Source organism: Mesorhizobium sp. M8A.F.Ca.ET.207.01.1.1, from assembly GCF_004794715.1.
Lineage (GTDB): Bacteria > Pseudomonadota > Alphaproteobacteria > Rhizobiales > Rhizobiaceae > Mesorhizobium.
This window is the reverse complement of the sequence record NZ_SRUS01000015.1, coordinates 1-91,098: the sequence shown is the minus strand read 5'-3', so window position 1 is coordinate 91,098 and position 91,098 is coordinate 1. Positions and strand designations below refer to the sequence as shown.

The following is a 91,098-nucleotide window of genomic DNA, read 5'->3' as shown; positions in this document are numbered from 1 at the left end:
GGAATGGCGGCTTCGTCTATGTCTCGCAATCACTGGCCGGCGAAGCCGTCGCGGCCACCGAAGCCGAGGACGGCCAATGGGCACTTACCTTCCATGATTATCCGCTTGGCATCATCGACACCAGACGCATGAAGCTCGTCCGCCGCAGCGCCGCGCCAACCAAACCGCTTGGCGCTGCGGCGGACGCATAGGGGGAGAACTGTTACCTATGTATCCGGTTCAATCTGTTACCCATCTATCGGCTGGACACCGGCAGGCAGGTGAGGGGCAGCGCCAACGCCAGAAAAAGGTCATAGGTCGAATTCGAAGACACCCAACATTTGTGGTATCGCCAAAACGGAGACGAAGGGCTGAAGTTAGTAAGCGCTGCCTGTCATAGACCCAACAACAAAGGAACAAAAAATGCCGTCGACCGAACTGCTGATCGCGTTTTTCGCCACCACGGCGATCTTCGCCTATATTCCGGGTCCGGCCATGCTCTACGCCGCCGCGCAGACCATGGCGCGCGGACGCTGGTCGGGGCTGACGGCGGCACTCGGCATTCACCTCGCCGGCTATGTGCACGTCTTTGCCGCCGCCGCCGGCCTGTCGGTGCTGTTCCATGCCGTTCCGCCGCTCTACATGGCGGTCAAGCTGGTCGGCGCGCTGTACCTGATCTGGCTCGGCATCTCGCTGTTTCGCAAGCGCGAGGAGGGCGACGTGGCGCTGCCGGCGATCGAGCGCAAATCGGCATGCCGAGCGTTCTTCGAGAGCATCGCCGTCGAGGTGCTCAATCCCAAGACCGCGATATTCTTCATGGCGTTCCTGCCGCAGTTCATCGATGCCTCCGCGGCCTTGCCGGTGTGGCTGCAATTCGTCGTGCTGGGCACCATCGTCAACCTGATGTTCTCCTCGGCCGATGTCGTGTGCGTGTTCCTGGCCGGCCTGGTGATCGGCCGGCTGCGCCGTTCGAGCTGGGCGCAGCGGCTGATGCAGCGGGCCGGCGGCGCGGTGCTGGTCGGGCTCGGCGTCCACGTCGCCCTGCAGAAAACCTGACCGGTCCGGGTTTGCCTCCGCCCCGGCGTTGCGCTGCGCCGAATTGCGGTATATCGGCAGGCATGACCGACCGGCCTCGCAAATCTGGTGTTTCGACCTATCTGAGATCGGCGTTTCCCGCGCGTGGCAGATGACATGATCAAGCACAATCCGCCTTCTCCCGAGCCCCTGCACCGCGCCATCGCGCGCTTCGGCGACATCGCCGTGCTGGTGGTCGGCGACTTCATCCTCGACCGCTTCGTCAATGGCGTCATCGAGCGGATTTCGCCGGAAGCGCCGATCCCGGTGCTGCACGGGCGCGGCGAAAGCTCGGCCATGGGTGGCGCCGGCAATGTCGTGGCCAACATCGTCTCGCTTGGCGCGCGCGCCATTCCGGTCTCGGTGATCGGCACTGATCCCGCCGGCGACAGCCTGGCGCGGATGCTGGGCGAGCTTGGCGCCGAGACAGCAGGCCTTTCACAGCAGCGCGGCCGCATGACCTCGTCGAAGAGCCGCTTCAGCGCGCTCAACCAGCAGGTGCTGCGCTTCGACGAAGAAGAGATCAGGCCGCTCGGCGAGGCGGAACGGGCTGAACTGATCCGCCGTTTCCGGGACGCGCTGCAACAGGCGGACATCGTCATCCTGTCCGATTACGGCAAGGGCATCTTGCTGGACGGCGTCGCCGCCGAACTGATCGCCATCTGCCGGGAGGCGGGCAAGCCGGTGCTTGTCGACCCGAAGGGCCGCGACTATGCGCGCTATGCCGGCGCGACCGCCGTCACCCCCAACCGCAAGGAACTCGGCGAGGCCGTCGGCCATGCGGTGTTCGCCGATGACGAGATCGTGGCGGCGGCGCGGGAACTGATTTCGGCGCACGGCTTCGACTTCGTCGTCGCCACCCGCAGCGAAAAGGGCATGAGCGTGGTCGGCCCCGAGGAGGCGCGCCACATCGCCACCCAGGCGCGCGAGGTGTTCGACGTCTCGGGCGCCGGCGATACGGTGATCGCGACCTTCGCGCTGGCGCTTGCAGCCGGCGCCGATCCTGTCGCCGCGGCCTCCATCGCCAACGCCGCCGGCGGCGTCGTGGTCGGCAAGCGCGGCACCGCGCGGCTGAGCGTCGAGGAACTCACCGGCGCCCTGTTCCGCTCGCATGGTCCGACCGCCCACAAGGACGCTATCCTCGACGCCGCCTCGGCCGCGCGCATGGTGACGGCATGGAAGGCGGAGGGGCTGAGCGTCGGCTTCACCAATGGCTGCTTCGACATCCTGCATGCCGGCCATGTCAGCCTGCTGCACGCGGCGCGCAGCCAGTGCGACCGGCTGGTGCTCGGCCTCAACAGCGATGCTTCCGTGCGGCGGCTGAAAGGGCCGGGCCGCCCGGTCAACGACCAGCATGACCGCGCCTGCGTGCTCGCCGCGCTCGCTTCCGTCGATGCCGTGGTGGTGTTCGAGGAGGATACGCCGCTGTCGCTGATCGAAGCGCTTCTGCCCGACATACTGGTCAAGGGCGCCGACTACACGATCGACACCGTGGTCGGCGCCGATGTGGTGCAGAAGGCGGGCGGCCGCGTCGTGCTGGTCGACCTCGTCGCCGGCAAGAGCACCACCGGCACGATCGGCAAACTGCGCGCCGGCGGCGCCACCAACTGAGGGATCTCATGTCCGAATTGAACGACTATCTGGTCCGCTCGGCGGCCGCCATCACTGCCACGGTCGAGCGAGATCTGACCAGCGAGATGGAACGTGCGGCGAGTGCCGTCGTATCGGCGCTGTCCTCCGGAAAGGCCTTGCTGGTCTGCGGCAATGGCGGCTCGGCCAGCGACGCCATCCATATCGCCACCGAACTGGTCGGCCGCTTCCTGAAGGAGCGCAAGGCCTACAATGTGATTGCGCTGCCGGCCAATGCCGGGATGCTGACCGCCTGGGGCAATGACTACGGCTTCGACACGGTGTTTTCGCGCCAGGTCGAAGCGCATGGGGCCGCAGGCGGCGTGCTTTTGGCGATCTCGACCAGCGGCAATTCGCCGAGCATCCTTGCCGCCGCCGAACAGGCGCGAATGATGGACATGACAGTCATCGGCCTGACCGGCGACACCGGTGGCAAGCTGAAGCCGCTCACCGACATCCTGCTCAACGTACCTTCGACCTCGACGCCGATCATCCAGCAAGGCCATTTGTGCCTCTATCACTATCTGTGCGAGGTGGTCGAAGCGCGCCTGTCGAATGGCTGATGGGATCGGGACGCCGCACCCGCTGACCGAACCGGGGCTCTGGGTGGAGCGGATCGGCGGCCGGGTTTTCCCGGTACGCTCGCCGGCGCTGTTCCTCGACCGCGACGGCACCATCAATGTCGACACCGACTATCCCAGCGATCCGGCCGAGATCGAGCTCAGGCCACGGATGCTGCCGGCGATCGCCGCCGCCAACCTGAGGGGGATACCGGTGATCGTCGTCACCAACCAGTCCGGCATCGCGCGCGGCTATTTCGGCTGGGACGTTTTCGCCAAGGTGAACGCCCGCGTGGTCGAGTTGCTTAACGGGCAGGGTGTGTTCGTCGACATGGTGCTGGCCTGCGCCTATCACGAGGCTGGCGTCAGGCTTCTCGCTGTTGCCGATCATCCGATGCGCAAGCCCAATCCGGGCATGCTGATCGAGGCGGGCAGGCGCCTTGATCTCGATCTCCAGCGCTCCCTGATGGTCGGCGACAAGCTGGCCGACATGCAGGCGGGCCAACGCGCGGGCCTGGCGCAGGGCTGGCTGGTCGACGGTGAGGCGGCGGCACTTCAGCCTGGCTTCGCCATCAGGCGCTTGCATGACGACCGCGATCTCGGCGGCCTGCTCGCGGCCGTGGAGACGCTCGGTCGGGACCGCGGCCTGCCGGCCTAGGCCTCATCGTCGCGCTGCGAGGCTTCGTAGAGCTTGGCCTCGGTGGCGAAGGAATAGATCATCACCGACATCGAGTAGACGAAGCCGTGGCGGCCGCACAGGAAGTAGCGCTTGGCCAGGTAGAATTTCAGGAAGTTGCCGAACGGTGACAGTACCAGCCGCACCAGGCCGGGCTTCTTGCCTTTCTCGACCAGCGTGACCGCCTTGAGGCTGGAATAGGCGTTGGCCCGGGCAAGATCCTCCTCGACCGATATTTCACGGCGATGCAGCAAGACACCGTCCTCGATCGTGTCGGTCTCGCCCGGCACGCGAACGGATTCATGCACCCGCGCGGTGAGATCCATGGTGGCGCCTTCCCTGCGGAAAAGCCTGAGCAGCCTGTTGTGCAGGACCCAGCGATGGGCATAGCCGTAGCCCTTCAGCCAGTCGCGGCGGCGCATGTACCATCCGCTGGCCTTGCCGCCGGCCGCCTGGGTGATGGCCACGATCGACTGCCGCAGCCGGCCGTCGACGCGCTCGTCCGGGTCGATCGAAAGGCACCAGGGCTGGTTGGCATGGTCGAGCGCGAATTGCCGCTGGCGGGGGAACCCCGGCCAGTCATTGTGCAGCAGCGTTATCGGATAGCCCTTGGCGATATAGCTTTTCACGCATTCGACGGTGCCGTCCGTCGAGCCGGAATCGACGATGATGATCTCGGCGCAGAAATCGATGCTTTCCAGGCACGGGCCGATCATTTCGGCCTCGTTCACGCAGATGATGAGCGCCGAGACCGGGCTTGCAAAACGGGTCATGGTCCCCTTCTCATGCGGATTCTTCCGGATTTCACGTGCTCGCGCCATCTGTTCTCAAGCAATTCCGGGCGGAAAACCGTTACACATTTTTTCTGGAATGGCTTGAGAAACCAGTCAAGCGCCCAGTCAAGCAGTGAAGTCCGGCAGAGCCGTTCAGCCTTGTATATCAACGTCTTTCGAATACCAACGCGGCGCCGGTGTGGCGAAGGTCAGGAATTCGCCTATCGCGCGGGCGTCGGCTGGCCTCAGGGTCGCTCGAACGACACCAAACCCTCATCCTTGACGCGACGAATGGTGAGCGCGGTGCGCACCGTGTCGACGTTCGGCGTCGAGGTCAGTTCCTCGATGACGAAGGCCTGGAAGCTGCCGAGGTCGCTTGCCACGCAATGCAGCAGGAAATCGGACTCGCCCGACACCATCCAGGCATCGCGTACGATCGGCCAGCCGCGCGTGCGGTCGGCGAAGATGCGCAGTTCGGCATCGGCCTGGTGATGCAGCCCGACCAGGCAAAAGGCGACGACATCGAGGCCGAGCGCCGGGGCGTTGAGCAGCGCGCGATAGCCACGGATGATACCGGCTTCCTCCAGCCGCTTGACCCGGCGCAGGCAGGGCGGGGCCGAAATGCCGACGCGGTTCGAGAGCTCGACATTGGTCATGCGCCCGTCCGACTGAAGCTCGCGCAGGATCTTCCAGTCGATGGCGTCAAGATCGGCCTTGAGGGGCATTAGGGTTCTCGATGATCAGTGTGGCGCAAGAATCTTTCGCGATTTTGTAATTAAACGACTTTTGTGTCGAAGCCAGCCCTCGTCGACGCGATTTTGGACAGGTAACGAAAAGCGCTGATCGCGCGAATATCCACACGGGCCGAAGCTTTCCGGGGACGACGGTCGGCTCGTCTTGCTGGCGTGGCTGGCAGCCCTTACATTAAGCGTGACATTCCACGTCTTTTTCCAAGGCACACTCGTGTCCGCCCCGCAGAGGCTCCAAATGACCACCAAGCATGCGCCCGTTCTCATCATCGGTTCCGGTCCGGCCGGCTATACGGCGGCGGTCTATGCCGCGCGCGCCATGCTGAAGCCGATGCTCGTCGCCGGCCTGCAGCAGGGCGGTCAGCTGATGATCACCACGGACGTCGAAAACTATCCCGGCTTCGCCGACCCGATCCAGGGGCCGTGGCTGATGGAGCAGATGCTCAAGCAGGCCGAGCATGTCGGCACTGACATCATCAACGACATCATCACCGAGGTCGACCTCAATGTGCGGCCGTTCCGCGCCAAGGGCGATTCCGGCACGACCTACACGGCTGACGCGTTGATCATCGCCACCGGCGCACAAGCCAAGTGGCTGGGCATTCCCACCGAGCAGGACTTCATGGGCTTCGGCGTTTCGGCCTGCGCCACCTGCGACGGCTTCTTCTATCGCGGCAAGGATGTCGCGGTGGTCGGCGGCGGCAATTCGGCGGTGGAAGAGGCGCTCTATCTGTCCAACCTCGCCAAGAGCGTCACCGTCATTCACAGGCGCTCGGACTTCCGTGCCGAGCGCATCCTGCGCGAGCGGCTGTTGAAGAAGGACAATGTCCGCGTCATCTGGGACACGATCGTCGACGAGATCACCGGCCGCCCCGGCAAGGCACCGCTGCCGCCTTCGGTGGAGGGGCTGAAGCTCAGGCATGCCGTGACCGGTGCCGAGAGCCACCTCAAGGTCGACGGCGTCTTCGTGGCCATCGGCCATGCGCCCGCGGTCGAGCTGTTCGCCGGCAAGCTGAAGCAGAAGCCGAACGGCTATCTGTGGACAGCGCCGGATTCGACGCGCACCGACGTGCCTGGCGTGTTCGCGGCCGGCGACGTGACCGACGATATCTACCGTCAGGCAGTGACCGCGGCGGGGCTCGGCTGCATGGCCGCGCTCGAAGCGGAAAAGTATCTGGCCGGCATCGAGGTGCATCGCGAGGCAGCGGAATAGGCGGCTCGCAAAACTGTTAAAAAAACGGCTTAGAAGCGCCGTGTAAAAGCCTGATTTTTCATTCAAACGCCAACCGGAACGAGGGGAAATCATGGCGTTGGACTGGGACAAGCTACGCGTGTTTCACGCTGCGGCGGAAGCGGGGTCGTTTACGCATGCGGCCGAGACGCTGCATCTGTCGCAATCGGCGATATCGAGACAGGTGAGCGCGCTCGAACATGATGTCGGCGTGCCGCTGTTCAATCGTCATGCACGCGGCCTTGTGCTGACCGAACAGGGCGAGATGCTGTTCCGCACGGCGCATGACGTGCTGATGAAGCTGGAAACCATCAAGTCGCGGCTGACCGAGACCAAGGACCGCCCGTCCGGTGTGCTCAGGGTGACGACGACCGTCGGCCTCGGCGCCGGCTGGCTGACCGAGCGGGTGCAGGAGTTCATCGAACTCTACCCCGAAATCAGCCTGCAGCTGATCCTCGCCAATGAGGAGCTCGACCTCACCATGCGCCAGGCCGATTGCGCCATCCGGCTGCGCCAGCCGCAACAGCCGGACCTGATCCAGCGCCGCCTATTCACCGTGCATTTCCATCTCTACGCGGCGCCTTCCTATGTCGCCAAATACGGCAAGCCGGGCTCGATCGCAGAGTTGAGAAGCCATCGCATCGTCACCTTCGGCCTGCCTGTGCCGTCGCATCTGTCGGAGTTGAACTGGCTGGAGACGGTCGGTGATTTCGAGAGCGGCCGGCGCGTGCCGACACTGCAGATCAACGACATCCTGTCGATCAAGCGCGCCGTGCAGGGCGGCGCCGGCATCGCCATGCTGCCGGACTATGTGATCAGCAAGGATTCCGGCCTGGTGCAGCTTTTGCCGGAAACCGAGGTGCCGTCCTTCGACACCTATTTCGCCTATCCCGACGCGATGAAGAACCAGGCCAAGCTGCACGTGTTCCGCGACTTCATCATCGCCAAGGCCAGAAGCTGGTCCTTCTGATCCAGGGTCAGCTCCGCGAGCCTATCCTTTCCAGGGCGTAATCCGCGGCAGCCACCCCGGTACGTTGTGGCGGTAGGCTTTGTATTCGGCGCCATAGCGGCCGGCGAGCGTCGGCTCCTCATAGAGCTTGACGAAGGTCACCATGGCAGCCGCCGCGATCGCCGCGTAGGTGGCGATCGACCAGCTCGAGAACAACAGCGCCTGGCCGATAATGATCGACAGCACGGCGACATACATGGGATTGCGGACATGGCGGTAGATGCCGCCGATCACCAGTCTTTCGGTTGGTGCGACGGGGGCCGGCGTGCCCAGCCCCTCCAGTGCGAAGCGGGCGAAGGCATGTAGCAGCACGGCGGCCGCGGCGACAATGAGGACGCCGCCGGCGACGACAAGGCCGGGCAGGGGCGACCATGGCAGGCTCCAGCGCTCGCTGAGCAGCCAGGGAATCAGCCCGGCGACCACGCCGGGGGCAGCAATCAGGAAAATGCCGCTGCCGGCAATCGCCGAAAACCTACGCATTGGTTGATCTCCGCTTGACTGCCTTGGAATTGAACCGCCGGTGCCTCATTCCACATCATCAGTGTTTTTCGGCATTTTGGGAACAAAATCGGTTGGGATTGGCGTTTTCGAGACGACAATGACCCGAAAGTACGCTTCATTTTCACGATTCTGCTGGTCCTATTGGCTCCCCAAATGGGTTGGACCACAGCCTGTGCCTTTTTGCATGCGTGTGTTGCAAAATAGATGCTTGTTTCTTGGGCATGATGAGCACATATATAGATCATCTCCTGGGCGCGTTCTCCTCCCATTAGCGCCCTCGAGTGTTCCCCTCTGGAGGTTAGCCTTAACAGGCACTTCCAATCAAACTCAGCCGGATCTTCGTTGATCCGGCTTTTTTGTTGCCCGGACCCGGGCGGGACGAGCGAAAATTTCATCAGAATTGCCACGTAACAGTGTCATGTAACCTCTGGTAACATGACAACGATGCCTTCCGCTGCTATGTAGATGCTAGGACGCGGTGTGGTTCGGACGGGAGATGGGGGCATCACTCGTACGGCCCGGGCTCAGGCGGCTACCGCGTCCGAACCTTTTCCGCCGAAGTTCGGCGACCTACATGCGGCGGACCTGCCGTTTCTCCTCCCAAGAAAACGGTCCGCACAACAAAACGGCGTCCGGCCCCCCGGGCGCCGTTTTTGGTTTTTGCCCCCTCGATCCTTCGAGGGGGCTTCTCATGAAACGAGTGAAATCAGGCGGCCTTGCCGTTGGCGTTCATCGCCTCGTCGGCGAGACGGCCAGTCAGCTCGGCCATATGGTCGAAGGCGGCGCGGTAGCTGGCAACGCCTGAAGTGGCCGACCGCAGCTCGATGATCAGATCACCGATCTCGGCCTGCGGCATGGTCGCCTCGACGACATCCCATCCGGGCCAATCGGGCCGCGCGTCATAGCCGAGGATCTGGCCGCGCCGCTGCGGGATCAGTGCGATGATCTTCGATGTCGCGTCCGACGGCGTGACGATCTCGATCTTCATCACCGGCTCCAGAAGCACCGGCGAGCAGGCGGCCATGCCTTCCTTCATGGCGAGCTTTGCCGCCATCTGGAACGCCATGTCGGAGGAATCGACCGCATGGTAGGAGCCGTCCGACAGGTTGACCGCGACGTCAACCACGGGGAAGCCGAGCGGGCCGGTCTTCAGATAGTCGCGTATGCCGGTCTCGACCGACTGGATGTAGGTCTTGGGCACGACGCCGCCGGTGATGGTGTCGGTGAACTGGAAGCCGGAGCCGCGCGGCAGCGGCTTGATCTCGATCACCACATCGCCGAACTGGCCGTGGCCGCCCGACTGTTTCTTGTGACGGCCGCGCTGCTGCACCGGTTTGCGGATCGTCTCGCGATAGGGCACCGCCGGCGCATGGCCTTCGACCGGTATCTGGTTCTTGCCCTCCAGCCGCTCGCGCACCACGCGCAGATGCATCTCTCCGTGACCCGACAGCACGGTCTCGGCCGAGTCCTGGTTGTGGCGCAGGCTGAGCGAGGGGTCTTCCTCGGCCAGGCGCTGGATGGCCGCCGACATCTTGACCTCGTCCTTGCGCTCCTTGGGGCGCAGCGCGAAGGCGAAGACCGGCTGCGGCGGCTCGACATCGAAGAGCTGTTTGATGCCTCCCTTGGCGGAGCTGAGCGTCTGGCCCGTCTTGACCGCGTCCAGCTTGCCGAGCGCCACGGTGTCGCCGGTTCTGGCGGCGGTCAGCTTGACCTGGTCCTTGCCCAGCATCCTGTAGATGCCGGAAACCTTGGCGGTGTCGCCGCCGGGCAGCCACAGTTCCAAGCCGTCGGCGACCTGGCCCGACAGAATGCGCGACACCGACAGCTTGCCGCCATGCGGCGTGTGGATGGTCTTCATCACCTGGACCACCGTCGCGTTGCCGTCCGGGGCACCGAGCCGCTTGCGGGTCGCCTCGATGTCGGGCGCGTCGTGGCGGATCGTCTTCAACAGGCGCAGCACGCCATTGCCTTTCTCGGCGGTGCCGATCAGCACCGGTGTCACCGCGCCGTCGCGCAGATCGGCGGCGAGATCGTCGAAGATCGCGTCCCTGGGCGGCTCGATCTCCTCGAGCAACTGCTCCATCAGCTGGTCGTCATGGTCGGCCAGCGTCTCCAGCATGGAGAAGCGCGCCTCCAGTTCGCGCGCCTTGTCGTCGCCGGGTATCTCGGCCACCTCGCTCTCGGCGTACTCGCGGTAGATGTAGGCGCGCTCCAGCGCCAGATCGATCGAGCCGATGACGACGCCGTCCTTGCGCAGCGGAATCTGGCGCAGAAGCAGCGGCGCCGCGCTTGTCGGCTGCAGCATCTTCAGCGTGTCGCGCACGCCCGCGATCGCCTTGTCGACCTTGTTGAGGAACAGGATGCGTGGCACGCCGAGATCGTCAAGCTTGCGCATGATGAGCTGCAGGGCTGGGATCTTTTTTTCGTCGGCCTCGGCCACGACCACCGCGACATCGCAGGCGGCCAGTACCGGTTCGGCCTCGAAGGAGAATTCGATCGACCCGGGGCAGTCGACGAAGGTGAATTGCTCGCCCATGAATTCTGTGGTGGCGATCGACGCCTCGACGCTCATGGCGTGGGCGCGGGCCTCAAGCGAATGATCTGAAACGGTGTTGCCCGATGAAACCGGATTCTGGCGAGGGATGGCGCCCGTACGGGCCAATATGGCTTCGAGAAGTGTCGTCTTACCGCTTGCGAAGGGACCGACTATGGCAATGCATTTCGGTCCCGTGCGTCGTCCTCCGGCGCGAGTACCCATGGCTGACCTCCACTCAGGCGTTTCCCGTAGGACCGACTGGCATGCATGGTTCAGGCGTGGTCAATCGGTCCTGAGCGGCGGCCGGCCTGTTCGACCGTCGCGGGCGGGGTTCTTTTCATGTCCACCTGCCCTGATGCATCGTCCCACTTGTTTGCCGGCAGGGCAAGAAAAATAGGAAGCCGGCGCGGCTGGCCGGCTCAGGCGCTGAGCGCGAGCGGTTCGACCGAGCGCCCGGCAAACAGCGCGGCCGTCCCATGCGGGCAAGGTTCGTAGTCAAGAAAAATCAGGCCGAGCGGGCGACCCGGCCGGTTGCGTCCGGGCCAATCCGGGCCGAGAATGCATTTGACTTCAAGGGGCCGGCGCCTCGCCAGCTCCGACCAGTTCCAGGAACAGACGATGAAAATAATTGCTTGCGGCAGCGTGCCGACCATCATAGCGCCGGACAAATACTTCACCGGCCGGGTTCTGCAGACGCCGATCATCGAGACCGAGGCGCCGGCGCGGCTCAGGGCCACGCTGGTCAGTTTCGAACCCGGCGCGCGCACCCACTGGCACACGCATCCGCTTGGGCAGACGCTTTATGTCACCGCGGGCGCCGGCCTGGCCCAGACATGGGACGGGCCAATCCGGGAGATCAGGGCCGGTGACGTCATCTCCTTCGCGCCCGGCGAGAAGCATTGGCATGGCGCGGCGCCGAAATCGGCGATGACGCATATCGCCATGCAGGAGGCGCTCGACGGCATCCATGCCGACTGGCTGGAAGCAGTGACGCCGGCGCAATATGGCGGCTGAGTGCTGAGCCTGGATTGACGAACCCGGCGGTAACGCCTGAGCGTTGACGCCGGGTTTTGTTTTGGACTTACCAGATCAGGTCAGGGATGCCGTGAAGCGCTGGATGCGGGTGCAGGCTTCCTCCAGCAGCGTCTCCGAGGTGGCGTAGGAGATGCGGAAGTTGGGGCCGAGGCCGAAGGCCGAGCCGAACACCACCGCGACGCCCTCGGCCTCGAGCAGTTCCGAGCAGAAGGTCTCGTCGGTGTCGATCACCTTGCCGGCCTTGGTCTTCCTGCCAATCAGCTGGGCGCAGGACGGATAGACATAGAAGGCGCCTTCCGGCGACGGGCAGGTGATACCGCGCGCCTGGTTGAGCATCGAGACGACGAGGTCGCGCCTGCCTTGAAAGATCGCCTTGTTCTTGGCGATGAAGTCCTGAGGGCCGTTCAACGCCTCGACCGAAGCCCATTGCGCGATGGTGCAGGCCCCCGACGTCTGCTGGCCCTGGATCATGTCCATCGCCTTGATCAGCTGAACCGGACCGGCCGCGTAGCCGATGCGCCAGCCGGTCATGGCATAGGCTTTCGAGACGCCGTTCATGGTCAGGGTGCGGTCGTAGAGCTTCGGCTCGACCTCGGCGATGGTCTTGAAGACGAAGTCGCCATAGGTCAGGTGCTCGTACATGTCGTCGGTCAGCGTCCAGACATGCGGATGCTTCAGGAGGACATCGGCCAGCGCGCGCAGTTCGGCGTGGGTATAGGCCGCGCCCGACGGGTTGGACGGCGAGTTCATCAAGAGCCATTTGGTCTTCGGCGTGATCGCCTTTTCCAGCACCGCCGGGGTCAGCTTGAAGCCGTTGTCGATCGAAGTGTCGGCAAACACCGACGTGCCGCCGCAGATCGCCACCATTTCGGGATAGCTGACCCAGTAGGGGCGGGAGATGATGACCTCGTCGCCGGGGTTCAGTGTCGCCATGAAGGCGTTGAACAGGATCTGCTTGCCGCCGGTGCCGACGATGGTCTGCTCGGGCTTGTAGTCGAGATTGTTCTCGCGCTTGAACTTTTTCGCGATCGCCTCGCGCAGCGGCACGATGCCCGAAACCGGCGGATACTTGGTCTCGCCACGGCGAATGGCTTCGATCGCCGCATTCTTGATGTTGTCGGGCGTATCGAAATCGGGCTCGCCGGCGCCAAGGCCAATGATATCCCGGCCGGCATTTTTCAGCTCGCGGGCTTTCTGCGTCACCGCGATGGTGGCGGAAGGCTTAACGCGGGAAAGGGTGTCGGCAAGAAAGGCCATGACCTTCTGTCTCTCCAAAGGATAGGCGCGGCCAGGAGCGGCCGCGGCGCTTCTCATGTCGCATCATTCCCCCCAGCGCAAGCCTTGTCGGCTGGGCCAGGTGGCGTGGCGCGGTCAATGAGGCGTGATCGGCAAAAGAAAGTTCATTAACGGGCGGTAGAGGCTTGCATGGCAGGATCGCGGCTCAATTCCGCCAGGTCGCGGAGCGAGGAACCCTTGTCACGCAGCATCGGACTTGCCCATATCATCCGTCATGATGACGGCACCTCGAGCGGTGTCTGGGGCATTTATACGCTGCAAAGCGCCTTCCAGCCGATCTTTGCCTTCAGCGAGGGCAAGCTGTCGGTCGCCGCGTTCGAAGGGCTGATCCGCCCGTTTCGCGACGGCGAGCCGCAATCGCCGATGACCTTCTTCTCGACATGTCCGGCGGCCGACCGCCTGCATGTCGAAGCGCTGACCAGGACACTGCATCTGCTCAATGCCGGCGCCTGCCTGCCGCAGGAGGCATCGATCTTCGTGAATTTCGATCCCTCGGTGTTCACCGAGCGATCGATCGTCGACAACGCCTTGCGGGACATGAGGCTGGTCCTGCACGAAGCCGGTATCGATCCGGGCCGCGTCGTATGCGAGGTGACGGAGCAGAGATCGGCATCGCAGGAGACCCTGCACAGCTTCGTCGCCGCGCTTAGAGCCAACGGCTTCCGGATCGCCGTCGACGACTATGGCGCCGACGATTCCGACATCACCCGCGTCAAGGAGTTGCGCCCCGACATCGTCAAGTTCGATGCGCACTGGATCACGCAACTGATGGAATCGGGCGCTGGTTTCGCGCTGCTGACATCCATGGTCAGGAGCTTCGAGGACCAGGGCATCCGCACCGTGTTCGAGGGCATCGAGGAAGGCTGGCAACTGGAGCTGGCCGAGCGATCGGGCGCCTCGATGGTCCAGGGCTACGTGCTGGCCCGTCCAGAACTCGCGCCGACAAGTTTCCGTGTTTTCGCGATGAGCAGTCGCGAACCTGTCCCCGCCGCAAGCCATACGACCGCTCCCGCCGCGGTTGCGCCGCGCACGGGGCGGCGGGCAAAGGCTTTCGGGCGCAGGATCGTGCCATGAGTGTCGAGCGCCGGCGCACCATTGGCGATGCGATCTTCGTCGATGAGATCGGCATCGAATATGGCATCCATGGCGACTTCCGCCTGCGCAGCGCCTACCAGCCGATCTACGCCCCGCACGGCGGCAGCTTGCACCCGGTGGCCGTGGAAGGCCTGATCGAGCCGCACCGGGCCGGCCGCCCGGGGTCGCCGCGGATGTTCTTCGACAGCGTCGCGGCCTCGGACCGCCTGTTCGTCGAAACCATGTGCCGGATGCTGCATCTCAGGAATTTCCACAATATCGGCGTCGATAGGCTCGACCTGTTCTTCAACTACAATCCACTGGTCAACGACCATGCTGGCCGGGCGCTGGCCGAGATCCGGCTGATGAGCCGGCATCTCGACGAACTCGGCCTGGCGCCCGCCATGCTGGTCTGTGAAATCACCGAACAGGCGGCGGACGATGCGCTGCTGGCCAGGCTGGTGCGTGAAATGCGGCGCGACGGCATCCGCATCGCCATCGATGATTTCGGGACCGGCCATTCGACCGAGGAGCGGGTGAGCCTGCTTCAGCCCGACATCGTCAAGATCGATGGCGGCTGGTTCGCGGAATTCTGCCGCCACGCCGCCGCGGAACGCTTCTTCCGCCCGCTGGTGTCCAGCCTGCACGACCGTGGCGCCAAGGTGCTGGTCGAGGGAATCGAGCAGCCCACCCACCTGCGCGTCGCGCTCGAAGGTGGGGTCGATTTGCTGCAGGGTTTTCTTCTCGGGCGTCCGGCGCTTGCCGGCACCATTTTCAACGAAGAGCCGCTTGCGGTCGATGGGCTGCTGGGCTTCGACAACAAGGTCGTGCCGTTGCATAAGCGGCGCTGATGGTCGCGCCAAAACAAATCATTGGTTGAGGATGCCGCCGCTGCGATAGTCCGCCCGCAGAAGCAGCGCTCGGGGACCGGCAATGATACTTTACAGCATGATCGACAGCGGCAATTGCTACAAGCCCAGGCTGCTGATGGCCAAGCTCGGCCTCGCTTTCACCACCGTCGAGGTGAGTTCGCATACCGGCGACACGCGCAAAGCCGATTTCGTCGCCAAGAATCCGAACGCCATGGTGCCGCTGCTGGAATTGGACGATGGCCGGCGGCTGGCCGAATCCAACGCCATCCTGCTCTATCTCGCGGAAGGCACGCGCTTGCTGCCGGCCGACAGATACGAGCGCGGGCTCGCCTATCAGTGGCTGTTCTTCGAGCAGTACAGCCACGAGCCTTACATAGCCGTGCGCAAGGCGCTGCTGACTTTTCCCGAACGGGCCGCGGACGCGACGCCCGAGCGGCTGGCGACGACGCTGGAGCGCGGCAACAAGGCGCTCGGCGTCATGAACACGTATCTGGAAAACAACGCCTTCTTCGCCGGCGGCGCCTTCAGCATCGCCGACATCGCGCTTTATGCCTACACCCACACCGCGGAGCAGGGCGGCTTCCAGCTCGACGCCTATCCCGAGGTGGTGGCCTGGCTCGGCCGCGTGGAGGCGGATCCGGGGCATGTGCCGATCGAGTGGGTGGGGTAGGCGACTGGCGAAAGTATTCAAAATCCAGGCAAATAAAAAGGCGGGATAAATCCCGCCTTCCCATTTCGGTAGCCTGATCGGGAGCGTCCGGTCCGGGCTGGCAGCTATCTGCTGCTCCAGCTTGTCGGGTCTTTCCACTCCGGCGCGCTTCTCGCGCGACCGTCAGTACATCCGTGACTTGCCGCGCGCCCCGAACTCTCGTCCGGCGCGCGCCATTTTCAAAATCAGGCTGCCTTGCTCAGAGAACCAGCGGACGACTTGCCAGTGCGGCGGTCCTGCTCGATCTCGAAGTTGATCTTCTGGCCTTCGACCAGGGTCGACAGGCCAGCGCGCTCGACAGCCGAGATGTGGACGAAAACGTCCGCGCCGCCGCTGTCAGGCTGGATGAAGCCGAAACCCTTGGTGGCGTTGAACCACTTGACCGTTCCAGTTGCCATAAAAATAGTCCTTCACATTTGCTTTGGTATGACCGGACCGAAATCCAGCCGGTGTGCATCGAGATTTTGGAGATAGACGTCAGCAAACGCGAAGATCGCGAGGCCCGGATCGATCGGCCGAAATATCAATGGGGCTGATATAGGCTGCTTTCGCACAAAAAACAAGACTGCGTGAAAAAGCCGTGATCGGGGGCCGCCCAACGGCCGCCCCAATCTGGTGAAACCGTGACGCACGATCGCGCCGTCCCCGGGCGGCGGATCGAGGGGAGAGGACCATGAAAACCATCCTGCTTGCCGCCTGCCTCACGCTGGTGGCCGCCCAGGCGCAGGCGATCTCGCGCTACGACCCGACGCGCATGAGCTGCGGCAAGGTTCAGTCGACGATCGCGCGCCAAGGTGCGGTCATCCTGCGCTATCAGTCGAAACGGGTGCCGGGGCTGCCGCTCTACGACCGCTACGTGCAGAGCCAGCAGTTCTGCACCATGGGCGAGGTGAGGACGCGGGCCTATGTGCCCAGCGCCGACACCAAGTCCTGCCCGGTCTATATCTGCAAGCGGCCGGACAATGAGCGTTTCAGGCATCGCTTCATACGCCGCCACTAGGGTGTGCCGATATTCAGGTGATGCCGGCCTGCAAACCGTGGCTTCCTCCGCTTCCGGTGCTCACGTACTTCAAGTACGCTCCGCTCCGGTTCTCGAAAGCCACAGTTTTCGGCTTGGCCTGACCTGAATCTCAACACACCCGGGAGCAGCTTACTGCTCTCAAAACCCGAAGGACACCTGCGCCGGCGGCGGCGGGCCGACGCGCACGCCTTCCATGGCCAGCATCTTTTCCTTGGTGACGGAGCCGCCGGGCGCCGAGAAGCCGCCGATCTTGCCGCCGGCGGCCAGGATGCGGTGGCACGGGATGACCAGCGGCACCGGATTGGCGCCAAGGGCGGCACCGGTTTCACGCGGCAGGCCGGCATGGCCGGCGCGCTTGGCGAGTTCGCCATAGGTGGTGGTTTCGCCGTAGCCGAGTTTTCGTGCTGCGTCGTAGATGGCGAGGCGGAAATCGTCGATGCCGTCAAGATCGACGGGAAAACCGGTGAAATCGACGTCCTCGCCCGCGGCATAGGCCTTGATCGAGGCAATCAGCTCGACCACCCATGACGGCTGGGCCGTGGAGGCGGAAACGCCGGCGTGGCGCATCAGCCGCCGCTCCACCGCTTCGCTGCTGCGTTCGGGCAGGCAGAGCCGGATCAGGCCCTTTTCGCTCCAGGCGATGCCCACGAAACCGATCACTGTTTCTAACACTGCGTGGCCAGCTGTGATCGAAGAGGTCGTTTCCATGCTGCGCTCCTTTCCGCAAAGCGGCGGAATCCGGGATTCCTGCCGGTACATATCAGGAACAATATGGCATCGCCGCCTGCATCCCGCCACCCGAAAACCACCAGATGGCCCCGATTGCTACCCAAGAATCGCTGGTGTAAGGGAAATCTTAACGACCCGACAAACCGGACTCCGAGCGCGGCTTGCCAGCAAAACAAACCCTTATCGCCATCGGTGTGATCGTCGCGGCAGCCGGCATGAGCGGCTGCACCTCGACCTCGCAGATGAAGGCCGCGCCGTCCCTGACCGAAACCGCGACCATGGCAGGCAGCGATGCCGGCTTCACCGTGCCGCTGCCGGACACGGTTTCGGTACTGCCTCAATCCTCTGGAATCACGCCGGTTCAGACGGCTGAGTTGACCCCCGGCCCGACCACCCCGGCACTCGATTCCGCTGCCCAGCCGGCCGCGGCGACCGCCGCCTTTGCCGGGGCAACGCCTACAACGCCGGCAGTCCCCGCCGTGATGGCCGCCAATGCCTGGCAGGCGCCGCCGCCGTCCAAGGCCGGCCAGCCGGTCGAGGCCGCCGCGACCTACACGACCGCGGGGCTCATCGTGCCGGCGGTTGCCAAGGGCGGCCAGAAAATGCCCGGCGTGCAGCAGGTGGCCTATGTCGTGCCGCAGAACCCGGCTGCCCTGGTGCAGTTCCCGTCGGCGCCGGTCGAGCCGGCGGAAGAACAGCATGCGACCGGCATGCGCGGCGACGTCGACCGGCTGATCGTCAAATACGCCGCCTTCTACCAGGTGCCGGTGGATCTGGTGCGCCATGTCGTCAACCGCGAAAGCACCTACAATCCCAAGGCCTACAATAACGGCCATTGGGGACTGATGCAGATCAAGCACGCGACGGCGCGGGGCATGGGATATGACGGGCCGGCCAAGGGCCTGTTCGACGCCGAGACCAATCTCAAATACGCGGTCAAATATCTCCGCGGCGCCTGGCTGGTGTCGAACGGCAACGCCAAGAAGGCCGACTGGCTCTACCAGACCGGCTACTATTTCGACGCCAAGCGCAAGGGCCTGCTGGAGGCGACCGGCCTCGGTGTCGACCGCAAGCGCGGACGTCTTCAGCCCGACGCCTGAGCGCGATGCCCGAACCGCGTCCGCCGGCTCCAAACGACATCCGGCTGCGCAAGATCCTCGACGAGACGCTGGTTGCGCCGCACTGGCCTGACGGTTTTGTCATGCGCAGCTTCGAGCGCGGTGACGCGCTGCCGCTGCATGCGCTGCTGGGCGAAGTGTTCGACGATGGCACAGACGGCCCCTTCGACGAATGGTGGCCACGCATATCCGAAGATCCCGAATTCGACCCGGCGCTGTGTTTCCTCGTCATCGATGCCAAGGGCCGGCTGGCCGCGGCCGCACTGTGCTGGAGCTCGGCATTCGTCAAGGACCTGGCCGTTCATCCGGAGGCACGCGGCAAGGGTGTCGGCGAGGCCCTGATGTGGCACGCCTTCGCCATTTTTCGCGACCGGGGTGCCGCCCATGTCGATCTCAAGACCAATACGCTCGAGAACGCGGCCGCCGTGCGGCTCTACGAGCGGCTGGGGATGCGGCCGGTCGCCTGGGAAGGCTGACCGGGGGCGTTAACCCACCCGTCACCGTCATGGCCTGTTCGACCACCGGTGATGGCCTGTTCGGAACCCAAAGCGCTGCTCCGCATTCAATGAACGGTGGGGTCTGACCGGCTGCCGGTGTTATGCGCCGCCGGCTGCCAAGGAGATCCACCGATGAAGGTTTTCCACGCATTGCTGGCGTTGAGCGTCGCTGCCGTGCTCGCTGCGGGTCCGGCGCGGGCCGTCGAGCTGTCGATCGTGTCGGGCGACACCGGCAACGGCCTCAAGGTGCTGCGCGAGATCCTCGACCACTATGAGAAAGTAAGCGGCGACAAGGTCACCATCGTCGCCATGCCGTCGTCCGGGACCGACCAGTTCGGCCAGTACAGGCTGTGGCTCGCCGCCGGCAACAGCGACGTCGACGTCTACCAGACCGATGTCATCTGGGCGCCGCAGCTCGCCAACCAGTTCGTCGACCTGACCGAGGCGACCAGGGATGTCGTGGCCACGCATTTCCCGTCGATCATCCAGTCGCAGACCGTCGATGGCAGGCTGGTGGCGCTGCCGATCTTCACCGATGCACCGGCGCTCTATTACCGCAAGGATCTGCTCGACAAATACGGCGCCAAGGTGCCGGCCACCTGGAAGGAGCTGGGCGACACCGCCAGGCTGGTGATGGACAAGGAGCGTGCCTCGGGCAACAGGGATATCTGGGGCTTCGTCTTCCAGGGCAACGCCTATGAGGGGCTGACCTGCGACGCGTTCGAATGGGTCGTGTCGAACGGCGGCGGCCATATCGTCGAGCCGGATGGCGCGATTTCCATCAACAACGCCCAGGCGGCGGCCGCGCTCGACATGGCCAAGGGCTGGATCGGCACCATCGCGCCGCCGGGCGTGCTCGCCTACCAGGAAGAAGAATCGCGTGGCGTCTGGCAGACGGGCAATGCGGTCTTCATGCGCAACTGGCCCTATGCCTATGCGCTGGGCAACAGCCAGGGGTCGCCGATCAAGGGCAGGTTCGACGTCGCGCCGCTGCCGGCGGGCACGGGCGAGGGCGCCCGCCCGGCGGCGACGCTCGGCGGCTGGAACCTCGCGGTCTCGAAATATTCCAGGCACCCGGATGCGGCGATCGAACTGGTCAAGTTCATTGCCTCGCCGGCAATGCAGAAATACCGCACGCTGAAGACCGCCAACCTGCCGACCATCCAGGCGCTCTATGACGATGCCGACATCGCCAGCCAGCAGCCGATCATACCGCACTGGAAGGATGTCTTCCTCAATGCCGGGCCACGGCCCTCGGCGGTGACCAGGAATAAGTACAACGAGGCGTCGAGCCAATTCTGGAACGCCGTCCACAAGACCTTGTCCGGCGAGGGCAGCGCCGCCGACAATCTGGCTGACCTCGAGGCGACGCTGACCCGGCTGAAAGGCAAGGGCTGGTGAGCGCGCGACCGTCTGATGCCGCCGACCGGCGCCAGGGCTCGCGGCTGATGCGCCAGCGCGTGCGCTCGGCGTGGCTGTTCCTGGCGCCGATGCTTCTGGTGCTCGCCGCCGCTGCCGGCTGGCCGCTTGCCCGCACGGTCTATTTCAGCTTCACCGATGCCTCGCTGTCCGATCTCGACGCCCGCCAATGGGTCGGCCTCGCCAACTATGTCTCGGTTCTGCGCATGCCGAGCGGCAGGGTCATCCACGACGGGCTGCTTCTCGACCCGGTCTGGTGGGGCGCCGTGTGGAACACAGTGCGGTTCGCGGTGGTTTCGGTGACCTGCGAGACGATCCTCGGCATGGTCGTCGCCCTGGTGCTCAACGCCGAATTTCCCGGCCGCGGCATCGTCAGGGCGGCGATCCTCATCCCCTGGGCGATCCCGACCATCGTCTCGGCCAAGATGTGGCAGTGGATGCTGAACGACCAGTTCGGCATCATCAATGTCGTGCTGATCAATCTGGGGCTGATCGACACCAAGATCGCCTGGACAGCCAGTGCCGACACCGCGATGGCGGCGGTGCTGATCGTCGACATCTGGAAGACGACGCCCTTCATGGCGCTGCTGATCCTGGCCGCGCTGCAGATGCTACCGCGCGAGATCATCGAGGTCGCCAGGCTCGACGGCGCCAATCCCTGGCAGATCTTCTGGCGGGTGACCTTGCCGCTGATCCGCCCGGCGTTGATGGTGGCCGTGATCTTCCGGGCGCTCGATGCGCTGCGCATCTTCGACCTGATCTATGTGCTGACGCCCAACAATGCGCACACCAAGTCGATGTCGGTGTTCGCCCGCGAGAACCTGTTCGAGTTCGACAAGTTCGCCTATGGCTCGGCCGCCTCGACCCTGCTCTTCCTCATCCTCGCCTTGCTCACCATCCTCACCATCCGCGTCGGCCGGATAAGCCTGGAAGGAGGCCGCTGAGATGTGGCTCCTGAAGCGCACGGCCTTTTATCTGCTGGTCGGGGCAATCGTGCTCATCGCGGTGTTCCCATTCTACTATGCCATCGTCACCAGCCTGAAATCGGGGACCGAGCTGTTCCAGGCCGATCCGTGGCCGAAAGCACCCAGCCTCGACAATTATCGCAACGTGCTGGCCGAGGGCGCCTTCATGCGCAATCTCCTGAATTCGCTGGTCGTCTCGGGCGCGGTCGTCGCACTCTCGCTGTTCCTCGGCGTCACCGCGGCCTACGCACTGGCGCGTGTCCGTTTTCGCGGCCGCTCGGCATTGCTGTTCGCCATCCTGTCGGTCACGATGTTCCCGCAGGTGGCTGTGCTGGCCGGGCTGTTCGAACTGGTGCGGATGTTCGGCCTCTACAATTCGCTCTTCGCGCTGATCTTCTCCTACATGATCTTCACCTTGCCGTTCACCGTCTGGGTGCTCACCGCCTTTGTCCGCGACCTGCCGGTTGAGGTCGAGGAGGCGGCGATCCTCGATGGCGCGACGCCATGGATCATCATCACCCGCATCTTCCTGCCGCTGATGTGGCCGGCGCTGGCGACCACCGGACTGCTGGCCTTCATCGGCGCGTGGAACGAGTTCCTGTTTGCCCTGACCTTCACCTCCAACGATGCGCGGCGGACCGTGCCGGTGGCGATCGCGCTGCTCTCGGGCAATTCGCAGTTCGAGATTCCATGGGGCAACATCATGGCGGCCTCGGTGATCGTCACGGTGCCGCTGGTGGTGCTGGTGCTGATCTTCCAGCGCAAGATCGTCTCCGGCCTCACCGCCGGTGGGGTGAAAGGGTGAAGCGCGGACCTTGCGCTCAGATATCCGGCGCGTTGCCGATCTTCCGCTTGAGCTCCAGCGCCCAGGCGCGGCCCTCGTCACCGCCCCACAGCAGCCAGGCGATGTATCCGGCGGAGGGGTTGTCCTCATTGCCGTAGTTCTTGCCGCGCTTGTCGATCTCGTGGCGGGCAAAGTAGCTGACCATGCGGCGGATGGTGGACGGCGCCAGCTTCTCGCGGTTCTTCAGTTCGGTGGCCCGCGCGATGCCGATCTCGGTGCCGCCGCGCCCGAATTGCTTGCGCAGCCGCAAGCCCTTGGCGGCGTTGTCGGCCACCACTTGCGGACAGCGCAGGTCGATCTCGTCGGTCTCGCTCATTTCGTCCCCCCGTGCTGGAAGCTGGAGCCGATGAAGGCAATGTCGCAAAGCCGGAGCGGTTCCGATGCAAAATGTCGGAACCGGCCGGCGTGTCGCGTCCTTAGGGGGTAGAGCACCCTGCCGGGACGCCGGCACGCGGAACCAAGGAGCAGATCATGATCACCTTTCCCAACGAATCCGCCAAATACCGCACCGCGCGCGAAAAGCTGCTGAAGAAGGAAATCGAGCTGCGCCGCGCCATGGAAGCCGTGGCCGAGGCGCGGCGCACCTTGCCGCCGGGCGGGCTGGTGCCGAAGGATTATGTGTTCGAGGGGCTGGATATCGCCGGCAAGCCGACGCGGATAAAACTGTCGGAGCTGTTCGCGCCCGGCAAGGACACGCTGATCCTCTACCAGATGATGTTTCCGCGCCACCCGCAAGAGACGCGCGAGGTGGCGACCAGCGGCGGCACGGCGAAGCTCGCGCGGCCCGACCAGCCGTGCCCGTCCTGCACCGCGCTGCTCGACCAGTTCGACGGCGCGGTCGGCCATTTGGAAGCCGCAGGCTTCAACTTCGCCGTCGTGGCCAAGACGGCGCTGGAAAATCTGGTCACGCTGGGCCGGGATCGCGGCTGGCGCAACATGCGGCTGGTGTCTTCGGCCAACAACAGCTTCAAGCGCGACTACAACGCCGAGTCGGCCGACGGTGCGCAGATCCCGCTGCTGTCGGTGTTTCATCGAGATGCTGACGGCATCAGGCATTTTTGGTCGTCGGAACTCGGTTTCGCGCCAACCGAACCCGGCCAGGACCCGCGCGCCATCGGCACCTGCGAGATCCTGTGGAACCTGATGGACTTTACCCCGGAAGGCCGGCCGGACTGGAACGAGCAGCTGCAATATGGCGAGGCGTGCTGCCACTGAGGCAGGCGCGCCCTCGCTGAAACTCTCGCTCAAGTCGGCCGGAACATCGGAAGACCCGCTGCATTGATAGGAGACGGTTTGCGACCCCTTTCACGGATTCGAAGTGCGACCCACACTCAAAAACGTATGGGACCTGGTGCGAGAAAGCGTGGTTGGCTTTGTCGACGACAATGCGCTTAGTCATGGCGCGGCGATGGCCTTTTATGCCGCCACGTCGCTGGCCCCGGTTCTGATAATTGTCGTCGCCATAGCGGGCATCGCATTTGGCCATGACGCGGCACAGTTGGCTTTGTCGGCCCAGATATCGGGGCTGATGGGTGCAGAAAGTGCGGCGCTCCTTCAGACAGCGCTCGAAGGGGCATCCAGCAAATCATCGGGGACCCTGGCGGCCATCATCGGCGTGGCCACTTTGCTCGTCACCGCCTCCGCGGTGTTTGGCGAGATGCAGCAGGCCCTCAATGCAATATGGAAGGTTGAAGCGAAAGGGAGTTCGCTGTCGCGTCTCTTGCGGGCGCGTGCGGCAAGTCTCGGCCTGGTCGCCGCCCTCGGCTTTATGTTGCTGGTGTCCTTGGTGGCGAGTGCGGCGATCTCCGCCCTGGGCAATTTGATCAGCGCTCATTTGCCGTTCGGCGAATTTGTTCTGAGCGCGATCAACACGTTGATTTCCTTTTCCCTGATCTCCGTGATGTTTGCGGCGATCTACAAGGTCCTGCCGGACCGCGCCTTGGAATGGCGGGATGTCGGGATCGGTGCTGTCGTGACCGCCGCTCTGTTCACATTGGGGAAGTCGCTTATCGGTTGGTATATCGGCACAAGTGCGATCGCATCATCCTATGGTGCGGCCGGAGGGCTGCTCGTCATATTGCTCTGGGTCTATTATTCATCGGAAATCTTTCTGCTCGGCGCGGAGTTGACCCGCGCCTATTCCGTTCGACATGGGAGCAGGTCCGACCTGGACGGGTTGGTTCAAACTGCTCCCGCTTCACAAAACCTTGTTTCGATTCGCCGACAGCCCAGCTCTTCGGGCGCCGTGGCGTTGTTGGCGGTGGCGAGCGTGAGCGCAGTGATGACAGCCTTTCTGCTGGGGCCTCGCCGCCCGTAGGGAGAGATCACGCCGCAGCCGCATGGCTGCTTCCCCTGAGGAGAAGGGACGCGGCTGGCAACCTCACCGCATCTGCCGCGTTGGGTCTGCGAGGACACGTTCACGGAGCGTTTCGATGAAACCGCATCTCGCCATTGCCATGCTGGCCCTTCTGGCCGGCGCGCCTTCAGCCTTTTCCCAGCAGGCGGTCGGCACCTTGCCGGCGGTGTCGGAGGACAAGGTCGACGCCGACACCTTCACCAGGACGCTGGCAAGCGCCAATCGCTTCGAGATCGAAAGCAGCAAGCTGGCGCAGAAAAAGGGCGTTGCGGCTGATGTGGCCGATTTCGCCGCGTTGATGGTCAAGGACCACACCAAGGCCGGCCAGGATTTCAAGGCGGCGCTGGAAAGGAGCCAGACCACGGCATCCATCAAGCCCGAAGGCCCGCCGCTGTTGCCGGCAGACCAGGCAATGCTCGACCAGCTCAAGACGCTGGATGGCGAGGCCTTCCAGGCCAGGTACATCGCCTTGCAGACCGAAGCGCACAAGCAGGCTGTGGCGCTGTTTTCCACCTACGCCCGCTCCGGCGACGACCCGGCGTTGAAGGAATTCGCCAAGAAGACGCTGGAGGTGCTGAAGATGCACGAGATGCATCTGAGGGATGTGGCGGCGGTGCATTAGGGAATTCGACAGCCAGGACGGACCAAGGACAGCGCTCTACGGCGCCCCCCTCTGTCCTGCCGGACATCTCCCCCACGAGGGGGGAGATCGGCTGTCATCTCGGCCTTCGCCAATTTCCAACGTTGCAAGAAGAGAGCCGGCGCCAAAGCGGCCAATCTCCCCCCACGTGGGGGAGATGTCCGGCAGGACAGAGGGGGGCGCCGTGGGGCGCCAAGTCCGATATCTCTCGCCCCGTGGCAAACCCCACACCCAACCTGGCCCTTTGCCTCCGCCCGCCATGAACTACACTGCCGGCATCACCCTCGGGAGCCACCATGCCCAAGATCGACCTGTCAGCCGTGCCCGTCCGCAAAGGCTCCGGCTACCCCGCACCCTTCGACGCCCTTGCGCCGACCGCACGCGCCGGCGCCTCGGCGATGCCGGCGGGCTCACCGATTTCGGCGTCAACCTGATGACCTTGCCGCCAGGCGGCCGGTCGAGCCAGCGCCACTGGCACAGCCATGAGGACGAGCTCGTCTATGTGCTGGAGGGCGAACTGGTGCTGGTCGAGGATGGCGGCGAGACGCTGCTCAGGGCCGGCGACAGTGCTGCCTTCGCCAAAAACAGCGGCAACGGCCACCATATGATCAACCGCTCGGCGACGACGGCTGTTTACCTCGAGGTCGGCTCGCGCAATCCGGACGACGTCATCACCTGCGACATCGACATGATGAGCCCGAGTTCCGATGGGCGGTTTTTGCACAATGATGGAACGCCGTATCCGGGGCAGGGGTGAACCCCGGGGGCGGCGCGCGACGCGGGCCTTCCTTCTCCCCTTGTGGGAGAAGGTGGATTGCCGCGAAGCGGCAAGACGGATGAGGGGTGTTCCGGCTTGGCGCCACGTTCATGCCGGGCAGCACCTCAGGGTGAAAACGGACGAAACCAGCAACGTCTCGTTCCTTCACGCACCCCTCATCCGTCTCGGCGCTTCGCGCCGATCCACCTTCTCCCACAAGGGGAGAAGGAAGAACGGCGCTGGCGTTCCGTCGTCGCCGCGCTAAGCTCCCCGCGAAACCCAAGGGAGCACACCCATGAAGAAACAAGTCATCGAAGTACCCGTCATGTCGGACAAGGTACGCTCACTCGGCCTGCCTTGTTCGACGGCGGTGAAGGCCAACGGCTTCGTGTTCATCTCGGCGACGCCGCCGGTGGACATGGTGACCGGCGAGATGGTGCGCGGCGACATCGAGGTCCAGACCGAGGCGTCGCTGAAGGCGCTGAAACACTGCCTGGAAGCGGCCGGCACCTCGCTGGAGAATGTCGTGATGGTGCGCATCTACGCCGTCAATTCCGGCTTCTACAACGCGATAAACAGGGTGTATGCCCGGTATTTCAACGTGAACCCGCCGGCGCGGAGTTTTGTGCCGGTGGCGTCATGGCCGATGGAGTTCGATATCGAGATTGAGTGCGTGGCGGTGGGGTGAGGGGCGCACTACAAGATTCCGTTCGCTGCGGCGGAGACCTTCAATTTGCTGAAAGCGCATGTTATCTTTCTCTTTTGGAAGGCTACTTTCTAAATACCTTTCTGGGGCGGAAATGCGTAGTTTTTGGCTTGGGCTTCCTCGGCTTTTTACAATATTGGCCTTGGGCCTGTTGGCGGCGTCAACGGCTCCTCAATCAGCGGCCGCGGCTTGCCCTGATATTCCCATGGCCGTGGCCGGCCCCATGACGGGAGATTGGGCCGTTTACGGCGAGGAAATGCGCCGTGGCGCTCAACTCGCAGCAGACGACATCAATGCCAAAGGTGGGATTGGGGGATGCAAGATAGCGCTTGTCGTCCTTGATGATCAGGGCACCCCGGATACCGCCATCGGCATTGCCAAGGCATTTGCTAGGGACAGAGTTCGCTTTGTTGTTGGCCACTACAATTCAGGGTCTTCAATTCCAGCTTCGCAAATTTACGCCAAGAACAATACTTTGATGGTCAGTCCAGCATCCACAAATCCCGGGCTTACCGAATTCAAGCTCTGGAATGTTGTTCGCACAGCGGGGCGTGACGATGTTCAAGGGACGTTTGCCGGCGAATACATGGCGGATCATTTCGCAGCTCGGAATCTGGCCATCGTAAGTGATGGTACGCCCTATGGAGACGGCTTGGCGAACAAGGCCCGGAAGGCGCTGCGAGCAAAGGGGCATCCTGAAAAGCTGGCTATCAAGGTTAGATATGATCAGACCAATTTTGGAGACCTGATCGGCAAAATGAAAGCCGCGAAGATCGACGTTGCGTTCTTTGCCGGGTTGGGGGACCAGTTGGGTCGGCTTATTCGTCAAAGTGACGAGGCTGATATGCACCTGCAATTCATCTCCGGTGACGGAGCCATGGTCAAGGGTCTGACTGGCTTGGCCGGGCCGGCTGTTCAGGGGACCCTGATCGTGTTTTCCCCCGAGGACCGGTCCAATCCAGCTGCAAAGGATGTGGTTGCGCGTTTTCGCTCTCAGGGGTTCGAGCCCGAGGCTTATACGTTGAAGTCCTATGCCGCCGTCCAGGTCATCGCCGGAGGTATCGAGATGGCAGGAGTCCAAGCGCCGAGGCTCGTCGCCGCCGCCATAAAATCAGGCAAGCCGATTTCGACCGTATTGGGCGATCTGACGTTCGACGCGAAAGGCGATCGGCGCCAGCCTGATGTGGCGATGTATGTCTGGACGAAACAGGCGAACGGTGGCCTGTCGTTGGAGCCGATGAAATAGGGCCGCTTGGCAGTCCCAACTTGAGATGTGAGCGCTGCCCCTCATCCGCCTGCCGGCACCTTCTCCCCGTGAACGGGGAGAAGAGAGCTAATCGCCTAAGCAAAATACTCCTGCAGCGGCCTGACCTCCAGGCTCCCAGCCTTCAACGCCGCGATCGCCTCCGCCACCGCCGCTGCGCCCGACAGCGTCGTGTAATACGGCACCTTCTGCATCAGCGTTGCCCTGCGTAGCGACTTCGAGTCCGACACCGCCTTCTGGCCGTCCGTGGTGTTGAAGACGATCTGCACCTGGCGGTTGCGGATGGCGTCCTCGATGTGGGGGCGGCCTTCCAGGACCTTGTTTATCTTCTCGGCCACGACGCCGTTTTCGGCGAGGAAGCGCTGCGTGCCCGAGGTGGCCAGCACCTTGAAGCCGAGGCCGGCGAGGCGCTTGACCGCCGGCAGTATGCCTTTCTTGTCCTCGTCGCGCACCGAGACGAACAGCGTGCCGGAGCGCGGCAGGTCGACGCCGGCCCCTAACTGGCTCTTGGCGAAGGCCAGCGCGAAGTCGCGGTCGAGGCCCATGACCTCGCCGGTGGAGCGCATTTCCGGGCCGAGCAATATGTCGACGCCGGGGAAGCGGGCGAAGGGGAAGACGGCTTCCTTGACCGCGATGTGGCCGGGATTGCGCGGGTCGGGCATGGCGCCATAGTGGGCGAAGGCATCTTCCAGCGTCTCGCCCGCCATGATGCGGGCGGCGATTTTCGCGATGGGGCGCCCGATGGTCTTGGCGACGAAGGGTACGGTGCGCGATGCCCGCGGGTTGACCTCCAGCACATAGACCGTGCCGTCCTTGATCGCGTACTGCACGTTCATCAGCCCGCCGACATTGAGCGCGCGGGCGAGGGCCGCCGTCTGGCGTTCCAATTCGTCGACCAATTCCGAGGGCAGCGAGTGCACCGGCAGCGAGCAGGCGCTGTCGCCGGAATGGATGCCGGCTTCCTCGATGTGTTCGAGAATGCCCGACACGAAGGTCGCCTTGCCGTCGCAGAGGCAATCGACATCGACCTCGATGGCGCCCGAGAGATAGGTGTCGAACAGCAGCGGGTTCTTGCCCAAGAGCGTGTTGATCTGGCCGGTCTTGTCGTTGGGGTATTTCTGCTTGATGTCCTCCGGCACCAGGCCGGGCACGGTGTCGAGCAGGTAGCTCTGCAGCATGCTCTCGTCATGGATGATCTGCATGGCGCGGCCGCCGAGCACATAGGACGGGCGCACCACCAGCGGGAATCCTAGCTCGCCGGCGACGGTGCGGGCCTGCTCGACCGAATAGGCGATGCCGTTCTTCGGCTGAGTGAGGTTGAGCTTGTGCAAGAGTTTCTGGAAACGGTCGCGGTCCTCGGCCAGATCGATCATGTCGGGCGAGGTGCCGAGGATCGGGATGCCTGCCTTCTCCAGCGCGTCCGCGAGCTTAAGCGGCGTCTGGCCGCCGAACTGGACAATGACGCCGACCAGCTCGCCCGAGGCCTGCTCGGCGCGCAGGATCTCCAGCACGTCCTCCGCCGTCAGCGGTTCGAAATAGAGCCGGTCGGAAGTGTCGTAGTCGGTCGAGACCGTCTCGGGGTTGCAGTTGATCATGATCGCTTCATAGCCGGCGTCGCGCAGCGCGAAGGCCGCGTGGCAGCAGCAATAGTCGAACTCGATGCCCTGGCCGATGCGGTTCGGCCCGCCGCCGAGGATGACGACCTTCTTGCGCGCAGAGACCTGCGCCTCGTTGGCGAGCGCGCCGGCGAAAGGCACTTCATAGGTCGAATACATGTAGGCGGTCGGCGAAGCGAACTCGGCGGCGCAAGTGTCGATGCGCTTATAAACCGGATGAACGTCGAGCTTTTCACGAATCTTCTGAACGACTTCGGCGTCGGTCTTCGTCAGCGACGCGAGGCGGGCGTCGGAGAAGCCCATGGCTTTCAGCATGCGCAGATTGACGGCGTCCTCAGGAATGCCGTGCTCGCGGATGCGGGCCTCCATGGCGAGAATGCCGGCGATCTGTTCGAGGAACCACGGGTCGATCTTGCACATGGCGTGCACGTCTTCCAGCGACGTGCCCATGCGGATCGCCTGCGCCACCATGCGCAGCCGGTCCGGCGTCGGGGTGCCCAAGGCGGCGCGGATGGCGTTGCGGTCGTCGGCGTGGTTGGCCGCCACGGCGCCGTGGCCGAGGCCGGGGATCTCGATCTCGTCGAGGCCGGTGAGGCCGGTTTCCAGTCCACGCAGCGCCTTCTGCAGCGATTCCTGGAAGGTGCGGCCGATGGCCATGACTTCGCCGACCGACTTCATGGCGGTGGTCAGCACCGGCTCGGCGCCGGGGAATTTTTCGAAGGCAAAGCGCGGGATTTTCGTCACGACATAATCGATCGACGGCTCGAACGAAGCCGGCGTCGCGCCGCCGGTGATGTCGTTCTCCAACTCGTCCAGCGTGTAGCCGACGGCGAGCTTGGCGGCGATCTTGGCGATCGGGAAACCGGTCGCCTTGGAGGCAAGCGCGGACGAGCGCGAGACGCGCGGGTTCATCTCGATGACGACGAGACGGCCATCGGCCGGGTTGACGGCGAACTGCACGTTGGAGCCGCCGGTCTCGACGCCGATCTCGCGCAGCACCGCGATCGAGGCGTTGCGCATCATCTGGTATTCTTTGTCAGTGAGGGTTAGCGCCGGGGCGACGGTGATGCTGTCGCCCGTGTGCACGCCCATCGGGTCGATGTTCTCGATCGAGCAGACGATGATGCAATTGTCCGCTCTGTCGCGGACGACCTCCATCTCATACTCCTTCCAGCCGAGCACACTTTCCTCGATCAGCACTTCGGTGGTCGGCGAGGCGTCGAGGCCGGACTGGACGATGTCGTAGAATTCGGCCCTGTTGTAGGCGATGCCGCCCCCGGTGCCGCCCATGGTGAAGGAGGGGCGGATGATGGCGGGAAGGCCGACATGGTCGAGCGCCTGGGCGGCGATCGCCATGCCGTGGCTGATGTAACGCTGCTTGCGGTCGCCTTCGCCGAGGTTCCAGCGGGTTTCCAGCGCGTCGAGCGCGGCGTCGAGGTTGTCGGGCTTCTCGGCCTTCAGCGCGGCGCGCTCGGCTTCGTGCGTCTTGCGGTCGGCATTCTTGACGTCGGTGGCGTTGGCCAGCATCGACTTCGGGGTTTCGAGCCCGATCGTCTTCATCGCCTCACGAAACAGCGCCCGGTCCTCGGCCTTGTCGATGGCATGGGCGTCGGCGCCGATCATCTCGACATTGTAGCGCTCGAGCACGCCCATGCGGCGCAGCGACAGCGCGGTGTTGAGCGCGGTCTGGCCGCCCATGGTCGGCAGCAACGCGTCGGGCCGCTCCTTGGCGATAATCTTGGCCACGACCTCGGGGGTGATCGGCTCGATATAGGTGGCATCGGCCAGTTCCGGGTCGGTCATGATGGTGGCCGGATTGGAATTGACCAGGATGACGCGGAAGCCTTCCTCCTTCAGCGCCTTGCAGGCCTGGGTGCCGGAATAATCGAACTCGCAGGCCTGGCCGATGACGATGGGGCCGGCCCCGATGATCAGGATCGACTTGATGTCGGTGCGTCTTGGCATGTCTGTGAATTCCGTTCGGCAGCGGGCTTGCACAAAAAACCGGGACGGGAAGACCCGGCCGGTTGTGCTCGCGATTCTGGTATCAGGCTAGGAGGGCCTTATAGGGAAGAGTTTTGCCCGATGTAACCCCGAAAATGCGGGTTTGTGTGGGGTTTTACGGCCGGGGCAAAGGCGTTGGGTTTGAATTGGTACCTTGCGGGGCGTTTGCGCTGCCCCTCACCTGCCTGCCGGCATCCTCTCCCCGTATAGTGACGGGGAGAGGGGCGCTATCCCTTGTGGTTTCGCCAACCTCCGACGTTGCAAAAAAGCGCGGCTTTGCGGACGGCTTCTTTCTCCCCGTCCACGGGGAGAAATGTCCGGCAGGGCAATGAGGAGCAGCGCAAACCCCGGCAATTGAGCAGCCATTGCAAAAGCCGCCTAATCCCCCAGCACCACCGTATCCATGATCTCGAAGCGCTCGGACACGCCAATGCGGATCATGTTGAGTTTGCCTTCCCTGGTGAAGCGGAAGTCGCTGCCGGCGTCCGAGCTTGCCGGCAGGCCGGCATCGAAGGAGATGACGCGCCTGCCGCCATCGGGCCAGGTCACGGTCACGTCGGCCTTGTCCGTGTCCTTGCGCGTCACGTTCGCCGCGCAGGGCGCCATGGGCTGTCCAACGTAGCGGGCGCAGGGAATTTGCAGGGTTCCGTTCGCCGCCAGCGCCAAGCCATAGGCATCCTGCATGGCGATCTCCGCCGCGGATTTCGGCTTGGTTTCGGGGCTGGCCGGCTGGGTCGTGCTGCCCAGCCGAGCGGTCAGATCGGGTGCATCGGGCGTCGCGCCGGTACCTCCTTCGGCGGGCGCGGCGGCAGGCGTATCCACGGCCTGGTCCGGCACCGTCGCCGGATTGAGGGGAACGAGATAGCGCGCCGGCGTCCAGCCGGTTGCCTTGGGATTGTCCGACTCGATCTTGCACCAGGGGTGGCCGTCAATGTCGTTGCAGCCGAGGTTTCGGACGCTCGCACCGGCGGCCAGGCGGGCCTCGGTCTTGCCGATCGGCGACGGCTTGGCGCGGACATTGAGCAGGTCGTCGGGGGCGAGCCCGGTGACAACGGAGATGAACGGCGCCTCTTCGGCATGGGCCGGCACGACAGCCGGCCACGCCGCCATCAGCAGCGGAGCGGCAATCAGCGCATGCAAACTTTGTCGGAGCGTAATCGTGCGCCTCATCATTTGGCCGTGCGCCGTACTCAAATCACCCTGCCGCGGCGGTCTCGCCGCATGCCCGGCCGGTTTTATAAGGGACGACGCGCCGCCATGTAAGTCTGAAATTCAGGCTAACCATGGTGCAAACCATTGTGCTGGGCCGCTTCCGGCATGAAGCCGGTGCGCAGGCCGTGCGCCCATTCCGCGCGTCCCGCATCTTCGGCCTGACGCGCCGCCGCCTCGTGGTCGTAGTCCACCGCGATCATCTCGAAACGATCCTGCCGACCGGCGCCGCCCAAGCTGACGATGCCGTAGCGCGCGTGCGGCGAGCCCTGTTCGGAGACATGCGGCGGAGGCGTGTCGTCGTCATAGGCAGGGCAGCCGATGCTGCCCGGATTGAAGATGACTGGGCCATTCGGGATGCGGATCAATTCCGCGCGGTGGCTGTGGCCGCAGAGCGCAATGCGGCAGGCCGGGTCGAGTGTCTTCAGCCGGCGCCGGATCGCCGCCAGCGGCGCGCGCACCAAATGGCCATCGGTCACGGCATCGAGCAGATATTTCTCGTCATGGTCGGGGCGGGCGTGGAAGGCGATGACGCCAGGCGCGATCTCCAGGGTCAGCGGCTGGGCCAGCAGCGTATCGCGCTGCGCCTGCGTCAGCCGCTCCTGCGCATAGACGTCGGACGCCCACATGGTTTCGTCAGGGGGATCGGCGGCGACGCGGCGGTCATGGTTGCCGCGCACCGTCGGCAGGTTGAGCGCTTCCAGCCGTTCCATCGTCTCGCGCGGCCACAGCGGCCCCGAAACGCTGTCGCCGAGATTGACGGTGACGTCGGCGCCGCCGCGCCGCGTCAGGTCCTCGAGCACGGCGTCAAGGGCGAGAACGTTGCCGTGGATGTCGGCAAGGACGGCTATGCGCATGAGGAGGTTCCCGGTGGGTGGCAGGACCTGGTCTCCTCACCCCGCTTCGCGACTGAGAGGAAAAGTTCAGGCCGGCATTTCCAAATCATGACCGCCGACCGCGGGCAGGGCGGTGTCGTCCGCGGCCGCGGCGATGACGCTGTCGAGCAGGCCGGGGAAGCGGGCGTCGAGATCGGCCCGGCGGAGCGTGATCATGCGGTTGGTGCCGACCACCTCGGCGCGGGTGACGCCGGCCTCGCGCAGTTTGGCGAGGTGGTAGCTGAGATTGGTCTTGGAGGCGAGGTCGAGGAAGCGGCTGCAGTTCAGTGGCACGCCTTCCTTGCTGGCCAGATAGCGCACGATCGCGAGCCGCGTCGGGTCGCCGAGCACGCCGAGCACGATGGGCAGGCTGATCTGGTCCGTATTGGGGTGTGGCAAGGTCATGGCAGGAACCTAAGCACAGTTCGGGCCGATTTCAACGCGTCGATCCTGCTCGGCCCATACACACTGTTTCTCCTTCCCGTGACCGTCCTGACACAGGGTTGTCAGCATGGTTAAGCTATTTTGCCCTGGCTTCATTGACATCATGGCCTGTTATGTCCAATTGTTCAATAACTTTTGAACTAAGGACGCATTCCCATGGACAAGAGAATCTTCTGGCTAGCGCTCGGATCGTTCGCGATCTCGACCGAAGGCTTCGTCATCTCCAGCCTTCTGCCCGACATCGCCAGGGATGCCGGCATCTCCGTGCCGCTCGCCGGCTCGCTGATCACCGCCTTCGCGCTCGCCTATGCGATCGGCACGCCGATCCTGGCGACGCTGACCGGCGAATGGGACCGGCGCCGCGTCATCCTGTGGACGCTGGTGTTCTTCGTCATCGGCAATGTCGTCGCCGCCCTGAGTTCCTCCTTCGAAGTGCTACTCGTCGCGCGCATCATCATGGCGCTGTCGTCGGGCCTGTTCGCTGCGACCGCGCAAGGCACGGCGGTGGCGCTGGTCGACGACCATCACCGGGCCCGCGCCATTGCCGTCGTCGTCGGCGGCACCACGGTGGCGGTGGCCGTCGGTGCGCCGCTTGGCGCGCTGGTTGCGGCCATCGCCGGCTGGCGCGGCACCTTCTACGCCATTGCCGGCCTTGGCGCGCTGTCCGGCGCCATCCTGTGGTACCGGCTGCCACGCGGCATCATCGGCACCAGGCTGCCGCTGAAGCGTCGGCTGGCGGCGGCGATGCGTCCCGGCGTGATGCCGATCCTGGTGACGACGGCGCTTGCCCTCATCGGCGCGTTCACCGTGTTCAGCTTCATCGCCCCGCTGGCCATCGAAGGCGCCGGGCTGTCGCCGATCGCGCTTCCTGGCATGCTGCTCGCCTTCGGCGCCGGCGCCGTCATCGGCAACATTGCCGGCGGCCAGGCCGCCGATCGTTTCGGCGCGACGCGCACCGTCGGCTGGTCACTGACGCTCTCCGCCGCCATGCTCGTCACCTTCTCGCTGATCCCGACCTTCCTGCCGCATCACCTCGCCGGACCGGCGCTGATGGGCATGATGGTGCCGTGGGGCATCGTCGGCTGGGCCTTCCCGCCGGCGCAGGCGAGCCGCATCATCAAGCTCGCCCCGGACGCGGCCCCGATCGTGCTGTCGCTCAACGCCTCGGCGCTCTATCTCGGCGTGGCGCTGGGTGCCGTGGTGGGTGGAGCGGTATTGCGCTACGGCGCGCCGGCCGATCTCGGCCTGATCGCCGCGGCCTTCCCGGTCATCGGGCTCGGCATCGTGCTGGCGGGGCGGGTGTTTGCCAGACCGGTAGCGATGCCGGCCGAATAAGATCGGCCCCGAGGCTTACATCGCTGTTTTTTACGCGGCCGCTTCTTCAGCTGGAAGGAGCGGCCGCGGGCAGTTCCAGGTTCAACGCAGCCACTTCATCGAGCGTGGCCCGCAGTTTCGCGGCCTGCTCGGCGCCCATCATGGCCTCGAATTGCCGCTGGGCAACGCTCCATAGCTTGATCGCCTCGTCGAGCTTGGCCTGGCCGGTCGGCGTCAGCCGCACGCGCTTGACGCGGCGATCGACCTTGTCGGGGAAGGTTTCGACATAGCCGTCGCGAACCAGAGGCTTCAACGTGTGGCCGAGTGCCGAGAGATCCATGATCAGCGCCTCGGCAATGGCCCCCATCGCCGGTTCGCCGCCGACACTGATCTGGAAGAGCAGGCCGAACTGCGTGCCCTTCAAGCCGGAAGGCGCCAGCGCGTCGTCGTAGAAGCGGCCGAGCCTGCGCGCGGTGCGCCGCAAGGTGGCATTGTTGCACTGGCTGAATCCCGGCTGCTGAACGTCGGTCATGTCAACTCCTTGCCGGAGCATTTCCGGCGAAAACGCATCGCCTCCAATGCTCTCTCTTCTTACGCAATTTCGGACGCAAAACCGCTAGGCGCTTTTGCTGGAATTGCTCTGGCAGGTGCGCCAGCCCTGTCGCAGAAATAGTTTTCGCGGATGCCGTTGACAAGATAGTGGCATATACCTATTTCGGCGAAAGTGGTATATGCCACTAATTGACACCAGGACAATGGGCCCTGCCGTCGGCGCATTCGTCGAAGCCGAACGAGAGCCAACAGAAGGAACGTGACGATGAGCAAGAACGACAACAAAGGGACAGCCGTGATAACAGGCGCTTCCTCGGGCATCGGCGCCGTCTATGCCGACCGACTGGCGGGGCAGGGCTATGATCTGGTGCTGGTGGCGCGCCGCGCCGACCGGCTGCAGGAGCTGGCCGAGAAGCTGCGCCATGCCTACAGCCGCAAGGTCAGCGTGATCGCGGCCGACCTGTCCGACGACGACGATGTGCGCCGCGTCGAGAAGGCGATATCAGCCGACGAGAGCGTGACGCTGCTGGTCAACAATGCCGGCCTTGGCGGTCAGGCGGTGGTGGCAACCGCCGACGCGGATGCCGCCGAGCGCATGATCAAGGTCAATGTCGTGGCGCTGACCCGGCTGACCCGTGCCGTGCTGCCGGGGCTTTTGGCGCGCAACCGTGGCGGGATCGTCAACATCGCCTCGGTACTGGCCTTCGACACCTCGTTCGGCGGCATCTACAGCGGCACCAAGGCCTATGTCGTCAACTTCACCGAAGCGCTGCATCGCGAGGTCGCGGGCACCGGGGTGACGGCACAGGCGGTGCTGCCGGGCGCGACCCGGACCGATTTCTGGGAGCTTTCCGGCAGCGATATCGACCAGCTTCCGAAGGAAATCATCATGACCGCCGACGATATGGTCGATGCCGCCCTTGTCGGCCTGGCGCGGGGCGAGGCCGTCACCGTGCCGGCGCTTGCCGATACGGGAAAGCTGGATACGTTCCTCGGCGCCCGGCAGGCCTTCTATGGCAGCTTGCACGCCGACAAGCCGGCAGCCCGCTACGCGGCTTGAGGCCACTTCGGTCTGGGACTCTGGCGCTTGTGCACATCTTCCGCGACTAGCGTGGCCGATCGGCCCGAGGCTTGATTGCCACGTGGTTCCCCCAATCCGTCGCGGCTTCGCCGCGCCACCTTTCCCCCCTCCGGAGGGAAAGGAAGGGAGCGCTACTGGGCGAGCATTGACGGCAAAAAGCCTGGCGCTTTTCCTCTCCCCCGTCGATCGGGGGAGAGGTGGCTCGGCGAAGCCGAGACGGAGTGGGGGTCGACCAGCGCGGCACAAGACAATTCACGCGCTAAGCCGTCATGCCACGCGATCGCCGCTACCAGCCGCCCGGAAATGCGCGCGTCCCGTAGCGCTATGGCGGGGCAAGAAACCCAACTCCTGGAAGGCCGACGCTTCTAATGCGTCTGCCACATCGGAATGATCGAGGCGGCCAGCACCAGCGCCAGCACGATGTTGAGCGCGCGCCATTGCCATTCGGTCTTCAACAGCCGTGCCAGCACCATGCCGGCCGCGCACCAGGCAGACAGCGAGATGGCCGCGGCAAGGCCGAAGGTCGAGCCGAGCAGCAGCGCCAGTTGTCCTGGCCCGTCGGCAAGCGCGGCGAAGGAGGCTGCCGCGCCCAGTCCCATCGCCCAGCCCTTCGGGTTCATCCACTGGATGCCGGCGCCGCCGAAGAAGCTGTTCGGCCTGGCCATGGTCACGTCGAGATTGGGCGGTCCGGCGCGGCCGATCTTGATTGCCAGCCAGACGAGATAGAGCGAGCCGGCGATCTTCATGGCAAGCTGCAGCGACGGCATGGCAAGCAGCAGCCCGGCAAGCCCGGCGGCGGCGGCCCCTGTCACGGTAGCGAGCCCGGCGGCGCTGCCGATCATCAGCGGGATCGACCTTCGGAAGCCGAACCGGGCCCCGGAAGCGGTCGACAGGGTAGTGGCGATGCCCGGCGTGGCGGTGGCCACGAAGGCAAACAGGATCAGCGGCAAGACAGGCTGGAGCATGGGGCATCCTTTGTCGGAAGCTCCATGGTAGACGCGGGCTGGCATCAGTAAATGCAATGTTTGCGATGATCAGCATTAGCATCTATAATGAAGACATGATCCGCAATCTCGACACCAGTCTCGTGCGCACCTTCGTCACTGTCGCCGACAAGGCGAGCATGACGGCGGCGGCGAATGCGCTCCACCTGACGCAGGGCGCGGTCAGCCAGCAGGTCAAGCGGCTGGAGGAGACGCTCGGCTGCAGCCTGTTCGAGCGCGACCGGCGCGGTCTGCGCCTGACCCATTCCGGCGAGCGGCTGTTCGACAAGGCCAGGCGCCTGCTCAGCCTCAATGACGAGATCTGGTCCGAGATGGCGGGGAGCGCTGTCGCCGGCCAGGTGCGGCTCGGCGTGCCCTACGACCTTGTCGGCACCTTGCTGGCGCCCGTCCTGAAAGCCTACGCTGAAGCCTATCCGCAGGTCGAGATATCGCTGCTCTGCGCCTCCTCGCCGGAACTGGCGGCGGCACTGGCGGCGGGAACCATCGACCTCGCGGTGATCGAGGAGCGGGTCGGCCCGACCTCGGGCGAATGCCTGGCCGTCGACCGGCTCGTCTGGGTCGGGGCGAGGGGCGGGGCGGCCCGCGCCAAGCGGCCATTGCCGGTCTCGATCGTTGCCGACACCTGCGCCTTCCGGCCGGTGGTGCTGTCTGCACTCAACGCGCATGGGCTGGAATGGCGCAGCGTGTTCGAGAACGGCAATATCGACGCGACCACGGCGACGGTGCGCTCGGACCTGGCCGTCACCACATGGCTGGCTTCCACCGTGCCGGCGGATCTCGACATATTGCCGTTCGACGCCGGCCTGCCGCCGCTGCCGAATTTTGCCATCAACCTGCATCTGCCGGGGCATGGCGTGGGTACGGCTGCGCGGGAGTTCGCGCGGCATATCCGTGATGGGCTGGGGCGGCGGGTGCAGGCGGCTTGATGGTGCGCCCTTTCTCCCTGTATAGTGACGGGGAGAAAGAACCACTCACTTCCAGTTCCTACGCCGCTCGAGTTCGGCGTCGGATGGTTCGCCCGTAACAAACGAGCCGACCTCGATTTCGCCCGCGCGCTCATAGGTCGCCATGATGACGCCGGTGGTGGATGCCTGCGATTTGACCAGCTTGAAGGCGGCCGGCATCGCGGCATCGCCGAACAGCCGCTTGCCCTTGCCCAGCAACAGCGGGAAGGTCATCAGCCGGATCTCGTCGATCAGCCCGTTGGCGAGCAAGGTCTGGATCAGATTGCCCGATCCCTGGATGAGCAGGTCAGGTCCATCTTCTTGGCGGAGGCGGCGCAAAGCCGCTATGATATCAGGCCCGAGCGCGTGCGTGTTCTGCCAGGCCAGGGTATCCGGCCGATGCGTCGCCACATATTTGGTCGCGGGGTTGAAGGCATCCGCGATCGGATCTTTCTGATAAGGCCAGTACGCGGCGAAGATGTCGTAGGTTCTACGGCCGAGCAGCAGGGCGAACGGTTTGGAGAACAGGTCCTCCATTGCCGCGCCCGCCACCTCGTCAAAGTAGTGGAACGTCCAGCCGCCGAATTTGAAGCCGCCGACCGGATCTTCTTCCGGCCCGCCCGGCGCCTGCATGACGCCATCGAGACTGACGAAGGTCGCGGCGATGATTTTTCTCATCCGTCTTCTCCTTTTTGCGATCCGCGCCGTCACGGCCGGATTCAACTTACGACGAACGGCAGGCTTCCTTTTCGACACGCGACGACAAATTTCTAGCCGTTGTCGCCGGCGTGAACGGGGTCGGAGGAGAACCAGACTTCGCCGAGGATTGCGGTGGCGGTGCTGTCTGGCTGCCTGTCCTCAATCAGCCAGACAGAACGGCTGCGCGTGGCCTCTTCGCGTGTCGGGATCTTCGCCGCAGGAGGGATCGCCGAGGCGCCGACGCAAGGGATGAACCACGAGCGCATGAAGGGATGGCAGGCAAAGCCTTTTTCTCTGTGAGTCACCATCACCGCGAACGGAATGCTCTCGGCCGGACGCCAGGGGAAGATCATGCGGCCACCGGGGCGCAGCGCCCTCAGCCATCCGGCGGGAGGGGCCACGACGCCAGCATTGACATAGATGATGTCGGATGGCGGCAGGGGCGAGGTCACGGCATCGCCATGGACAACCGTCGCATTGCCATAGGCTTCGAGATTCCTGCGCGCCAGTTCGGCCATCTGGTCGTCGAGTTCGAAAGCGGCGACGGTGCCGCCTGGCGAAACCAGCGTGGCCAGCAAAGCCGTGTAGTAACCGCTGCCGGCGCCGATATGCGTGACGGCCTCGCCGGGTCTTGGCGCCAGCTTTCCGATCCACATGGCGTGCAGGAACGGCTCGCCATTGTTGATGCCCTTTTCGGCGTCGAGCGTCACCAGCACATTCTGGTAGATATGGGCCGGGTCCGCGGTCGGCGTCGTGATCTTGGCGTTGCCGGCAATGACCGTCCATGGCCCCGGACCGAGAAAGGCCTCGCGCGGCACGCTGGCGAACACCTCTTCCAGGCGCGGATCCGATGAAGCGGCGTTGGCCGCCATCAGCCGCGCGTAGAATCTCCTGATGTCTTCGATGTTGCTCATGGCATCGGGAAAGATAGAGCGATCTGGCGGTTTGTCCCGGATTAGACGGAGCTTCAACCAACCCCGGACATGGTGTCGTAGAGCAGCTTGAAATTGAGCACCAGGATGACGGCCGCGACAACCAAGGCCAACGCCGCCACGCCGCGCGGGATGGCAAGGTTGCCCATCTTCTTCTTGTCGGAGACGAACTGCACCAATGGGATGACCGCGAAGGGCAGTTGCATGGACAACACCACCTGGCTGAACACCAGCAGCTGGCTGGTGCCCTTCTCGCCATAGAGCGCGGTAACGGCCACCACCGGAATGATGGCGAGGCCGCGCGTCAGCAGCCGTCGTGCCCAGTTGGGAATACGCAGACGCAGAAAACCTTCCATGATGATCTGGCCGGCGAGCGTTGCCGTCACCGTCGAGTTGAGGCCCGAGGCGAGCAGTGCCACGGCAAACAGGATCGAGGCGATGCCCAGGCCAAGCAGTGGCGACAGAAGCTTGAAGGCCTGGTCGATCTCGGCGACATCCTGGTGGCCGGTGTCGTGGAAGGCGACCGCCGCGACGATCAGGATGGCGGCGTTGACGAACAGCGCCAACATCAAGGCGATGGTGGAGTCCGCCGTCGCCCATTTGATGGCATCGCGCTTGCCCGCGTCGGTGCGTTCATAGGCGCGGGTCTGCACGATCGAGGAGTGCAGATAGAGATTATGCGGCATTACCGTGGCGCCGATGATGCCGATGGCGATGTAGAGCATCGCCGGGTTGGTGACGATGTCGGAAGACGGCACGAACATCGAATGCAGGATCGTGCCGGCCGGCGGGGCGGCAACGAAGATCTGGATCGCAAAGCAGCTGAAAATGATGATCAGTAGCGCCACGACGAAGGCTTCGAGATAGCGGAACCCCTTGTTCATCAAAAGCAGCACGAGGAAAGCGTCGAGCGCGGTGAGTATGGCGCCTCCGATAAGCGGGATGCCGAACAAGAGTTGCAGCGCGATCGCGGTGCCGATCACCTCGGCGAGGTCACAGGCGATGATGGCGAGCTCGCAGGCGATCCACAGCACGAAGTTGACCGGGCGCGGGTAGTAAGCGCGGCAGGCCTGGGCGAGGTCGCGGCCGGTGGCGATGCCAAGCCGCGCCGCCAGCGCCTGCAGCAGGATCGCCATCAGGTTGGACAGCATGATGATGAACAGCAATGTGTAGCCGAACTGGGCGCCGCCGGCGAGGTCGGTCGCCCAGTTGCCCGGGTCCATATAGCCGACCGAGACCATGTAGCCGGGGCCCATGAAGGCGAACAGCCGGCGGAACCAGACGCCCGAACTCGGCACCGCGACGCTGGAATTGACCTCGCGCAGACTGGGCTGATCGTCCTCCTCCCGTTTGGCGAACCGCCATGCGGACCGGGGGGCTGTGACGTCTGCTTCTGACATGAAAAGGCTTTCCGCAGGTTCCGGAGAATGCCCATAAGCTATGCCATGGCTCAACATTATGCAATAGGCTATATTTCATTGTCGGTGCTTGTTGTGACGGGCGGGCAGCCGGAGACGCTGGTTGCACCTCTCGCGGAATGCAAATAAACGGCCTGAAGAATCAGAGCCTGTGCTATAAAAGCAGCGACGGCTAAACTTCCGAGGAGGAGCGCGCATTGGCGCTGAAGAACAGACCGGTCCCGCGTGAGCCGCTGCTCGATGCCGATGTCCATTCGGAAGGGTTCCGGCAGACGCGCGAAGCGCGCCGCAGCGCGCTGGTCGAAGATTATGTCGAGCTGATCGCCGACCTGATCGAGGATGGCAACGAGGCGCGTCAGGTCGACATCGCCGCGCGGCTCGGCGTCGCCCAGCCGACGGTGGCCAAGATGCTGACGCGGCTGTGCGCCGACGGGCTGGTGTCGCGAAAACCCTATCGCGGCGTGTTCCTCACCGAAGCCGGCCGCAAGGTCGCACAGGAAAGCCGCATCCGCCACCAGACGGTGGAAGCCTTCCTGCGCTCGCTCGGCGTCAGTGCCGAGACGGCGCGCATCGACGCCGAGGGCATCGAGCATCATGTCAGCGCCGAGACGCTGGACGCGTTCCGCAAGGCGATGACGGCGCGCTGAGGCGCGTCATTGCCGGGTTGCCCGACAGCGTTAGCCGCTGGAACCGCCGCCGCTTATGCGCGTTGCTTCTCATCGCGCGCTTGTTGCGCGCCAGGGAGGAAGCAATGGGCGTCGAGCAGGCACCGACCGCGAAAGGCAAGCAGGCAGCCACAGGACTGAAACAGGCGGCGGCCAGGGATGAGCGCAAGACCGAGGCCGAAATGGGCCATCCGCTGAAGAAAGGCGCCGATCGTTTCGAGGAACGCTCGAAAAGCTCGGACGGGAAGAGCGCCGGCGCCAAGCAGAAAGAGTAGGCCGGCAGCAATTCTGGATCGATGCTGATGACGATCGAGTGGCGCCCGCCCGAACGCTTTGTCTTTCAAGGACATTCAATTGCCTGGGGTGTGATGGGGGAAGGACCGCCCGCCGTCGTTCTTCACGGTACCCCATTCTCCTCGGTGGAGTGGCGCCGCATCGCGCCATGGCTCGCGAAGCAGCGGCGCGTCCACTATTTCGACATGCTTGGCTATGGCTGGTCGGACAAGCCTGACGGCGACGTGTTGCGCGGCATCCAGAACGAATTGTTCGCGGCGCTCTATGCCCACTGGAAGCTGGAACGGCCCGACGTGGTCGCGCATGATTTCGGCGGATCGACCGCTCTGCGCGGTCATCTGCTTAATGGGGTGGAGTTCCGCTCGCTGGTGTTGATCGATCCGGTGGCGATCAGCCCGCAAGGTTCGCCGCTGGTCCAGGCAGCCAAACAGAACGAGAAGGTTTTTGCCGAGCTGCCAGCGTATGTTCACGAAGCGATCCTGCGCGCCTACATCAACGGCGCGACGTATAATCCGTTACGCGAAGACGAGATGCAGGCCTATCTGCGCCCATGGCTTGGCGACGAAGGCCAGAAGGCATTCTGGAGGCAAGTCGCGCAGATGGATGACAAGTACAGCGAGGAGGTGGAGTGGCGATATGGCGAGGTTCGATGCCCGGTCACCATCCTCTGGGGCGACAATGACGATTGGATCCCGGCAAAGGACGGCCGGGAACTGGCGCGGCGCATTCCCGGCGCGACGTTTCAGACAGTCCCTGATGCGAAGCATCTCGTCCCGGAAGACGCGCCAGAAGCGATCGCCGCTACGGTCCTTCAGTTCTGGCGGAGCATGGAAGCCGGCTAGGGGACCGATCAACCCTTTGTTTTGGCGTAATTCCCGTGCTCCTATCGGGTCTCCGCGTAGGCCGTCTGCTGGACCGTCGTCACGGTGCCTGTCGTCAGCGATGATACCAGCGGTTCGCGGCCGCGGTGGCCGGGCACCAGCCGCACCACGTTGTAGCCCTTGGCTCTGAGGTCGGCCAGCAGGTGCGGCAGCATTTGCGCGGTGCGCGGATGGATGTCGTGCATCAGGATGATGCCGGAACCGCGCTGTTCGATACCCGCCATGGTGCGCTTGCGCAGCTGGTCCGGCGTCGACGGGAAATAATCCTTGGAATCGATATCGGCGTCGATGACGACGATGCCGCGCGCCGCGAGCTGGCGGCGCAACGTCGCCGTCGAGGCGAGATAGGGGAAGCGGAAGAAGGGCGCGACGCCGTGCAACGACGGCACCAGTGCGGCAGACACGCTCTTGATGCCGCCGTCGATCTCCGCTTGCGCCCCCGTGGCACTCATATGCGTCAGGTTGGCATGGTTCTGGGTGTGGGTGCCGATGGTGTGGCCGTGCGCGGCGACCTCGCGCACAAGGGCAGGGTAGGAGCGGGCCATCTGGCCGACCATCATGAAGGTCGCCTTGACGCCGGCATTGTCGAGCACTTTCAGGATGTTTTCGGTGCGGCCGGGCATCGGGCCGTCATCGAAGGTCAGCACCACCTCGTGGTTGCGCAGCCTGAGGTCGGCGATGCTGTTGACGGTGACGCTGCGGCCGGCAAGGCCGCTGAAGGAATGTGAGGAGAAGAAGCCGCCGGCGCCGGTCTCCTTCGGCTCTGTCGCATAGGCGAGCTTGCCATCCTTGGCGTCGGTCGCAGGTTTCGCCGTCGTGCAACCGGTGGCCAACGCGCCCAAGGCGACAATGCCAAACAGCTGCGCCAGACGGCGCCCGGACACGAAAGCCATGGCGGAAGGATCCCTTTGAATCGCTTACGCTTTTAGTCCTCTTATGGTTAATGAAGGTTTACTTCGGGCTGTCGTCCAATCAGCCGACGGCTCACTCGCTGACATCCTGCTTCCAGCTGCGCGGGTGGCCGTCGACGCGGAACTGGAAGATGAAATAGGGCGGGATGCAGGTGCCCTCGCCAGGCTTGGCCTCGGGCAGATCATCATATCCGGCGGTGCAGATATAGTCCTCGCGGCAGGGATGCGCCTTGTCGCAGGCGCGCAGGCCGGCGGTCTTGGTGAATTCCTTCGTGCAGAATTTATGGTCCTTGCCGGACGCGATGCAATCATTGAAGCCGGTCTTGGCGAGGCGACCGCAACTTGCCTCGTCGGGGAGCTTGTCGCAGCTCGCCTTGCGCAGCATGCCGCCGGGAAAGCCGCCGGTCTTCTGTTCGGGATTGTCGTAGCGCTGGCGCGCGGCGCCATAGCCGGCGAGCTTGACCGCCGGCTTCCTGTCGCGTGCCGGATCGATGGCGCAATCCTTGGCGGTTGCCGGCGACAGGCGGCAATACCGGTCGCTGCCCCAGGTCGACATCCTGATTTCGCCGAATTCCACGGGGTCGCCGACCGCGGTGCCTTTCTCGCTGACGCAGGTGCCGAAACCAGGATGGATGGCGCTTTCGTGGACCCCGGCGCAGCGCAGGCCGGTGCCGCAGGTCCAGTCCTTGAAGCTTTCATCCTCGCCGCGATAGCAGATCGAGCCCCAGCCATTGTAGAGATCGGTGCCTTTCAGCGCTTCGGCGTATTTCCGGTCCGGACGGGCGGCGAAACCCCTGGTGAAATCGGGATCGCCGCCGGCGGCGAATTCCTCGACGATGGCGCGGCGGCGCGGCAGGTCGGCGAAGAAGACGGCCGAGCCCGGCACGAAGACGGCATTGCGGCGCGGTTCGCCGGCCGGGTCAGCGCCGGTGTAGTGGAAGCCGGCAATGCCATGCGTCTGGTGGCAGCCGGTGCAGGACATCTCGTTGAGGCGCAGGTTGAAGCCGGGGACCGACTTGATGGTGGCGAGTGTGTTGCCGCTGGCGACATAGTCCTTCAACGCCTTGTCGATGTCGGCGTCGTCGACCAGCCCATACACGATGTTGTTCTGCGAGCGGCTCAACCCGCCGGGTGCCACCGAGACGGCGCTCTTGGCCAGGAATTTCTCGTCGACGATCAGCCGTCCGTGATCGAGATCGTAGATGTTGCGGTCAGTAAGCAGCCATTTGGCGAAGGCGGGCCTGTCAGCCAGCACCGTCGCCCGGTCGATCTCGTTTTCCATCCTGGCTTCATAGAAGCTCGAAATGGCCGGATCCCATTTGAAGATCTTCAACAGGTACTCGGCATGGCCGCCGAAATCGCGCCGCGTCGACGCCGACAGCCTGAGCACCTGCATGTTGAGTTCGAGCCGCATGATCTGCGAGGAATTCAGCATGGCGCCGGACAGCGGGCCTTCGTCGGAGCGCAGCCAGGCGGCCAATTGCTCGGGTGGCAAGTCCTTTCGACCGGCGGCCAGCCAGCGCCGGGCGACGTCCGCGCAGGACGCGTCGGTGGCGCTGGGAAGGTCCTTAGAAGCGCGGGCCTGCGCCTTCCCAGGCTTGGCGTTGAAGACCAGGCTCATGGTCAGCGGCAGGCGCGATGAAATGCGCTGGCCGGGCTTGCCGTTCGCCGGTTTTTCCTGGACCGAATAGTGGAAGCGGTAGATCAGCCGGATCTCGCCGCATTCGGTGTGGCCGAGATAGCCTCGGTCCATGCGGTTGACGACGCCGGTGAGGTCGAGCGTCGAGCCGTCGTCATCGATGTATCTGGGATTGAATTTCTGGCTGGTGTCGTTCGATTTCGCCATGGCCGCCACATAGGGGTCGGGGCTGGTCTTGGGCTCGTCTGATACCTCGCGCTTGACCGTGTCGCGCACCGTGGCCAGCGCCGGCACCGAAAACAGGCCGCGATTGTCGACGTCGCGGGTGAGGCCGAGGGCGGGGCCGAGCAGGCGGCTGATCGACAGGCCGCCGCGCTCCAGCGCTTGCAAGGTGGCGGGATCGGTGACCGCGACGCTGGAATCGAGCGTCACCGCGCCGGCATTTGCAAGCCCAAGGCACAGCACCAGCAGCGACAGGAAACCTGCGATCGTCCTCAAGCCTCGAACCCCTCCGATCCCGGCGATGCTACAGGCCTTGCGCGCTCCCGGCCAGTGCGGTGAAACGGCCACCCAGCGCCGCCGCCCTCACGAAAAATGCTGTGACTTGGCGCAACCATTACGATAATTGTTTGTTGGATTGAGCCGGCCTGCCGGAACAACGGGAAAGTTTGCAGCGAGGAGTTGCCATGCTCTGGAGAGGCCGTCGTCAGAGTGACAATATCGAGGACGACCGCAGCGACAGTGGCGGCGGCGGGATCGGTGGCGGCGGCGGTCAGTTCCAACTGCCCATCGGCGGCCGGACGGGTGGCGGCGGCAGCATCATCCTCGTCATCCTGGTGGTCATCGCCGGCTGGTATTTCGGCTTCGATCCCTCGGCGATCCTGGGCGGTGGCGACGGCGGCCTGCTGCCGGGCGGCGGTGGCCAGATCACGGACAACAGCGGCGGTGGTCAGGATAGCAGCGCGGGTAGCCCGGCCAATGACGAGATGAAGCAGTTCGTGGCGACCGTGCTCGCCGAGACCGAGGACACCTGGACGGGCATCTTCAAGTCGCAAGGCCTGACCTATGAGGACCCCAAGCTGGTGCTGTTTTCCGGCCAGGTCCGCTCCGCCTGCGGTTTTGCTTCCGCCGCGGCCGGACCGTTCTATTGTCCTGGAGATCACAAGGTCTATCTCGACATGACCTTCTTCCAGCAGCTCGACCAGCAGTTCGGCGCTTCCGGCGAGTTCGCCCGTGCTTACGTCATCGCGCATGAGGTCGGCCACCACGTACAGAACCTCACCGGCATCATGGGCAAGTTCGACCAGATGCGCCAAGGCATGAGCGAAGTCGATGCCAACCAGCTGTCGGTGCGCATCGAACTGCAGGCCGACTGCTTCGCCGGCGTGTGGGCGCACTACACCGGGCAGAAGGGCATATTGGAGCAGGGCGACTTTGAAAGCGCGCTGAACGCGGCCAAGCAGATCGGCGACGACACGCTGCAGAAGAAGATGCAGGGCTATGTCGTGCCGGAAAGCTTCAACCACGGCACCTCGCAGCAGCGGCAGACCTGGCTGACGCGCGGCTACAAGAGCGGCAAGCTGTCGGACTGCAACACCATGAGCGGGCCGCTCTAAGCAGTCGTTTTCGGAAAAAGACCTGACGGCGAGACGCCGTCAGGGAGTGTCAGGATCAAAGCTTCCTGCCTGTTCCCTCATTGTTCCTTTTTGCTTGCTCGCCTATAAGGTGCGTCCGCCCGCGCCCCAGGGCGGCCAGAGGAGCTTGACCATCATGATCGACCCCAAAACCGCCAGGCGGGGCCTCGCGCTCGTCTTCACGACGCTGCTGCTCGACATTGTCGGCTTCGGCATGATCATGCCTGTGCTGCCGGCCTTTCTCAGGGAGTTGACTGGCGTCGGCATCAGCGAAGCGGCGATCGAGGGCGGTTGGCTGTTCTTCGTCTATGCGGCCATGCAGTTCTTCTTCGCGCCCATCATGGGCGGCCTGAGCGACCGGTTCGGACGGCGGCCGATCCTGCTCGCCTCGGTGCTGACCTTCTCCATCGACAATCTGATCTGCGCCATCGCCTGGTCCTATCCGATGCTGTTCATCGGACGGATACTGGCCGGCATTTCGGGCGCCAGCTATTCGACGGCATCGGCCTTCATCGCCGACATTTCGAACGACGAGAACCGGGCGAAGAATTTCGGCCTGCTCGGCATTGCCTTCGGCGTCGGCTTCGTCATCGGGCCGGTGCTGGGCGGCCTGCTCGGCACGTTCGGCCCGCGCGTGCCGTTCTTTTTCGCCGCCGGGCTCGCCTTCGTGAACTTCCTGATCGCGATGTTCTTCCTGCCCGAGACGCTCGATGAAAAGCATCGCCGCCGCTTCGAGTGGAAACGCGCCAATCCGGTCGGCACGCTCCTGCAGATGCGCCAGTACCAAGGCATAGGCTGGATCGGGCTGGTCTTCTTCCTGATGACGCTCGGCCACATGATGTATCCGGCGGTGTGGTCGTTCGTCTCCAACTACCGCTATGGCTGGAGCGAGCAGCAGATCGGCTTCTCGCTCGGCGCCTTCGGCCTGTGCGGCGCGATCGTCATGGGCACGGTGCTGCCGCGTGTCATCCCCAGGCTCGGCGAGTGGAGAACGGCGGTCATCGGCCTGACCTTCACCGCGGCCAGCGCCTTCGGCTATGCCTTCGCCTCGCAAGGCTGGATGGTCTATGCGGTGATCGTCGTCGGTTGCCTGGAGGCGCTGGCCGATCCGCCGCTCAGAAGCCTCGCCGCCGCCAAGGTGCCGCCTTCGGCACAAGGCGAGCTGCAGGGCGCGATGACCTCGATCTTCTCGATCACCTCGATCATCACGCCGCTGCTCTATACCGCGATCTTTTCCTGGTTCACCGGACCCAGCGCGCCCGTCACCTTCGGCGGCGCGCCCTATCTGGTCGGCGCGTGCTTCCTGGTGCTGGCGGTCATCGTCTTCGTCACCAAGGTGACGAGACCGGCGACAATCGGAAACGCCGCCGCCGATGTGGCTGAAGACGGAGCACAGGCATGAGCCATGACGGCCGCATCGCGCTGACCAGTGACGGGCTGTCGCTGTCGCGCCTGGTCTTTGGCGCGTGGCGCCTGCTGGATGGTGGCGTGCGCCCGGACGCCGATCAGATTGCACGGCTGATCGGTACAGCCGTCGATCTCGGCCTGACCAGTTTCGACCATGCCGACATCTATGGGAATTACGAGGTGGAGGCGGTCTTCGGCGCCGGCTGGCGCACTGGACGGGAAAGCGTGACGAGATCGAGCTGATCTCGAAATGCGACATCATGCTGGCCTCGACCGGCCGCGAAACCGGCTGAAGCATTATGACACCAGTGCCGCTCACATAACCGCCTCGGTCGACCGTTCGCTCGCCAATCTGCGCACCGACTATCTCGACCTGTTGCTGCTGCATCGGCCCGACCCGCTGATGGATGCCGATGAGACAGCGGCGGCCCTTGCCGGCTTGGTCAGGGCCGGAAAGGTGAGGGCGGTCGGCGTTTCCAATTTCACCCCCTCGCAGTTCGATCTGCTGGCGTCGCGGCTGCCGTTCCCGTTGGCCACCAACCAGATCGAGATGTCGGTGCTCAGGACATCGGCGCTGACCGATGGCAGCCTCGACCATGCGCAGCGCCTGTCCTATGCGCCGATGATCTGGTCGCCGCTCGGCGGCGGTTCGCTGTTCACCGGCAAGGAGCAGCGCGAGGCGCGCGTGCGCGCGGCGCTGGCGACTGTCGCGGCCGAGACCGGCGCCGGCGATCTCTCCACGGTTGCCATTGCCTGGCTGCTGCGTCATCCGGCCCGGCTGGTGCCGGTGCTGGGGTCGATGAAGCCGGGAAGGCTGGCGGCCTTGGTCAAGGCGCTGGAGATCAGCCTCGACCGCCAGCAATGGTTCGCCATATTGGAGGCGAGCGAAGGCCGGCCGGTGGCGTGAGGTCAGGCACTTCCGGTACGAAGCTATGAGAGGCTTGCGCCGCCCCTCATTGCCCTGCCGGGCATATCTCCCCGTAAAGTGACGGGGAGAAAGACGCGGTCAGTGCCGCTTTCGCAAATCTTCGACGTTCGAAGAAGAGTGCCGGGATCGCCACAGCGTCCTTCTCCCCGTTCACGGGGAGAAGATGCCGGCAGGCAGATGAGGGGCAGCGCTGACGGATCGAGTCAGGCCCGCTCGGCCAGCAATTCCTCACCGCGCTTCTGGCGGATCAGGTTGACGAAGCGGCGGAACAGATAGTGCGAATCCTGCGGGCCGGGCGAAGCCTCGGGGTGGTGCTGGACGGAAAATACCGGACGGCCGGTGAGCGCGATGCCGCAATTCGAGCCGTCGAACAGCGAGACATGGGTTTCCTCGACACCCGCGGGCAGCGAGTCGGCATCGACGGCAAAGCCATGGTTCATCGAGACGATCTCGACCTTGCCGGTTGTGTGATCCTTGACCGGGTGGTTGGCGCCGTGATGGCCCTGATGCATCTTGGCGGTCTTACCGCCCAGCGCCAGCGCCAGCATCTGATGGCCGAGGCAGATGCCGAACACGGGGATGTCGGTCTTGAGCAGGTCCTGGATGACCGGCACGGCATAGTCGCCCGTGGCTTCCGGATCGCCGGGGCCATTGGAGAGGAAGATGCCGTCGGGCTGCATGGCGAGGATTTCCTCCGAACCGGTGCTGGCCGGAACCACCGTCACCTTGGCGCCGAGGCCGGCGAGCAGGCGCAATATGTTGCGCTTGACGCCGTAGTCGATGGCCACGACGTGCAACGAAGGCTCGTCCTGCTCGCCAAAGCCTTCGTTCCAGACCCAGGGCGTCTCGCGCCAGACCGAGGACTGGCCCGACGTGACCTCCTTGGCGAGATCGAGCCCGATCAGGCCCGACCATGCGGCGGCGCGCCGCTTCAGGTCGGCGAGGTCGAAGACGCCGTCGGGCGCGTGCGCGATGACGGCGTTGGGCATGCCTTTTTCGCGGATCAGCGCGGTGAGCGCGCGGGTGTCGATGCCCGAGAGCGCGACGATGCCGCGCTTCTTCAGCCATTGATCGAGATCGCCGGCGGCGCGGTAATTGGACGGGTTGGTGACATCGGCCTTGAACACGGCGCCGACGGCGCCGGCGCGGGCGGCCGGGTTGAGGTCTTCGATGTCCTCGCCATTGGTGCCGATGTTGCCGATATGCGGGAAGGTGAAGGTGACGATCTGGCCGGCATAGGAAGGGTCGGTGAGGATTTCCTGGTAGCCGGTGAGTGCCGTGTTGAAGCAGACTTCGGCCACCGCCGAGCCGGTGGCGCCGAGGCCGCGACCCTCGATGACGGTGCCGTCTGCCAGCACCAGAAGGGCGGTCGGCTTTTCAGTGGCCCAGGGTGGGGTCAGCGCGGGCGTCATCTCGGCCATGGCGGCACTCCTATCAGGCCGCGCTGCAACGAGCCCGGCGGGCCATCTGCGCGGCAAAGGGCGCGAAGCAGCGATTTCGCAGCCTCCACGCAGTCAAGCTTCAGTTCATGCAAGGCCCAGTACATAGGGGAAGGGGGCAGGGCGGTCAATGATCATGCGAGACGCCGCCGCGATTTATTTCATTGAGGAATATCATAGGCTTGCCCTGGCATATGAGGGTTTGCGTTGGCCTGTCCCCGGCGCTATTGTCCGCGCCGACCGAAGGAGAGAGATCAATGCGCGCGAAAATCGCCGAATCCCTGAAGACCGCGATGAAGGCGCAGGACAAGCACCGGCTGCCGACATTGCGGCTGATCCAGGCCGCCATCCACGATCGCGACATCGCCAATCGCGGTGCCGGCAAGGACCCTGCCAGCGACGAGGAAATCCTGCAGATCCTGGCCAAGATGGTGAAGCAGCGCGAGGAATCGGCCAAGGCCTTCGAGGACGGCAAGCGGCCGGAACTGGCGGCTCAGGAGCGCGGCGAGATGGAGATCATCCGCGGCTTCCTGCCGACGCAGCTTGACGATGCGGCGGTCACGGCGGCGGCGCGCGAGGCGATTGCCGCCACCGGTGCGGCCAGCCAGAAGGACATGGGCAAGGTGATCGCCGCGCTCAAGCAGAAATATGCCGGCCAGATGGATTTCGGCAAGGCAAGCGGCATCGTCAAGGGGCTGCTGCAGTAGGGCTTTTACCCGCGCGTCGGCAGGCGTCCAACACGGCCACTCACGGCAAAGCCGTAGCTTGCTATTGGGTTGATTTCCCAGGCTCCAACGCACGGCGCAAAGCCGGCGCTTCCTGCTGGATATGGTTCCACAGACGGTTGGCGACCGGCCCGTGCGGCCGGTCGCGGCGGCGCGCCACGACCAAGTCGTCGGTGCGGCCCGGGAGATGACTGCCGGTAATGGACAGGAGCTGCCCGTCGCGCAGCTCTTCCGCGATCAGGAAATGCGGCAGGTGGCCCCAGCCGAGGCCTTGGAGGATGATTTCCTTCTTCATGGCTTGATCGGGGACCAGACATTGCGGCGCGCCTTCGACCACGAAGTAGTCCTGTCGTGGTGAATGCAGGGCGGTGTCGCGCATCACGCATTGGGTGAATGCCTGCATCTTCTCCAGTGTGATCGGTCGTTCGATGCGCTCGGGCAGGAAGCCCGGCGCCACCACGGGAATGAAGGGCACCTTGCTGAGGTCGATCCATTCGATCCGTGCGTCGCCCTTGTCGATCCAGTGCAGGATCAGATCGGCTTTGTCGTCGAAAAGACGCTCCGACGGGCCGCCGACGGCTTCGAAATGGAGATGCAGCCGGGTGCCGGGGCATTGGGCGAAGAACCGTCCGAGCATGCCCAGCACCCGCGGGCGCGGGCAGAGGTCGCCGATCACGACATGGATTTCGCTTTCCTCGCCCATCGAAAGCTGGGCGGCATGGACGCGCAGGCCATCCAGTTCGCGCAGCAGCTGCTGCGCGCGCCGCTGGAACGACAGCCCCGCTTCCGTTGCACGAACGCGATAGCCGCTGCGATCCAAAAGGACGAGGCCGAGCTGCCGTTCGAGCCTGGCGACAGCTGCGAACACCGCCGGGTGCGAGCGGTGCAGCATGGCGGCGGCCGGCTGAAAGCCGCCGGTGCGGATCACGGCGTCGAAGCACTGAAGATCGTGCAAGGTGAATTCGGCCATGTCAGCTTTGATTACAGAGATTGTCGTATCTTTGTAATATCACCAAAATCCGGCCACAGCTACGCTTTGCCTCATTCACCGTTCCAAAAGGATTTTCATCATGAGTGAGCTGAATTTCGTGACTGTCGGCGACGGCACGCGCATCGCCTATCACTTCGACGGCGACGCCGGAAAGCCGGTGCTGGTGCTGTCCAACTCCATCGCCACCACGCTGCATATGTGGGATGGGCAGGTCGGCGAACTGTCCAGGCATTTCCGCGTTCTGCGCTACGACTTTCGTGGTCATGGCGGGTCGAGCGCGCCAGTCGGCGCCTATTCCCTCGACCGGCTTGGCCGCGACGTGATCGAACTCATCGATGCGCTCGGCCTCGGGCGCGTGCATTTTCTCGGCCTGTCGCTGGGCGGTTTCGTCGGGCAGTGGCTCGGCGTTCATGCGCCCGAGCGGATCGACCGGCTGATCCTGAGCAACACCTCGTCTCACCTTTCGCCAGCAAGTTATTTCGACGAGCGGATTGCCGTCGTGCGGCAGGCGCCGGACATGTCGGAAACGGCCGAAGTGTTCCTCAACAACTGGTTCCCGGCGGACATGGTGGCGGCCAACGAACCCGTCATCGAGGAATTCCGCGCTATGCTGCTTGCGATCGACCGGCAAGGCCTGGCCGGCCTGTTCGCGGCGGTTCGTGATGCCGATCTTCGCCGCACCATCGCGCTGATCTCCCGGCCGACGCTGGTGATCGCCGGCGAGCACGACACGGTGACGGCGGCGAGCCATAGCGAGCTGATCGCGGCCGCGGTGCCCGGCGCGAAGCTCGTCGTGCTGCCCGCGGTCCACTTGTCGAACGTGGAATATCCCGCTGAGTTCATGAAGGCCGTGCTCGATTTCCTGCACTAAGCCGGTGCAGGGCGCCGTGGGTACCGTCTCACGGCTCCTTGCAGATCGGCAGTGGCTGCGCAGCTGGTGCGGGATGATCCTGCTTATATTGGGCGATGACAGGCTCGAGGGTTTTTCGCGGCCAGAATTTCGGCGTACCGATCTCCTTCAGGCAGGATGCGTTCCAGTAGGTGCCTGAAGCGGAATGGCCGCTCGCAATTGCGGCGATGTCGCGCGATTCCGGGTAGATGTAGAGCGTCGTCGGATTGTCCTTCACCATCGAGATGAGTTGCCTGGCATCGGCCGGGGACCAACTGGTGCAGCCATTGCTGCGGCCGCCGGCATAGTCCACCAGCTTGCCGAACGGCACCATGCCGTCGTGGTCGGCATAGGCGCTGTTCGGGGTCTTGCGCATGCACATGGTGCGCAGCACCTGCGCCGCGTGGCCGCCGATCACGCGCTGCCTGGCGTTGGCGGCCTCGCCTTCGCCGTCGAACTGGATGAAAGTGCGCTGGAAAGCCACGTCCTGTTTCGCGCCGGTGCGATAAAAGCCCTTGAACGAGGTTTTCGCTTCGCGGGTCATGTAGGCGCCGCCGGCGGTCAGTTCCGAATCCATGGCGTTGCCGAAGTTCTTGGCGCAGCGCCTGCCGTTCGAAAAGTTCACGGTGCCTTTCAGGTTCCGGCCGCCGCCATGGCCCGCCGAAATCGCGCGAAACGACTGGCTGGCTTCGCACACGACATAGTAGCGGCGTCCCAGCACGCCATTGCCGAGATCGCCGGGACGGGTGGCGTCCATGGCGAAATAGCAGGGGTTCCGGACGGCGCCCTGCGCCACTTTCTGCAGGTAAAGCGAGCGCGCCCGCTCCAGCACCACTTGTGAAATCTGGCCGTCGGCGTTGCCGACGTGGGCCTGCAGCCAGGCGGGAACGGCCGATGGCGCGGCAAAGGATCGGGCCGATGCCGTCAGGGCAATGACGACGACGAGGAGGCCGAGGAGCGTAACGACACCCAACGGGACAGATCTCAACCGCACCGGACCCATTCTCCTGTCGAAGCCGTTCGTGATTCCCCACGATGAATCACCCAAGCACAATCATAAAACGCCGCGCGCCATCAGGCGAAACACATCTTGTTTAGCGCGCCGGCAAGTATGCGCGAAAAGCCGAGGGAGACGCGCAACCAGCCATGCCGGCCCAAGGCGGCTGTGGAAGCCTGAAAAACGTCCCCCCGATTTTCGATCCGCCGAGATCCGCTTTCAGGCGGCTTGAGCGCTCTGCTGTCCAAGGGTATGCCTGCTTCGTTTTTCAGGAAGCATCGACCATGATCGAGATCGTCAAACCCGCGCTCGAACATCTGCCGTCCTACAAGGCGGCGCTCGAATGCGGCTGGTCGCCGGACAATGTGCGGCTCATGGAGGCAACACGCGCGGAGCTTGCGGCGATCGACGAGGACCCCATGGCATTCCTCGCCAGCCTCGACGATCCCGAGGCCAAGGGGCCGCCCATCGCCTTGCCAGACGGCACACAAGTGCCACGCCTGCCGGGTTTCCGCCGCTGGATCTGGGACGGCGAGGCGTCGGGCTCGATCGGCTTTCGCTGGCAGAAGGGCACGGCGGAACTGCCGCCGCACGTGCTTGGCCATATCGGTTATGCCGTGGTGCCGTGGAAGCGAAAGCGCGGCTACGCCACCGAGGCGGTGAGGCTGATGCTGGACGAGGCGAGGGCGGTCCGCCTGCCCTATGTCGAGCTCACTGCCAAGCCGGGCAATCCGGCCTCGCACAAGGTGATCTTGGCCAATGGCGGCAGACTCGTCGAGCGCTTCTTCGAGGACGCCGCCTATGGCGGGGTAGAGAGCCTGCGGTTCCGGATCGATTTGTAAGCCTATCGCCTTTCAACCTGATCGCCGAACCAGTCGGCGAGCGATGCGCGGTGCGTGCCGGCCCGGCCGGTGAAAGCGTCGGCGGAAAGCATGGAGTTCAGCACCGCCTCCTGCGTCGCTTCCGCCGCCGCCCTGAAAAGAATGTCGATGCGCGCTTCGTTGAGCGCGAGCAGCGGCACCAGATCGCGGTTTTCATCGTGGTCGATCAGGTTGCCGGTGCTGAAGGCGATGGCGATGTCCCCGCTGCCATTGCCCCAGAAGGCGCCAAGCCTGGCGATGCCGGCCCCGGTGCGGCGCGCCACGCGCTCGAGCTGGCGGTGTTCGAGCGGCACATCCGTCGCCAGAACGACCATGATCGAGCCGCGTTCGGGCTCGGCGTGCCGCCTGGGATCGGGCCGGCGCCCGTCGGGCAAGACGAGGTCGCCGGGCCTGCCGAAATTCGACAGGACCAGAACGCCAAGATGATGTCCGCCGCCGAGCGCGATCTTCCTGGAGGCCGAGCCGATGCCGCCCTTGAAGCCGAAGCAGCTCATTCCCGTTCCGGCGCCGACATTGCCCTGTTCGACGGCGCCCTCACGCGCATCGGCGAGCGCGGCAAGGGCATGCTCCTCCGATATCGCCAGGGCCTGGATGTCGTTCAGCGGGCCGTCATTGCACTCACCGACCACCGGATTGACGGTTCCGGTGGTGCGGCCGATATCGGGGTTCTGGCGGATGGCGTCACGGATCAGCGCCGTGGCGCAGATGCCGACCGAGAGCGTGTTGGTCAGGAGAACAGGCGTCTCGATGGTGCCGAGTTCCTGCACCTGCATCAGCCCGATGGTCTTGCCGAAGCCGTTGATGACAAGGCTTGCCGCCGTCACCTTTTTGCGGAACAGATTTCCGCCATGCGGCAGGACCGCGGTCACGCCGGTGTTGATGTCGCCGTCGCGCAGCGTGCAGTGACCGACGCGCACGCCAGGCACATCGGTGATCGCATTGTGCGTGCCCGTCGGCAAGGTGCCGCGGGTCAGGCCGAAATCAGCGACAGTCCTTGCCATGTTATTCGGCGGCCACCGGTACCGGCGGGCTGATGTCGCTGCGCCGTTCCCAGAGATGGGAAATGACAGCCACGATGACGGCAACCGCCATCGCGAAGGCGCCAACAACCGGTAGGCTGCGATAGCCGTAGCCGGCATTGAGCATGGCTGCTCCGAGCGACGCGGCCAAAGCGATGCCGATATTGAAGCCGGACGGGATGAGCGAAGCGGCGAGACCGGAGGCATCCGCCGTCCAGGCCAGGATGCGGGTCTGGATGGGGGTGCCGATGGCGAAGTTGAGACCGCCCCAGACGATGATCGCGACAACCATCGGCAGGGGGTAGGGGCTGACGAGATAGATGATGGCCAGCGTCACCGCCTGCAGGGCGAGCATGGAGATCAGCGACGGCATCAGTTTCCAGTCGGACAGTTTGCCGCCGAGGAAGACGCCAAGCGTGGCGCCGACGCCGTTGAGCAGCAGCACCCAGGGCACCAGGTTTTCGTCGAGCCCTGTGACCTCCAGCAGCGTTGGGGTGATGTAGGTGAACAGGCAGAACTGGCCGAGCATCAGCATCAGCATCAGGATCAGCGAGGTCCAGACCTGCTGGCGCGCCAGCACGCGGACCTCGCTGGCAAGGCTCGCCGACTTGGCCTGATATCCGGTAGCGCGCGGCAACAAAGCCGCCATGGCAAGAGTTGCCGCCACGCCCAGTGCGCCCATCACCCAGAATGTCGCGCGCCAGCCCCAGATGTTGCCGATGGCGGTGCCCGCCGGCACACCGATGACGTTGGAGACGGTGAGGCCCGACAGGATGACGGCCACCGCCATGCCGCGCTGATCCTCGCGCACCAGGCCGACGGCAACCACCATGGCAACGCCGAAATAGGCGCCATGCGCGACGGCCACGGCAATGCGCAGCAACAGCATGGAGGTGAAGTCGGGCGCCAGCGCACAGGCGACCTGGCCGAGCGTGAAGGCGACAGCGAGGCCGAGCAGCAAGGCCTTGCGCGACAGGCTCTTGGTGGCGAGCGCCAGCAGCGGACCGCCGATGGCGATGCCGCAGGCATAGCCGGAGACGAGGTAGCCGGCGGAAGGAACCGAAACGCCAAGCCCTTGCGCCACCTGCGGCAGCACGCCGGCGATGACGAATTCGGTGGTGCCGAAAGCGAAAGCGGCGATGAACAGGGCGATGAGCGGCAGCGACATGAGAAACAAACCCTCGAAATGGAAGGCTCAAACCATGGATGGCCGTGGCGGGCAATCCAGAAATTTTTGTCGCCGGTTTAGGTTTTCTTGAGCGGGGTGCGGCGATGAAGCGCCAAACTCCCCCACGAGGGGGAGATTGGCAACTTTGTCAGCTCGCCTTCAGTCTGGATCCAAAAAGCAGGCCGCGCTCTTCCAGTACGGGATAGGCCATCGACGCCAGCAGCGAGTTGATCTGCTTCAGGTCGCGGATGGTATCGAGGTGGATCGAGCTGGTTTCGACGCTTCTGGCGGTGCCTTCGCGCAGGCGCAGGAAATGGCTGGCGCTGGTTTCCTTCTCGCGGTCACGCAGCCGGTCCTTCTCCAGCACAAGCTGGCGAGCGGTCTCGGGGTCTCGCGACACCAGCACGTTGAAGGCAAGACGGGCATTGGCCAGCACCGAGCCATGGAAGGCGCACAACTCGCTCCAGCCTTCGTCGGTGAATTCCAGGCCGCGCTCGAATTTCTTCTTCACATGCACAAGCATGTTACGCACGATGATGTCGCCGACCTGCTCGAGCTTGACACAGGCGCCGATCAGCTCCTGGCAGCGCAGCGCCTCGTCTTCGGTCATCGGGTTCCTGGTCACCTTTGCGAGGTAGAGCTTTATGGCCGCGTGCCTGCGGTCGACACGGTCGTCGAGGGCCGCCAGCGCCTTGATCTTGTCCGAGTCGGCGTCCTCATAGAGTTCGATGATGCGCTTGAGCATGATCTCGACCGTCTCGCAGACCCGCACCACCTCGCGTGTGGCGTTGGCCAGAGCCTGGCTCGGCATATCGAGCGCGCTTTCGTTGAGCGCCGACAGTTCGACAACGTCGAGCGTGGCGGCCGGCGCCGGCTTGGCGCCGAGGGCCACGATCCTCTCGGAGGCTCGGTAGACCAAACCGGCCAGCGGCAGGCCGGCGAGCAGGATGATCACATTGAACAGGATATGGGCGTTGACGATCTGATCGGCCGCCGTCGAGCCGAGGAAGGCGACATGCGGCCGGAAGATCATGAACAGGATCAGCATGACCAGCGAGCCAAGCCCGCGCATCAGGAGGTTGCCGACCGGCACGACACGGACTTCGGGGCTGGCCGAGCGTGTCAGCATCGGCGCGATCAGCGACGAACCGAGATTGACCCCGAGGATAAGGACGAGGCCGAGTTCAGGGCTGATCAGGCCGCGGCCGGCCAGCGTCGCCATCAACAGCACCGCCGCGATGCTCGACTGGAACAGCCAGGTGATCATTGCCGCCAACAGGTAGGCGGTGATGGAATCGCTGGAGAAATAATTGAGGATGACCGGCAGCAGCTGGCTGTTGCGCAGCGGCTCGGACGCCTGGCCGATCATTTCCAGGGACAGGATCAAGAGGCCGATGCCGACCAGGATGCGGCCGGTCTGTCGCCAGTCGCGCCGCTCGGTGGCCATGAACATCACCGTGCCCGATATCAGGCAGAGTGGCACCAACAGCGTGAGATCGAAGGTCAGCAGCTTGACCACCAGAGCAGAGCCGATCTCGGCGCCACGCACGGCCAACTGGCCGGCGGCGCCCGAGACGATGCCGGAACCGGCGAAAGAGCCGACTAGCAGCGTGACCGCGGTCGAGCTTTGCAGCGCGATCGCGAGGCCGGTGCCGGCCAGCACCGCCATGATCGGGTTGCGCATGGTGGCGCGCAGGCGATGACGCAGCACGTCGCCATAGGCGCGCTCGACGCCGGTCTTGACCATGCGGGTGGCAAACAGCATCAGCGCGACGGCGCCGGCCAGATGCAGGAGGACGACGGAACCGCTCATCGCGGCGCCTGCATGCGTGCATGGCGCTCGCCGCGGCCGGCATGGCGACGGGGGGAGAAGGCGAGGGTACGAATCATGGTCATGACAGCCTTGGAATATAGCCGGAATATTTTAGCCGAATAATAAAAATTTGTCGATTTCAAGGGGCCGCCGCGAGGCGACAGCCGGTGTCGGAAAATGGACGGGTCAGCAAACGGTTGCACCGGCTTGAGCGGCGATCGGCCGGATCTGCGATGTTTTGGCGCCGGTCTTTGTGGCAATGTTCAAATCTTTTGGATAAGCACAGGAATTCATTACACAATTGTAATGCTGGCGTTCAGTTTCGGTTCATCCCCTGGCCGTTATCCCTCCTGGCATCGACAACCAAGGAGACTTCTGATGAAACGCATTGTTCTTTCCGCCCTCGCTTTCTCGATGCTGGCCGCCACCTCGCTTGCCGGCCAGGCAGCGCCGATGAACGCGCCAGTGGCGCCGCGGTCGAACTACACCAAAGTCGACTGGCAGAAGCCTACCCACCGGGACGCCAAGAAGCGCGTCATCCAGAAGCGGTTCGTCCAGAAGAAGGTCGTCGTGAAGCGGAACAACTGGCGCAATGGCCAGAAATATTCCGGCTGGAGGCGGCACCAGCCGATCCGCGACTATGGCCGCTATGGCCTGCATCGTCCCGGCCGCGGCCAGGAATGGATCCGCGTCGGCAATGACTATGTGCTGGTCGGCATCCTCTCCGGCGTCATCTTCGGCGCGCTCGCCGCGCAGTAAGTCAGCGCAAACCTGACTGACAGGGAAGGGCGGCCTGCGATGGCCGCCCTTCTTTTTGCCCTGTGGAAACCGGGTATGGCCTCTATTGGGGGTCGTCTGAAATCGCGGGCATGATTATATGGTGGCGAAACGAGTTCCCCGATGCGATTTCCGCCTGCCTTCCTCGACGAGATACGCGACCGCGTGCCGATTTCACAGCTTATCGGCCAGCGCGTGGCGTGGGATCGCAAGAAGACCAACGCATCGCGCGGCGACTATTGGGCGTGCTGTCCATTCCATGGCGAGAAGAGCCCGTCCTTCCACTGCGAGGACAAGAAGGGGCGCTATCACTGTTTCGGCTGCTCGGTCTCGGGTGACCATTTCAAGTTTCTCACCGAACTCGAAGGACTGAGTTTTCCCGAGGCGGTCGAGAAGATCGCCGACATGGCCGGCGTGCCGATGCCGGTCCGCGACGAACGGGAGGAACAACGCGAGAAGGAACGCGCCAGCCTGACCGATGTCATGGAGATGGCGACCGCCTTCTTCCAGGAGCGCCTGCAAGGGCCGGAGGGCGCCAAGGCCCGCGCCTATCTCAGGGATCGTGGGCTGACGCCGGCGACACAGCAGTCGTTCCGGCTCGGCTTCGCGCCCGACAGCCGCAATGCGCTGAAGGAGCATCTGGCGGCCAAGGGTGTGCCGAAAGCCGATATCGAGGCCTGCGGGCTGGTGCGCCATGGCGACGACATTCCGGTCTCCTATGACTGGTTCCGCGACCGCATCATGTTCCCGATCCCGGATTCGCGCGGCAAGATCATCGCCTTCGGCGGCCGCGCCCTGGCCCCCGATGCGCTCGCCAAATACATGAACTCGCCCGACACCGAGCTCTTCCACAAGGGCAATGTGCTCTACAATTTCGCCCGCGCCCGCAAGGCCTTGGCGAAAGGCGGCACGGTCATCGCCGTCGAAGGCTATATGGACGTGATCGCGCTGGCGCAGGCCGGGTTCGAGAATGTCGTGGCGCCGCTCGGCACCGCGCTCACGGAAAACCAGCTCGAATTGTTGTGGCGCATGGCGCCGGAGCCGATGCTGTGCTTCGACGGCGACAAGGCCGGGCTGAAGGCGGCATGGCGGGCAGCCGACATGGCGCTGCCGTCAGTGCAGGCCGGACGCTCGGCGCGCTTCGCGCTGCTGCCGGAAGGCAAGGATCCCGACGATCTGGTCAAGGCCGAGGGGCCTGACGCCTTCCGCGCCGTGCTGGCCGATGCGCGGCCGCTGGTCGACCTGTTGTGGATGCGCGAAACGGCCGGCGGCGTCTTCGACACGCCGGAGCGGCGGGCCGAACTCGAGAAGACGCTGCGCGAACTGACCAGCCGCATCCGCGACGAAAGCCTGCGCTACCACTACCAGCAGGAGATGCGCGAGCGGGTGCTGAGCTTCTTCGGCTCCCAGCGCAATGCGCGGCAAGGTCGTCAGGAAGGCGGCCGGCCCGGTCAACGCGGCCAGGGCAAGCCCGCGCCCGGCGGCCAATTCGCCAAGTCCGGTGGCGGCCGCATGCCGATCACCGAAAGCCTCGGCCAGTCGGCGCTGGTCAGGCGCGGCGAGGGGATGTCGGTGCGCGAGGCGACGATCATCGTGGCACTGGTCAACCACCCGGCACTGATCGACGAGAATTTCGCCCATGTCGAGTTCCTCGACCTCGCCAATTCCGACCTGACGCGGCTGCACGCCGCCATTCTCGACGCGATGGCGCATGACATGGCCAATGACCGCCACGCCGTGGTGGCGACGATCGAACGCGCCGGCTGCGCCGAGATCTGGGAGCGCGCCGTCGGCCTGATCAAGCGGGCGCGGCAATGGCCGGCGCTGGAGACGGCGGCCCTCGAGGATGCCCGCGACGCTCTGAACCAGGCGTTGCACTTGCAGCGCAGCGCGCGCACCTTACATAAGGAGCTGAAACAGGCGGAAGCGGCCCTCGAAGCGGATCCTTCGGACGAAAACTTCCGCCATCTGATCGAAATTCAGGCGCAATTTCAGGATGTACAAGCGACGGAAGCGCTGATCGAAGGATTCGGCGTTTCGTCGGGCAGGGCTGGGCGAGCCTAAGTGCAGCTGAGTGCGGGAATGAAGGCGCGGCCACGCTTCCCTTGGGGGCGAGGCGCGCTAAGTCGGGTAATTGATTCGCTTTTTTCATGCGAATCATGCCAGAGGCGCTTGACCTTCGGACAGAATGGCGGAATCAGGACGATTCGAAACGTTAACCCGCACCCGCATCGACGGGAAACAAGCGATGCAAGGTACTTGATCACTGGACAGGCGGCCGGCCTGCCACAGATATCAGGGTTAATCTGGACTTAATGTATGCCGCCCAAGAGTGGAACCCGGTTTTGGGGCAACGGCATGCACCAAACAAAAGAGTGGATGCAGTTCATGGGCCGGGTAAAGCGCGTTTAGAAAAACGGGCGTATCCGATTTGACTGGTCCGACAGCTTACGCGGCCCCGATGGCCGGCCGCTAGGAGAAGATAAAGACTATGGCGACAAAGGAAAAGGAAGAGGTCGAGACCGAACGCGAAGGCGCCACCGATGGGCCCTTGCTCGACCTTTCCGATGATGCTGTCAAGAAGATGATCAAGGCCGCCAAGAAGCGCGGCTATGTCACCATGGACGAGCTGAATTCGGTGCTGCCTTCCGAGGAAGTGACCTCCGAGCAAATCGAGGACACGATGGCGATGCTGTCCGACATGGGCATCAACGTCGTCGAGGATGACGAGCAGGGCGAAGAGGCCGAGGCGGGCGACACGGCCGCCGATGCCGAGGAAGACGCCAACGAGCTGGCCGAGCAGACTGGCACCGCCGTCGCCGCCACCACGACCAAGAAAGAGCCGACCGACCGCACCGACGATCCGGTGCGCATGTATCTGCGCGAAATGGGTTCGGTCGAGCTCCTGTCGCGCGAAGGCGAAATCGCCATCGCCAAGCGCATCGAGGCCGGCCGCGAGACGATGATCGCGGGGTTGTGCGAAAGCCCGCTGACCTTCCAGGCCATCATCATCTGGCGCGACGAGCTCAACGAATCCAAGATCCTGCTGCGCGAGATCATCGATCTCGAAGCCACCTATGCCGGCCCCGAAGCCAAGCAGGCCCCCGTTGTCGAACGCATCGAGGAAGCGCCCAAGGCCGAGGAAAAGCCGCGCCGCGGACGCGACGATGAAGACGACGTCACCAATGTCGGCGCCGACACGCGCGGCATTGGCGACGACGACGAGGAAGACGAGGACGAGGCGAGCCTGTCGCTGGCGGCGATGGAAGCGGAACTGCGCCCGCAGGTGATGGAGACGCTCGACGTCATCGCCGACACCTATAAGAAGCTGCGCAAGCTGCAGGACCAGCAGGTCGAGAACCGTCTGGCCGCCGCCGGTACGCTGTCGCCCAGCCAGGACCGCCGGCTGAAGGAACTGAAGGACCAGCTGATCAAGGCGGTGAAGTCGCTGTCGCTCAACACCGCGCGCATCGAGGCGCTGGTCGAGCAGCTCTACGACATCAACAAGCGCCTGGTGCAGAACGAGGGCAAGCTTTTGCGCCTCGCCGAAAGCTATGGCGTGCGCCGCGAGGAGTTCCTGAAGGAATATCAGGGCTCCGAGCTCGACCCGAACTGGACGCGTTCGATCGCCAATCTGACCTCGCGCGGCTGGAAGGAATTCACCAAGAACGAGAAGGATGCGATCAAGGACCTGCGTGCCGAGATCCAGCACCTGGCCACCGAAACGGCGATCTCGATCCTGGAATTCCGCAAGATCGTCAACCAGGTGCAGAAGGGCGAGCGCGAAGCCGCGATCGCCAAGAAGGAAATGGTCGAGGCCAATCTGCGCCTCGTCATCTCCATCGCCAAGAAATACACCAATCGCGGCCTGCAGTTCCTCGACCTGATCCAGGAAGGCAATATCGGCCTGATGAAGGCGGTCGATAAGTTCGAATACCGCCGCGGCTACAAGTTCTCGACCTACGCGACATGGTGGATCCGGCAGGCGATCACGCGTTCGATCGCCGACCAGGCCCGCACCATCCGCATTCCGGTGCACATGATCGAGACGATCAACAAGATCGTGCGCACCTCGCGCCAGATGCTGCACGAGATCGGCCGCGAGCCGACGCCAGAGGAACTGGCCGAAAAGCTCGCCATGCCGCTCGAAAAAGTGCGCAAGGTCTTGAAGATCGCCAAGGAGCCGATCTCGCTCGAAACGCCTGTCGGCGACGAGGAGGATTCGCATCTGGGCGACTTCATCGAGGACAAGATGGCGATCCTGCCGATCGACGCGGCGATCCAGGCTAATCTGCGCGAAACCACCACGCGCGTTCTGGCCTCGCTGACGCCGCGCGAGGAGCGCGTGCTCAGAATGCGCTTCGGCATCGGCATGAACACAGACCACACGCTGGAAGAAGTCGGCCAGCAGTTCTCGGTCACCCGCGAGCGTATCCGCCAGATCGAAGCCAAGGCGCTACGCAAACTCAAGCACCCGAGCCGGAGCCGCAAGCTGCGCAGCTTCCTGGACAGCTGAGTTCATTTTTGTCGCGAAGAGTTAAGGGCGCCGGTTGGCGCCCTTTTTCGTTTCAGGTGTCAAAGCAGCGGCACGTTCAGCCGCGCGCCCTTGATGATGATGCCGCCCCGGTCGCCGATCTCTATCGAGCCATAACGCTGCCGGAAGCAGTCCGGCAGCGGCCGGTCGCCGGGGATAGACAGCCACAGGCGCAGCATATGACGCCGCTTGGCCGGATCCGGCCAATCGCGAAAGCCCGTGCGGTCGTGAAGCAGCGAATGATTGTAGACGAACTGCATGTCGCCGGGCCGAAGCCGCATCGACAGGTTTAGCAGGGGATCATTGGCGAGGCTGTCGAAGAGATCCAGCGCTTCGACGTGGGCGGCGGTGAGTCGCATGGCATCGGGGAAGCGTTGCGCGCTGTCGATGTACTGGCGCTGATAGATGCCGGTCAGCAGTCCGGCATGCCAGTTGAGCACCGGGATTTCGAAATAGGGCTTTTGCCCTTCCGGTATTTCGCCGCGCCGGTCGGTGGCGATCGGATCAAACAGCATGCGGACGAGATCAGGCCGTCTTTTTCGCATCTCGTTGTAGATCGTCACCGTGCTGACCAGCAGGGACTCGCCGCCTTGCATGGCGTCTTGCAGGCAGAGCAGGCCGACGACATCGGCGGAATCGGTGTGAAATGTCTGGCGCTCCGCCGTCTGGTAAATCCGCGTCCTGGTGTCCCTGGCGTCGGCGCCGATGTCGCGGACATGGCCGAGGATGTGGCCCTGGGCATTCTGGGACCGCGCGCTACCCAGATGGGCGCCAACCCCGCAGAAGATCGTTGCCGCCATCTCGGCGGAATATCTTTCGACCGGGAGACCGCGCAGCACCTCGAAGCCGATGCCTGCGATCAGTTTTTCCCGAAGCGCGGCAAGATGGCCGCCCAGACGAGGCAAAGGGAAATCAGCCTGGGTCAGACCGCCGATATCGTGTGAGCGAGCGAGAAAGCGGGTCGCCGCCAATTCCAGCTCGGCGACGTCCGAAGGCTCCAGTTCGAGCAGCCACCTCTCGGGATGCTTCGCCATGTCCTCACCAGTCCATGCGGCGGGAATGTCGATCTGTACCGGTGGCAGGTCTGTTGTCTCGCGCATGAAGCTCTCCGGCGGCTGGACGGGCCTCGGACGTTTTGCCGGGCTGACGCCACGACGGAGATTGCCGCAATCAAGCGGGTTTTCAAACAGGGCTTCAACTGGCCACGCTCACTGCAATGGGTGCCGGCGCGGTAGCGCTTGCGGGACGTCGGCAGCGGGAGGATAATCCGACGTCGGATGCATTTTTCGGGCGACAACCCCGGAAGCCCGCCCCGGTCGAGGCCGTGTCGACAGACCAACGGCCTCGTTGCCGTGCTCCGTGGCCCCGGAGGGAGGTGTGCCATGACAAGCTACATCGTGCTGATGAACTGGACCGAGCAGGGCGCCAAAAATTTGCGCGAGTCACCGAAGCGGCTCGACGCCGCCAGGAAACAATTGGGTGAGATGGGTGGATCGTTCAAGGCGTTCTACCTGACCATGGGCGAGTACGACATGGTGGCGGTGGTCGAGGCGCCCGACGACGCGATCCTGGCGCGTTTCTCGCTGATGCTGGCGGCAGCCGGCAACATCAGGACGCGGACGATGAAGGCCTTCCCCGAATTCGCCTATCGCGAGATCATCACCTCACTTGGATAATGAGGTTTTCCGACGGCCGGATCAGGTGCCGCCTCAACGGCACCTGATCCGGCGTTCCGACAAATTCGACATCTGCCTCGGGACAGGACGCCTGGCCATGGTAGACATGCGGCCAGGAGAGATCGCGATGAACATTTTTTGGATACCGGCCATCGGCCTTGCCTTGATATCCATGATGCCCGTCGATGCCGGCGCCGCCGCGCAAAAATCGGTCGGCATGGCCAATCCGGCATCGGTCCATTGCGGTGCGATCGGCGGGCGCTTCGTGGTCAGGAAGGACAAGGCCGGCAACGAATACGGGTTTTGCCGCTTGCCCAATGGTCGCCTGTGCGAGGAGTGGGCGCTGTTTCGCGACAACAAATGCGTCGGGCTGAAGGCCGCGATGCGTCGGAACTGACGCGTCTGTTGGAAGCGGCGCAAGCCGTGTCGTGCGGTCTCGTCGATGACATGGCGCGCCGCCGTGATAGGGTGAGCCATGTCCGAAGCACAGTCCCATTCGCATCTGTGGCCAGGCGTGCCGCTTGCCCTTGGCTCGGCCGCCTTGTTCGGCGCGACGCCGCCGCTGTCCAAATTGCTGCTCGACAGCGTCAGCCCGTTCATGCTGGCGGGTCTGCTGTATCTCGGCGCCGGCATTGGCCTGGCGCTGTACCGGCTCTTGCGCGGCAGGCAAGCCGGCGCCGGCGAAGCGCGCCTGGCCGCCGGGGATATTCCGTGGCTGGCGCTGGCGATCGGCATGGGCGGCATCGTCGGGCCGGTGCTCCTGATGTTCGGCCTCACCCTCAACACGGCGTCCAGTTCCGCCCTGCTGCTCAATCTGGAGGGGCTGGCGACGATGGCCATTGCCTGGCTCGTCTATCGCGAGAATGTCGACCGGCGCCTGCTTTTCGGCGCCTTCGCCATCCTGGCGGGCGCGCTGCTGCTGTCCTGGGCGGGGCAAGGCGTTGCCTTCAATCTTGGCGCGCTGCTTGTCGCGGGGGCCTGCCTGGCATGGGGCCTGGACAACAATTTCACCCGCAAGATATCGGCGGCCGATCCGGTGGCCATCGCCATACTGAAGGGGTTGGTGGCGGGCGCCGCCAATGTCGGGCTGGCGCTCGCCTCCGGCGCGGCGTTTCCGGCCGCGACCACGGTGATGGCCACGGCCGCCGTCGGTTTCTTCGGCATCGGCGTCAGCCTCGTCATGTTCATCCTCGCGCTGCGGCATCTCGGCACGGCACGCACGGGAGCCTATTATTCGCTCGCTCCCTTCATCGGCGCGTTGCTGGCGATCCTGATGCTGGGCGATGCCGTCACGCTCAAGCTCGGCATTGCCGGTCTGCTGATGGGGGTTGGCCTGTGGCTGCATCTGTCCGAGCGTCATGATCACGAGCACGACCACGAAGCGCTGGAACACGAGCACAGCCATGTGCATGACGAGCATCACCAGCATCATCATGACGGGCCGGTCAGCGAGCCGCATTCGCACTGGCACCGGCATGCGCCGCTGCGTCACAAGCATCCGCACTATCCCGACCTGCACCATCGGCACGATCACGGCTGACCGATGCCAGGGCCAGCGCTGACCGTCTGGTACAACACGCGCTGCCCGGTCTGCGATGCCGGCATCAGCCGGCAGAAGCGGCGGTTGATCGAGGCGGTCAAGGCCGGGCGGATCGAGTTCCGTGATATCAACCTGGAGCCCGATGCGCTGTCGTCGCATGGCGCCTCGCTGGAGGACATCCGCCGCCGGCTGCATGCGACCGATGCCGAGGGTGGATTGCTCGTTGGCGCCGACGTCGCGATCGCGGTCTGGCTGGCAACGCCGGGCGAGGGCTGGCTGGCGAGCCTGTTCGGCAATCGGCTCGTGCTGCCGCTGACCCGCCTTGCCTATGATCGCTTCGCCGATCTGCTCTACGCCTGGAATCGGCGCAAGGCCCGCTGGTAGCCTCCCTCCACACTATCCAACCCAGCCGGGCCTGACGCGTCGACGCCATGGATGTCGCTTGGCTCATGGCCAGATACATCGTAAGATATATCTTGACTCAGCAGTTTGGTGTGCCTAATTAAGATATATCGTAAGATAGAACTCAAGGAGCAATCAAATGCACAGACACAATCATTCCGACCATCATCATTTCGGCGAGCGCATGTTCATGCACATGGCCGGCAAGTTCGGTGGCAGAGGCGGCGGCGGCTTCGGTCCGTTCGGGGGCAGGGGCGGCGGGCGCGGTGGCCCGGGCGACTTCTTTCGCGCCGGGCGCATGCTAGCGGACGGCGACCTCAAGCTGATCACTCTCTCGCTGCTGGCCGAGGCGCCGCGCCATGGCTACGACATCATCAAGGCGCTGGAGGAGCGCACCAGCGGCATCTACAGCCCGAGCCCTGGCGTGGTCTACCCGACGCTGACCTTCCTGGAAGAGGCCGGTTATGCCGTCTCGTCGAGCGAAGGCAACAAGAAGGTGTTTTCGATCACCGAGGCCGGGCAGGCGCATCTGGCCGACAACCGCGAGATGATCGACGGCGTGCTCGAACACCTCGAGCGCTTCGGCCGCAAGATGGCCAAGGCGCGCGACTGGTTCGGCTGGAGCGACGACGGCGAGGACCGTCGCGGCGGCCGTGGCGGTCGTGGCGAACGCTCGGAAACGCGTGACGAATTCCGCGCCATCCGCCACCGGCTGCGCGCGGCGCTCGGCGACATCGTCGATGCCCCTGCCGAAAAGCAGGCCGAGGCGATCGCCATTCTCGAAGCCGCCGCCGAAGCGCTGGAAGCGCTTACACACCGCTGAGCCAGCAAGACCGGATCTTGCCAGTTAGACCGCAAAAAAGCCCGGGGAGACCCGGGCTTTTGTCGTGGGGCCATGCCGGCATCATTCCTTGCCGACATATTCGCTGATCAGCTTTTCGTTGCGCGCCTTTTCGATCTTGGCGGTGGTCTCGGCGGAGATACGCTCGTCGGTGCGATACTTGACCAGGTTCACCAGGCTGCCGGTGAGCAGCAGGATGCCCATGCCCCAGTAGCCCTTGGTCGACAAGTCGACGGGCGCCAGCCACAGCGACAGGCCAAGCATGAAGTAGGCGGCGCCGACCGAGACGGTGTTGAACATGATGTAGGTCTGGTTGCTGTTCATTGTCGTGTTCCTTTGATTGGATCGAAGTCGGGTTTGACAGGATTGTGGTCAGGTCCAAGGTCTTCAGTTGATGGTCTTCATGCGTTCCAGCACGTCCCTGGCGCACACCTTCACCGCCGGGCCGTGCCCGGCGTCGGCAAGGCGGTCGCGGATCGCGTCATGACGCAGCTCGCCGTCGATCTCGTCGAGAATGCCGGCCTCCTCGAACGGATCGCTGGCTCCCTTGATGCGGGCCAAAAGCTCCTCGGCGTCGTTTAGGCTCGCCGAATGACCGATCGACCTGACGAGACGCGACTGCGCCTTGCGCTCGGCATCGATGGCCCGGGCCGAGATCATGCCTTGGTTGAGGTCGATGATGCGGCGGTGCGCCCGCTCCACCGAAACGCGCATCCGCAAGGTCTTTTCGCTGAGGCTATGAACCGTGGCACGGCGGACCTCGCGTTCATTTTCCAGTTCGGCGATGGCCGCGGCACCGCTTTCGGCCAGCCCGTTGTTGCCGGCAGCCAGTGCGCTGATCGTGCGTGTCTCCAAGTCGGCGTGGCGGCGGTCGAGATGGTCGAGGCCGGCCTGCTCGGCACGTTGGCGCACGATCAGTGAGGCAAGCGTCTGCTTGGCGGCGGCAAGTCCCGTCTCGGCATCGCGAATGCGCTGTGCCAGAAGGTCGATGGCGAAGCGATCCTTCAGGCCGTCCTCGGCCGTGCGCTCGCGCCGTCGAGCAATGTTCTGATCAGGCTAAGCATGGTTCTTCTCCCTTCGAAGTCTCTGTGAACAATGTTCACGATGCCAACGTAACAGGAAATGAACACTGTTCAAGAGCTTTTTTGAACGCTGTTCACGATGCGCGGCATATGGTAAACGAAGCGGCATCGGGTCGCGAACAGCAGGCCATCCGCAAGGCGCGCTCATTCAGAAGGAAAAGCATGGCACTGGACAAGGAAGAGGCGGGCGAGCGGGTGCTGGTCATTGCCGAGACGCTGCTCAACGAAGGCGGCATGGACAATCTGAAGGCCAGGACCATCGCCGAACAGGCGGGCATCTCGGTCGGCTCGGTCTACAATCTGTTTTCCGATCTCGACGGTGTGCACCGCGCCGTCAACATGCGGCTGCTCGACCGGCTGGGTGTCGCGGGGGCGGCGGCGATGGCCGACCTTGGCAGGCGCGGCATCACCGACGTGCGCCAACGGCTGATGGCACTGGCCGGCGCCTATGTGCGCTTCGTCGAGGCTCATCCCGGCAGCTGGCCGGCGCTGCTTGCCTTCAACAGGCGGCGTCCGGTGCTGACCGAGCCCGATGTCTATGAGGCGCGGCTCGACCAGTTGTTCGAGATCATCGCCAGTGTCCTTGCCGATGGCGGCTTCGATCTCGACGAGGACACGCGCCGGATCGCCGCGCGAACCCTCTGGTCAAGCGTGCACGGCATCGTCACCAGCGGTTATGCGGCCAGGTCCGTGCGCCGGCAGGCGGACGAGATCGACCAGCAGATCGCGCTCCTCGTCTCTGTCTTCATCAGGGGGCTGGAACGAGGCGGCACATTCGCGCATGCTGGGAAAACAACGTCGTGAATCGCATACCGACGGCGGTCGCAGGCGACAAGGAGATTTGAGCGATGTCTTTTCTGAAACGTCTTTTCGGCGGCGGTGGCGGCGAAGCGGCCGAGCCTGCAAGTGCCGCGCCCGCCAAGCAGGTCGAACACAAGGGGTTCACGATCAGCGCCACGCCCTACAAGACCGAGGGCCAGTACCAGACCTGCGGCGTCGTCTCCAAGGAGGTCGATGGCGTGGTGAAGGAGCACAAATTCATCCGCGCCGATCGCTTTGCCGGGCTGGACGACGCCGTCGACATCTCGATCAAGAAGGGCATCCAGCTGGTCGACGAACAGGGCGAGCGAATTTTCGGGTAGGGCCGGCCATTCCTGAAAGAGCGCGGATGCGCGTGAAGCAGACCAAAAGCAGACCAACATCCTCGAGCACTCCGTCTGAAGCGCTCGAGGTCCTTATATCAGCCGGTGTGCCGTCAGGGTATCATCCGCGCTTTTGGATGACGCCGTAGAGCACGTTGCGGTTCTCGCCGAAGTACACCTGCGCCTCGACGGTGTTGCGGTCGACGCTGGCATTGATGATGTTCCACATGTCGACCTCCGACCGCAGCAGCAGCACCCAGTCCATGAACGTTTCCCGGTAGCCGGCGTCCGGAGTGCCCTCGGCGTAGTTCGCAAACAGGAATGTCCCGTTCGGCTTCAGCATCTGCAGGCATGTCTTGGTGAGTTTCACGGCGACATTGTGCTGGAGGTAGTCGTAAAGGCCCGACGCATAGATGAGATCGAACTTGCCAAGCTTTTGGCTCCTGGTGAGCACGGTGCGTACCGAGCCGTCGATGGCCTCGACCGCGGTGCCCTGGAAGTCGCGCGCGATCAGTCCGACGCTCTGGGGATCCTGGTCGAGCGCGACCCAGCGCTTGAGGCGGCCCTCGGCCAATGCGGTCGAACGGTTCGCTTCGCGCAGATGGCCGGCCGCGATCGCCAGGACTTCGGTTTCGGGTCCATTCTTGGCCGCGGTTTCATCGACATAGCGGGTCAGCAGATCGCGGCGTTCCCGTGCCGCGACGCATGACGGAACGTTCTGGGTATGGCTGTAAAGCGCCTTGCCGATCTCCGAGGCGCTTGCCACGCTCTCGGCCACGTGCGGGTCACAATAGATGTAGTCGAGCAACTGCGCGTCGCCGGAATACCCCCTGGGCTTGGTGAAGGACCAATGCGTCAGCGGATCCTCGAGAAAGTACTTCTGGAGCGGGTGGTTCTGCACCAGCGGTATCAAGGCTTGCCACACGTCGGGATGGACCTTGGCACGCAGCGCGTTGAGGAGCGACAGCAGGCGGCGAACGATCTCGGCGGGAGATTTTTGCTGCTCGACCTGTTGCTGTGTCGTCTGGAGGATGAGCGCCAGCTCCGCGCGAGCGGTTTCGAACGCTTCGCCGTGATGCTCGGGCTTTCCGCGACGGAGACCGCCGGCGATCGCCTCCGCGGTAATCAGACTCTGGCCGTCAAAGACAGTTTGCACACCAAGGCTCCATAGTTAACAGTCAGTTAACTTATTGCTTAGAATACTCGATTTGCCAATGTCGGCTCGCGGGCATTTTATCGGTATGATTAATTTCCCGCTAACCATGTCAATTCTTTGGGGTTTTTAAGGAGGGGATTCCGGGTTCGAGTTAACGGAAACTTGTCCTGCGTCATTGCATTTGATCGCGCGGCAAGACGTGTCGTGCCCAAGGAGTCGGTCTGCGTTGGGGGCAGAAGCTGCAAAAGAATTCGGAACGCGAGATGCCCTTCAGCCGGGATTCGTCGTGAACGAACGCGCGTCGTCCAGAGTGGCCGATGCGGTGGATTCGGAACCGCACGACCCGCGCCAGGAACTGGGGGCGGCTGAACTTCGTATCCTTTACCGGACGGAAGCCCAGGCGAAGCGAAGGAAGGAGGCCAGGCCGGGCCTTTGGATCGCCGTCGTCATCTATGTCTTGTTTTCGGTATCGGATCTGCTGCTGATACCGGATGTCGCGGCCCTTACGATCACGGCCCGCTTCGCTGTCGGACTGACCGCACTGTTGGTTCTGGAAGCACAGCTTCGCCGGGGAGTCGCCACGGACTGGCTTGACGTGACCTGCGCCGGGGCCATCATCTTCGGTTATCTCGGCTGGCTTGGCCCTGCCTCCATGGGCGCGAACAAGGAAAGCGTCGCCTATTACATGGTCTTCGGCACCATCTTCATGATGAGTGCCAATCTTTTCTTCACGTTCCGGTTCAAAGTGTCGATCATAACGTCGACCATAATTTTGTGTATCTTGTATGTGGTGAACTACTTTCTGCCGGCGTCGCTGACATACAAGATGGTATTTGGCACTTTCTACGTTTCGTGCTTCACGTTCACGTCCTATGTGAACTGGAAGCTGAACGAAGAGCGCTACAATGTCTTCCTCAACGCGCTGGAAGCCAAGATCCAGCACAATGAGGCCACCGAGCGCGGCAAGGCCCTGCTCAGGCTGTCACGGACGGATCCGCTTACAGGTCTGGAGAACCGGCGCGCGATCGACGAGAAACTGCGCGACTACTGGAATGACTGGCAAAAGCTTGGCCATGGTTTTGCGGCGATCCTCATCGACGTCGACTTCTTCAAGAAGTTCAACGACTGCTATGGCCATCAGGAAGGCGATCGTTGCCTGATCCAGGTCGCCAATGCGCTCAGCGAGCTGATCAAGCAATATGACGGCTCCATCGGCCGCTATGGCGGTGAGGAATTCATCGTCCTGGCCCGCATGGGCAGGAAAGACCAGGTCGCGGATCTCGCGGAAGCCATTTGCCGCACGGTCGAGAACCTGGCGATCGCGCACGAGTTGCGGCGGGACGGCATCGCGATCGTGACGGCGAGCGTGGGCGCCGCATTCACCAGGAAGCAGACCGCCGCCAAGCTGGAAAAGATCATCCACGAGGCCGATCGAGCGCTCTATCTGGCAAAAGCCAGCGGCCGAAACTGTGTCCGGCTGTTCGATCCGACCGATCCCCAGAGCAGCGACGAGAGCGAGAACCTGGCGGCTTTGCTGAAGATCGCGATCGGCCAGGATCTCGTTTCGCTCGTCTATCAGCCCATCCAGGACGTCGCGTCGGGCAGGGTCGAGGCCGTGGAGGCGCTGATGCGCCTCAAGATGCTGGACGGCACCCTGGTTCCGCCGAGCCTGTTCATTCCCGTCGCGGAGCGGACCGGCGCCATCCTCGAACTCGGGCGTTGGGCAATAAGGACGGTGTGCGCCGAGCTCCTGGCGCAGGATCACGTGCGCGTCGTCAGCGTCAACGTCTCGCCGATCCAGCTCAAGACGCCCGGCTTCGCGACATCGGTCGCGACCATTCTGGGCGAGACCGGCGTGACCGGCAACAGGCTGGCCTTCGAGATCACTGAAGGGCTGGAGATGGAGATGCACTCCGACATCCTGCGCTGCATCAGCGACCTGAAGCTGCTCGGGATCAGGATTTGGCTCGATGATTTCGGGACGGGCTTCGCCGGCCTTTCGTGGCTTCGTCTCATCGATTTCGATACGGTCAAGATCGACCGCTCGTTTCTCCACGACTGCGGCACCCCCAAGGGCATGGCGATGCTGCAGGACATCATCGCGCTGGTCAGAAATCGCGGCCACAAAATCCTGGTCGAAGGGGTGGAGACCGAGGAGCAGATGCTCCTCATGCGCCAGTTCGGCATAGACAAGGTCCAGGGCTTTCATGTCGGCCGCCCGGCTCCGGCCGCGAATTTCCAGGCCAAACGGGCCATTCAAAAACGGCCTTTCACGGTCCTCAAGTCGGCGTGACGCCGAAGCAGGCGGTGGCTTGACCGGCCATTGGCCCGTCAAGCCCGCTTGTTTCTGGCCGCGATTGCCGTCCGGTCGTGCCTACAGCATGTCGCGGCGAATAGGATTCGCCCGACCTGCTGTAGGTGATTTTATGCATTTCGTTATGCCGGAACCGAGGACACTTCCGGGCGGCATGCATTATGCCGTCTGCAACGTCCTGCGTGGCAGCGGCGGGAAGGCGATGGCTATGCCCGCGGCGCCCAGTCCGATGACAGCCGAGCCGATGAACAGCCAATGGTAGCTTGCATAGGCGTCGAAGATCATGCCGCCGGCAAGCGGCCCCAGGGCCATGCCGAGGCTGGAGAGCATGGTGGCGGCGCCGAACACGGTGCCGAGGATGCGCTGGCCGAAATATTCACGCGCCAGCACCGCGTAGAGCGGCATGACGCCGCCATAGGTGGCGCCGAAGATGACGGCCAGCATATAGAACTGGTCGAGCTGGCTGATCGAGAGATAGGCGGCAATGACGATCGCCTGGATCGCCAGCCCAGCGATCAGCACCGGCTTGACGCCGAGCCTGTCGGCAAGCACGCCGTAGAGCAGCCTGCCGCCGAGCCCAGCCAGACCCTCGACACTGTAGATCGAGACAGCGGCCATCGGGGCGACGCCGCACAGCATGGCGTAACTGACCATGTGAAAGATCGGGCCGGAATGGGCCGCGCAGCAGGCGAAGAAGGTCAGCCCCAGCACGATGAATTGCGGCGAGCGCAGCGCCTGCCCGACCGTCAGGCCGGCGCCTTCGGCGACTGGCGCCGCGGCCGCATCGGAGGCGGCGGGCTTCGGCGGCTGGCGCACCAGAAGGACGGCGGGCAGCAGGAGCACCCAGGCCAGGAGGCCGATGTCGAACATGGCGGTGCGCCATTCATAGGCCGAAATCAGCCAGCGGGCCAAGGGCGAGATCGTCATCGGCGCCACGCCCATGCCGGCCGAGACCAGCGATACCGCCAGCCCGCGATTGGTGTCGAACCAGCCTGAGGTCAGCGCGATCATGGGCGCGAAGAAGGCGCTGGCCGCAAGCCCGACGAGCACGCCATAGGTGATCTGGAAGGTGAGAAGCGAACCGGCGCGGCTTGCCAGCACCAGCGCCAGCCCGAGCAGCACGGCACCGATCGTCACGACGATGCGGGCGCCGAACCGGTCGGACAGGGCTCCCCAGGCGAATCCGCCGAGGCCCATTACCAGGAAGTTGAGTGTCATGGCGCTCGAAATGCCCGCGCGCGACCAGTTGGTATCGAGCGCCATGGGTTCGAGGAAGATCGCCAGCGAGAACATGGTGCCGATGGCGACGCAGGACATCAGCGCGCCAGCCGCGACGATGACCCAACGGTAGGAAAGGTTCATGGTTTTCTCCCATGCCGGAACGCAGTCTTGAGGCGGCACGGTCCAGCTTCGCCGTGCGCTTGCGTCCGTAGGACGCCGGCATCGGCGTTCATCCTACAATCTGGTTGCATTTTTTATCCAGTCTGGATGCCCGGATTGCGGCGGTGCCCCGAAATACTGGCTCCCTGGATTTGACCTCCATTTTCGATCGTGCTTTCGAGTTGCAAGCTGCTGCATTCCTGGCCTGTCCTAGATCGGCAGTTCCGACGTGTATTTGATCGTCTGGCTCGGCACGTCGGTCTTGACGTTCTGCACGCCCTTGATGCGGCTGAGATGTTCCGACTGGAAGCGGCGGTAGTCGTCGATGCCGGCTGCCACCACGCGCACCATGGCGTCGCAGTCGCCCAGCATGAGATAGCATTCCATCACTTGCGGCAGCTTGGCCACCTCGGTGGCGAAATGTTCGATCGTGTCCTCGTCCTGCGCCTTCAGCCAGATGCGGGTGAAGAAGGTGAGGCCCTTGCCGATGCTGGCCGGATTGATCACGGCGACATAGCGGTCGATGATGCCGGCTTCCTCCAGCAGCTTGACGCGCCGCAGGCAAGGCGAGGGCGACAGGCCGACCTCATTTGCCAGATCATTGTTGGCCATGCGGCCGTCGCGCTGCAGCGCCCGCAGGATGCGCTTGTCGATGTCGTCGAGCTTCATGGTGTTTAATTCCATTTTCCTGGCAATATGTGACAGTGAATGCCAAAATTGGCTCAAAGACAACAATCTTCGCAACCAAATTGCCGAGAAGTGTGGGTATGTTTTGCTCCTGACACCCAAGAAATTTCAAACGCAGGGCAGGGCGGCTGTGAGGCTGGCCTGTGGCAGACCATGAGCATTTCACAGGCAGTCGAAGCGGCCGGCAATGGTTCGCAATCCGAGTTCCGTCGTGGTGTGACGTCCTGCGCGCCGGTGCTGGTCGGCACCATTCCCTACGCGCTGGTGCTTGGCGCCCAGGCCACGCAGAAGGGGCTGAGCACGGTCGAGTTATCGATGATGACCGGGCTGAACTTCGCCGGCGGCTCGGAATTCGCGGCGATCCAGCTGTGGACGTCGCCGCCGCATATCCTCCTCATCGTCGCCATCACCTTCCTGGTCAACAGCCGTCATTTGCTGATGGGAGCGGCGCTGGCGCCATTCCTGCGCGAACTGCCGCGGCGCAAGGTTTTCCCGGCGCTGTTCCTCATGTGCGACGAAAGCTGGGCGCTGGGCCTGGCCGACGCCAAGCAGCGCGCCGCCGCGGGCATCGGCCCGGCCTTCAGCCCGCGCTACTATATGGGCGCCGCGCTGGCGATGTATCTCACCTGGGTGGCTTTCACCTCGCTCGGCGCCTTGCTCGGCCCGATGCTGGGCGATGTCGGGACCTATGGTTTCGACATGGCGTTTCCGGCCGTCTTCCTGGCGCTGATGCGCGGCATGTGGAAGAGCGTGGCGGCGGCGCGGCCCTGGCTGGTCAGCCTAGTCGTCGCGGCCCTTGTCTATCTCTTCATTCCCGGCGCCTGGTATGTCGCGGCGGGTGCGGTGTCGGGGCTGCTTGCTGCCTGGTTGATGGCAGGTGATGCATGATCGACATGACAACCCTTTTCACCATCGTGCTGATGGCCGGCGTCACCTATCTCACACGGATCGGCGGCTATGTCGTCCTGCGCAACCGTGTGCTGAGCGCGCGGGCGACCGCGGTGATGGAGGCGGCACCCGGTTGCGTGCTGATCTCGGTCATCGCGCCGGCCTTCGTGTCGCGCAATCCCGCCGACCTTCTGGCGCTGGCCGTCACCTTCATCGCCGCGACGCGGCTTTCCATGCTGCCGACCGTGCTGATCGGCGTCGCTTCGGCGGGCCTGCTCAGGCATTTCATTGGCTAAAATGAAAAAGGCAGGCGCGAACGCCTGCCTTTCGAGTTCAGATGATCGAGAGCCTTACGCCGCGGCAGCGACCTGCTGGCTGGCCACCACGGCATCGACCTTGGCGGTCGCCTTGGCGAGCGCCGCGGTAACCGCGTCAGGCCCCATGCCGACGCCTTCGATGCGGATGACATCGACATCGGTCATGCCGAGGAAGCCGAGCACGCCGCGCAGATAGGGAATGGCGTGATCGAGCTGCACAGCCGCGCCCTCGGAATAGATGCCGCCCGAAGCCAGCACGATATAGACCTTCTTGCCGGTGACGAGGCCCTTGGGGCCGTTCTCGCCATAGGCAAAGCTCCGGCCGGAGCGGGCGATGTGGTCAACCCAGGACTTCAGCGTCGAGGAGATGTTGAAGTTGATGAAGCCGGTGGCAAGGATCACCGTGTCGGCGGCAAACAACTCGTCGAGCACGACGTCGGAAACGCCCACCACTTCGGCCTGGCGCGGGGTGCGCGCTTCAACCGGGGTGTAGATGCCGGTCGCATAATCGGTATCGATATGCGGCAGCGGGTTGGCGACGAGATCGCGCACGACCAGCGTGTTCGACGGGTCGGCGGCGAGAAGCTTCTGGGCGAATTCGGTGGCGATGCGGGTCGAGTGCGAGGCAGCGCCGCGCGGGCTCGAGGTGACAAGAAGAATGGACATAGCGGGTTTCTCCAGTGGGGTGAGTTGTCCCGCCAGATATGGGGCTATCAACCAATCAAATAAACTGGTATATTTTCTATACGATCCATCCATAAAATAGATACAACGATGCAGCCCAACCCGACCCTTGACCAGCTTCAGATCCTTGTGGCCGTCGCCGACACCGGCAGTTTCTCGGCCGCGGGCCGCAAGCTCAACCGGGCGCAATCCGTCATCAGCTATGGCATCGCCAATCTCGAGGCGCAGCTTGGGCTGAAGCTGTTTGAGCGCGAGGGTACGCGCGAGCCGCAACTGACCGAGATCGGCCGGGCAATGCTGGAGGACGCAAGGCGCATGATCAGCATGCTGCAACGCATCCGTTCCCGGGTCGACGGGCACCATCACGGGCTGGAGACCGAGGTGGCGCTGGCGGTCGACGTGGCATTGCCTTCACCCGTGCTGGTGCGGGTGCTGAAGGCGTTCGAAAGGCAGTTCCCGACAGTGACGCTGCGCCTGCATATCGGCACGCTCGGTCTCATTCCCGATCTCGTCGTCAGCGGCCAGGCGGATCTCGGCATTGGCGGCCTGCTTGGCGATGTCGACGTGCACCTCGTGCGCATCGGCTTCATGTCGCTGGTGCCGGCGGCCGCACCCAGCCATCCGCTGGCGCTGCTGCCGAAGCCGTTGGCGCTCGAGGATGTGCGCGAGCACACGCAGCTCGTCGTCATTGACCAGTCCGAGCGCACCAAGGGGCGCGACTACGGCGTCTTCGCCTACCGCACCTGGCGACTGACCGACATGCGCACCAAGCACATATTGATGCGCGAGGGGCTGGGCTGGGGCGGGCTGCCGCGCTGGCTGATCGCCGACGATCTGGCCAGTGGCCGCCTGGTGGAACTTGATCTCGAACCCTACAAGGAAACGAGCTCGCCCTTGTTTGCCATGCACCGCAACGACCGCAGCCCGAAGCCGGCGGCCGCCTGGCTGATCGACCGCTTCAAGCGCGGGCTCGGCTGCTTCAACGAGTTCGAGCCGGGCGAGGTGCCCGAGGACGAGCCGGAGATCCTTGGCGCGTCGGGTTCTGGTATCTGACCCGGCAAATCGCAGGCCGAACTTCCAGTTCCCGCCCCGGACATCATCGGATCACCGTCACCCCGGAAACCACGATCTGCGCCGTGCGGGCCGTCAATCTCCCACGCCTGCGTAGTGTCGGTTTTTCATAGGTCTTTTTCATCTGGCGGTCCCGAATGTAAGCCTCGAGGGATGAGTTGAGCCCTGAGATAACGAGATTGGAGAGTTCCGGTTGCGTCGCCATTCCATTCCCTGCCACCGGCGGGGCACGATTCAAATTAGATTGCATTCAAACTCTATCCTTGTTATTGATGTCGAACGAAATCTAAATTGGAGAGCAAGATGCGAGTCAGCCGCACGCAAGCGGAGGCAAATCGTGACGCGGTGATCAACGCGGCGAGCCGGCTTTTTCGAGAACACGGCTTCGATGGCATCGGACTGAAGGATCTGATGAAGGGTGCCGGCCTTACTCAAGGTGGATTCTACAAGCAGTTCGACTCCAAGGAGGATCTGGCAGTGCAGGCATCGCGGCGAGCGATGGAACACGCAACCCGCAGATGGTCGGCTGTTGCTGCCGGAAGCCCCGACCCCCTTGAAGCCCTTATCGGGCTCTACCTTTCCGTCGGGCATCGCGAAGAGAAGAGCGACGGTTGTCCGATCGTGGCGCTTGGTTCGGACGCGGCACGCCAAGGAGAGGAGGTCAGGGCGCCATTCCAGGATGGCATCGCAGCCCACCTCGAGGTTCTCAACGAACTGATGCCGGCGGCAAAAGGTCCAAAAACCCATCGCAAGGCCATGGCGATGCTGTCGCTGATGGTGGGTGCCGTGACGATCTCCCGCATCCTTGGAGATGAAGAGATGTCGCAGCGTTTTCTCGATGCCGCCGCCGGCGAAGTCAGGCGAATTGCGGCCGCGCAGGAATAGAGGCGGTGATCGCGACCGGGCGCCCGCGCTGCGCCATCGCGCGAACGGATCAAGCAGAATGACAGCTGGAGTACAGATGCGTCGGATCGTTATTACAGGCATGGGAGCAGTCAGCCCCCTTGGGGCCAGCGTAGCGACTTCCTGGTCCCGGCTCCTGGCTGGCCGCTCGGGCATACGGAGCCTGCCGGTCGAAATGGTGGGAGACCTGCCGGCGAAGGTCGGCGGAACGGTTCCCTCGTTGCAGGAAGACCCCGAAGCCGGCTTCGATCCAGACACCGTCCTGGCCCCGAAGGAACAGCGCAGGGCGGACCGCTTCATTGTCTTTGCACTGGCGGCGGCGGAAGAGGCGCTGGCCCAAGCGGGGTGGAAGCCAGTCTCGGACGATGACAAGGCGCGCACCGCGACGATCATCGCTTCGGGTGTCGGAGGATTTCCCGCGATAACCGAAGCCGTGCGAACCGTCGACCAGCGCGGTGTTCGGCGTCTCTCGCCGTTCACGGTGCCATCTTTCCTGGTGAACATGGCGGCGGGACAAATTTCCATCCGACACGGGTTCAAGGGGCCGCTCGGCGCTCCGGTGACGGCCTGCGCGGCCGGCATTCAGGCGATCGGCGACGCGGCGCGTCTGATCCGTGCCAATGAGGCCGACATCGCGGTCTGCGGCGGAACGGAAGCCTGCATGAATGCGGTCAGCCTCGGCGGCTTTGCCGCGGCACGCTCCCTTTCGACCTCCTTCAATCACCGTCCCGATCAGGCGTCCCGTCCGTTCGACATGCTGCGAGACGGCTTCGTCATGGGCGAAGGAGCCGGCATCCTGGTCGTCGAGTCCTTGAGCCATGCGCTTGCGCGCGGCGCCAAGCCGCTGGCCGAGCTCGTCGGCTACGGCACGACGGCGGACGCTTATCACATCACGTCCGGCCCCGAGGATGGCGAAGGTGCGCGCCGGGCCATGGAGATCGCGATCGCCCAAGCCGGCATTTCGGCACGGGAAGTCCGCCATCTCAACGCGCACGCGACCTCCACGCCGGTCGGCGATGCGGGAGAGATCGAGGCGATCAAAAGGATCTTCGGCACGGAATTCGGCATAGCGGTCAGCGCAACGAAGTCGGCGACCGGACATCTGCTCGGAGCCGCCGGCGGGCTGGGGGCCATCTTCACGGTGCTGGCGCTCAGGGACCAGGTCGCACCGCCGACCCTCAATCTGAGCGCCCCCGATCCGGCCGGCGACGGGATCGACTTCGTCGCAAACCACGCCCGGCCAATGGAGATGGACTACGCGATCTCCAATGGCTTCGGCTTTGGCGGGGTTAACGCCAGTGCGTTGTTCCGGCGCTGGACCGACTAGCCAGCCGGTACGGGCGCCGGAGCGGCCGGTGATGAGCCGCTGACCGTGGACGATCAGCGGGACACATTTTCGAAACGCAACCCTGGCCAAAGAAAGAACTCCCATGAACAAAACCAATCTCGGCGTCGCCCTGGTCACCGGGGCATCCTCCGGCATCGGGCACGCAACGGCCAAGGCCCTGCTCGAGGCGGGCTTTCGCGTGTTCGGAACCAGCCGTCGCGCGGCGGGCGAGACGACCGACGGCGTCACAATGCTGACCTGCGACGTGACCGATGACGCGTCCGTGGCGAAACTGGTCGATGACGTTCTGGCCAAGGCTGGACGCATCGACCTGCTCGTCAACAATGCCGGGATGGGTCTGTTTGGCGGCGCGGAAGAGTCCTCGACCGCCCAGGCCCAGGCGCTGTTCGACGTGAACGTCTTCGGCGTGTTGCGCGTGACCAACGCGGTGTTGCCGGCAATGCGGCGCCAGGGAAAGGGCAGAATCGTCAATTTGAGTTCGGTCCAAGGGTTCATCCCGGCTCCCTATTTCGCGCTTTATGCGTCGACCAAACATGCCATCGAGGGCTATTCCGAATCGCTCGACCATGAACTGCGCCCATTCGGCATTCGCGTTGCGCTGGTGGAGCCCGCCTATACCCGTACGTCATTCGAGGAGAATCTCGCCGCCCCCGACCAGGTGCTTGATATCTATGACTCTGCGCGCGCCGGCATGACCTTGGCCGTGCGGAAATCGATGGAAAACGGCGATGCGCCCGAAGTGGTGGCGGCGACGGTGTTGAAAGCGGCCACCGATCCCGCTGCGAGGGGGCGCTATGCGGCGGGAAAGATGGCGCGCCAAGTCAGTCTCTTGCGCCGTTTCGTTCCCGCATCCGCATTCGACAAGAGCCTGCGAAAGCAGCTCGGGCTGCCGGTCTGAGAGGGAGGCTTTGCTCGCGAACACCGAGCTGACTAGGGACCCACTTCAGGCACGCGACAGTCCGTCGACCAGCGCCATAAGGACGGCGCGGTAATCCTCGGCGGATGCGCCCGCCTCGATGGCGAGCGCCGCCCGATCGAAAGCCGAACCGAGCAGGGCCGTCAGCGCCTCCGCGGGCAGCTTTGTCATCGATCGTGCCCGCATGGCCGCGACAAGGCCTTCGCGCAGTGAGCGGTTGCCGTGGCGGTTGTCGATCGCATCCATGGCGGCGCGGCCGAGCACGGCCGGGCCGTCGAGCAGCAGGAGCCGCGTGCGGCCGGGCGCGCGCATGGCGGTGAGATAGGCTTCTGACCCGGCAATCAGCGCATCGCGGGGGCTGAGCGAAGGCGGTGAGGCGCGGTCGATCTCCTTCGCCACCGCCGCGGCTTCCTGTTCGACCACGGCGGCGAATAGCGCCTGTTTGTCGGCAAAGTGATGGTAGAGCGCGCCACGCGTCACGCCGGCGGCGGCGACGATCTCCGGCGTGCCGGTCTCGGCATAGGACTTCTCCGTAAACAGTTTGCGCGCCGCCGCGATCAGGTCGGCGCGTGTCGCCTCGGTGCGGTCGCGGTTCGAGCGGCGTCCGGATTCATGTTGCATACATGCAGCCTGTATGTTATTCGAATTTACATGCAGACTGTATGTTAATTGACCGGAGAAAGAAAGATGAAGACGACGAGCTACTACCCGGTGCTGATGACCGGCGATGTCGCCGGCACGGCGGCCTTCTATGTCGAGCATTTCGGCTTCCAGCACCTGTTTACGAGCGACTGGTACGTGCACCTGCGATCGGTGGACAACAGCAGGGTGAACCTCGGCATCGTCCAGGGCGACCACGAGACTATCCCGGAGGAGGGGCGAGGGCGCACCTCGGGCCTGCTGATCAATTTCGAGGTTCGCGATCCCGATGCGGTCTATGAGCGGATCCTTGCTGCCGGCCTGCCGATCCTGCGCACGCTGCGCGACGAGCCTTTCGGCCAGCGCCACTTCATCACCAAGGACCCCAACGGGGTTCTGATCGACGTCATCAAGCCGATCCCGCCCAGCGAGGAGTTCCTGGCGCAGTATGCGGAAGGCGCGGCGGGGGCTTGAGCGCCGGGGTCCGACAGGAACCGACGTCACCTCGCCGCTGGGCGGCCCTCCAGGCGCCGATTCTCCATTATTTTTTCTCCTCAAGCAGAAGCAGGCCTTGCGGAAATGGCGCCGTCGTATTGTTGTAGAACAGGTGGCAACGGGGGTGGCTATGTCCGAACAGAAGAAGCAGTCTAGAAAGAATTCATACACAGACGACTTCAACGAGGTTCTTAAGGAGGAATATCTGGCAATCCAGGAGCGCCGAAGGGCGCTCAACGAAATTGTCGGGGATCACGATCGCAACAAGAAGTCCGACGCCGATTCCACCGCTGAAAATGATCCGTCATGGTTGTTTGGTGTTGCGCTCTCGGGGGGTGGCATAAGGTCGGCTTCGTTCTGTCTTGGCGCGCTTCAGGCGCTTGACCAATATGGCCTGACGCCGCGGATGGATTATCTATCGACGGTGTCGGGCGGCGGTTATATCGGCTCGGCGATGGTCGCCGACATGACGCGCCAGGAAGTCGAGCAGAAGCAACAGGGAAAGCAGGCCGAAAAAATCAAGTTCCCCTTCGCCTCGGAAGACGATGTGAAGGACAACACGCTTGTGGGCCATATCCGCGATAGCAGCCGTTTCCTGGCGCCACACGGCGCCAGCGACATCACGCTGTCGCTTGGCATTCTGATGCGCGGCTGGATGGTCAATTTCCTGCTGCTTTTGACTCTGATTCTGCCGCTGGCGACGTTCGCCATCCTGACAAATCCGACCACCGACCATCTGGGGCACAGCATCATTCTCGACGTTGCGAATTGGCTCGCTGGGGGCTCGGGTTGGGGTGCGGACGGGTGGGCCGGCGTGGTAAAATCGGTGATCGCCAATCCTTTTGTGTTGTCACACACGGCATTGGCGGTTTTCGCCATCTGGCTGGTGGCATGGGGATTGCGGCGGTCCTACTCCGACAGTTATGCCTCGGCGCGCAAGGGTGAGCATCTCGAACAGGACAGCAGATGGGCAAGCGATGTCCGCCGCCTGTTGCTGATCACAGCCGGACTGTTCCTGGTCGAAGTTCAGCCCAAGATCATCCTGTGGCTGGTCGAGATAACCTCCCCGAAGGGAGGTCAAAGTCATCAGACGGCATTGGAGGCGATAAAGGCGCTGATGGCGGCCGCCGCCGCGGTGATAACGGCCACCGCCGCTTTCCGGGGAATACTGGTTTCCTGGGTGCAGAAAGCCCTGAACTCGCCGAGGATTGGCCACCAGTTGCGCGGTTATCTGGCACGCGCGGCATTCCTGGCGCTCGGCCTGGCGCTTCCGCTGGTCGTCTATGGCGTGTTTCTGGTCATCGTCATCTGGGGCATCAAGATATCCCCGGCAATCGGCAGCGCCGACGGCTATGCCTTCGGCCCCGCCTGGCTGGTGGCCAACAATCGGGTGCTTTTCTCCCTTGTTGTCGGTGGCATGCTGCTGTTCCTGGTTTTGCGAAACTTCGTGATCCGCCATCTCGCCAGGGATGACGAACCCAGCCGGCTGGTCAGCTTCTTGAACGCGATGAAGAATGATTACAGCGGGTCGGTCGTCATCAAGGTACTTCTGGCCCTGGCAACCTCTTTCATCTTCGCCCTTGCCGCCAGGACGGCCAACGGGGTGTGGCAAGACGACGAATCCACCGTGTTGCTCAACTACCTGGCCATCAGCGCCGTCGTCATAATGATTGCCGTCAATTTCACCGAGAATGCCAACGGCCTGCACCGGCTCTACCGTGACCGGCTTCGACAGGCGTTTCGCCTTGGCGGCAGCGACGGAGACGCGCCCATTGGGTTGCCCGACCTTGGCGTGAAGGCTCCCTATCTCCTGGTAAACGGCACGCTGAACGTGCGTCGCGCCAAGGATTCCGGTCAACCCTCCGAGGCTCCGAAGAGGTCGATTCTTGTTCGCGCCCGTGACTGGGTTGGAGCAAAGATCGCCGCAACGGTGAGATTGAAGGACTGGTGGGGCGGGCCGGATTTCGTTCCGCAAGGATACCGGGCTCCCGCACCCGCCGTTGCCGCACGACCCGTCAGCCTGCCATGGGCCGATCCGAGCAAGCGGGGCCGCAATGCCGAATTCTTCTTGTTTTCAAAACACTATGTCGGCAGCAGTTCAACCGGCTATGCGACGTCGGAGGCGATTGTCAAGGAAGAGGGCCAGCTGGATCTCGCGGCGGCGGTGGCGATTTCCGGTGCTGCCGTCTCTTCAAGCATGGGCCGCGTCAGCCTTGGCCTGCTCGGCCCGACACTGGCGCTGCTCAATCTGCGGCTCGGGTTCTGGCTCCCCAACCCAAGCGGTGTCGCGCTGCGAAAGCAGCCTTCCAAGCGCAGTTGGGAGGACATACTGCGGCTCTATCTGCTGCAGGAGGCACTAGGCCTGCTGAGGTCCGACAGCTCTCGCGTCTACATAACCGATGGCGGCCATATCGACAATATCGGGCTCTACCAACTGCTCAAGCGCCGGTGCAAACTAATCGTCGTGATCGATGCGGAAGCGGATGCCGGCATGAATTTCGGCGCATTCACCGACGTCCAGCGCTTTGCCCGAATTGATCTCGGCGCCCGCATATCGCTCGACTGGCGCCCGGTCAGGGATGCGGCGTTGGCGCGGGACCTTGACCGCAACAAGATCATCCCGCCTGAGTCCGACCTGCATCTAAGGCATTTCGCCGTCGGCAGGATCCTCTACGAGAATGACCCTGTCGAGGGCATCCTGATCTATGTGAAGGCGTCGGTGACCGGTGACGAGCCCGACTATGTGCTCGATTACGAACGCCGGTATCCGCTCTTTCCGCATGAATCGACGAGCGATCAATTTTTCTCCGAAGAACAGATGGAAGCCTATCGCGCCCTTGGATTCCACGCCACGCGCGTTGCGCTCCGCGAGCGTCCGCAAAAGGCGCACCTCGAGGGTCTCGGTGGCAAGCAGGCCGACCTGGTTGCCTTGTTGAAGACACGGCTTGGCAGGCAAGGGCGGGAAATCAAATAGGCAGCGGTGTTGCCGCTCAGCTCGCCCTGGCCACCGGCGTTACCGCCACCTGGCTGACGCCGGTGCGGCGCACCACCGTGCACTGTGTCTCGCGGCCGATGCGCTCGGCGTCGAGCATGCGCACGAGGTCGTCGACGCCGGTGACCGGGCGCCCGTCAATGGCGGCGATGATGTCGCCTTCCTTGAGACCCGCCTTGGCTGCCGGGCCGTCCTTCTCGACGCTGCGCAGCCGCACGGCCGTGCTGGTCGACACCTGCGACAAGAGTGCTGCGCGGCGCGGCAGGTTTACGGTGTCGGCGGAGACGCCGATGAAGGCGCGGCGCACGCGGCCGAAGCGGATGATCTCGGAGATGACGAACCTGGCGGTGTTGGAGGCGACGGCGAAGGCGATGCCTTGCGCGCCGTGGATCATGGCGGTGTTGACGCCGATCACCTCGCCCGCCGACGACACCAGTGGCCCGCCGGAATTGCCGGGGTTGAGTGCCGCATCGGTCTGGATGACGTCGTCGATCAGCCTGCCGGTCGAAGCGCGCATCGAGCGGCCGAGCGCCGAAACGACGCCTGACGTGACCGTCCATTCGAAGCCCAGCGGATTGCCGATGGCAATCGCGATCTGGCCGCGCCGCAACCGCTTGGAATCGCCGAGCGGCGCCACATCGGCGAAGCTGCCGTCGGCGCGCACCAGGGCGATGTCGGTGTCGGGGTCGCGGCCGAGCACGCGGCCCTCGCTTGAGGCGCCGTCCGGCATCGAGACGCGCACCGTCTTGGCATCGCCGACGACATGGAAATTGGTGACGACCAGCCCGTCCGGCGCGATGACGAAGCCCGAGCCATGGCCGCCCGGGCCGCCGATGCGCTCGATGCGGCAGACCGCCGGGCCGATGCGGTCGACAGCGTCCGCGACGGTCGTCGAATAGGCGTCGAGCAACGTTTCATCAAATTGGAATTTGGCGGCGGCGAGGGCCATTGGCGGGCTCCGTGTTTTCAGGCTTGATTGTGACTATATGTGCGGAGCGGCCCAACCGGCCGCGACCTGACCAGATGGCCAGTCAAACCAGCAACTAGCCGTCAGGCGAGTACCTCCGGACGCATTGCCGGGCGATATCTGGGGCATGAGAAAACCCAGGAGATCATCATGAGCGACTTCAATCTGAATGCATTTTCGCAGGCGGTCGCCGATCTCGCGGCACAGGCGGCGCCGGCAACGGCAAGCTTCGCCACCCATCGTCACCGCACGGCGAGCGCCTTCCATTGGAGCGACGGCTATTTCGTCACCGCCGAGGAAGCCGTCGAAGCCGGCGAGGAGATCGAACTGACGCTGGCCTCGGGCGGGACGGCGAAGGCAGAACTCATCGGCCGCGATCCTTCGACGGGCGTTGCCCTGCTGAAGCCCACGGATGCTGCCACCGCGCCTGTCCTTGCCAAGGCCGATGCCGTTCGACCGGGCAACATCGCAATTGCCATTGGCAACAGCCAGGGTTCGGCACTGGCTGTGTCCGGCTCGGTCGGCGAGGTTGGTCCGGCCTGGCGCTCGATGCGCGGCGGCACCATCGACCGGCGCATCAATCTGGCCGTCGGCGCCGGCAGCCGCTTCGAGGGCGGCCCGGTGCTCGACGCCAAGGGCGCGCTGATCGGCATGCTGCTGTTCGGGCCGCGCGGGCGGGCGCTGGTCATGCCGTACGAGACGATCGAACGGACCGTCGCCACCTTGCGTGAAAAGGGCCATGTCGCTCGCGGCTATCTCGGCGCCGGCCTGCATCCGGTTCGCGACCGCGACGCGCATGGAGCAATGGTGATGAGCCTCGACGACAATGGCCCGGCCAAGGCCGCCGGTCTGTCGCTCGGCGACATCATCGTGGCGTGGAACGGCGAGGCCGTGCATGGTCCGCGCGACCTTATCCGCCGGCTCGGGCCCGACAGCGCGGGCGCTTCGGTGACGTTGGGTGTCGTGCGCGGCGGCGAGCAGCGCGACGTCGTGCTGACCATCGGCGAAAAGCCGCTGAGCTGAGAGGATCGATGGAAACGCTCGCCCGCGACCGGATCGGGACCGACAGCGCGGCTTCGCGGCGGCTGGTGGTGCTGATTGCGCTTGCCGATGCCGGGCGCGCCGAACGCCTGGCGGCTTCGCTCGCCGCAAGCGACGACCTGCTGCCGGTGGTCGTTGGCGGCGGCAGGGCCGACGTTGCGGTCGTTGACGACAGGAGCGGTGATGCCGTGCCGGCCTCGGTGCCACGGGTGCTGCTCTCGGCGCGTGCCAGCGCAGAGCGGCCTGCCGGCGAAGTGTTTGCCGTCATGCCCGCCGGCGCGGACGACCTGCTGATCGCCGCGGCGGCGCGGTTGGCCGCCGCTGGCTACAGCATATCGGGCAATGGCCGCTCGCCCGGACATCGCGAGGATTTCCACGCAGGCGAGCCGTTCGAGGATGAAGTTTTGGACGAGCACGCCGCCCGGCCAGCGCTGTCCCCGCGCGAGGCGGAAGTGCTGGCGCTGCTTGCCGAAGGGGCGCCCAACAAGGTGATCGCGCGGCGGCTCAACATTTCCGTGCACACGGCGAAGTTCCATGTCGCCGCGATCCTGATCAAGCTCGGGGCCGCCAATCGTACGGATGCCATCGCCATTGCGATGCGTCAGGGGCTGGTGCTGGTTTAGCGGTAATCATCACCAAGGTCAGCGCTGCCCCTCATCCGCCTGCCGGCACCTTCTCCCCGTATAGTGACGGGGAGAAGGGAATTGGCAGCCGCCTCGGCGCTTTTCTTTGCAACGTCAATGATGGCGAAGGCGGCGACCACGGTATCTTTCTCCCCGTCACTATACGGGGAGAAATGCCCGGCAGGGCAATGAGCGACTATCTGTGGTGTCAAGTTGCATTGGCGAACTCGATGCGCGCATCGCGTGCTTTTGCATTGAGAATGACGAGGAGTTTTCGCGCCAGCGCCATGC

Annotated in this window: 88 protein-coding genes and 3 pseudogenes; 56 read left to right on the top strand and 35 right to left on the bottom strand. The window is 64.0% G+C overall.

Annotated elements, in window-relative coordinates:
* From EN850_RS31045 to gmhB, 5 genes and pseudogenes are all read left to right on the top strand, one after another.
* A pseudogene (locus EN850_RS31045) lies at positions 1–191 on the top strand (integrase); the annotation flags it as partial.
* 211 nt (positions 192–402) lie between these two features.
* Complete coding sequence (locus EN850_RS31040) at positions 403–1,035, top strand: LysE family translocator (protein WP_136092846.1); 633 nt, start codon at positions 403–405, stop codon at positions 1,033–1,035.
* Positions 1,036–1,170: 135 nt separating this feature from the next.
* Positions 1,171–2,664, top strand: a complete 1,494-nt coding sequence (gene rfaE1, locus EN850_RS31035; protein WP_136092845.1) for a D-glycero-beta-D-manno-heptose-7-phosphate kinase — start codon at positions 1,171–1,173, stop codon at positions 2,662–2,664.
* An 8-nt stretch (positions 2,665–2,672) separates the two neighbouring features.
* Positions 2,673–3,245 carry an SIS domain-containing protein gene (locus tag EN850_RS31030; protein WP_136092844.1) on the top strand — a complete coding sequence of 191 codons (573 nt, stop codon included), beginning with the start codon at positions 2,673–2,675 and terminating at the stop codon, positions 3,243–3,245.
* Positions 3,238–3,900, top strand: a complete 663-nt coding sequence (gene gmhB / locus EN850_RS31025) for a D-glycero-beta-D-manno-heptose 1,7-bisphosphate 7-phosphatase (protein WP_136092843.1) — start codon at positions 3,238–3,240, stop codon at positions 3,898–3,900. The genes EN850_RS31030 and gmhB overlap by 8 nt, the downstream gene beginning before the upstream one ends.
* Here the strand turns inward: gmhB and EN850_RS31020 are convergent.
* The gene (locus EN850_RS31020; RefSeq protein WP_136092842.1) at positions 3,897–4,691 is read right to left on the bottom strand and encodes a glycosyltransferase family 2 protein; all 795 of its coding nucleotides are present in this window, start codon (positions 4,689–4,691) and stop codon (positions 3,897–3,899) included. The two genes, gmhB and EN850_RS31020, sit on opposite strands and share 4 nt — an antisense overlap.
* 245 nt (positions 4,692–4,936) lie before the next feature.
* Positions 4,937–5,416: an Lrp/AsnC family transcriptional regulator gene (locus tag EN850_RS31015; protein WP_127278288.1), complete on the bottom strand. Its 480-nt coding sequence runs from the start codon at positions 5,414–5,416 to the stop codon at positions 4,937–4,939.
* A 262-nt stretch (positions 5,417–5,678) separates the two neighbouring features.
* On the opposite strand from EN850_RS31015, the gene trxB reads away from it, so the two are divergent.
* Together trxB and EN850_RS31005 are read left to right on the top strand one after the other, a co-directional pair.
* A complete protein-coding gene (gene trxB, locus EN850_RS31010) occupies positions 5,679–6,653 on the top strand; it encodes a thioredoxin-disulfide reductase (RefSeq protein WP_135867440.1) in 975 nt (324 codons plus the stop codon).
* A 91-nt stretch (positions 6,654–6,744) separates the two neighbouring features.
* Positions 6,745–7,641, top strand: coding sequence for a LysR family transcriptional regulator (locus tag EN850_RS31005; RefSeq protein WP_127873461.1), 897 nt, complete (start codon positions 6,745–6,747; stop codon positions 7,639–7,641).
* A 21-nt stretch (positions 7,642–7,662) separates the two neighbouring features.
* Here EN850_RS31005 and EN850_RS31000 read toward each other — a convergent pair whose 3' ends face one another.
* Complete coding sequence (locus EN850_RS31000; RefSeq protein WP_135915225.1) at positions 7,663–8,160, bottom strand: isoprenylcysteine carboxylmethyltransferase family protein; 498 nt, start codon at positions 8,158–8,160, stop codon at positions 7,663–7,665.
* 727 nt (positions 8,161–8,887) lie between these two features.
* Positions 8,888–10,939 (bottom strand): elongation factor G, encoded by a 2,052-nt coding sequence (locus EN850_RS30995; protein WP_135884103.1) that lies wholly within the window; start codon positions 10,937–10,939, stop codon positions 8,888–8,890.
* 396 nt (positions 10,940–11,335) lie between these two features.
* On the opposite strand from EN850_RS30995, the gene EN850_RS30990 reads away from it, so the two are divergent.
* Entirely contained in the window at positions 11,336–11,731 is a 396-nt protein-coding gene (locus EN850_RS30990) for a cupin domain-containing protein (RefSeq protein ID WP_127279112.1), read from the top strand.
* Between the two features lie 75 nt (positions 11,732–11,806).
* On the opposite strand, the gene EN850_RS30985 is transcribed toward EN850_RS30990, so the two are convergent.
* Entirely contained in the window at positions 11,807–13,009 is a 1,203-nt protein-coding gene (locus EN850_RS30985; protein WP_136092849.1) for a pyridoxal phosphate-dependent aminotransferase, read from the bottom strand.
* Positions 13,010–13,225: 216 nt separating this feature from the next.
* On the opposite strand from EN850_RS30985, the gene EN850_RS30980 reads away from it, so the two are divergent.
* The 3 genes from EN850_RS30980 to EN850_RS30970 all read left to right on the top strand — a co-directional run bounded on the left by EN850_RS30980 (position 13,226) and on the right by EN850_RS30970 (position 15,664).
* Positions 13,226–14,122: an EAL domain-containing protein gene (locus EN850_RS30980; protein WP_136092841.1), complete on the top strand. Its 897-nt coding sequence runs from the start codon at positions 13,226–13,228 to the stop codon at positions 14,120–14,122.
* A complete protein-coding gene (locus tag EN850_RS30975; RefSeq protein ID WP_135930937.1) occupies positions 14,119–14,973 on the top strand; it encodes an EAL domain-containing protein in 855 nt (284 codons plus the stop codon). The genes EN850_RS30980 and EN850_RS30975 overlap by 4 nt, the downstream gene beginning before the upstream one ends.
* 82 nt (positions 14,974–15,055) lie before the next feature.
* On the top strand, positions 15,056–15,664 hold the full coding sequence (locus EN850_RS30970) for a glutathione S-transferase family protein (protein ID WP_135915227.1): 609 nt from the start codon (positions 15,056–15,058) through the stop codon (positions 15,662–15,664).
* Positions 15,665–15,888: 224 nt separating this feature from the next.
* On the opposite strand, the gene EN850_RS30965 is transcribed toward EN850_RS30970, so the two are convergent.
* Positions 15,889–16,101, bottom strand: coding sequence for a cold-shock protein (locus EN850_RS30965; RefSeq protein ID WP_015316174.1), 213 nt, complete (start codon positions 16,099–16,101; stop codon positions 15,889–15,891).
* Between the two features lie 275 nt (positions 16,102–16,376).
* Between EN850_RS30965 and EN850_RS30960 the strand changes: the two genes are divergently transcribed.
* Positions 16,377–16,703, top strand: coding sequence for a hypothetical protein (locus EN850_RS30960; RefSeq protein ID WP_127279108.1), 327 nt, complete (start codon positions 16,377–16,379; stop codon positions 16,701–16,703).
* Positions 16,704–16,862: 159 nt separating this feature from the next.
* On the opposite strand, the gene EN850_RS30955 is transcribed toward EN850_RS30960, so the two are convergent.
* Positions 16,863–17,432, bottom strand: coding sequence for a methylated-DNA--[protein]-cysteine S-methyltransferase (locus tag EN850_RS30955; RefSeq protein ID WP_136092840.1), 570 nt, complete (start codon positions 17,430–17,432; stop codon positions 16,863–16,865).
* A 182-nt stretch (positions 17,433–17,614) separates the two neighbouring features.
* Here EN850_RS30955 and EN850_RS30950 point away from each other — a divergent pair, with 182 nt between their 5' ends.
* From EN850_RS30950 to EN850_RS30930, 5 genes are all read left to right on the top strand, one after another.
* Positions 17,615–18,553 (top strand): lytic transglycosylase domain-containing protein, encoded by a 939-nt coding sequence (locus tag EN850_RS30950; protein ID WP_136092839.1) that lies wholly within the window; start codon positions 17,615–17,617, stop codon positions 18,551–18,553.
* 5 nt (positions 18,554–18,558) lie between these two features.
* Complete coding sequence (locus EN850_RS30945) at positions 18,559–19,047, top strand: GNAT family N-acetyltransferase (protein ID WP_135884107.1); 489 nt, start codon at positions 18,559–18,561, stop codon at positions 19,045–19,047.
* Positions 19,048–19,200: 153 nt separating this feature from the next.
* The gene (locus tag EN850_RS30940) at positions 19,201–20,469 is read left to right on the top strand and encodes an ABC transporter substrate-binding protein (RefSeq protein ID WP_127873453.1); all 1,269 of its coding nucleotides are present in this window, start codon (positions 19,201–19,203) and stop codon (positions 20,467–20,469) included.
* Between the two features lie 47 nt (positions 20,470–20,516).
* Positions 20,517–21,431 carry a sugar ABC transporter permease gene (locus EN850_RS30935; protein ID WP_127279139.1) on the top strand — a complete coding sequence of 305 codons (915 nt, stop codon included), beginning with the start codon at positions 20,517–20,519 and terminating at the stop codon, positions 21,429–21,431.
* A gap of 1 nt (position 21,432) precedes the next feature.
* A complete protein-coding gene (locus tag EN850_RS30930) occupies positions 21,433–22,257 on the top strand; it encodes a carbohydrate ABC transporter permease (protein ID WP_127279133.1) in 825 nt (274 codons plus the stop codon).
* Positions 22,258–22,273: 16 nt separating this feature from the next.
* On the opposite strand, the gene EN850_RS30925 is transcribed toward EN850_RS30930, so the two are convergent.
* Positions 22,274–22,612, bottom strand: coding sequence for a hypothetical protein (locus EN850_RS30925; protein WP_127279134.1), 339 nt, complete (start codon positions 22,610–22,612; stop codon positions 22,274–22,276).
* Between the two features lie 155 nt (positions 22,613–22,767).
* On the opposite strand from EN850_RS30925, the gene EN850_RS30920 reads away from it, so the two are divergent.
* The 6 genes and pseudogenes from EN850_RS30920 (at position 22,768) to EN850_RS30890 (ending at position 28,001) form a co-directional block, all read left to right on the top strand.
* Positions 22,768–23,511, top strand: coding sequence for a DUF899 family protein (locus EN850_RS30920; protein WP_127279135.1), 744 nt, complete (start codon positions 22,768–22,770; stop codon positions 23,509–23,511).
* Between the two features lie 148 nt (positions 23,512–23,659).
* Positions 23,660–24,613: a YihY/virulence factor BrkB family protein gene (locus EN850_RS30915; protein WP_246689304.1), complete on the top strand. Its 954-nt coding sequence runs from the start codon at positions 23,660–23,662 to the stop codon at positions 24,611–24,613.
* 115 nt (positions 24,614–24,728) lie between these two features.
* On the top strand, positions 24,729–25,274 hold the full coding sequence (locus EN850_RS30910) for a DUF4142 domain-containing protein (RefSeq protein WP_136092837.1): 546 nt from the start codon (positions 24,729–24,731) through the stop codon (positions 25,272–25,274).
* A gap of 314 nt (positions 25,275–25,588) precedes the next feature.
* Positions 25,589–26,049: pseudogene (locus EN850_RS30900) on the top strand (cupin domain-containing protein).
* Positions 26,050–26,344: 295 nt separating this feature from the next.
* Entirely contained in the window at positions 26,345–26,737 is a 393-nt protein-coding gene (locus EN850_RS30895) for a RidA family protein (protein WP_136092836.1), read from the top strand.
* A gap of 223 nt (positions 26,738–26,960) precedes the next feature.
* Positions 26,961–28,001 (top strand): branched-chain amino acid ABC transporter substrate-binding protein, encoded by a 1,041-nt coding sequence (locus tag EN850_RS30890; RefSeq protein ID WP_189343779.1) that lies wholly within the window; start codon positions 26,961–26,963, stop codon positions 27,999–28,001.
* Between the two features lie 95 nt (positions 28,002–28,096).
* Here EN850_RS30890 and carB read toward each other — a convergent pair whose 3' ends face one another.
* The 4 genes from carB to EN850_RS30865 all read right to left on the bottom strand — a co-directional run bounded on the left by carB (position 28,097) and on the right by EN850_RS30865 (position 34,128).
* Positions 28,097–31,600, bottom strand: a complete 3,504-nt coding sequence (gene carB / locus EN850_RS30885; RefSeq protein ID WP_136092835.1) for a carbamoyl-phosphate synthase large subunit — start codon at positions 31,598–31,600, stop codon at positions 28,097–28,099.
* A gap of 417 nt (positions 31,601–32,017) precedes the next feature.
* The gene (locus EN850_RS30875; protein ID WP_136092834.1) at positions 32,018–32,812 is read right to left on the bottom strand and encodes an SH3 domain-containing protein; all 795 of its coding nucleotides are present in this window, start codon (positions 32,810–32,812) and stop codon (positions 32,018–32,020) included.
* Positions 32,813–32,916: 104 nt separating this feature from the next.
* Positions 32,917–33,705, bottom strand: a complete 789-nt coding sequence (locus EN850_RS30870; RefSeq protein ID WP_136092833.1) for a metallophosphoesterase family protein — start codon at positions 33,703–33,705, stop codon at positions 32,917–32,919.
* Positions 33,706–33,771: 66 nt separating this feature from the next.
* On the bottom strand, positions 33,772–34,128 hold the full coding sequence (locus EN850_RS30865; RefSeq protein WP_135884117.1) for a helix-turn-helix transcriptional regulator: 357 nt from the start codon (positions 34,126–34,128) through the stop codon (positions 33,772–33,774).
* A gap of 195 nt (positions 34,129–34,323) precedes the next feature.
* On the opposite strand from EN850_RS30865, the gene EN850_RS30860 reads away from it, so the two are divergent.
* Positions 34,324–35,502, top strand: a complete 1,179-nt coding sequence (locus EN850_RS30860; RefSeq protein ID WP_136092832.1) for an MFS transporter — start codon at positions 34,324–34,326, stop codon at positions 35,500–35,502.
* 46 nt (positions 35,503–35,548) lie between these two features.
* Here EN850_RS30860 and EN850_RS30855 read toward each other — a convergent pair whose 3' ends face one another.
* Positions 35,549–36,013, bottom strand: a complete 465-nt coding sequence (locus tag EN850_RS30855) for a MarR family winged helix-turn-helix transcriptional regulator (RefSeq protein WP_136092831.1) — start codon at positions 36,011–36,013, stop codon at positions 35,549–35,551.
* A gap of 285 nt (positions 36,014–36,298) precedes the next feature.
* Between EN850_RS30855 and EN850_RS30850 the strand changes: the two genes are divergently transcribed.
* Positions 36,299–37,093, top strand: coding sequence for an SDR family oxidoreductase (locus EN850_RS30850; RefSeq protein WP_136092830.1), 795 nt, complete (start codon positions 36,299–36,301; stop codon positions 37,091–37,093).
* Between the two features lie 386 nt (positions 37,094–37,479).
* Here EN850_RS30850 and EN850_RS30845 read toward each other — a convergent pair whose 3' ends face one another.
* Positions 37,480–38,079, bottom strand: coding sequence for a LysE family translocator (locus EN850_RS30845; protein WP_135916331.1), 600 nt, complete (start codon positions 38,077–38,079; stop codon positions 37,480–37,482).
* A 56-nt stretch (positions 38,080–38,135) separates the two neighbouring features.
* On the opposite strand from EN850_RS30845, the gene EN850_RS30840 reads away from it, so the two are divergent.
* The gene (locus EN850_RS30840) at positions 38,136–39,044 is read left to right on the top strand and encodes a LysR family transcriptional regulator (protein ID WP_189591249.1); all 909 of its coding nucleotides are present in this window, start codon (positions 38,136–38,138) and stop codon (positions 39,042–39,044) included.
* A gap of 45 nt (positions 39,045–39,089) precedes the next feature.
* Here the strand turns inward: EN850_RS30840 and EN850_RS30835 are convergent, their stop codons facing one another.
* The 3 genes from EN850_RS30835 to EN850_RS30825 all read right to left on the bottom strand — a co-directional run bounded on the left by EN850_RS30835 (position 39,090) and on the right by EN850_RS30825 (position 42,093).
* Positions 39,090–39,740, bottom strand: a complete 651-nt coding sequence (locus tag EN850_RS30835; protein ID WP_135920933.1) for a dihydrofolate reductase family protein — start codon at positions 39,738–39,740, stop codon at positions 39,090–39,092.
* Between the two features lie 92 nt (positions 39,741–39,832).
* Positions 39,833–40,675, bottom strand: a complete 843-nt coding sequence (locus EN850_RS30830; protein ID WP_189521951.1) for a protein-L-isoaspartate O-methyltransferase — start codon at positions 40,673–40,675, stop codon at positions 39,833–39,835.
* A gap of 53 nt (positions 40,676–40,728) precedes the next feature.
* Entirely contained in the window at positions 40,729–42,093 is a 1,365-nt protein-coding gene (locus tag EN850_RS30825) for an Nramp family divalent metal transporter (protein ID WP_136092829.1), read from the bottom strand.
* 215 nt (positions 42,094–42,308) lie between these two features.
* On the opposite strand from EN850_RS30825, the gene mntR reads away from it, so the two are divergent.
* The 3 genes from mntR (at position 42,309) to EN850_RS30810 (ending at position 43,912) form a co-directional block, all read left to right on the top strand.
* The gene (gene mntR, locus EN850_RS30820) at positions 42,309–42,758 is read left to right on the top strand and encodes a manganese-binding transcriptional regulator MntR (protein ID WP_127279594.1); all 450 of its coding nucleotides are present in this window, start codon (positions 42,309–42,311) and stop codon (positions 42,756–42,758) included.
* A gap of 104 nt (positions 42,759–42,862) precedes the next feature.
* The gene (locus EN850_RS30815) at positions 42,863–43,051 is read left to right on the top strand and encodes a hypothetical protein (protein WP_127870038.1); all 189 of its coding nucleotides are present in this window, start codon (positions 42,863–42,865) and stop codon (positions 43,049–43,051) included.
* 21 nt (positions 43,052–43,072) lie between these two features.
* Positions 43,073–43,912, top strand: a complete 840-nt coding sequence (locus tag EN850_RS30810) for an alpha/beta hydrolase (protein WP_246689303.1) — start codon at positions 43,073–43,075, stop codon at positions 43,910–43,912.
* A gap of 41 nt (positions 43,913–43,953) precedes the next feature.
* Here the strand turns inward: EN850_RS30810 and EN850_RS30805 are convergent, their stop codons facing one another.
* On the bottom strand, positions 43,954–44,844 hold the full coding sequence (locus tag EN850_RS30805) for a polysaccharide deacetylase family protein (RefSeq protein ID WP_135930548.1): 891 nt from the start codon (positions 44,842–44,844) through the stop codon (positions 43,954–43,956).
* Positions 44,845–44,935: 91 nt separating this feature from the next.
* Positions 44,936–46,999, bottom strand: coding sequence for a hypothetical protein (locus tag EN850_RS30800; protein ID WP_136092828.1), 2,064 nt, complete (start codon positions 46,997–46,999; stop codon positions 44,936–44,938).
* 188 nt (positions 47,000–47,187) lie between these two features.
* On the opposite strand from EN850_RS30800, the gene EN850_RS30795 reads away from it, so the two are divergent.
* The 3 genes and pseudogenes from EN850_RS30795 to EN850_RS30785 all read left to right on the top strand — a co-directional run bounded on the left by EN850_RS30795 (position 47,188) and on the right by EN850_RS30785 (position 50,449).
* Positions 47,188–48,117: a neutral zinc metallopeptidase gene (locus EN850_RS30795; RefSeq protein WP_127280620.1), complete on the top strand. Its 930-nt coding sequence runs from the start codon at positions 47,188–47,190 to the stop codon at positions 48,115–48,117.
* Between the two features lie 154 nt (positions 48,118–48,271).
* Positions 48,272–49,537 (top strand): TCR/Tet family MFS transporter, encoded by a 1,266-nt coding sequence (locus EN850_RS30790; RefSeq protein WP_136092827.1) that lies wholly within the window; start codon positions 48,272–48,274, stop codon positions 49,535–49,537.
* A pseudogene (locus tag EN850_RS30785) lies at positions 49,534–50,449 on the top strand (aldo/keto reductase family oxidoreductase). Before EN850_RS30790 ends, EN850_RS30785 begins: the two are co-directional and overlap by 4 nt.
* A 224-nt stretch (positions 50,450–50,673) precedes the next feature.
* Here the strand turns inward: EN850_RS30785 and carA are convergent.
* Positions 50,674–51,891, bottom strand: coding sequence for a glutamine-hydrolyzing carbamoyl-phosphate synthase small subunit (gene carA / locus EN850_RS30780; RefSeq protein WP_127870044.1), 1,218 nt, complete (start codon positions 51,889–51,891; stop codon positions 50,674–50,676).
* Positions 51,892–52,166: 275 nt separating this feature from the next.
* Between carA and EN850_RS30775 the strand changes: the two genes are divergently transcribed.
* Complete coding sequence (locus EN850_RS30775; protein ID WP_127279693.1) at positions 52,167–52,616, top strand: GatB/YqeY domain-containing protein; 450 nt, start codon at positions 52,167–52,169, stop codon at positions 52,614–52,616.
* 61 nt (positions 52,617–52,677) lie between these two features.
* Here EN850_RS30775 and EN850_RS30770 read toward each other — a convergent pair whose 3' ends face one another.
* The gene (locus EN850_RS30770; protein WP_136092826.1) at positions 52,678–53,604 is read right to left on the bottom strand and encodes a LysR family transcriptional regulator; all 927 of its coding nucleotides are present in this window, start codon (positions 53,602–53,604) and stop codon (positions 52,678–52,680) included.
* Between the two features lie 100 nt (positions 53,605–53,704).
* Here EN850_RS30770 and EN850_RS30765 point away from each other — a divergent pair, with 100 nt between their 5' ends.
* The gene (locus EN850_RS30765; RefSeq protein WP_136092825.1) at positions 53,705–54,496 is read left to right on the top strand and encodes an alpha/beta fold hydrolase; all 792 of its coding nucleotides are present in this window, start codon (positions 53,705–53,707) and stop codon (positions 54,494–54,496) included.
* A gap of 28 nt (positions 54,497–54,524) precedes the next feature.
* Here the strand turns inward: EN850_RS30765 and EN850_RS30760 are convergent, their stop codons facing one another.
* Entirely contained in the window at positions 54,525–55,508 is a 984-nt protein-coding gene (locus EN850_RS30760; RefSeq protein WP_136092824.1) for a hypothetical protein, read from the bottom strand.
* A 287-nt stretch (positions 55,509–55,795) separates the two neighbouring features.
* Here EN850_RS30760 and EN850_RS30755 point away from each other — a divergent pair, with 287 nt between their 5' ends.
* Positions 55,796–56,353 (top strand): GNAT family N-acetyltransferase, encoded by a 558-nt coding sequence (locus tag EN850_RS30755; RefSeq protein WP_136092823.1) that lies wholly within the window; start codon positions 55,796–55,798, stop codon positions 56,351–56,353.
* A 2-nt stretch (positions 56,354–56,355) separates the two neighbouring features.
* Here the strand turns inward: EN850_RS30755 and EN850_RS30750 are convergent, their stop codons facing one another.
* The 3 genes from EN850_RS30750 to EN850_RS30740 all read right to left on the bottom strand — a co-directional run bounded on the left by EN850_RS30750 (position 56,356) and on the right by EN850_RS30740 (position 60,392).
* Positions 56,356–57,393 carry a P1 family peptidase gene (locus EN850_RS30750; protein ID WP_136092822.1) on the bottom strand — a complete coding sequence of 346 codons (1,038 nt, stop codon included), beginning with the start codon at positions 57,391–57,393 and terminating at the stop codon, positions 56,356–56,358.
* Between the two features lies 1 nt (position 57,394).
* Positions 57,395–58,579, bottom strand: coding sequence for an MFS transporter (locus EN850_RS30745; RefSeq protein WP_135920907.1), 1,185 nt, complete (start codon positions 58,577–58,579; stop codon positions 57,395–57,397).
* Between the two features lie 148 nt (positions 58,580–58,727).
* Positions 58,728–60,392 (bottom strand): Na/Pi cotransporter family protein, encoded by a 1,665-nt coding sequence (locus EN850_RS30740; protein WP_136092821.1) that lies wholly within the window; start codon positions 60,390–60,392, stop codon positions 58,728–58,730.
* A 378-nt stretch (positions 60,393–60,770) separates the two neighbouring features.
* Between EN850_RS30740 and EN850_RS30735 the strand changes: the two genes are divergently transcribed.
* From EN850_RS30735 to rpoD, 3 genes are all read left to right on the top strand, one after another.
* Positions 60,771–61,151: an RcnB family protein gene (locus EN850_RS30735; RefSeq protein ID WP_136092820.1), complete on the top strand. Its 381-nt coding sequence runs from the start codon at positions 60,771–60,773 to the stop codon at positions 61,149–61,151.
* A 141-nt stretch (positions 61,152–61,292) separates the two neighbouring features.
* Positions 61,293–63,233 carry a DNA primase gene (gene dnaG / locus EN850_RS30730; protein WP_136092819.1) on the top strand — a complete coding sequence of 647 codons (1,941 nt, stop codon included), beginning with the start codon at positions 61,293–61,295 and terminating at the stop codon, positions 63,231–63,233.
* Between the two features lie 427 nt (positions 63,234–63,660).
* The gene (gene rpoD, locus EN850_RS30725) at positions 63,661–65,685 is read left to right on the top strand and encodes an RNA polymerase sigma factor RpoD (RefSeq protein WP_127278332.1); all 2,025 of its coding nucleotides are present in this window, start codon (positions 63,661–63,663) and stop codon (positions 65,683–65,685) included.
* Between the two features lie 59 nt (positions 65,686–65,744).
* Here rpoD and EN850_RS30720 read toward each other — a convergent pair whose 3' ends face one another.
* Positions 65,745–66,803, bottom strand: a complete 1,059-nt coding sequence (locus EN850_RS30720; protein ID WP_135931662.1) for a TauD/TfdA family dioxygenase — start codon at positions 66,801–66,803, stop codon at positions 65,745–65,747.
* A 282-nt stretch (positions 66,804–67,085) separates the two neighbouring features.
* Between EN850_RS30720 and EN850_RS30715 the strand changes: the two genes are divergently transcribed.
* The 5 genes from EN850_RS30715 to EN850_RS30695 all read left to right on the top strand — a co-directional run bounded on the left by EN850_RS30715 (position 67,086) and on the right by EN850_RS30695 (position 70,144).
* Positions 67,086–67,379 carry a GYD domain-containing protein gene (locus EN850_RS30715; protein WP_127280454.1) on the top strand — a complete coding sequence of 98 codons (294 nt, stop codon included), beginning with the start codon at positions 67,086–67,088 and terminating at the stop codon, positions 67,377–67,379.
* Positions 67,380–67,506: 127 nt separating this feature from the next.
* Entirely contained in the window at positions 67,507–67,776 is a 270-nt protein-coding gene (locus EN850_RS30710; protein WP_136092818.1) for a DUF333 domain-containing protein, read from the top strand.
* Positions 67,777–67,854: 78 nt separating this feature from the next.
* A complete protein-coding gene (locus EN850_RS30705) occupies positions 67,855–68,919 on the top strand; it encodes a DMT family transporter (RefSeq protein ID WP_136092817.1) in 1,065 nt (354 codons plus the stop codon).
* A gap of 3 nt (positions 68,920–68,922) precedes the next feature.
* Positions 68,923–69,303: a DCC1-like thiol-disulfide oxidoreductase family protein gene (locus tag EN850_RS30700; RefSeq protein WP_135920901.1), complete on the top strand. Its 381-nt coding sequence runs from the start codon at positions 68,923–68,925 to the stop codon at positions 69,301–69,303.
* Between the two features lie 157 nt (positions 69,304–69,460).
* On the top strand, positions 69,461–70,144 hold the full coding sequence (locus tag EN850_RS30695) for a PadR family transcriptional regulator (protein WP_135930539.1): 684 nt from the start codon (positions 69,461–69,463) through the stop codon (positions 70,142–70,144).
* 81 nt (positions 70,145–70,225) lie between these two features.
* On the opposite strand, the gene EN850_RS30690 is transcribed toward EN850_RS30695, so the two are convergent.
* The gene (locus tag EN850_RS30690; protein WP_127280449.1) at positions 70,226–70,486 is read right to left on the bottom strand and encodes a YiaA/YiaB family inner membrane protein; all 261 of its coding nucleotides are present in this window, start codon (positions 70,484–70,486) and stop codon (positions 70,226–70,228) included.
* 63 nt (positions 70,487–70,549) lie between these two features.
* Complete coding sequence (locus EN850_RS30685) at positions 70,550–71,131, bottom strand: PspA/IM30 family protein (protein WP_246689305.1); 582 nt, start codon at positions 71,129–71,131, stop codon at positions 70,550–70,552.
* 275 nt (positions 71,132–71,406) lie between these two features.
* Between EN850_RS30685 and EN850_RS30680 the strand changes: the two genes are divergently transcribed.
* Positions 71,407–72,048: a TetR/AcrR family transcriptional regulator gene (locus EN850_RS30680; RefSeq protein WP_136092815.1), complete on the top strand. Its 642-nt coding sequence runs from the start codon at positions 71,407–71,409 to the stop codon at positions 72,046–72,048.
* A gap of 44 nt (positions 72,049–72,092) precedes the next feature.
* The gene (locus tag EN850_RS30675) at positions 72,093–72,386 is read left to right on the top strand and encodes an HlyU family transcriptional regulator (protein WP_127278827.1); all 294 of its coding nucleotides are present in this window, start codon (positions 72,093–72,095) and stop codon (positions 72,384–72,386) included.
* Between the two features lie 121 nt (positions 72,387–72,507).
* On the opposite strand, the gene EN850_RS30670 is transcribed toward EN850_RS30675, so the two are convergent.
* Complete coding sequence (locus tag EN850_RS30670; RefSeq protein WP_127278825.1) at positions 72,508–73,542, bottom strand: class I SAM-dependent methyltransferase; 1,035 nt, start codon at positions 73,540–73,542, stop codon at positions 72,508–72,510.
* A 286-nt stretch (positions 73,543–73,828) separates the two neighbouring features.
* Between EN850_RS30670 and EN850_RS30665 the strand changes: the two genes are divergently transcribed.
* A complete protein-coding gene (locus tag EN850_RS30665) occupies positions 73,829–75,835 on the top strand; it encodes an EAL domain-containing protein (RefSeq protein WP_127870062.1) in 2,007 nt (668 codons plus the stop codon).
* 180 nt (positions 75,836–76,015) lie between these two features.
* On the opposite strand, the gene EN850_RS30660 is transcribed toward EN850_RS30665, so the two are convergent.
* Together EN850_RS30660 and EN850_RS30655 are read right to left on the bottom strand one after the other, a co-directional pair.
* Entirely contained in the window at positions 76,016–77,218 is a 1,203-nt protein-coding gene (locus tag EN850_RS30660; RefSeq protein ID WP_135931663.1) for an MFS transporter, read from the bottom strand.
* 228 nt (positions 77,219–77,446) lie between these two features.
* A complete protein-coding gene (locus EN850_RS30655; protein WP_015316228.1) occupies positions 77,447–77,905 on the bottom strand; it encodes an Lrp/AsnC family transcriptional regulator in 459 nt (152 codons plus the stop codon).
* Positions 77,906–78,076: 171 nt separating this feature from the next.
* Between EN850_RS30655 and EN850_RS30650 the strand changes: the two genes are divergently transcribed.
* Both EN850_RS30650 and EN850_RS30645 read left to right on the top strand, forming a co-directional pair.
* Positions 78,077–78,811, top strand: a complete 735-nt coding sequence (locus tag EN850_RS30650) for an AzlC family ABC transporter permease (RefSeq protein ID WP_136092814.1) — start codon at positions 78,077–78,079, stop codon at positions 78,809–78,811.
* Entirely contained in the window at positions 78,808–79,107 is a 300-nt protein-coding gene (locus EN850_RS30645; RefSeq protein ID WP_136092813.1) for an AzlD family protein, read from the top strand. Before EN850_RS30650 ends, EN850_RS30645 begins: the two co-directional genes overlap by 4 nt.
* Positions 79,108–79,161: 54 nt before the next feature.
* Here EN850_RS30645 and EN850_RS30640 read toward each other — a convergent pair whose 3' ends face one another.
* Positions 79,162–79,794 (bottom strand): FMN-dependent NADH-azoreductase, encoded by a 633-nt coding sequence (locus tag EN850_RS30640; protein WP_136092812.1) that lies wholly within the window; start codon positions 79,792–79,794, stop codon positions 79,162–79,164.
* A gap of 108 nt (positions 79,795–79,902) precedes the next feature.
* Between EN850_RS30640 and EN850_RS30635 the strand changes: the two genes are divergently transcribed.
* Positions 79,903–80,865 (top strand): LysR family transcriptional regulator, encoded by a 963-nt coding sequence (locus tag EN850_RS30635; RefSeq protein ID WP_136092811.1) that lies wholly within the window; start codon positions 79,903–79,905, stop codon positions 80,863–80,865.
* A gap of 43 nt (positions 80,866–80,908) precedes the next feature.
* On the opposite strand, the gene EN850_RS36575 is transcribed toward EN850_RS30635, so the two are convergent.
* Positions 80,909–81,007 (bottom strand): putative RiPP precursor, encoded by a 99-nt coding sequence (locus EN850_RS36575; protein WP_189343773.1) that lies wholly within the window; start codon positions 81,005–81,007, stop codon positions 80,909–80,911.
* Between the two features lie 179 nt (positions 81,008–81,186).
* On the opposite strand from EN850_RS36575, the gene EN850_RS30630 reads away from it, so the two are divergent.
* The 3 genes from EN850_RS30630 (at position 81,187) to EN850_RS30620 (ending at position 84,032) form a co-directional block, all read left to right on the top strand.
* Positions 81,187–81,768 carry a TetR/AcrR family transcriptional regulator gene (locus EN850_RS30630; RefSeq protein WP_136092810.1) on the top strand — a complete coding sequence of 194 codons (582 nt, stop codon included), beginning with the start codon at positions 81,187–81,189 and terminating at the stop codon, positions 81,766–81,768.
* Positions 81,769–81,844: 76 nt separating this feature from the next.
* Positions 81,845–83,113: a beta-ketoacyl-ACP synthase II gene (gene fabF / locus EN850_RS30625; RefSeq protein WP_136092809.1), complete on the top strand. Its 1,269-nt coding sequence runs from the start codon at positions 81,845–81,847 to the stop codon at positions 83,111–83,113.
* Positions 83,114–83,216: 103 nt separating this feature from the next.
* Positions 83,217–84,032, top strand: coding sequence for an oxidoreductase (locus EN850_RS30620; RefSeq protein WP_136092808.1), 816 nt, complete (start codon positions 83,217–83,219; stop codon positions 84,030–84,032).
* Positions 84,033–84,077: 45 nt separating this feature from the next.
* On the opposite strand, the gene EN850_RS30615 is transcribed toward EN850_RS30620, so the two are convergent.
* The gene (locus tag EN850_RS30615; RefSeq protein WP_136092807.1) at positions 84,078–84,671 is read right to left on the bottom strand and encodes a TetR/AcrR family transcriptional regulator; all 594 of its coding nucleotides are present in this window, start codon (positions 84,669–84,671) and stop codon (positions 84,078–84,080) included.
* 66 nt (positions 84,672–84,737) lie between these two features.
* Here EN850_RS30615 and EN850_RS30610 point away from each other — a divergent pair, with 66 nt between their 5' ends.
* Both EN850_RS30610 and EN850_RS30605 read left to right on the top strand, forming a co-directional pair.
* A complete protein-coding gene (locus EN850_RS30610; RefSeq protein WP_136092806.1) occupies positions 84,738–85,163 on the top strand; it encodes a VOC family protein in 426 nt (141 codons plus the stop codon).
* Between the two features lie 151 nt (positions 85,164–85,314).
* On the top strand, positions 85,315–88,158 hold the full coding sequence (locus EN850_RS30605) for a patatin-like phospholipase family protein (RefSeq protein ID WP_136092805.1): 2,844 nt from the start codon (positions 85,315–85,317) through the stop codon (positions 88,156–88,158).
* A gap of 16 nt (positions 88,159–88,174) precedes the next feature.
* Here EN850_RS30605 and EN850_RS30600 read toward each other — a convergent pair whose 3' ends face one another.
* Entirely contained in the window at positions 88,175–89,125 is a 951-nt protein-coding gene (locus tag EN850_RS30600) for a trypsin-like peptidase domain-containing protein (protein WP_136092804.1), read from the bottom strand.
* A gap of 168 nt (positions 89,126–89,293) precedes the next feature.
* On the opposite strand from EN850_RS30600, the gene EN850_RS30595 reads away from it, so the two are divergent.
* A complete protein-coding gene (locus EN850_RS30595; RefSeq protein ID WP_136092803.1) occupies positions 89,294–90,166 on the top strand; it encodes a S1C family serine protease in 873 nt (290 codons plus the stop codon).
* An 8-nt stretch (positions 90,167–90,174) separates the two neighbouring features.
* Complete coding sequence (locus EN850_RS30590) at positions 90,175–90,807, top strand: helix-turn-helix transcriptional regulator (protein WP_136092802.1); 633 nt, start codon at positions 90,175–90,177, stop codon at positions 90,805–90,807.
* The last annotated feature ends 291 nt before the right edge of the window (positions 90,808–91,098 follow it).

Bases quoted from the DNA above. Each gene is read 5' to 3' on its own strand.
- EN850_RS31040 (WP_136092846.1), top strand. From the start codon at position 403: ATGCCGTCGACCGAACTGCTGATCGCGTTTTTCGCCACCACGGCGATC.
- rfaE1 (WP_136092845.1), top strand. From the start codon at position 1,171: ATGATCAAGCACAATCCGCCTTCTCCCGAGCCCCTGCACCGCGCCATC.
- EN850_RS31030 (WP_136092844.1), top strand. From the start codon at position 2,673: ATGTCCGAATTGAACGACTATCTGGTCCGCTCGGCGGCCGCCATCACT.
- gmhB (WP_136092843.1), top strand. From the start codon at position 3,238: ATGGCTGATGGGATCGGGACGCCGCACCCGCTGACCGAACCGGGGCTC.
- EN850_RS31020 (WP_136092842.1), bottom strand. From the start codon at position 4,691: ATGACCCGTTTTGCAAGCCCGGTCTCGGCGCTCATCATCTGCGTGAAC.
- EN850_RS31015 (WP_127278288.1), bottom strand. From the start codon at position 5,416: ATGCCCCTCAAGGCCGATCTTGACGCCATCGACTGGAAGATCCTGCGC.
- trxB (WP_135867440.1), top strand. From the start codon at position 5,679: ATGACCACCAAGCATGCGCCCGTTCTCATCATCGGTTCCGGTCCGGCC.
- EN850_RS31005 (WP_127873461.1), top strand. From the start codon at position 6,745: ATGGCGTTGGACTGGGACAAGCTACGCGTGTTTCACGCTGCGGCGGAA.
- EN850_RS31000 (WP_135915225.1), bottom strand. From the start codon at position 8,160: ATGCGTAGGTTTTCGGCGATTGCCGGCAGCGGCATTTTCCTGATTGCT.
- EN850_RS30995 (WP_135884103.1), bottom strand. From the start codon at position 10,939: ATGGGTACTCGCGCCGGAGGACGACGCACGGGACCGAAATGCATTGCC.
- EN850_RS30990 (WP_127279112.1), top strand. From the start codon at position 11,336: ATGAAAATAATTGCTTGCGGCAGCGTGCCGACCATCATAGCGCCGGAC.
- EN850_RS30985 (WP_136092849.1), bottom strand. From the start codon at position 13,009: ATGGCCTTTCTTGCCGACACCCTTTCCCGCGTTAAGCCTTCCGCCACC.
- EN850_RS30975 (WP_135930937.1), top strand. From the start codon at position 14,119: ATGAGTGTCGAGCGCCGGCGCACCATTGGCGATGCGATCTTCGTCGAT.
- EN850_RS30970 (WP_135915227.1), top strand. From the start codon at position 15,056: ATGATACTTTACAGCATGATCGACAGCGGCAATTGCTACAAGCCCAGG.
- EN850_RS30965 (WP_015316174.1), bottom strand. From the start codon at position 16,101: ATGGCAACTGGAACGGTCAAGTGGTTCAACGCCACCAAGGGTTTCGGC.
- EN850_RS30960 (WP_127279108.1), top strand. From the start codon at position 16,377: ATGAAAACCATCCTGCTTGCCGCCTGCCTCACGCTGGTGGCCGCCCAG.
- EN850_RS30955 (WP_136092840.1), bottom strand. From the start codon at position 17,432: ATGGAAACGACCTCTTCGATCACAGCTGGCCACGCAGTGTTAGAAACA.
- EN850_RS30945 (WP_135884107.1), top strand. From the start codon at position 18,559: ATGCCCGAACCGCGTCCGCCGGCTCCAAACGACATCCGGCTGCGCAAG.
- EN850_RS30940 (WP_127873453.1), top strand. From the start codon at position 19,201: ATGAAGGTTTTCCACGCATTGCTGGCGTTGAGCGTCGCTGCCGTGCTC.
- EN850_RS30935 (WP_127279139.1), top strand. From the start codon at position 20,517: ATGCGCCAGCGCGTGCGCTCGGCGTGGCTGTTCCTGGCGCCGATGCTT.
- EN850_RS30930 (WP_127279133.1), top strand. From the start codon at position 21,433: ATGTGGCTCCTGAAGCGCACGGCCTTTTATCTGCTGGTCGGGGCAATC.
- EN850_RS30925 (WP_127279134.1), bottom strand. From the start codon at position 22,612: ATGAGCGAGACCGACGAGATCGACCTGCGCTGTCCGCAAGTGGTGGCC.
- EN850_RS30920 (WP_127279135.1), top strand. From the start codon at position 22,768: ATGATCACCTTTCCCAACGAATCCGCCAAATACCGCACCGCGCGCGAA.
- EN850_RS30910 (WP_136092837.1), top strand. From the start codon at position 24,729: ATGAAACCGCATCTCGCCATTGCCATGCTGGCCCTTCTGGCCGGCGCG.
- EN850_RS30895 (WP_136092836.1), top strand. From the start codon at position 26,345: ATGAAGAAACAAGTCATCGAAGTACCCGTCATGTCGGACAAGGTACGC.
- EN850_RS30890 (WP_189343779.1), top strand. From the start codon at position 26,961: ATGGCCGTGGCCGGCCCCATGACGGGAGATTGGGCCGTTTACGGCGAG.
- carB (WP_136092835.1), bottom strand. From the start codon at position 31,600: ATGCCAAGACGCACCGACATCAAGTCGATCCTGATCATCGGGGCCGGC.
- EN850_RS30875 (WP_136092834.1), bottom strand. From the start codon at position 32,812: ATGATGAGGCGCACGATTACGCTCCGACAAAGTTTGCATGCGCTGATT.
- EN850_RS30870 (WP_136092833.1), bottom strand. From the start codon at position 33,705: ATGCGCATAGCCGTCCTTGCCGACATCCACGGCAACGTTCTCGCCCTT.
- EN850_RS30865 (WP_135884117.1), bottom strand. From the start codon at position 34,128: ATGACCTTGCCACACCCCAATACGGACCAGATCAGCCTGCCCATCGTG.
- EN850_RS30860 (WP_136092832.1), top strand. From the start codon at position 34,324: ATGGACAAGAGAATCTTCTGGCTAGCGCTCGGATCGTTCGCGATCTCG.
- EN850_RS30855 (WP_136092831.1), bottom strand. From the start codon at position 36,013: ATGACCGACGTTCAGCAGCCGGGATTCAGCCAGTGCAACAATGCCACC.
- EN850_RS30850 (WP_136092830.1), top strand. From the start codon at position 36,299: ATGAGCAAGAACGACAACAAAGGGACAGCCGTGATAACAGGCGCTTCC.
- EN850_RS30845 (WP_135916331.1), bottom strand. From the start codon at position 38,079: ATGCTCCAGCCTGTCTTGCCGCTGATCCTGTTTGCCTTCGTGGCCACC.
- EN850_RS30840 (WP_189591249.1), top strand. From the start codon at position 38,136: ATGTTTGCGATGATCAGCATTAGCATCTATAATGAAGACATGATCCGC.
- EN850_RS30835 (WP_135920933.1), bottom strand. From the start codon at position 39,740: ATGAGAAAAATCATCGCCGCGACCTTCGTCAGTCTCGATGGCGTCATG.
- EN850_RS30830 (WP_189521951.1), bottom strand. From the start codon at position 40,675: ATGAGCAACATCGAAGACATCAGGAGATTCTACGCGCGGCTGATGGCG.
- EN850_RS30825 (WP_136092829.1), bottom strand. From the start codon at position 42,093: ATGTCAGAAGCAGACGTCACAGCCCCCCGGTCCGCATGGCGGTTCGCC.
- EN850_RS30815 (WP_127870038.1), top strand. From the start codon at position 42,863: ATGGGCGTCGAGCAGGCACCGACCGCGAAAGGCAAGCAGGCAGCCACA.
- EN850_RS30810 (WP_246689303.1), top strand. From the start codon at position 43,073: ATGCTGATGACGATCGAGTGGCGCCCGCCCGAACGCTTTGTCTTTCAA.
- EN850_RS30805 (WP_135930548.1), bottom strand. From the start codon at position 44,844: ATGGCTTTCGTGTCCGGGCGCCGTCTGGCGCAGCTGTTTGGCATTGTC.
- EN850_RS30795 (WP_127280620.1), top strand. From the start codon at position 47,188: ATGCTCTGGAGAGGCCGTCGTCAGAGTGACAATATCGAGGACGACCGC.
- EN850_RS30790 (WP_136092827.1), top strand. From the start codon at position 48,272: ATGATCGACCCCAAAACCGCCAGGCGGGGCCTCGCGCTCGTCTTCACG.
- carA (WP_127870044.1), bottom strand. From the start codon at position 51,891: ATGGCCGAGATGACGCCCGCGCTGACCCCACCCTGGGCCACTGAAAAG.
- EN850_RS30775 (WP_127279693.1), top strand. From the start codon at position 52,167: ATGCGCGCGAAAATCGCCGAATCCCTGAAGACCGCGATGAAGGCGCAG.
- EN850_RS30770 (WP_136092826.1), bottom strand. From the start codon at position 53,604: ATGGCCGAATTCACCTTGCACGATCTTCAGTGCTTCGACGCCGTGATC.
- EN850_RS30765 (WP_136092825.1), top strand. From the start codon at position 53,705: ATGAGTGAGCTGAATTTCGTGACTGTCGGCGACGGCACGCGCATCGCC.
- EN850_RS30755 (WP_136092823.1), top strand. From the start codon at position 55,796: ATGATCGAGATCGTCAAACCCGCGCTCGAACATCTGCCGTCCTACAAG.
- EN850_RS30750 (WP_136092822.1), bottom strand. From the start codon at position 57,393: ATGGCAAGGACTGTCGCTGATTTCGGCCTGACCCGCGGCACCTTGCCG.
- EN850_RS30745 (WP_135920907.1), bottom strand. From the start codon at position 58,579: ATGTCGCTGCCGCTCATCGCCCTGTTCATCGCCGCTTTCGCTTTCGGC.
- EN850_RS30740 (WP_136092821.1), bottom strand. From the start codon at position 60,392: ATGAGCGGTTCCGTCGTCCTCCTGCATCTGGCCGGCGCCGTCGCGCTG.
- EN850_RS30735 (WP_136092820.1), top strand. From the start codon at position 60,771: ATGAAACGCATTGTTCTTTCCGCCCTCGCTTTCTCGATGCTGGCCGCC.
- dnaG (WP_136092819.1), top strand. From the start codon at position 61,293: ATGCGATTTCCGCCTGCCTTCCTCGACGAGATACGCGACCGCGTGCCG.
- rpoD (WP_127278332.1), top strand. From the start codon at position 63,661: ATGGCGACAAAGGAAAAGGAAGAGGTCGAGACCGAACGCGAAGGCGCC.
- EN850_RS30720 (WP_135931662.1), bottom strand. From the start codon at position 66,803: ATGCGCGAGACAACAGACCTGCCACCGGTACAGATCGACATTCCCGCC.
- EN850_RS30715 (WP_127280454.1), top strand. From the start codon at position 67,086: ATGACAAGCTACATCGTGCTGATGAACTGGACCGAGCAGGGCGCCAAA.
- EN850_RS30710 (WP_136092818.1), top strand. From the start codon at position 67,507: ATGAACATTTTTTGGATACCGGCCATCGGCCTTGCCTTGATATCCATG.
- EN850_RS30705 (WP_136092817.1), top strand. From the start codon at position 67,855: ATGTCCGAAGCACAGTCCCATTCGCATCTGTGGCCAGGCGTGCCGCTT.
- EN850_RS30700 (WP_135920901.1), top strand. From the start codon at position 68,923: ATGCCAGGGCCAGCGCTGACCGTCTGGTACAACACGCGCTGCCCGGTC.
- EN850_RS30695 (WP_135930539.1), top strand. From the start codon at position 69,461: ATGCACAGACACAATCATTCCGACCATCATCATTTCGGCGAGCGCATG.
- EN850_RS30690 (WP_127280449.1), bottom strand. From the start codon at position 70,486: ATGAACAGCAACCAGACCTACATCATGTTCAACACCGTCTCGGTCGGC.
- EN850_RS30680 (WP_136092815.1), top strand. From the start codon at position 71,407: ATGGCACTGGACAAGGAAGAGGCGGGCGAGCGGGTGCTGGTCATTGCC.
- EN850_RS30675 (WP_127278827.1), top strand. From the start codon at position 72,093: ATGTCTTTTCTGAAACGTCTTTTCGGCGGCGGTGGCGGCGAAGCGGCC.
- EN850_RS30660 (WP_135931663.1), bottom strand. From the start codon at position 77,218: ATGAACCTTTCCTACCGTTGGGTCATCGTCGCGGCTGGCGCGCTGATG.
- EN850_RS30655 (WP_015316228.1), bottom strand. From the start codon at position 77,905: ATGAAGCTCGACGACATCGACAAGCGCATCCTGCGGGCGCTGCAGCGC.
- EN850_RS30650 (WP_136092814.1), top strand. From the start codon at position 78,077: ATGAGCATTTCACAGGCAGTCGAAGCGGCCGGCAATGGTTCGCAATCC.
- EN850_RS30645 (WP_136092813.1), top strand. From the start codon at position 78,808: ATGATCGACATGACAACCCTTTTCACCATCGTGCTGATGGCCGGCGTC.
- EN850_RS30640 (WP_136092812.1), bottom strand. From the start codon at position 79,794: ATGTCCATTCTTCTTGTCACCTCGAGCCCGCGCGGCGCTGCCTCGCAC.
- EN850_RS30635 (WP_136092811.1), top strand. From the start codon at position 79,903: ATGCAGCCCAACCCGACCCTTGACCAGCTTCAGATCCTTGTGGCCGTC.
- EN850_RS36575 (WP_189343773.1), bottom strand. From the start codon at position 81,007: ATGAAAAAGACCTATGAAAAACCGACACTACGCAGGCGTGGGAGATTG.
- EN850_RS30630 (WP_136092810.1), top strand. From the start codon at position 81,187: ATGCGAGTCAGCCGCACGCAAGCGGAGGCAAATCGTGACGCGGTGATC.
- fabF (WP_136092809.1), top strand. From the start codon at position 81,845: ATGCGTCGGATCGTTATTACAGGCATGGGAGCAGTCAGCCCCCTTGGG.
- EN850_RS30620 (WP_136092808.1), top strand. From the start codon at position 83,217: ATGAACAAAACCAATCTCGGCGTCGCCCTGGTCACCGGGGCATCCTCC.
- EN850_RS30615 (WP_136092807.1), bottom strand. From the start codon at position 84,671: ATGCAACATGAATCCGGACGCCGCTCGAACCGCGACCGCACCGAGGCG.
- EN850_RS30610 (WP_136092806.1), top strand. From the start codon at position 84,738: ATGAAGACGACGAGCTACTACCCGGTGCTGATGACCGGCGATGTCGCC.
- EN850_RS30605 (WP_136092805.1), top strand. From the start codon at position 85,315: ATGTCCGAACAGAAGAAGCAGTCTAGAAAGAATTCATACACAGACGAC.
- EN850_RS30600 (WP_136092804.1), bottom strand. From the start codon at position 89,125: ATGGCCCTCGCCGCCGCCAAATTCCAATTTGATGAAACGTTGCTCGAC.
- EN850_RS30595 (WP_136092803.1), top strand. From the start codon at position 89,294: ATGAGCGACTTCAATCTGAATGCATTTTCGCAGGCGGTCGCCGATCTC.
- EN850_RS30590 (WP_136092802.1), top strand. From the start codon at position 90,175: ATGGAAACGCTCGCCCGCGACCGGATCGGGACCGACAGCGCGGCTTCG.